Here is a 115,343-nt window from a genome sequence, read left to right on the forward strand (position 1 = left end):
GGCTTTGTTTTTCCAGCGGACCGCGCCAGTTTCGAATCATCGCATTCCGGCGTGATTGCTGAACCAGATACTCATCCGGTAGGCCGTCGATGATCTCTTGCAGCTCAGGCCGAGCGCCGTCTCGACTGACAAACATCTGAAGCGCTTCGCAGCTAAACAAGTCGGCTTGTTCGGCGATCGACAGCAGCGTGGTTAAGTCGGCTTGTCCAACAACGGCGCGCTCACGGATCAGTTTCGACCACTTCGACAAGACACGGATACAGTCCAGTTGGAGTTCGTAGTTCGCTGAATCGGGGGCTTCAAGCCAGGTGATTGCAAGCGTGTCCTGCCGTAATCCATAAAAGATGGCTTCATTGGTAAAGCATGACGCGATTTCATTGAATGTGACATGCTCGCCGATGGACGATTTGGCTGCCAGTTCTGCTGAAATCTTCTGAGATGCTTCTTCTCGCGAATCGAAATAGTCATTGCTCGGCGTCAATGTTGAGTTATAGAGAAGGTTCGGATTGATCCAAATGCTTTCCAGACTGCTTCGGCTTGGCAGCTGGACCGTTTCCATTTCATGTCTCCAACTCGAATCACGTGGCGGCAACGTCGCCCAGCGAACGACAAAGACAATCAAAAACGGCGCAAAGAGTGCTGCCGCGATGTACTTTGATTGACGCAAAATGTAGCGGCGGTTGCGTGTCTGCTGCTGCATCCACAAGTCGGTTAAACGATACGACCCGTAAAGCAGAATGATTGCCGAAATGATCAGCAGTCCCATCGCTTCAGCGAAATACTCGAACAGACACAATCCCAACAGGATGGCTGAAAAGTAAACCGCCACGGGGCCCGCGAAGAAGTTCAGCAGCGGTCGCGATGTCGATTGCGAAAACATCACGGCCATCGCATACGCAGAAAGTCCGATCCCGTACGTCGCTGCCCATTTCCATGGCAGTAACAGGGACTGATCTAAGAACATCAGAACCATCATGGCGGCAAACAGCAGATGCACAATCACGAATGATGGCAGCACACGTGTGACCCAAACCAGCTTTGGTGAGATGCCACGGTCAAAGAAGAACGCATTTCGGCCGCGAAGCGAATCACTGTAAAACGTCAGGCCGGCCACAAAGAACAACACCGTGCTGGCGATCAGGAACGTGGCAGGATGAATCGAAAGGTTTCTTGAGTTGGAAACATAAAAGAACCCTTGCGCTGCCACCCACGAAATTGCGGCGATCGCTAGCAAGAAGTACCAGCGAGTTGGGCGAAGACTTTGCCACAACAGTGCACCGAAGCGAGTTGGCGGAACTTTCGGAATGACAGCTTGTGCCAATCGCGATGGTTCATGGGGAGGCCGGTATGCGTTTGCGACCGACGAGAATTCTGATCGCTTGGAAGATCGCTTCAGCGACCATTTGCGTTGTGCCCAAGTCAAACGTCGCCAAGCCAGGAAATACATCAACGTGAACACGATCATTGCTAACCCGACCGAATCGACGATCAACAAAGGCAAGTGTTCTGTTGTGAGCGGGGTTGAATGTTGGGGGCCGGTTTGAAAGTCAAACCAATTGACGAGGCCCCAAAGGCAGCCAAAGATCGTCGGTAAAAACGCAATCAGACCGGCGATTGGTGAGCGAAAGAAATAGGCGGTGACAAAGCTGCAGATCAACATCAGTAGGCTGGTCGCAATAAACGCGATCGCCGCAGACATGTCACCGTCAATCAAATTTGCTCGTGTCGAGATGCGAAAATCCAGTTGAATCGAATGCAATTGGTACGAGATCATTAGCAAGGTCGTCGCGATCGCCCAAGAAGCCAACAGACAGGCTAGGCCGACAACAAACTTACTCGTCGTCACCATCTTCCAATTGGCCGGCAACGTCCCGAGCCATTTCAGGGAGCCGCTTTCTTCTTCCATCCCGACCAACATTGCGGGAGCACCGAAGGCGACCAGAAATGGAACAAACACCCAAATCGCTCTCGCCAGGTTGGCAACTTCCTGGTCATGCAAGTTGTTCATAGCGGCCGAGAGTTCCAACAACACCATCATCCCGACTGACGCACAGCATGCGGCCACGCCGAGCATTCGAACGATGCGGTAGTCCTTCCAAAGAAGCCGCGAAAAGATTCGTCCATTCATTGCATCACTCTTAACGTTGAAGCACCGTACCAAACACTCTCACTGAAACGCTGCTACGCCACCGATTCTGTCGCAGGTTTGCGTTCGTTGACGTTACTTTGCTGCGGTGGGCGACTGGCCCGAGCGTCGCAGACCGCGACGAAGATTTCTTCCAGCGTGGGAGTCGTTTGTTCGATGCGAACAATTCCGGAGTCCTCACGAAAATCGTCACGCCAGTTTTCTGGCAAATTGCTGACAATCCAGCGAATTTGGCGTGCGTTCTTGGTTTCTGTCAGCACCTCGCCGCGAGGCAGCGCCACCGTTGCGTCGCTATGCTCCAACGTCGCAGTAATGATCTGCGTCGATTCACGAAGGTCCTGAAGTGGCTTGACCAACTTGAGTTTGCCTTCGTGCAAAATACCGATCCAGTCCGCGACCCGTTCGACCTCGCTGATCTGATGGCTGGACAGAAAAACGGTGTGCCCGAGTGCTGCCCGGTCGACCATCGATTCTAAAAATTGACGACGGACCATCGGATCAAGTCCGCTGGTCGGCTCATCCAGAATCAAAAGCTCCGGATCGTGCGAGGTTGCCAACGCCAACGCGACTTTTGCACGTTGGCCTTTGCTCATGTTCTTGATTTTGACGCCCGCCGGAACGTCGAAATTCTGCAGCGCTTCGGCATACCGAAATGGGAACGCTTCATCATAAAAGGCGGACGTAAACCAACCGATTTCTTGAGACGTCATCCAGTCATACAGGGCCGGCGCGTCCGACACATAACCGGATCGTTGGCGGATCGTTTCGCCATCACGATGACAAGACAATCCCAGTACCGTCGCGGTGCCGGCATCGGGCTTGATCGCCCCGGTCAAGATCCGAATCATCGTGGTTTTGCCAGCGCCATTTTCACCTAGCAAGGCAAACACGATCCCGGGCGGGATATCCAAGCTGACCTCATCGAGTGCTTGTTTATCCCCAAACGACTTGCTAACGCTCTTTAATGAAATGATCGAATTCATTGTGCGATTCCCCAAGAGAAGTGACCGGTGAAAGAGGAGAAGAAATCAATGGCTGCCGTTGCCGCTGGCTCGCGCGGTTTGTTCGATCTCCTTGAGTTGGCGTGTGAGTTCGCTTTCGAAGAGTTCGCGTAATTCGTCGGCGGTCATTCCGCCTGCCAAGGCATCGGCAAGGGCACGGCGAAAGCTGTCCGTGACAAGAGAGTTGCGCGCTTTGGTACAACGCTTGATCGCGTCCCGACGGACGATCATACCGCGACCGCGCAACGGTTCGATCACCTGATCGCTTTGCAATTCCTGATACGCTCGCGCGATCGTGTTCGAATTGATCGCCAAATCATTGGCCAATTGACGAACACTCGGCAGCATCTGTCCACCGACCAGGATGCCGTCCGCCACCGCAAGTTTGACTTGGCGGACGATCTGTTCGTAGATCGGGACATCCCCGTCTGGATCGACTGAAAAAAACATCGGCAGGCACTCTCGGTTAGAGTGAACTCGATTCGGTGTACCGCTGTCATGGTACACCGAGTCTCCTGGTTGTGTCAATAAAATTTGACACGCCGACCGTTTTCTTTTTGGGAGCTCTTCTTAGCAGGCAACGGTCACTGCTCGTCAAGGAAACGAATCGATTCGCCCTCGGTCCGTCGCTGTGCGACGACCAGCAAGAGTGCCGCGATCGGGGCGGTTATGATCAATCCGATCCCCATCAGCCCCAGACCGATACCGAGCAGGAACGTGATCGCGACAGAGATCAGAAACGAATTGAACAAGCTATGTGCGGCGATTCGAAACGTTCGCCGCAGTCGTACCAGGAGCGGCATCGGGCGGTCACAAAGCGGCAGCATCGGCCACAACATCATCGCAATGAGGACGGGTGCGATGATGGAAACCGCAAACGCAAACGCGAACAACAGCAGCATCAACTGAATCGTCGCCGCGGCCATCTGGTTGAACATCAAACCGGTCGCCACGACCAGAACCGATGCAATGAACGTCGCCAATAAGACGAACGTCGCGACTTGTCGAAACAGAGGCCATCCGGGTTTGAAAGACGATTTCAATACGGTTCCGTTGCTTGCCGGTTCTTCACTCGACGAAGCGTTGACCGTCCGGTTTGCGATGTAAATCAAAATGGCAATCACATAGGTGTTGACGCCGCAAAAGAATGGCGTCGCTATGCCAAGCCAAATCAATGCCGAACGCAAGTTGGTTTGTGCGTAGACGTTTAATCCGCTAAGTGGAATCACTACCAATAGGAAGTAACCCAAACACAGCACGAAAGCGGGCAGATAAAGGTCGCGGCGACGGAGCGATACGATCGCCATCGTGTCCGCAAACAGAGTTTCGATAGAAACCCGTTCGAGAGGGCGCTCGAGAGCAATTGACCGGTCGTCTTGGTGTGGAACGGAGGACACTCCGACTCGTTCGGCAACAAACTCGCGCTCACACCCCGGGCACAGGGATCGTTTTCCCGATGCCTCGATTGGAAGTTCCAGCGTCGCTTGGCAGTGTGGACAGGTTTGACGAAATAATTGCATGATCCAGTTATCCCGATAGACGGACCGAAAGGGCGACTGCCAGCAACACGATTGCGGTGCCGTCAGAAACTGTCAAGCGATGGCCGGTGGCCCGTCGGCGAAGGTATTCGATTAGCCGTCCTGTTGGACATCCATAACGACAATAGCCCATCGGAATCCAAGCCGAAGCCACCAAGGTCGCTACCGCGAAAGCAATCGATACGGTTGGCGCCAGACGAAACAAGTACGCATGAAACGGTTCCCAATTGGCCAGTTCAACCGTGGGGTAAAACAGCAGCGTCAGATAAGCAATCGTCAGGCTGCATCCCGGAATCATCGTCATCATCCAAGCTAACTTGCGATTCAACTTGATCCGACGCGACGAATGTTGCGAGGGCCGAATCAGTTGTTGCAAGGCACCATGAGGACAGACATGATTGCAGTACGGGTTCGATTTTCCAGCGGCTGGCCCGACCAATGCGATCAGCGCGATCAAAGCCAAGCCCGGTGCCAGTCGCCACGCGATGCCTTCGCCTGCCCACCCCGCAATCAGCGACATCGACAGCATATTGCCGGACCAAAACCCGACCACAACAACGACGGTAACTAACCAAACGCGTCGAAACCACCGTTTGCGAAACCAACCCAATCGCTTCACCGTTCCCAACCCGATCATCAGCAAGATGCAAGCGAAGCCCGCGTTGCTAAGCCGAACGTCGTTACCCCATTTACCAATCCGGCTATGTGTCATTCGTCCCCACAACGTCGTCCGATCACGTTGGCGTTCGGTTTCCAATCGTTGTTGTTCATTCCAACACTCGCAAGTTTGATAAACTGTTTCTGCGATTGCCAGACTGGTCATCGTCGCACCGGAAACACCTTCGACACCAGATTGCTCCAACGTCATTCCGGCCAGATGCCGACGCGTTTGTCCGGTAAACTTTTTCCAGAAGCTCCGCTCCATCCGGCAATAACGCACATAGGGTTCGTTATCAAACGACGAACGAATCTTGATTGCTTCGATGATCACGTCCTTCGCGTTTGAACGGTTGTCATCACGAATCCGGAAGAGTAATTCGGTTGGTCCCTGGTAACCGGCAATACTATCGGTAAACGCGCCCGATCGAAGGACTTGCCCGATCCTTTGATTTTCGGCGTCATAGACGGCGGCGGAGTAGTTGCTGTTGGTGATGTAGTCCGCTTTTGGAAACCAATCAGAGATCTCGTCGACTTCGATCGGTTCAGGGAACACAAGCGACTGACGTGAACCACCGATCCTAGCCATGACTCCTTTTGCCAACGCAAGTGATGTCAACGTCGCGCCCGAGACCGCATCGATTTCGGGTTTGCTTGGAGATTCCTGCGACCCCGAGTCGTCGAATCTCCACTCGCGAAATTGGTCAAAGAAATCAGTCGCGAGGCGCACCGCGTTGACATGTTCTTTGGTGTCGGCGCTGTTGATCAAGCGAACGCCCAGAAGATTGAACTCAGCATCAATCACCACCAACGCTTCCGTCGGACCGCGATAACCGATCACGTCGTTTGCTGCTGGCAGGGTTCGGCCCACACGGGCGATGGCTTGTCGGTTTGAATCGAATGCTTGCCAGAATCCCTCGGCATCGGCGGTCGGTTCGATCGAGAAAACTTCGGGAAGGATCGATTGCACGATCGCTAGATCGGGTGCTGCGATTGAACCGTCGTGTGTTGGCGAGGGTGGCCGAGCAGATGGGATCAAAAGACAAAGCGCGAATACCACCCCGACACGCAAGCTATGGATGATCGGAGCGGTTCGGGCTGGCAACGGTCGCATGAAACAGCGTCTTCAGTACAGCGTCTAATGTAACGGCAGTCTGCCGTGATGTTCGCGAACCCGGTTGACCCAAGTCAGCGCGGGCGGGAACGACCGCAGCAGCATGACGATCTTGCTGGTCGACGATGACCAAAGCGGCGCGACCAAACTGGGTTGGCCACCACTGGCCCAGAGGTCATTCAAGATCAACGCCAACACGGCTGGCTTGTCGTCGTTTTCTTCGTTCAGCTTCAATGGGTGCCGACGATACCGCTTGCGAAAGTCGGCTTCGAGCTCGTTGGGCGGTGACGCCGCGTCGAGCGGGCTTGGGGTGCGGGTGGAGATCGCGAGTAGGTAGCGCAGCCGCCGCAGTGCGACGTCGCGGTTTTGTGCTTGGCTTCGTCGTTCGGTCGCTTCGCCGATGGTTCCCGTGGGCCGATGCTCGAGAAACACACCGCTGCTGGTTTTGTTGCGATGTTGACCGCCAGGCCCACTGCGACGCTGGGTCCGCAGGTCACATTGCTGCGAAATCGTGTCCACATCCAGGCAAGCGTCATGGGGTGCCGGTTTCATCTGGCATTCCATGCGCGAGCTCGGATCGGGAAGGGTGGCGTCGGTGTTCTGTTTCATGGCGTTCGTCGCGTGCGGCCTTGTATCCTATCGGATTTCGTCTTTCCGGAAAGCAACGCAGACGATGAAAGCGATCGCTAGGCGGTTGGGTAGGGACCGTCGGCGAACGATTCTTCGTGATAGCCTTTTTTGCCGATCGTGGTTGCAAGATCCGACAACAGCGGCTGGCCGTGATCAAGGCGACGCATCACTGTGGTCACATCGTATTGAGGTTGCCAAAGTAACTCACGACGAGCTTTCGCGTTGTCATAGACTCGATCGATCGTCGGAAACATGGACCATCCGCGTTGTTCATACGTGGCGACCAGTTCCGGCAACCGCCGGCGAAATACAGCTTGGGCGTCGCGGCGTAACTCGGGCAGATCATCAGGTGTGAACGGAGTCGTCGCGCTGATGATGTAACGTCCGAAACCGAGCGATGCGGCTTGACGGAGTGCACAGCAGTGCGCCGCGACAGCGTCTTCGATGTCGACTCTTCGGCTGACGAACTCGTTGGCTTTGATATTGTCGTCGGCAAAGGATTCACGTACGGACCGGTTGTCGTCTTCTTCGGCGAAAAAGCGTGACGTCCGCAGTATCAACGTTGGGATACGGTGGTCGCGATGGAACAACTGGCAAAGGTCTTCGGCGGCGACCTTGGTCGTCCCATAGATGTTTTTGGGTACGGGCCGTACTTCCTCGGTGATCCATGCCGCGGCTCGCCGGGCGGTGGCACCAAGGCATCGCCAAACGCGCTGGTGGTACTGGTGAAGATGAACGCGTCGACGTGATTTGCGACGGCTGATTCCAGCAGGTTCAAAGTGCCGGTGACGTTCACATCGACGAAGTCCTGGCGGCGGTGAGTCGCGACGTGCGGTTTGTGCAGCGTCGCGGCGTGAATCACCGTTCGGGCATCCGCCAGACACCGATCGACGAGCTTGCGATCCGAAACACTGCCGACCACATCGGTGAATTCTGAATCCATTCGATCGAGTCCGATCGCGGGTTGGCCTGTGGTGCGAAAGGTCCGCATCAAAGCCTCGCCAAGGTGGCCGGCACTGCCAGTAACGAGAACGGTCATCACGACGTCCGATGTTGAGGGAAATTGGTGTGCATTTGCGGGTCGGACACGGCAAACGGCGTCAACGTTCGCGTCGGCGTTCGACCTTCCATGCGACCGGGTGACGAGCTATCCTTCGGCGGATGAAATCGCCACAACAAATCTTCCTGACGTTTTGCAAAATCGCGATCCCGCTTGGGATTATCGTGCTTTTGGTTTCACGCATTGAACCTGAACAGTGGGAATCGCTTTCGCAACACCCCAAGAACTATCCGCTGTTGGTCACGGCGTTGTTTGTTGCGGTCGGCGCGATCAGTTTGTCGTTTATCCGCTGGTGCATGTTGGTACGGTGCCAGGGAATCGAATTGACGATGTTGGAAGCGCACCGGTTGGGGGCGATCTGTTTTCTATTGAACTTTGTGTCGGCCGGCAGTGTCGGTGGCGACTTGTTCAAAGCGATCTTTTTGGCCAAGCGACGTCCCGGACGCCGCGTTCAAGCGGTCGCATCGGTCATGGTCGATCGCGGTGTCGGCTTGTACGGGTTGTTGTTGCTCGCTTCGGCAGCTTTCATTATCCAAGGGCAAAGCTTGGCATCCGGCGTCGATTCGGAAGACATGCAAAAGCTGCGTTGGGGCTGTGGTGTGTTGGCCGGGATCGGGACGGCGGTGCTGGGTGTGCTTGTCTTTGGCGGTGCCTTTGTCGATCGACTCGTCCGGATGGGTGAAAAACAGCCTGTTGTTGGCGGCGCGATTCACCGTATCGGTCCGCCGCTCCGGATGTTTCACCACCACCCGATCGCCTTTGGCTTGTCGATCCTGATGAGCCTGGGGGTGCATTTTCTGCTAACGGTTAGCGTCTACCTGATCGCATGTAGCTTGTATGCGTCGGTTCCGACCATTGCCGAACACATTATCATCGTCCCGATTGGAATGTTGGCATCAGCCCTACCAATCACGCCTGCCGGGATCGGCGTGTTCGAAGCGGCGATCGAATGGCTGTATCATCTGATCCCGGCCGAACCGACGTTGGCGTCGGGAACACTCGTCGCACTCACCTTTGAAATCGTCAAAGTGATCATCGCGATCATCGGGACGGTGTTTTACTGGACCGCTGGCGAAGAGGTTCGGGAAAGTCTCGAAGAAGCAGAGCACGAAACGGAAACCGAGACTTGATGGTTACCGATCGGATTTCGTTCTCCTCAAAAGCGTCAGTGTCAAAACTGACGTTTCGAGTGTCGCCTTTCGCTCCGCGAAAGTAGCGTTCTCTACCGCTGCTTTTGCGAAGCAGAAGGCTACAACGGGACAGTACAAACCTGAAAATCAACAGGTCGCTAGGCAGCGATTCGAGCCCTTGCCTGATGCAAGGCTTCGATGCGATCGTAAAGGGCTTCACGTTCGGCTGCCGATTCAGCTTGATGACGGGCCAGTTCGCGACTGAGTCGTTTTGCTTCGGCGACGGGTTTCTCAAAGCCGTCGAACGTTTTAAGACGAAACTGCAACTGCTGGCGTTCGATGTCAGCTTCTCGCAGACGGATCGTCAACGAACTGTTGTCAGCGATGTAGCGCTGCAATTGTTCTTCCAGTGATTCACGGCGGCGTTGTTCGATCAGATTTGCATGATGGTAACGTTCGCGCGTCGCGATCAGATCTTGTTCCAAACGTGACGTTTCGCTGCGGACGCGTTCTGCGATTTGTCGCTCATCAATCACAACGGAATCCGCAACGGCAGTGACGACCGTATCCTTGTCATGCGCCGCCGCACGGCTTTCACACTCGTATTTTTCGATCAGACTTTCCAGACGATCAATTTCCATCGCATATTCGCGAGCGGTTTCGTGTTGCTGAAGCGTCGCGTTGGCTTCGGCGGCACGCGTTGCGGTTTGCAGCTGGCGGAACTGTTGGTCACGCTGGTCGGCCAATTCGACCGCTTGGTCAAGCTGCTCGTTCGCGTCATCCAACCTTTGTTTCAACTCTGCGAGTTCTTTGTCCTGTTCGCGGACTTGGCTGCGTAATTGATCGTTTTGGCCGACCGAGACCGCATGTTCGCGGCGGAGTTGATCAAGTTGTCGTCGGGCGTCGTCGGCCGCACGCTTGCTGGCACTGATTTCTTGTTCTTTGGCAAACAGCGATGCGTCGAATTGGTCTTCGATGTCGCGACGTTGTTCGATCGCTTCGAGCAACGCTTGCTTCTCACGCGACAGCGATTCGAGTTTCAGGTTTGTGCGGGCCAACTGATCGCTGACTGATTGCGTCGCTTGGACGAGCTGCTGTTGTTCGCGTTTAGCGCCCACTTGGACGTTGTCGAACTCTTTGGTCAGTTCGTCAAGTTCGCACTGAAGCCGATCATTGAGATGGTCTAGGTCAGCGTTGGCTAGTTCGACGGCTTCGTGATCCGTTTGTAGAACCGATACCGTATCGCTGAGCTTTCTCAGTCGGTTGTCGCGTTGCTGCAGCAATCGCATCGCTTCGTCATGCAATTGGTCATACGCGTTCTCAGAGGACGACAAATCACGCGAGAGCTTTTGGCATTGTTGCACCAACCAGTCGGCGAGGTCGACGGAGCTTTCGTGAGCAGACTCCCACGCGGCGCGACGCTGATCGGCAGACTCAAGCTGTTGGCGAAAGGCGACCGCACGCGATTCGACATCCTTGACCAAACGTTCTTGGTGATGGATTTGCTGATCGCGTTCTGCCAACAACGCTTGATGACGCTGGCTTTGTAGCGCGTGATGGTCGCGAAGCGTTTGCTGTTCGGCGAGCGCGGCGGAGGCCATGTTGGCCAGTTCTTTTTTTAGCGAGTCGACTTCGCCAGCCAGGTCATTCTCTCGCGAAATCCGGTGATCGCGTTCGGCTTGGTGCGATTGTTGAAGCTCGCGATTCTTTGATTGCAATTCGTTTAGCTTGGCAATCAAGTCGGCTTTTTCTGCGTTTGAACGCGATAGCACTTGGTGCTGCAGGTGGGCGAAGCGTCGATCGGCGTCGGATTGGGTGGAGGCGACGATGCCACGCAATCGGGCAATTTCGGCGTTTGCTTGTGCCAGTTGGTGATAGATCGCGGCCGCGTTGGGGTCACGAGCAGGGCGCGGTGGCTCGCCGTACGGGGCGTGCTGTTGCCACGGAACCGCGTCGTGTTGCGTGCGCCAGCGATCGTCCATCGAATTTCTCCCTTCCATGGGAAAGTGTTCTACCAACGGGTTACGTTTCCTTACGGTTTTTCACGCGTGAAACATAGGCGAAATCGTCCCGCCAGCAAAAGACCAGTTTCACGGCAAAGACCTTTGACTCGGATTTGACAATGTTCTGACGATTGCCAAACGGTCTCAAGCAATACTGCGTCGGTTGTCTTTGATCGTCCGCCGCCGCACACCAAGGCTGAGCAATGCTGGTGTTTTCGTCGTTGCGTTTCCGAGCCCTGTGGAGCCTCGTCTTTGTACTGGGGTCGGTTGCGATTGCAGTCAGTCTGTTGGCGTATTTTCGTGATGACCGAACGCCGACGTTCCTGATCGAAAAAGGCGACCTGCGTCACCAACCGCTGTGGCGAACGGCATTTTATCTACACATCACCTCGGCGACGGTGTGTCTGTTGACCGGCCCAATGCTGATGGTGCGGAGGCTGATTCGGTTTCGAAAGCTGCATCGATGGCTGGGTTACGCGCACCTGAATTCGATTCTATGGGTCGCGGCGCCCACCGGATTAATCCTCAGCCCGGTTTCCAAAGGCGGACCGTACGCGGCGGTCGGGTTTGCGATCACCGGCGTCCTGTGGTGGATCACCACGTGGCTTGGCTATCGCGCGACCGTTAACCGCGACCTCGCCGACCATGCTCGCTGGATGATCCGTTCGTATTCGCTATCGCTCGGGGCGGTGTGGTTTCGCTTGATTCAGTTGGCGATCGCTTATGGCATCCCCGCCGTCACGGCGCGTGAGAACTACATCGCGTCGGTTTGGCTGAGCCTGCTGGCCAGCGTTTGGGTTGCCGAATCCGGCTTGCGTGTTGCCTTTCCAGTTCGTCCTGTTCCTTCAAGTTCTCAATTAGAGGTCCTTACATGAACCGCTTTTTAGTCATTCCGTTGGTCGTCTCGGTCCTGTTGTTTATCGCGGTGCTGAACCAGCAATCGATCTTGGCAACATCCGAACCACACCTCGCATCGGCGGAGTACCGATTGGCCCGATCCGATCACAAGTCATCGCGTCCGTTGATGCCGTTGGAAGAAGCCCGACGACAAATTCTGGAAGCGTGGCCGCAGGAATCGCCGGAAGAACTTTTCACTCGGCGCACCACGTTCCTGTCCTTCTCGGCGTTCTTGGATCAGCCAAGCGAATTGACACAGTCGCATTCAGAATCGAATTTTCTGTTCTCACTCGCCATCTTGGCTCACGGGCACGACCAGGACGCCCAAGAGATTCTGAAAAGCCGGTTTGCGAAGCCGCTGGCGATTCACGTCGACCGCGAATCGGGGCAGACCTTTATTTTCGAGCAAGGCCAATGGCACGACTACAAGACTTGGGCGGAAGAAGCTTTGCCGACGATCCGAAAGCTGACGAATTTCGACGTCTGATCAGTCTGCGCAAAGTCGGTCATGTAGTTGCTCGAGCGTTGTCGCGCCGGCGACTCGCTCGATCCAGTCCAATTGTCGTTGGTTGATCGGGACCGGCGTGCCCGGTCCGGTCATCGTCGCGGTCAGACGTTTCAGAATCCCGGTGACGAGTTCGTTGACGCCCTGGTTGTCGGTCGCGATTGTGCGGATGGCCCCGACACTTTGGTCGAAGCGGGTGTCACCGTTCGCGTCGGTTGCCAAATCAGCTTTGTTGAGCACTTTGATCAGCGGCGGGGCCGTTTCGATCTCGGCCAGGACCTGCTGAAAAAACGGATCCAGCGGCGGCGAATTGGGCTGATGCACCAGCACCAACAGGTCAGCGTGCTTGACCGCATCGAGCGCGCGTTCGATGCCTTGACGTTCGATTTCGTTGCCCGCTTGGTGCAATCCGGCGGTGTCTCGCAACCGGACTGGCCATCCGTCGAACACCGTTTCGGCATCTAGCACGTCGCGCGTCGTGCCTGCGACATCCATCGTGATGCTGCGGTCGTACCCCACCATCGCGTTGATCAAACTGCTTTTACCGACGTTCGGTGGCCCGCACAGAACGACGTCGAAGGCACGGGCGAGTCGGGTGCCGATCTTGCCGGCGGCAGCGATTTGTGCTGCTTCTCGCGTGATCGATCGACACAGCGTTTCGTCAGCAGATCCACCCTTCGATTCGGCGACGGCCCGACGTTTCTGGTCACGCCATCCGACCAACGCGCCGCGGATTTGGTCCAGCACAATCGCTGCGGTTTTTGCCGTCACACAAGCGGCGAGGGCTTGAGTGGCTTCGGCGACCCATCGATCTTCGGTCGGAATCGATTCGAACAATCGGATTTGATGGGGCGAGGTCTCGACGGCTCCCAAATCCCGTAAATCCTGGATGATCCGCTTGGCCGCGGCACTGCCACCGTGGCTGTGAATTTCAAAACGATCGGCATCCAGGGGGATCACAACGACCGACTCGCCGGCGTTTTCATCCGATCGCGACCAAGTCCCGTAACGCACGTCACCATGCAGCAATGGCCGCGGATGATTGGTTCGAAAACACTCGCTCAGGTATTGTTCCGCCGAAGGGCCGGCGAGTGCGACGACGGCGATCGCCGATCGGCCTGTGCCAGTCAGTTTGCCGCAGACGGTCTGCGATCGAACATCGATAGAGGTTGTCTCGTTCACGCGAGTTTGTTTTGATGCCGGGAGATTGTTAGACTCGCCAACGGAGTATGGTGACCTATCGTTGAGTCAGTGGGTTCAACGACTGTCGCAGTAAGTTGTGGAGAGATATGGGTGGGAGTGTGCCGGATCTAGCTTCGATGACCGACGAAGAATTGTTGGACATGCGAATCTGTGATCTGAAACTATCGATCCGAGACACAATCTTGGAAGCCCGCATCGATCAGTTGAATCGAGAGCTGGCTGATCGAGGATTGAAGTTTCGACCGCATTTCTGGCTGAGCGAAGACTGGTTCTCGCCTGATGGTATACCGGGGATCGCGATTCCGTTCTATCTGGCCCACCCGCGATTGTGCCGATTGGAGCGAAAACAGTTACTGGAAGTCGAAGGCGGCACCAAGCAGTGGTGCATGAAAATTCTTCGTCACGAAGCCGGCCACGCGATCGACACCGCATTTCAAATCCGCCGCAAAGCGCGTTATCGCGAGCTGTTCGGAAAGTCCTCCGAACCCTATCGCGAGTTCTACAAGCCGAATCCACAAACACGCGACTACGTCCTGCATCTGGAAATGTGGTACGCCCAGGCGCATCCGCTGGAGGACTTTGCCGAGACGTTCGCGGTTTGGTTGCCAAAGAAAAGCCGCTGGAAAACGCGCTACCGAAATTGGCCGGCTCTTAAAAAACTGGAATACGTTGACGAGTTCATGAGCAGCGTCGCCGGCAAGACGCCCACGGTTCAGTCCAAACAGACGCTCGACCCGGTCAGCCAAATTCGCCGGACCCTGCGAACGCATTACCGTAGGAAACGTGAGCATTATGGGATGGATTATCCGAATGTTTACGACAAAGATCTTCGCAAACTTTTTTCCTGCGACCGCTCCCACCGTCGTAATCCGACCGCCGCGGCGTTACTGTCACGATGGCGTGGGGAGATCCGACGGGTCGTCGCGAATTGGACCGGTGCAAACTCGTATATGATCGATCAAGTGCTGCAGGAAATGATCGAGCGCTGCCGAGAATTAAATCTGAGGTTGGGGACCAGCGCTGAGGTTTGTAAGCGAGACGCGATGATTTTGGTGGCCCTGCGAACGAGCAATTATCTCAATTCGGGCCATAGACGGGTGATGATGTGAACAAACTGCGTGTGTTGGTGCTGGTCCGCGCCGGTCATGTTCCTCCAATGACGCTCGACGGCGTCACCGACAAAGAGCTTGACGCCTGGAAAGCTGAGTTCGATGTCTGCGACACGCTACGACATCTCGGCCACGACGTGTTGCCCGTTGGCGTGTACGACGATTTGGCGCCAATCCGTGACGCATTAACCGAATTCCAACCGCATCTCACGTTCATGCTGTTGGAAGAATTCCACGGCGTCGTGACCTATGACTTTGCGATCATCAGTTATCTGGAACTGATGCAGCAGCCTTACACCGGTTGCAACCCGCGCGGGCTGCTGCTGAGCAAAGACAAGGCGCTCAGCAAAAAAATCCTGACGTATCATCGCATCCCGACCCCACGCTTCGCCGTGTTCCCGGTCGGACGTACGGTACATCGGCCCAAGAAGCTTGAGTTCCCGCTGTTCGTCAAATCGGTCACCGAAGACGCTTCGTTCGGGATCAGCCAAGCGTCCATCGTTCGCAACGACGAGCAACTGGTCGAACGTGTCAGCTTCGTCCACGAACACGCCGGTGACGATGCCATGGTCGAACAGTACATCGAAGGCCGCGAAATCTATGTCGGCGTGATCGGCAACCAACGGCTGCAAACGTTTCCTGCCTGGGAAATGGACTTCGGCAAAATGCCCGACGACACCGCGCGGATCGCGACCAGCCAAGTCAAATGGAATCGCAAGTACCAGGAGAAACACGGCATCACGACGCACGAAGCCGAAGACCTGCGCGGTGACGCCGGCGAAAAGCTCGCCAAGATCTGCAAACGTGTCTACCGCGCGTTGAACCTGAGCGGTTACGCGCGAATGGACTTACGGCTGACCGACTCGGGCGAAGTCTATGTCTTGGAAGCCAACGCGAATCCAAACATCGAATACGGCGAAGACTTCGCCGAGTCCGCCGAGCGTGGCGGAATCACATACGACGCGCTACTACAACGCATCTTGAATCTAGGCCTGCGTTACAAAGCAGCCTGGATGACGAATCTGTAGACCAACAGATTCTCGTCGTAGAAGCAGAGTCGCCCTCAACGCATTCGCGATCGAGTCGCATCAACCCCCTCGACGCCCTTGGCGAGTTTAGCAAGACGCACGTGACATCACTCGAAGTGTTGGACACACGATTCGCGTCCCGCCACCAACGAGCACTCCTGAATTCCAATCCGCCGAATGGAAAGAACTGCAGCTGCCCGCTCTGATTAGTGTTCTATTAGTACAGATCAGTGTTCCAAATTCCCAACCACTAATCTTCACTAATCGAACACTAATAGTAGATGTTGCCACTCATCAAACGCTTGAATCGGGCCGCTCGTTTGGTCGATTGACCACCTTTGCAGGAGATCGTGTTCAGCGATGTGAAGAACTCGGTTCAGGTGATGTTTGTGTAGTCCATGTACAGCAGTGGTGTGTTCGTCGCGTTTGGCTCGCCGGTGAGGGTCCTGTTTCCGGGAAGGACTACTCCTTTGGCAAAGAGTGGATTTGACCTCTGAGAGTGATAACCCGACAAGCTTTCCGATAACGCCGAAGTTGATCCCGAAGGCGTCCGCAGCAATGACCAGCGGGCTTGATTTCGAGATGAGGAATTTGCACCGCCGGCCCCTCCGGGGCGAGTCTGTTGTTCGCGTCGCAATCTCGGGGCTGCCACCCCGAGCTACCGACGCGGATTCCTCCGGAGTCAAACCTGCCGCCGCTGAATGAACCTGCTTCAGGCAACGTGGAAATGATTGGGTGACGTTGTAGCTTGATGCGCCTTCGGTTCGGAGAACCGAGCGACATTGTCGCTCAGCTCTTCGAGCTGATTGCGCTCCACACAGCTAATTCAGTTTCAGGTAATGTGGAAACAACTGGACGACGTTGTAGCTTGATGCGCTTTCGGTTCGGAGAACCGAGCGACAATGTCGCTCAGCTCTCCGAGCTGATTGCGCTTCCTGGAGTGTAGAATTTAGTTCCACTTTCCGATATTCGTTGTGCCCAAGACATAGTTGTCATTATGGACGGACTCGTTGGTGAGCTGTTTGATCCGAAAGGCGATTTCGACACCTGGAATCGCACTCGCCCCCATTGGCATCAACCCGCTGCGATCTGTTTCCTGACCATGCGATTGAACGATTCGATCCCCGCTTCAGTGATCCAGCGTTGGTTTCGAGAACGACTCGACTTTCTACGTCGACAGGGTGTCGATGTGGATCGAGATTGGAAAGCTGGCTATCAGAAACTGTCACTCGAAGATCAGCAGAGATTCGACAAGCACTTCTCTCGTCAACGTGAAACGACACTCGACAACTGCCTGGGAGAGTGCACGCTCGCGAATCCCATTGCGGCGAGTGAAGTGGCCAAGTCGCTGGCCAAATTTCACGGTGATCGCTATTGGCTTGGCGATTTTGTGATCATGCCGAACCACGTCCATTGCCTGATCTCTTTTCAGACAAGCGAACTTGCAAAAACACAACCCGGCGGTTGGATGCGTTACTCGGCGAGGCAGATTAATCGATCAACAGACAGGACTGGCGTTTTATGGTTCCCTGAGCCGTTTGATCATCTCGTCAGAAACGCGGAGCAACTGGACTATTTGCGAAACTACATCCGAGACAATCCGAAGAAAGCCGGAATCTCGGCTGGCAAGTTTTTGTACCGAGCCTCCGATGGGCCGTTCTAGTGTCGTTCGACGTTCCGAGCGGAAAACAAGAGTTTAGCTGGACTTGCGTTTTCGGCTCGGAGAGCCGAACGACATTTGGTTTTGCCATTCCTTTTGACTTTGTTTACAGCACCGGTTTGCGCGGGCAATTTTTATCCGGCGAGCAGCGTCTCGATTCGCTTCACGGTCTGGTTCAAGTCGTGGTGTGTTTGAATCATCTGCCACGCCGCTTTGCTGTGTTGCTGTGCGAGGTCAGGGCGACGGGCGAATTCCAAGATCGCGTCTGCTAACGATGCTGGTGAAGCGACGTCGGCCCAAAATGCCGTCGGTTGGTCGTGTTGCAATTCGATCGTCCCTCCGGCTTTGGTCGCAATCACCGGCGTTCCCAAGGCCATCGATTCCAACACCACGTTGGGCATCCCTTCGAATCGCGACGGCAAGATCAACGCGTCGGCACCACTGATCGCGTCGGTCGCGTCATCGACCGCACCAATAAACTTGCAAACGGATTGCAGGTGCAAGCGTTGTGATTGATGTTCCAGCTCGCCGCGAAGCACACCGTCACCGACCAGGTGAAGCTCTGGAGGCGGTTGGTCGGCCGGCCAGTTCGCGACCACGCTGGCCATCGCGTCGATCAAATCAGCATGACCTTTTTCGCTGGTCATTCTTCCCACGCACACCAAACGTGTCCTGCCCGAACTGCGAGCATCCGACAGATCGCGTGCGGGTGCGGAAAACCGCACTGGGTTTGGTATTACCTGGACGCTCCTCGGTTTCAGTCGATAGTATCGCTCGGCGGACAAAGCGGCTTGACGGCTGACCGCGACGACAGCATCAGAGCGCCGGTACGATCGTGCCAGACGTTGACGCTTGAGCCAAACGAAACGACTTTCCACCGACGGCAGCGCCAAATGCGGCGGGCTGACAATCGTTGAAACGCGGCGAATGCCTTTGGCAGCGCCTCCCGCTAACAAAGACATGTGGAACGTACGATCGTAGACCACGTCGATCTGATTTTCATCGATGACTTGGCGAACGAATCGCGTCTGATCACGCAGGGCTCGTCCGGGAAAATACAGCTTTTGTGTGTGGGATGGTTTGCTCGCGACCGCAGCGTCGTACGCGTGGATCGTGACGTCGCTGGGCACCTGACTTAGAAATGGCCCGGCGGCTTCGGACAGATACAGATGCGGTTCGAAATGCTCGCGTGAGAGATGCTGTGCGAGCAGCAGGACTTGACGTTCGCTGCCGCCACCACGCATCGAGCTGATCATCAGCAAGACACGTTGGCGTTTGCGTGGGCTTTGCAAGACAGGCTGCTTTCGAACGGACAGGGCATCGGTCAAGGCAGCTTGACCTCGATCCAAACCATCCGGTGATCGCTTGCTTCGGCCCACTTCGCGGTTTCGTCGTTGCGGTTCGGCCAGAACACACCGCTGGTTTCGACATTCAAATCGCTGCTTGGCAAGACAAAGTCAACGCGCATGTACCCGTTGCGGCCCCAATCGGCAGTCTTGCTGGCCAAGTCGCCTTTGCCCTTGTAGCGTTCCTTTCGTTCGGCGATTGCTTCGTCAGACGATTTGGGCTGAACGTCATGCACGCGCGGGTGGCTGATCAAACGTTGGATCGCTTCGCGTCGGCCGCTGCCGTCGACCGGATCTGCGTTCAAGTCACCCATCACGACAAAGCTTTCGCCCGATGCCAATCCGCCGGCGTTGCCTTGATCATCTTGCAACCAAGTCGCGTTGGGATCCGCGTCCAAGTAGTGAACCCAAAACTGGACTTCGTCATGATTGCGTGCCCCGTTGCGGTCTTCGCGTCCGTCGAACACCGGCGGCGTCGGATGGCTGGCCAGGACATGAATGGTTTCCTCGCCAACTTGAATGGGAACGTCGATGTGGTTTTTGCTGCTGAGCCGTAGTTGTTCCCAAGTCGCGTCGTCGTAATAGAAATCGCCGCTATCCGGATCGGCTGGGCGAATCGCGTCTGGCATTTGGCTCCAGCGGAACAATTGGAACGTTCGCAGTTGATCGGTTTGGATTGGGTATCGGCTATAAACCGTCATGGAGTATTGGCCGGGATAAATGCCATACCCGAAGGCATCGTTGGCGGTGTGCAGCTTGTCGTCATGGTTCAGGTCCATGTCGGAGTCGATACCGGTATTACTCGCTGCGCTGTAGAGATACGGGTACTCGATGCCTTGCAGGGTTTCACCGTCGACTCCTGGTTGTCCGACGGCGAAGTAGTTCTTCGCCAGCAGCTTTGCCACGGCGAAGTCTTTGTCGTAGTCCAGTTCGTTGATCAGCAGGATATCGGGCCGCACGGTTTGCACGATGCGAGCGATGTTTTGCGACTGGGCATCGTCTTTCCCCGAGAGTCGCTCGTGGATTTCGCTGGCGGTCTTGCCGTACAGGGCGACGTTGAAGGTCGCGATACGCAGGTGGGTTTCTGCCATCACGGACGATAGTCCGGTCAGCGAGACGCTGAGCAGGATGGCGAGTGTGAAGAGACGGTGAAGCATGGCTAGCGGTCGAGACGATCGAAAATGTTATTGAAGGACGTGTTTGCCCATAGGGTACTCAAGCTTCGCCTTTTAGCCTCCGGCGGACCCACTCTTTTCTCTTTTGAAGGTCGCGTTCGAACCCTCGTTCGACGGGTTCATAGTACGTCCGGCTGGATCCCAAGTAATCTTGTGCGGCGATCCCATCCGGGCAATCGTGGCTGTAGATGTAGCCTTCCCCCCGGCCCTGTGTCGCGGCGGAGGTCGAATGCCCATCCATCAGGTGTTGTGGGACGGCTAGCAATTTTTTCTCGCGGACGTCCCGCCGGGCCTGGCTGATCGCGACGGTTGACGCGTTGCTTTTGGGTGCGAGTGCTAAGTACGACGCCGTTTGCGAAAGCAGCAGTTGGCTTTCGGGAAGTCCGACAAACTCGCAGCCTTGCATGCAGGCGACCGCCAGGGGGAGGGCGTGGGGGTCCGCGTTGCCGATGTCTTCGCTGGCCAGGATGACCAACCGCCGGCAAAGGAACCGGATGTCTTCGCCGCCTTCGAGCATTCGTGCCAACCAGTACAGCGCCGCATCAGGATCACTGCCGCGGATGCTTTTGATCATCGCGCTGATCAAGTCGTAGTGATCGTCGCCGGTGCCGTCGTAACCGGCGACGCGTTTGCCGATCGATTCGGCGGCCGTTTCCGTAGTCACCGATGGCGGCTTGGTATCGCTGCTCGCCACAGCGATCTCCAGTGACGTGAGTGCCCGACGCGCGTCGCCTTCGCAGACGCTGGCCAACAACGCGATCGCCTCGTCGTCGATCTTCACACCCAGCTTTCCCAAGCCGCGTGTGGCGTCGTTTAAAGCTCGCCGGATCAAGGTGGCGATTTCATCGGCGGACAGCATTTGTAATTGGAACACATGGCTGCGACTGATCAACGCGCCGTTGACGGCAAAGTACGGATTGCTGGTCGTGGCCCCGATTAAGGACACGATGCCTTCTTCCACGTCAGGCAACAACGCGTCTTGCTGGCTTTTGCTGAAGCGATGGATTTCGTCGATGAACAGCACCGGTGCCGGTTCGCCGGTCGCGACCAAGTCCTTCGCCCACGCCATGGCTTCGCGAACGTCTTTCACGCCACCGGTGACGGCGCTCAATGTGCGGAATCGGCTGCCCGTTTCGCTGGCTAGCAAGTTTGCCAACGTGGTTTTTCCGGTGCCGGGAGGCCCGGACAGGATGATCGATCCCAGTTTGCCCGCGTCCACCATTCGCCGCAGCAGTTTTCCTGGGCCTAAGATGTGATGTTGGCCGACATACTCAGCAAGCGTCGTCGGTCGCATGCGGGCGGCCAGCGGTTTGGCTGCGTCAAAATGATTCGACTCTTCGGCGTCAAACAAGGATGGGGTGTTGGACATGCGATCGCGTCAAGACAGCTCGATAACGAACAACGGAAAATGAAAATGATCGGATGGACCGCATTGGCGATCACGATCGTCATTCTGGCGGCGATCGCTTGGCGTGTCGATGATTGGGGCCGCGACTGGACCGAAAACACCGCCCAATTATCCGCAGACGCCCAGAACCCTTGGTTACGACCACAAACGCTCGATGGCGATGTTCAGGAGGTTGAAGGCAAACTTCGGTCCTGGGTCGATTCGAAATCCGATTGGCAAATCGAAGGCGACGAGACCGTGCCCGCTGCAGACGGCGGGGGGAGCCGGCGACTGCATTTGACGCGTCGCACAAAACTGTTTCGCTTCGTCGATGATATCCACGTGACGATTGTGCCGGATGTCGGGGCGACGTCTGGCGACGGCGCTCCGGCAAACCGCTGCATCGTCGAAGCTCATAGCCAATCACGCCTTGGCAAAGGCGACTTGGGCCAAAATCCACGCAACTTGATCGAACTTGCCAAAGGGCTGGCGACGGCGGATCAATCGGCCAAGTGAACTGAATAGTTCTCGCTTGTTCGGCGACGGGTGCTTGCGGATCAGCTAAAATTAACCGTGTGCCACCCGCTTCCCATTTCGACCATCACTCCTGAACATGGCTCAGCGATCTCGCTCCTTCATCGTTGCCTGCGGACTGGCGTTCACAGCTCTGAACCTGAACGCGTGCGCCGAGGCGGCGGAGCGTGCTGAAAACCGGTCCGCTGAAAACAATGCGGCGACCGAGCCGCTGGATTACTCCCGCGACGTTCGCCCGATCTTGTCCGATCATTGCTTCGCTTGCCACGGACCCGATGCGCAGGAACGAAAGGCAGACTTGAGACTCGACCAATCCGACGGCGTCCACTCGGTGATCACATCTGGTGATCCTGACGACAGCGAACTGGTCGTGCGGATTCATGCCGAAGACGATTCGCTGATGCCGCCGGCCGAATTTGGCAAGCCTTTGTCGGCCGAGCAACTCTCGATTTTGGAACGCTGGATTGCCGAAGGTGGCGAGGTCCAAGATCACTGGGCGTTTACCAAGCCACAGAAGCAAGCTCTACCTAGCGACGCGGGCAATCCGATCGATCATTTTATCAATGCCAAGATCAAGGCGGCCGGTTTGGTTCCCAATCCGCAAGCCGCCCCACGGGCATTGCTGCGCCGCGCTAGCCTAGCGATAACCGGGCTGCCACCGTCCCGCGAACAAATCGAGCGTGTCGCGACAAGTGATCCGAATTCGAGTGATGCCGTTTATGAACAACTCGTCGATCAATGGTTGGCTTCACCGGCGTTCGGACAACAATTCGGCCGCTACTGGTTGGACTTGGTGCGTTTCGCCGATACACACGGCTTGCACCTGGATAACTATCGCGAGATGTGGCCTTATCGCGATTGGGTGATCGACGCGATCAATTCCGACATGCCGTTTGATCAGTTCGTCACCGAGCAATTGGCAGGTGACTTGCTTCCCAACGCGACGTTGGGACAGCAGATTGCCAGCGGTTTCAACCGGCTGAACGTCACGACCAGCGAAGGCGGTTCGATTTATGAGGAAGTCTTCGCCCGCAATGTGATCGACCGAACCGATTCGTTCGGGACGATCTTCTTGGGGCTGACCACGCAGTGCGCAGTGTGCCACGACCACAAGTTTGACCCGATCACCCAAAAAGATTACTACTCGCTGAGCGCGTTCTTCAACAGTTTGGATGGCCAGGCGCTCGACGGAAACAACAAAGATCATCCGCCCGTCGTCCAAGTTCCCAGTGATCAAGATCGCCAGCAATTGGCCGAGTACGATCAACAGATTCAGGAACTGCGGGAAGAGCTCGCCGGCGACATCGACGAAGTAGATACGGCGCAGCGACAATGGGAACTCTCCCTGATCGAATCAGCGACCGTCGCGGATCACATCGGCCATCAAGCAAAGTTGCTGCCGAGATCGGCTAGGGAAACCACAAACGAAATCGGCGAGTCTGCTGACAAAGGCAACGCGGTTGTTGTCGACTCGTCAGGCGTGGTGTATTCGAACTTGCCTGCCAAACCGCGTGCGACACTGACGATCGAGATTCCCTACGATCGATCGTTCAGAGCCCATCGTTGGCAAACCATCATCTTGGACGTCTTGCCAGACCCGAAAACCGATCGAGTCGGGATCTCCAGCAACGGCAATGCGGTGCTGACTGAATTCACGGTGGAGGCGTTGGTTGCAGGGAACTGGCATTTGATTTCGGTCACTGATGCATTGGCGGATATCGAACAATCCGGCGATGATTTCAAAGTCAAACACGCGATTGACGGACAGCGTGACGGCAAGGGTTGGGCGGTCGCAGGTCACCAAACCACCGGCCCACGCAGTGTTCAGTTCGCTTTGCCAAACCTTGCAAGGACATTGGCAATGCGACCGCGAAAGCTCCGATTGACGCTGGACTTTCGCTCGGTGTACGCGGCACATCAGTTCTTTGCGATGAAGTTTCGGCTGTCGGATGTCGAACCACAGGTCAGTCGTGATGAACAGATCACCTTAGGACCGATTCACTCGGTCGGGCCATTTCCGGTCGAAAGCGACGCACCGGGATATTCGCGCGTCTTCGTTTCCGAACAACGACAGTTCGACCCGACCGAGACGTTTGATTACCAAGGTAAAAATTTCCATTGGATCGAACGCCCCGAGTTTTCGCCTATCGCCGTTCATACGTTGCCCAGCGAAAGCGATGCGGTGGAAGTCCACTTGTTGCATCAACGATTGGATTCGCCCAAAGCACAGACGATCGACTTGTTGCTGGGGACCAGCGACGGTCATGTTGTTTATTTGAACAACAAGCGTTTGCAAATCACCAAAGCGATCGGGCCAATCGATCCGCTCTCCAACACGTATCGGTTGGAGTTGAAAGAAGGACAAAACGATCTGTATCTGAAGGCGGTGACGCAGTCTCGCCCCGCACAACTGACGTATGCCTATCGTTCGGCCGCGGTCCCGGCACCGCCTCAGATCGCCGCTGTCGTTTCGCATCCGCCCGATCAACGGACTGACGAAGAAACACAATCCATTCGTGCTTACTATCGCAAAGTCGTTTGCGAACATCCCGCATGGACCGCGTTGCAAGACATGGTCCGCGGAATGGAAAAGGCCAAAGAGGACTACAAGAAACAAATTCCTGTCACACTGGTTTGGAAAGAACTCGCAACGCCCCGGCAAGCTCACCTGTTGATCCGTGGACAATATGACCAACCGGGTGAACCAGTTCCGCGAGCAGTCCCAGAGTTCCTGCCGCCGATGCCAGAGGGCATTCCGGCTGACCGTTTGGGATTGGCGAAGTGGTTGACCTCGCCAGAGCAACCGTTGGCTTCGCGAGTCATCGTGAACCGTGTTTGGCAATGGCTGTTCGGCATCGGGATCGTCAAGTCCAGCGAAGACTTTGGCAGTCAAGGCGAACCGCCAAGCCATCAAGCGTTGCTCGATTGGCTGGCCGTCGATTTCCAAGACAACGGTTGGGATCTGAAGCGACTGGTCAAGCAAATCGTGATGAGTGACGCGTTCCGGCGTGACGCCAAGGTTTCGCCAGCACAGTTGTCGGTCGATCCTAAGAACCGATTCTTGGCACGCGGACCGCGTTTCCGATTGGATGCCGAAGTGCTGCGCGACCAAGCGTTATCTGTCGCTGGTTTATTGAACGAACAGCTTTCCGGACCGAGTGTAAAACCGCCACAGCCTGATGGGTTGTGGTATGCGGTTGCCTACACCCGCAGCAACACCGCGAATTTTAAAGCGGACAAAGATCCCGAAAAGCGACTTCGCCGCAGCGTCTACATCTTTTGGAAACGCACCAGTCCGCCGCCACAGATGTCGACCTTCGATGCGCCCAGTCGCGAATCGTGCACCGCGCGTCGAGAACGCACCAATACGCCGTTGCAAGCGTTGGTGCTGATGAATGAACATCAATATTTATTGGCCGCGAAATACATCGCGATTCGTACGATCCGACAGTGCGAAGCGACCGATGATCGAAGCCGATTGGCTTGGATGTTTGAAACGGTCACGTCGCGGCCGGCGAGTGATACCGAATTGGACGAACTGTCTCGCTTATTGGATGAATTGAGGGCGACCTACGAAGACGACACGGACGCAGCAAAAGCGTTTTTGAGCGTTGATGAGGAAAGGTTTGAAACGCTTGAAATACCGGAGCATGCGGCCTGGATGATGATCGCTAGCGTGCTGTTGAACCTGGACGAAGTGGTCAACAACTGAGATCGAATGATGAATTGGGACCAACAACAGCGACTGGAACTGACACGGCGATCGCTCTTTTCGCGATCCGCAGCGGGACTCGGCGTTGCCGCGTTGTCCTCACTCGATGCCTCCACCGGTATCGCAGCCTCGGCAACCGCAGCGAAATCGGCCGGCGGACTTAACGCTTTGCCGCATCACGAACCGAAAGCGAAACGGGCGATCTATCTGTTTATGTCCGGTGCTCCCAGTCAGATCGACTTATGGGATCACAAACCCGCGATGGCGGATTGGTTTGACAAAGACCTTCCCGAATCGGTTCGCAAAGGGCAACGTCTGACGACGATGACTAGCGGTCAGTCGCGGTTCCCAATAGCGCCCAGCATTTATAAATTTTCGCCGTATGGTGAAACGGGGACGTTGGTCAGCGAGCTCCTGCCCCACACGGCAAAGCATGTCGACGACATTGCGATCGTCCGGTCCATGCACACCGAAGCGATCAATCATGATCCCGCAATCACGTACATCTGCACTGGCGACCAGCTTCCGGGAAAAGCGAGCTTAGGGTCGTGGCTTAGCTATGGCTTGGGCACCGAAAACGAAAACTTGCCCGCGTTCTTGGTCATGACGGCGTCGTGGACTGGTCGCAAAGAAGCTCAGGCGCTTTACAACCGACTTTGGGGAAGCGGATTTTTACCGAGCAAGTACCAAGGCGTTTCGCTGCGAAGCAGCGGCGATCCGGTGCTGTATTTGTCTAACCCCAAAGGCGTCAGTTCGAGTGTCCGCCGCAAGATGCTCGACTCGCTGTCGCGTCTGAACCAGATGACCGCCGATGCGGTCGGTGACCCGGAAACACGAGCCCGAATTGCCCAGTACGAAATGGCATTTCGGATGCAAACCAGTGTTCCCGATCTGGCCGACATCAGTGACGAACCGCAGTACATCTTGGACCTTTATGGTCCCGAAGTGACGACGCCGGGAACGTTTGCTAATTGTTGCTTGATGGCGCGGCGGATGGCCGAACGCGGTGTTCGCTTCACGCAAATCTTTCATCGCGGTTGGGACCAGCACAACAATTTACCCAAAGACCTTCCGCATCAATGCCATGATGTCGATCAGCCCAGCTCGGCGCTGTTAACCGATTTACGTCAGCGTGGCATGATGGATGACACCTTGGTCGTCTGGGGCGGCGAGTTTGGGCGGACCATTTATTGTCAAGGAAAGCTGACCGCCGATACCTATGGTCGCGATCACCATCCGAAATGTTTCTCGGTTTGGCTCGCCGGTGGTGGCGTCCAAGGCGGCGTCGTTCATGGGGCGACCGATGAATTCAGTTACAACATCACCCAAGACCCTGTTCATATCCGCGATTTGAACGCGACCATCTTGCACCTGATGGGAATTGATTCGGATCGATTCACTTATGCGTTCAAGGGACTCGATCAGCGTTTAACAGGTGTCGAAGGCGGGCGAGTGGTTAGCGAGATTTTAGTGTGACGGAATCAATATCGGGGACGCCCAAATCAAGTGACCCAAATTCGAGTGACACAGCGACCAGCGATGACAACGCGGCCCATAAACATCGTTTAGGGGCTTTTTCGGCGGGCGCAATCGTAGCCGCCAGCATGATTGGAAGCGGGGTTTATACGACCAGCGGTTTCTCGCTCGCGGCACTCGGTTCGCCGATTCAAGTTGTCTTGGCTTGGCTGGTTGGCGGTATCATCGCGATCTGCGGTGCGGTCTGTTATGGCGGTTTGGTGCGGCGATACACCGAATCGGGCGGCGAGTATCTGTTTTTGGCTCGCGCGATTCATCCTTCGATCGGGATGATGGCTGGTTGGGTTTCGATGATTGCAGGGTTTGCAGGGGCGCTTGCGTTCGCCGCGACGGCGTTCGAAGAGTACCTGCGGGAAGCCGACTGGAAAATCTTTGAAGTTTTTCCGAGCCGTACGATCGCAATTTTATTAGTCCTAATCGCGGCCGCGGTTCACAGCGTCGGACTTCATTCGGGAACCAAAATTCAAAACGCGGTCGTTGTTTTTAAGTTCGTTTTGATCGGCATCTTTTCGGTGATCGCCTTTGTCGACTTTTCCGATTGGCAAGGCGGCGTAAGCCACGTCAGTCTGGACGCCCGACCGTCAGAGTCTTGGTCGATTTCGCAGGTGTTCGTTTTTGCCAACGCGCTGACTTGGATTTCGCTTAGCTATAGCGGCTTCAATGCGGCGGTTTATATGGCAGGCGAAATAAAAAATCCGCGGAGGGATGTCCCTCGGGCGATGCTGCTGGCGACCGTGTTTGTGACCTTGATTTACCTGGTGTTGAACACCGTGTTTGTGTTCGCACCTCGATACGATCAGGTCGCCGGAGAAGCCAAGGTTGCGACGATCGCCGCGAACGCGATTGGAGAACACTTGGTGAACAAGGGCTTTCAGATTGGCCTTTATGTTGGACCGTTGGTGTGGATCGCGATCCTTGTTGGCTTGGTGACTTCGGTGATGGCGCTGACGCAAACCGGACCTCGAGTCTATCAGAAGATGGCATCCGATGGACTACTCCCACGGTTCTTGGCGGGGCAGGAAAACGCGCAAGGTGACGGGGTGGGGGCGAGCCTCCGCCCGGCTATTTTCACCCAGGCGGTGCTGGGATGCCTCGTCATCGGCATTGCATCACTAAGCGAGCAACTAGACTACCTCGGATTCACGCTATCGGTGTGTGCCGCCCTCTGTGGTGCGGTAGTGTTTGTGATTCATCGGCGCGATGCACCTGTAATGCCGCGTTGGGCTTTTCCGGTGGTTCCGATCATTTACGTGTTCGGCACCCTGATGATTGCTACACTGACAGCCAAACGGGTTCCCGTGCAGGCCGCTGTAGGACTAGGCACACTCTCACTTGGCGTGATTGCATACTGGTTGACTCGCTTGTTGTGGGGTAGTCGGACGTCGGGGGATCGACGAAACTGACAGAGCTGTGCGTAGATCGAGGCGGACCACGCGCGGCAAGCTATTCACGAGAGCCTTTTTCGAAACAGATTTGAAAATGAGATACGCATTTCGGCTAGCTGAGCTGCTGGGCCATACACCTGACCGTCGCAAACGTCCCGGAACGATCAAATCGATCGTCGAGCATACGGGATTGGACCGCCATCAGGTGGCGTCGCTGTTGAAGAACGAAGCAAAGTACATCCCGCTGGATGCCCTGTCGCGATTGTGCGACTACTTGATCGATCAAGGCCACGCGACCGCCGAGCAATTGCCCGGCGCATTGTTTGCTGTAAACCCGGAAAACTTCTGGGAACTGATCGCTCGCCGAAACGAGATCGAAATCATCGTCGGCGTACGTGCGACAGATTCTAACGCGACACCCGAAGGCGCTTCGGTGGTTGCCAGTGACTCTGTCCTCGTCGGTGAAGTTCTCAGCGGGGTATCGACCTTGGGTGGCGTTGCCAAGCACAAGGAAACCGAACCAGGCGAAGAGAAACGCGAAGTCCCAATGCCGGACCGCTTTCAACAGACGCTTGTTTGGAGCCCCGGTCAGGTCGAGCCACAAGACGTCCGCCGCCGTGCGGAAGAAGTCTTCGACGGATTTGTTGATGCCACCGGTGACCGTGGTTTGATCTGCGTCGGCAGTATCAAAAGTAACCCGGTCGTCGAACTGTTGTTTTCGGACGTATTCGGGTTCAGCCCGTTTGTCACCGAAGACGACGTCGACGATGTACAAGCCCGATCCTGCCCGTTCTTCCTTCGCTACCGCGACACCGACCCCAAGCCAGACAGCGCTTCGGCCGGTACCCGTTTGAGCAAAAACGAAGACGCCCCCGAGCCCGGCTTCTACTACGAGAAAGACGACGGAACTTGGGAATTCGCAGGCGGTAAGAACAAAGACACCGCAATGGTGTTCTACATCTACCGCGAAGCACTCGGTCGATTGGACATGGTCCTCAGCGGATTCTCCGGTCGTGCGACACGCTTGCTCGCCAAGACCTTGGCGATCCGAGGTGAAGAGTTCTGGCCACCCGTTTACGAAAAAGGTGGCGACATCATCGGCGCTTACTTGGTCACGTACGAGCAGCCTGAAGACCTGCAAACCCGTGACGACGCGTTGTTCAACCCCAGTGGCCCTGCGGAAATCATGCCGCTGCCAACCGAAGCGATCGCACGCCGCATGGCACGTCGCTAATTCGTTCGCTGTCACTGCTGAATCTCCAAAGCCGGTTCGATTTCGGACCGGCTTTGTTCTATTCTGCAACAACGCTTTCGGCGGTTTCGATTAAGCTTCTCCCGATACGACGTTTCCTCGCATTGCATCTTCTGTGGTGACCGACAGCCGTGGCAAAACGAAAGAGCCAACCGACGCAAAAACTGACCGCTGCCGAACAGGCGGACAAGTTCGACTTGTACCAAAAGTCAGTTCAAACGCCTGACCACGAAGTCGAGTTCTTCGAGCAAGCCTATCGCGAGGCGTACAACCGTAAACCGCTCACGTTGCGCGAAGACTTTTGTGGGACGTTTGCCGTTTGTTGCGAGTGGGCAAAATCCAGCAAGCGCCGCACCGCTGTCGGCGTCGACTTGTGCAGCGAAACGCTTCAGTGGGGGCGTGACCATAACTTGGCGCTGCTAAAACCCGAACAGCAACAACGCGTTCGGTTGCTCGAACAGGACGTCCGTGACGGCAATACCGATCCAGTCGACGTGCTCGCCGCACAGAATTTTTCGTTCTGGATCTTTAAGACTCGCGCCGAAGTGATCGAGTACTTCAAAGTTGCCCTCTCTCACCTCGCCGAACGCGGCATCATGGTGATGGACATGATGGGCGGTGGCGAATGCTATGCCGAGCGGCATACCGACAAACGGACGATCAAAAGAGGCAAAAAGGGTTTCGCGTATCACTGGACGCAAGAATCATTTAACCCGATCACCGCAGACGCATCGTTTTCGATCTCGTTCAAGTTCCCCGATGGCAGCAAGCTGAAACGGGCGTTCGAGTACCACTGGCGATTCTGGACGATCCCAGAAGTCCGCGAGATGCTCAAAGAAGCCGGCTTCCGTGAAAGCCAGGTGTATTGGGAACGCGAAAACGAAGAGGATCCCGAACTTGACGGTGGCTGGTACCGCTGTGGTGCCGCCGATAGCGATCCCAGCTGGATCTGCTACATCGTCGGGATCAAATAAAAACGGCTCGCAGGAGTATTGAACTCCCACGAGCCGACAGTGCGATTTCGCTTGACGAGGTTGCCGAATTATTCGGCAGCAGCGGGTTCCAGGTTGAAGTCGCCCGACAGGTCACGCCACACACAGTGAATGTGGTTGGCAGGGTTGCCGGCGGCGTCGGGTTGCGTGTTGACGAACTCGATCAAGAAACGTTTGCCGCGAATTCGGTAGTAGTGTCCGATTCCCGGTTCAGTCGCACCGGCCCATGCGAAGTGGACATCGTCCCAACCGTCTTCGTCGATCGCTGCCTTTCGTTCGTTGGCAACCGGATCGGCAACGGTATTGGCGTAGACCATTACCAGCTTTTCCAGCAGTGTTTTGGCATCGTCGTCAAGCGACTTGAATGCGATGCCTTCGGGTTCGCCAACTTTGGCTTGTGCTTCACCGGCGAAGCGAATCTCTTCAAGAGCTTCGTCGCTGATGATCGCCGCGTCTTTCGTTTCGCCTTCCAGTGAGTTGATCAATTCGAACGCGAGTTGTTCTTCGTCTTTCAAAATACGAGTGCCTTTGCCCGGCAACAGTTTGCCTGACAGGTTGGGCACCTCGTTCATGACCGTTGCCGGGTTGGCCGCAAAGAACTGTGGTGAGCTATCGACCATCGCGCCATTTTCGAAGCTGAAGTTCATCGACAGGTGGTGGCCTTCAAAGCTCAAGCCCCATTTGCCTTCTTCGCCAGGTGTGCCGAAGATCGTGACGAAGTACTTTTGTGGGTCACGTTCCCAGGTACGATCAGCACCTTCGAGTTCGCGTAGCAGGCCTTCCATCAACATGATTCGGCTCGCTTTGGTGTAACCCGCTTCGCTAAGTGCCGCGCGGAGCATTCGCAACGCATCGACGCGTTGTGCTTCGTTCATTTCACGAAGCGGCAAACCTTTGCGAGTTGCTTTGGGAATGAAGTGCCATTCGACGCGTTTCTCGCTGTCGTAGTCCATCACGGCTTTGCCCTTTTGCCCCTCGTCCAGTTGGCTGAGGAGTTGGTTGGCATAGGTCGCGACCTGGGTGCCGGTTTGGTCGGCGGTTTTTAAACCTGCCGAAACTAGGCCGACGACGGCGATTAAGGCTGCGCTCAAGACTGCTGACAGACGCATCGGTGGAGGCTCGTTTGGTGGGAAAGAGAACAAAGGTGGGTCCAGACGGACCGACGATTCTACACGTTGAGCCCGTTTCCGTCCTAGGAATCATCGCTACCCAGACGCGAAATATTTCGCATTTGCCGTCTCAATTGAAAGCCCTGGAGATTCGCGCCAAACTGAATGTCAGTCGCCGATCGAATGCGGTTTTTTTCACACCGTGATCGGCTGAGCAACCATAATGCTAGATCTAACGCTGCGTCTTCCTGCGTTGCAGTGTGAAACGCTATCTTCTGGCCATGATTACGAATTCAACTCCATCGGTGCATCCGCTCCAGGCGGCCTTCTTTGAGCAAATGGGAGGCCCACAGCAATTCCAAGATCTGTTCGCGTACCTACCGGATGTTTACTTTTTCTTCAAAGACACCAATAGCCGCATGATGGGCGCCAGCTCGGCGATTCTGAAACGGTTGGGTGTGAACTCGGAATACGAAGTCATTGGAACGTCCGATTTCGACCATTTTCCGTCTCAACTCGCACATGAATTTGTCCGTGACGACCAAGCGGTGATGCGGACCGGGCGACCGCTAATCAATCGAGTCGAGATCTGGTACACCGAACAGCGATTGCTGGACTGGTTTGTGACAACGAAGTTGCCGATCCGCGGACGCGACGGTTCGGTGATCGGACTGATGGGAACCGTGCGTGATTACAGCGGTGCCAAAGAAGAAATCCAGGCCTATTCGGAAGTCGACGATATCCTGAATTTCATTCACGAAAACTTGGACCGAAAAATTGGCGTCACGGAACTGGCCAACATCGCGGGTATCTCGTCACGTCAGTTGCACCGCCGCTTCGTGCAGCTGTTTGGTTTGAACGTGCAAGAGTTTTTGGCCAAGACTCGGATCAAAGCTGCCAGTGACGCGTTGATCCATACCGACGACAGTGTCGGCGAAATCGCGGCCCGCTTTGGCTTCTGTGATCAAAGTGCGTTTACGCAGCAATTCAAAAAGCACATTGGCGAAACACCGCTTCGTTATCGCAAGCGGCACCATTGCCTTCCACGCATCTAACCAGACCGTAGAAACAATGTCGAACAATCACCGCCACGGAATCTTTTTCGCCCTCGTTGTCCTGATATCCGCCTTCGCAAACGCCCAGTCCGATCGCCCAAATATTTTGATCGCGGTGTCGGATGACCAGTCTTTTCCACACGCAAGCGCGTACGGCGATCAGGCGATTCAGACGCCAGCCTTTGACCGTGTTGCCAAAGCCGGGGTGCTGTTTCGAAACGCCTTCACGCCAGCACCTGGCTGCAGCCCAATGCGAGCGGCGTTCTTGACCGGGCGAGAGATCTGGCAAATTCGGGAAGCGGGCACTCACGCCAGTTTTTTCCCCACCGACTTGCCCGTTTACACCAATCAACTTCAGCAGGCCGGATACCACGTCGGCATGACTGGCAAAGGTTGGGGCCCCGGCAAAGCGATCGGTTGGCCACACAATCCGGCAGGCAAGTCGTATGGCAAACACAAAATGTCGCCCAAGTCGCCGCCGGGTATCTCATCGAATGATTACGCTGCGAACTTCGATGACTTTTTAGACCAACGCGCCGGCGAACAACCGTTCTGTTTCTGGTTTGGTGCGACGGAGCCACACCGTGTTTTTGGTAAAGGCTTGGGGGCGAGCAACGGCATCGACTTGGACAAGATCCGCGTGCCCGAGTTCCTCCCAGACGTCCCTGAAGTCCGCTCGGATATCGCGGATTACATGTACGAAATCCAATGGTTCGACGCGCACTTGGGACGAATGCTGGATCGGCTTGAGCGAGAAGGGCTACTCGAAAACACATTGGTCGTCGTGACCAGCGACAACGGCATGTCGTTCCCAAGAGCGAAAGCTAACTTGTACGAATACGGCATTCACATGCCATTGGCAATTTCATGGCCCAAGGCGATCTCTGGCGATCGCGTCAATGACGACTTGGTCAGCTTGATCGATGTCACCAAAAGCGTGTTGAGTGCGAGCGGCGTTACTCCAAAGCAAGCCGACCAGATGCCGGGGATCGATCTGATGCCGATGCTTCGCGGATCCACCGATGATTCCTCGAGCAATCATCCTTTGCGTCAGTTCGTCTACAGCGGCCGAGAACGTCATTCGTCATCACGGTTCAATACGCTTGGCTATCCCTGCCGGTGCGTGCGAACCAAGACGCACCTTTACATTCGCAACTTTAAACCGGAACGCTATCCGGCGGGTGCACCTCAGAAGTTCGACGCGGTCGACTATGACGATGATGGCAACCTCGTCAGCCAAAAGCTCGGCCCCGTCGACGGCGGCTACCATGATATTGATGCCTGTCCGACGCTGGATTGGATGATCGCCAACCAAACTCGCCAAGGCGTTCGTCAACTACTCGATTTGTCGGTCCAGTTGCGCCCGGCCGAGGAGCTCTACGACATTGTCAAGGATCCGGGTTGCTTGAACAACCTGATCGCGGATTCGACGCAACAATCCATCCGTGAGAAACTGAGCGATCAGTTGACGGAGTATTTGCGGCTGACGGGTGACCTGCGCGTCACGGATCCGGACGCGGCTGATGTTTGGGAAACGTATCCCCGAGTCAGTGCGCTGCGTTGGTTTCCAAAGCCAGCTTGGGCCGATCAGCACCCGGAAAGCGTTCCTGAGCAGGCTTGGCTGGAAACCAAACGTCCTTGACGCGATCGGCGGATTACGAGTTCGCTTTGACGGCACCGAACGCCGCAAAGCAAGATCGCTTATGCAGCAATTCGACTTGCTCGAAGCCGACTTGACGGAGCAAGTCCAGCTGATACGTAACCGGCCGTGGAGTGTCTTCTTTGTCAATGTAGGCGAACACTTTGTCACGATACGCTTCACCGCCCAATTCAATCAGATAGTCTCCGTAGCGATCCCACATCATCTGATCAACGGCAGACGTTTCATGAATGACCAAGTCGGTGATCCAAAAACTTCCACCGGGCTTGAGCAAGCGGAACAGTTTGCTGAAGACATGGTGCCAGTCGCTGTCGTCGCGAAGATGGTGAAGGACGGCGGCAGCCAGAATCACGTCAAACGCATTCTCCGGCAAGTCGGCTTCACGAATGTCAGTGTGCCAAAGCTGGATTTCACCAACACCGGTATCGCGCAATCGCTGCTCGGCCCGATCTAGCATTGGGCGGCTCAAATCCAGCAAATCGCAATCGAAAGGTTGGCCGTAGAGCGCACGCAGCTTCAGTGTGTTGTTGCCTGCGCCACAACCGACATCGAGTACACGTTCGATCTTTGGGGTCGAAGCCACCGCAGCTTCGGTGATCAGTTCCATTGCCAGCGGCGAGTCGATCGCGGCAGCTTGTCCTGTCTCGAGATTCGAGAATCGTTCGACGTCCTGATCGAACCGCTCACGGATCTCATCGGTTGACGATTTATCCGCAAAGTCAGTCGTTCCTCGGTGGCTCATGGTTTTTCCTAAAACGTGTGATGCGATCGTTTGACCAAACGCGGCGACTCAATTCGCCACGTCAGCAGGCTTTTGATGTTCGAGTGTCGCCTTTCGCTCGCTGAAAGGAGCGTTCTCTAACGCTGAGTTTGCAAATCAGAAGGCGACATTGGGGGAGAATAAATTGATTAATCAAAAGGCCGCTAGCTGTCATCGGAGATGACAGTGAGTCGGCGTTTTTGGTTCGCGGACAAGTTGGCTTCATCTCACCGCAGTGATGTCCCCCACCCCTCGCCGCATCCGGGGTTCTCGGACGGTTGCTTTTCGGCTCGAGCGTTTCGTCAAATCACTGTTTGCTTCGTAAAACCAACGTGAAAGTACGTCGTGCGACGGATAACCTCCGTTGGCAGCTTCTCAAGAAGGTGTTCACCGTGATGGCTGAAGTTATCAAAAGAAGTTCGTGAAAAACGGTTTGGATTCGAACGAAACGGAGATATGGATTCGTTGGAGGTACTTGCCAAAAATGGTCCGCGGGTCATTGAGCAAGGTTCGCGAAGATTAGTTGGTAGCGGATACCGTGAACAATTACCGGAGAACAAGAGTGCTGAATCAAGAGGTTGGAAACGTCGTCCCCAATGAAGGTGAGGCCAATGTGTCGGCAGATTCTGAAACGGCAAACAGGGAAGCGTCAAACGAAAGTGAGACGCGTGCCAGGATCGCAGAGCTTGTAGAGCAGCTTAAGCATCGAAACTCGAATGACGATTGCGGCGCGATCGAAACGTTGGTGTCGATCGGTGGAATCGATGTGATTGAAGCGGCAACGGCACTATTGGCCGCAGAGAACGTGCTCACGCGAACGGCAGCTTGCGAGATTTTGTGTCGAATCGGAAGCGACTCCGTGGTGCCTCTCGAACGACTTTTGGAAGATCAAAATAAGGACGTCAGAAAGTTCGCGGTCGACACACTGGCGTTGATCGGAAATCAGTCGTCCGAGAACGCGCTCATGGAAGCGTTGGCAGACCATGACATCAATGTCGCGTCTGCCGCTGCCGAAGCGCTCGGCGACATCAAGAGTGACCATTGTGTCGACAAGTTGATCGGCGCGATGAACCTGAATGTGCTAATGCAATGTTCTGTGGCGAAGAGTCTTGGTCAGATTGGTGGCGAAGCGGCGGTAGAAGCTTTGATTCGGTTAACCAAGGAACGCAATCCGATGGTTGTGTTTTCTGCCGTGAATTCATTGTCAAAGCTTCAGTGCGACGCCTCAAGTGCGGTGTTAGAGGAATTGACGCAACACGATAATGATGTGGTCGCTCAATACGCATCAGACGCTCTGCGGAAGGCGGATGCTTCCGTCTAATCGACGCTTTTGTGATTTCATCGCCTGGCGATTTCACCCGTCAGGCGATGCGGCATAGCTAAGCTTGCGACTGATACGTCGCGGAGAGCTGCGACATTTCAACCGTCACCTGCGACAACTTGTATGAAATGTTGGACATCAGATCGGACTGGTTGTCGACAGCAGCCTCGATCGTGTTTTGGGTGTTTCTGATCTGGCCAATGATGTCGCAAATTGCCCGGCTCGCATCCATCGCTTCGATGGTATCCGCTTGGATCCCGTCAATGCGTTTCGCGATCGCATCCGTCGACGCACTTGCTTTTTGTGCAAGCTCTTTCACTTCGTTCGCGACAACTGCGAAACCTTGCCCGGCTTCACCCGCTCTGGCTGCCTCGATCGCGGCATTCAACGCCAATAGATTGGTTTGCTCAGCGATCGCATTGATTTCGGCAACCACTTTTCCGATCTCACTGCTCCGCTCGCCGAGGCGAGTAATCGTCGAATTGGTCCGTGTCGTCGAGTCTACGGCCTGATTGGCAATGGTGGCAACATCGGACGTGTTGTGAGCGATTTCACGAATGCTTGCCTCGAATCGTTCGATATCCGATGCCAGTTCATTCATATGGAAACTGACATTCTGAGTCGCTTCACGTGCCGTATCAAAATTGACTGACGAGTCGAGATGCGATGCGAACTCGTCGTCGCTGAATGCGGAAGCTTCGTCGATGTCAGATTCGTCATCGGAATCGGTCGCATCTGCGGTTCCTTCTGGACGATTGGCGGCAAACACGAGCGGTGCGATGCATCCCAGCAGCACAATAGCGCTGCAAAGTCGAATCGCTAAATTCATTGTTCGGCGACTTGAGTTCGCTAACGTTTCGAGTTGCTCGGCAATGATCGCAGCCTGCTGCCGAGCCTCTGATTGCAACGAAAGGACTTCTTGAGAAGCTTCCCCGGATGCGGTTGGCAACAGATCAATGGTTGCGATGTCTGCGAGTGCCGATTGTTGTTTTTCGATCGCAGCTAAGACGACAGAATCTGACTGCGCTGCCCATTGCATCAACGGGCTTTGGCCAGTTTCCAAGTCGGTCGATCGGTGACTCGAAGAATCAGGAGTGTGCACCAAATCGTGAAGATGCCGTTCCACCATCAGCTGGTTTTCCTTGGCAAGGCCCCAGCCCTCGGTCAGATTTGCATTTCTCGATGACGCTTGAAAGACAAGCACCAAGCAGACGACCGTTCCAATGATCGCGAGGACCAAGACAACAGGACTTGTGGTCTTTCCACGTCGATTGCGGTTCGAAGCAAAACCCATATGATTCACCACTCAGCTTGAAGGTTCCATCCGAAGCTGTTCACTCCGGTCGTAGAAATGACATTTTGCCAGCAGTAGGATGACCGCTAAAAACGAGACTTGGCAAACTATAGAACCGCACAATGTCGTTAACGGTCGGTTGGCTGAAACCTTCCCCAATTGCAGGAAACCCCTCGGCTATCGCCTGAACGAATGCACTGCGGTACGGGTGTTGTTGCAGGCTTACGGTCGCCAGAATTCATGTTCAACATCGATCGCACTCAATGCCGTTCACATTGAACCTAGCGAATCGATTCACTGTCACGAATGACATCTACTGAATCAACGCGTGCAACAGGAGACGTTTGTGGTGTTCGATCAACCGATTCGATTATGGCAAGTCGATGCCTTTACCGATCAGCCGTTCGCCGGTAACCCGGCAGCCGTATGTGTGCTGGATCAGTTTCCAACCGATGAATGGATGCAGAACGTCGCGGCAGAAATGAATCTGTCCGAAACCGCGTTTGTCGTTGCGACCGAAACGCCAAATCGATTTCAATTGCGTTGGTTCACGCCGGCAACCGAAGTCGACTTGTGCGGTCACGCGACATTGGCAACCACGCACGCACTGGTCGAACAACAGATCGCCAAAACGGATTCGCCAATCCGGTTCGAAACTCGCAGCGGCGAACTCACTTGCACCGTGTCGGCAAACACGATCCAGATGGACTTCCCGGCCGAACCCGTCGACGGAACCATTGCGACGGAGTTGTGCAACGCATTGGGTATCGACTCAGTCCCCGTGTATCGCAATCGCTTTGACTTGATTGTCGTTGTCGACGATGCATCGCAAGTCGAATCCGTGTGTCCCGACTTCAGCCGACTGCAAACTATCGAAACACGCGGCGTGATCCTGACCAGTCGAGGTGACGCTCAAGCGATTGACTTTGTCTCGCGTTTCTTCGCACCGCGTTGCGGCATCAATGAAGACCCGGTCACCGGGTCGGCACATTGCTGCTTGGCACCGTATTGGTCGAGCGTGATCGGTAAAGACAAGCTTGCCGGATATCAAGCTTCGAGACGTGGCGGAACGGTGCACTGCGAAGTCAACGGCGACCGCGTGCTGCTGAGCGGAAATGCGGTCACGGTGATGCGAGCCGAACTCGCCGTCACTTGCCAATACAAAAGCGACTGAAGACCCGGTCTAAGATATCGTCGGTGTAAACCGCGCCGGTCACTTCGCCCAAATTTGAGGCGGCTAATCGCAATTCGCTGGACACGTATTCGTGACCGTCGCCTCCGCGAACAAATTGCAGCGCCGACTCGATTGCCTGTTCAGCCGCAAGCAAACTACCACGGCATCGAGCCGCGGTCCCGATCACCGATGTCGAGTCACCGGAACTTTGTTGCTCGATCGAATCCACGATTTGACGCTTCAAGACATCCAAGCCGCGTCCGGTTTGCGAACTGGTTGCCAACCAAGGTTCCGGTGCGACGATCGCAGGGTCATCACACTTTGTCGCGATCCATAGGTCGATCGATGAGCGGCGTTTCTCGGCTGCCATCGATCGCATCTGCTCGGCATGACTGGCAAACGCTTGATCGTTGATGTCAACGCACCACAAACGGATATCGGCATCATGTCCGGCGCGACCGGCATGTGATTGTGCTTGTCGCATGATTTGGTCGTCTGCCGTTTCGCCTTCGACGAGTTCGAACCCGGCGGTGTCGGCAATGGTCAACGGATAACCGTCGAGCTCTAGCCCCACCGAAACCACGTCACGCGTCGTTCCCGCGATCTCGGTCACGATTGCCGCTTCACGTCCGGCCAACGCATTGATCAAACTGCTTTTTCCGGCATTCGGTAATCCACGCAGTGCCAAGCTCCAGTCGGACTTGTCTTCGCGACGTTGCTCAAGCTGTGACCTCGCCGCGGCAATGGCATTGGCGATGAATTCCAACCGAGACGTCAATTGATCGTCTTCGATGAACTGGATGTCTTCGTCAACGAAGTCCAGCCCCGCTTCGACGTCGGCTAATAAGTCCAGCAGCTCACCGCGTAGCTTTTCGATCGGCTTGGAAAGGTTTCCAGCCAACTGACGCAGTGCATGGTCAAGCGCACCGCGGGTTTCGGCATCGATGACGCCAAGCACCGCTTCGGCTTGCGCCAAGTCCAATCGCCCTGCCAAAAATGCCCGCATTGTGAATTCACCCGGGCGTGCGGCTCGGGCACCCACGGACGTTGCGGCATCAACGATCGCCTGCAAGATCGGCAGCGAACCGAACGTGTGCAGTTCGACCGACGGTTGCCCGGTATAACTTCGCCGCGTCGGCCAAAGCAACGCCCGCACCGGGATCTTGCCCAGCGGTGCGGCCAAGTCGATTTCACAATCGACTCGATGGGCTTTCGACTCGGAGGCTGGCACAATGCCAATCCGCCGCGCGACGTCAATTGCGTCAGGTCCTGACAGACGGATCGCACCGCGCACCGCTTGTGTTGGCGGCGTCGCGATGGCAATGATCGTCTCGCAGACTTCGACACCACCTAATGTCATTTCTGTACCAACTCAATCAGTGGTTGGCGGCAGTGCCGACAGGTGTGATCGCAGCTGACGTGACGTAGCTTGTCGATCGATCGGTATTCGCCGAATCTTGCTTGGCGATGTTGGCGGCCTTGTTCGTTCCGCCCACACTCGGACCAGCCGATTCGAGCGCACTCAGCACCATGCCTTGAGTGACAAGGTCACGCAAGATGATAGGCTTTTCAGGAGACTTACCGGGATAAATCGCGAGCATCGGAATCGACTTGCTGCCCAGTTCTGTTTCCAACTTTCGCACCAAGTCTTCGGGTTGGTCGGTCAAGTCTGCCAGCATCGCGACGCCGTCCAATTCGTCCAGCATCTTGCGAGTCTGCTCGGTGTCTAGGGCGACTTCTTTGTTGACGATGCAGTTCACACACCAAGCGGCGGTGAAATCCAACATCACCGTCTTGCCCATCGCGTGCAATTCTTTCAAACGCTGCTCGTCGTATTTTTCCCAGCGTAGGTGATCGTCGACGATGTATTCGACACCGCTGCCTTGGGCGCGGATGACTGGCTTGGCGGTCAGGTACGTAAACGCAAAGAAGCCGATTGCGACCGCGCTGACGACACCAATCGACCAGCCACGGATCTGCTTTCGCATCGACTCCCATGGCGGGACTTTACCCACGACCCAGCATCCGAACCAAACTCCGATCAACGTCACGAAGACAGGTAGTTTTTGTGCGTCACTGAACTGGTTGAAAAAGAACGCGACGGTGCCGAGGAACAAAAACGCCAAGAACTCCTTGAGTGTCACCATCCAGTTGCCAGGCTTGGGCAAGAAGCTCACCAAGCTTGGGAAGATCCCCAGCACGATGTAAGGCATCGACATTCCAAGTCCGACCGTCATCAACACCGCTGCCTTTTCAGGTCCAGGCAACGAGATCGTGTAAGCGAGTGCCGCGCCCAACAACGGGCCGCTGCACGGGGTCGCCATCAACGTGGCGAAGACACCGGTAAAGAACGCGCCGACTGGGCCTTCGCGTTGTTGCAAGTCTTGTGATTTGTTGCCCGTCGCGATGCCTGGCGTTGGCAGTTCCCAAACACCCAAGTACGACAACGCAAGGGCGAACACCAATACCGTCAGTCCCAATCGTACCGGGAAGTAAGCGAGTTGTTGTCCCCATCCAAACGACGCGAACACGGCCAACCCGGCGAGTAGTGCGAAGACACACAAGATGCCCGCGACGTAAGCAAAGTTCAGCAACATCACGCGTTTACGATCTTCGCCCGCTTGCTGGACAAAGCTCATCACTTTCAGACCGACGACTGGCAACACACATGGCATCAGGTTCAGGATGATGCCGCCGCCAAACGCCAGCAACAAAATGACTGGCAAGCCAGCCTGGCGACCTGACTCGTCAGTGATCGCAACAACGGCGGTATCGTCTTGTTCGTTGCCCGCGTCATTGTTGGCAACGCTGTCCGCAGGAGTGTCGCCGCCAGCGTCGGAAAGCGTTTCACCGCCGGACAGCGGATCGACCGGATCAACCCAGTCGACTTCGGCAGCCGCGTCGAGTGCGTGAATGTATTTGACAGTGGTGATTTTAATCGGCTGAAGTGCGAGATCCGTTTTGTCGGCGACATGAACCGTGGCGGTGAACTCGAATGCCATCGGCTGCAAGCAACTGGTGTCGTTGCATGCTTGGTAGGCGATGTAACCTTTGATGTCGTACGCTTTGGCCGAGGTGTCTTCGGGTACTGAAATTGGCAGCGACCAAGTTGCTTCACCGTCGTGATAACGGACCGACGGGATGACCTTGGATTTGATCAGCGGCTGTTCGGTATGCGGCTTGCCGACTTTGAGACCATGCTTTTCGGTGATGATGAAGTTCGTCGCGTTTCGACTGTCGTCGGTCTTTGCGCTGTAGACGTGATACGAACCTGATGGCTTTGCACGAAACAGAAGTTCGCCACGCTGACCGGCGGCGATACTAGCCGAGACACCGGCGAGCCAAGACACCTCGTAATCTTCGTCTTGGAATTTGGTCGCCTTCGAAGAATCGGCTGCGAAAGGGTCGGCCGTTTCTGCGTCGACAGTGCTTGCGACCGACAGCTGTTCCACAAAGGGACCAGCACGGGTCGCGATCAATGTCTCGTTGGCGGGCATGCACGAGCCGCCGGTTTTGCAAACCAAGGACTTAATATCGACTTCGATGTCGCCTTCGAACCCGGCGGGCAGTTCGATCGGAGCCGACCAGACGACCGTGCCTTCGTGTTCCTCGATGGTTACGCCTGGATAAATGTCCGAGACGCTTTTGGTCGGAGCTTCATCTGGTTCGACGGGCCCGACGATCGTGACCGTCGCTGGCGATTTGATCTTCAGCTTGGTCGGCAGCGGTCCGCCCGATGGCTGCGTGGTGGAATAGATATGCCACGACTTTCCGATCACCGCTTCGACTTCAACGCGACCTTTACCTTCCGACGAAAAGTACTTGGCCGAAAACTGATACGGTTCGCCTGTGTCGGTCGAGATCCCACCAAAGTTGATGCTGTCGAAAACATCGGTGCCTTCGCCAAAAGCGTCACTCTGCCCGAAGCCTTCGGGGGAGAACGTCGAGCTATCGAATTGCGCCGAAACCGGCGTGACAACGGTTGCCAGCAAAACGGCCATCACCAAGGCAAGGGCTCGTGGCAGGGTGGCTAGCAACGCACGGTTGTTCGTGCGGTAGCGTTGACAATTCATTTCTAGTCGCCGCATCTTTCGCATGGGTGTGACAGTTCGATTCATGATCGCTTGGACTTTGATTTTGATTGAACCCCGAAGTTTACTTGTCAGGGCCAAAAAACGTCAATGTTCAGCATCGCGTGAGGCGTAATCGGTCAATCGACCAACTCGCTCGGCGACCCGGCTCAAATCAGGAAATTGTCTTGACTCGTCTACCAGCCAAACCACCCAATTACCCAGGCTGAGCCAGAGTGAGGCGCGGGCGATCGCCATTAATAGTTTAATAGACTTGCCCTCTTCAATCGCTCGGAAAGTCGAGGGTGGTCGGACAGTTGCGGGAGGTGAATCCAGTCCCCATGAGCTGTCTCGCGGGGCGGTTGGTCTCCCGGTGCCCGGTTCACTTGACGGCGGCTCGGTGAATTGGGGGGGATCACCGATGGCGGGGCTAGCTGTTAATGGCGAGTCTGGTTCGACTTCCGCCAGGATTTGCGTTGCGGTTTCGAACGGCGATTCCCAAAAGCAATCAAAACTGCCAAGCCAGCGGGCAAAGTCGACGATCGGGGAATCGATTCGCATCGCGTCAAAGTCGATGAGTCCTGAAACCTGGCGGTCGACAAACAAAAGGTGCTCGCGGTGGACATCTCGCAGAATCCAGTGCTGGGGAACAGGGTCAAACTGTAGAGTTGCGAGTTCCGCCTGAATCCGCCGCGAGCGGTCTGGCCAATTTCGCCGCAGCAGCTCCCGAGCCCGATCGATTGCCTGCAAAACCAGGGCGGGGTCTGTCCCCGTCAACTGCCTGACGGGGACAGACCCCGCAAGGTTGCTTTGAAAGCATCTTTGGAGCGGCTGGGTGATCGTTTGCAACCGCTTCAGGCGTTCCTGGACGGCGACACACGGTTCGAAAACGGGTGGCTGAAAATGACGATCCTGCCCCAATTCGATCGTGCACAGATGGCGATGGGCCGCCAGGAGTGCTCTGGCCCCGCAGGTAACTTGCGCAATGTCAGCATTGGCAGGCAACGGCTGGCCAGGCATCCAACTCGACAGCTCCCACCAGCAACCACGCAAATCCACCACCGCGGTTTTGCCATCAACTGACCGGCGGTAGCTCGGTACCAAGTCCAACTTGCTAGCAAGACTGGAGACGCGTTGGTGGATCGCCTCCACTCGGTGCCCCGGCGTTTGCTCCGGCCAACATTTCAGTGCCAGTTCCTCTGACTGCGACGACGAATCGACGAGCTGTCCGGCGTGACTCGCGGTACGACATCGAAACACACTCGCGCCACTCATCCCACTTGGCATCGCGATTGTCTTTTGTACCCCGTTGGGCATCAGCAACCGCTGAACGATTTCGTCTGGGATTTGTGTCATCACGTGCTGCCGGGTGTACGATGGTCGCTTCGACTGGCTTATCGAATTCGAAGGTGGAAGCTTCTCATGTTGATCGTCCGTTTCCTTATCGGCAGTGTCATTGCGATCGCTTGTGTCGGCAACATTATCGCGGCATCACCCCAGGCGACTCAACCGATCAAGCGACCGAACCTCGTTCTCTGCATGGCAGACGACCTGGGCTGGGGCGACACCGGATACAACGGCCATGCGCGGATCAAAACGCCGCACTTGGACGAGATGGCAAAAGCGGGTGCGCGATTGAATCGGTTCTATGTCGGCTCGCCACTTTGCATTCCATCACGCGCCGGATTGTTGACCGGTCGTGTTGCCGTCCGCTGTGGGATGGGAAACGATCCGGGTGCCACAACGCATTTGCGCGACGAAGAAACCACGATCGCCGAATTGGTGAAAACGAAAGGCTACGCGACAGGTCATTTCGGTAAATGGCACCTCGGGATGCTCACACCAGACTATCGAGGCGAAAAGAAAGTCTTGATGACACCTGGCATGGCCGGATTTGACGAATGGTTTTCGACGCCTTCATCGGTCGCGACGTTTGATCCCTACATCGATCCGGGCGCTATCGGGCGAGCCTAGGTGGACCGTACAGGCCCGCGCCGATCGATCAACGTGCCGGGTTCATTCACAACGGCAAACCGCTGGCGGAACCGGTCGAAGGCTGCGCCGCAGAAATCGTCATGGACCGCGCGCTCGATTTCATCCGTGCCAAAGCCGAAAACGACCGACCTTTCCTTGCAGTCATCTGGTTCAACCCACCGCATTCACCCGTCGTCGGCAACCCACGTTACATGGCGCAGCATTACGCCGACCTGCCCGAAAACCAGCAGCACTACTACAGCCTCGCAACGGCAGTCGATGCGCAGATGGGACGGCTGCGCAACACGCTTCGCGAGTTGGGCATCGCTGATCAAACGTTGTTGGTCTTTACAAGTGACAACGGCCCGGGTCCGCCAGTCGGGCGCACCTTCAAACCAGACGCTCGGCTGCAAGGATCTGCCGGCCCATTCCGCGAACGCAAAGCGTCACTCTATGAAGGCGGCATACGAGTCCCCGGCTTGATCGAATGGCCGACACAAATTCGATCCGGAACGGTGATCGACGCACCTTGCACGACCCTGGACTATTTGCCAACGATTGCCACACTGCTTGACATCGAACTGCCCAGACGTCCTTTCGATGGAATCGACCTGATGCCGCTGTTAACCGGTGCGCAACAAGAACGTGGACGCCCGATCGGGTTTTACTTTCGAGATGCCATCGCACTTTCGGATGATCGTTTCAAACTGATTGACGCAAAGCAATCGCGTGGCCGTGGCGGTAACGACCGCGCGTTCGATGATCGCAAGTTTGAACTGTTTGACTTGATCGCCGATCCGGGGGAAACGACCGATGTGAGCGATCGCCATCCAGACATCGTCATCGCGATGAAATCGGAATTGAAAACGTGGGTGGCTTCGGTGGAGAACAGCCATGATGGCAATGACTACCAGGCTGGCAAAACGCGTTTGTTTTTACTGTCCGGGCAATCGAACATGAAAAACCTGGATCCGGAAACCACGTTCCTACCCACACTTCGCAAATCGTTTCCGAACGACACGTTGATCCTGGTCAAAGTTGCATATGGTGGGCGATCGATTTCGCGTTGGGTTCCGCGTGGCAAAATCTACGCCGAGTTGCTCGGCAAAGCGAAGGAAGCGATTGAAAAGAACGGTACAGCGACGAATGACCTCGATTCGATCAGTTTCGTGTGGATGCAAGGCGAACGTGATCATCAGCAAGACGCGACAACACAAGCCTATGCCGACAACCTGCGGCAGCTGCGTCGCCAACTGATTGACGATTTTGGCCGCGAAGACATCAGCTGGGTGATTGGGCGGCTCAGCGACGCCCGAGTTAGCACGGCGAACTGGGACACCATTCGTCAAATCCAAGTCGATTTCGCCAACGGCAATTCGTTCGCCAAATGGGTCGACACCGATGATTTGAATGGCGTCAACAACGGAGTCCACTGTCCGCCCGAAGGCTACGACGAGATGGGCAAGCGGTTCGCAACCGCCGCGATTGAGTTGATCCAAAAGGAAGAAACCAATTAACCGCAGACGATCGCAAGGCGACCGATAGACGCAACACGCCCTGCAACGTTTCCTATCGCTTTTGAAACGCTTCGAATGCTTCGCGGAGTGATGCGGGGACACGGCGTCGGTTGCCGCTGTCATTGATACTTCGCAATCCATCGCTTTTGCGAGCTGCGGTGCCGTTGGTTGATTGGCTGGGCCGCAGCCCCAAACTTTTTAACGCGTCTTTGAGCTGTTCGGATTGGTTGGGATCCGTTGCCGGTTGATCGATGTCGCGGACGTTCTCCCAACGCTTACGAAACCGCTCTAAGTCCTCGGCCGACCAGTTCAGTTCTTCCAGTAGATCGTTGTCGATCTGGTCGCGGTTCTCGTCCAAATAATCGAGCACCATATCGGTGGCTTTCTTGGCATAATCCAGATCAGGTGGAGGCGGCGGGTCGGCCACCCCGGTGTCATCGAGCGGCGAGTCTCCTGTCCCATCACCGTTGGTCATTTGACCGTTTGGTGAAGACGATGGTGAGTTCGAATTGGACGTGTTGTTCGGTGATGAATTGGGATTGGAAGAATTGGGTTTCGACGGATCGCCAGGGCGGTTCTGATTTGTTGGTGATTGGTCAGAGTTGTTGGGCTGTCCTTCCGGACCAATCTCACTGTCCTGCGGTTGGCCACTGTGCTGTTTGGTTGGAGAGTCATCGCCCTCGCCGTCTGCTGCGCCGGTGTCTGAATCGCCTGACGCGTCATCTGCGGATTCACTCGAGTTGGTGCCTTCTGTTCCGGTCTTGCTATCCGACTGACCGCCGGCGTCGCTCCCCGTTTCACTGCCTGATTCACTTCCGGATTCTTCACCGCCAGTTTCTTGACCAGCGTCGCTACCCGATTCGCTACCAGCGTCACTCCCCGACTCACTGCCGTTTTCGCTGCCAGATTCACCGCCTTGGGAGTTTTCACCCGATGTGGATTGATCGCCCGCGCTGCTCTCGCTGCCCGTTGATTCTTGTTTCCCTTGCTGGCTACTTGGCTGGTCACCTTGCTCGCCTGGTTGCTTGCCTGCATCGCTCTCTTGACCAGACGCCGAATCGGATTGAGGCGACGAAGGCTGTTTGCCATCGCTTTGCGGCTTATTCTTTTGGCGTTCGAGATAGTCTTTGATCCGCTCGAATGCTTCTCCATCGTGCTCCGGTGCCGACTTGCCTGACGAATCCGATTCGCCTGACGAGCCATCTTGCTGTGATCCGTCAGGTTGTTGTGATCCCTCGGGCGATTGCAAACCATCCGCTGAATTTGATTCACTGCCAGTCTCAGTATCGCTGCCAGACATCTTAGTGCCGCCATCGGAAGACGACTGCGAGTTATCACTTTGACCTGGCGGAGTTGCCTCGTTTGCTGACGACTGCCCCTGCCCCTGCGGATCGCTCTCGCCATTGGGGCTTGGCTGTCCGTTCGGGTCAGCCTCGCCTTCGCCGGTTTGATCCGAACTGGATTGATCGGAATTGGTCTCGCGATTTGGCTGCTGGGCGCTCGACGGGTCTTGTGGGTTCGACGAGGCCTCGCCCTTGCCTTCGGATCCGCTTGGGTTGCCCGTCGGTTCGTTGCCAGATCCCGATTCGCCCGAGGACTGTTTTTCGTCGCCGTCAGATTCATTGCCGTCAGACGGGTTCTGATCCGGCTGGCCGTTTGATTCGGGGTTCTCGTTGTTGGGTTGGTTCTCCGCTGACGATTCGCCGGAGGACTCACCGCCAGAACTGCCGGAGTTACCCGACTGTTCGCCGCCTGATTCACCACCTTCGCCGCCGGAACCGGAAGAAGACTGGCCTTCGCCCGCTTCACTTTGATTTACATCGCTGGCGGGTTGCTTGTCCGGAGTGGACAAACCGTCGTTGTCGGTCGGGTCTTGTGGCAAGTTCGGGTCGTCTTCGACGATACGCAATTCGACCGGGTCGGTGGTGACCGTGTTGGGGCGGATCCGTGGGTCGCCTGGGATGTTGCGATTGTCGATCGCCGTCGCGGTTACGCGTACGACGTCTCCGGGACGCAAGCGATAGAGAAATGGCCGGAACCGGAACACGGCAACTTGATTGCCTTTCCCGTTCGATTCACGTTTCCAAATCACGGGTTCGGCGAGGGTGTCCAAACCACGGACAAGCTTTAACTGCACCCGTTCCAATTCGAAGTCGGCGTCCATCGCGTGGACTTCGATCGTTTGTTGTGAGTTATCGGGAACCTCTTTCGGTGACTTGCGTGGCACCACGATGGTGACATCGGGCGGCAAATCGGGGATGACCTTGATCGGATAGACGATCGGGTCTGGATTCGTTTGTTCCGATTGATCCCAAACCTGAATGCGATAGTTCACCGGCTCGACCGCATTGGGGCGTCCGACGGCACTGCGAAGAATTAACCCCGCGGTCAAGGTCACGCCGTCTTCGGCGATCTGCATTTTGGTGATCCCGCCAGTCGCGCGCAGCGAGTCGCCGATGGTCTTGCAATTCAATTGCATCTCTGCGCGTGCGACCGGACGATTGACTCTCGCGTGAATCGTCACCGTGGTGGCATCGAGAGCTTGGATCGCGGGACTGGACGTTGTGCGTGGTTGCGTGTCGGTGTAGGCAGGCGGTTGATAGCGGACGCGTTCGATCGCGACGACCGGCACATTTTCGATTGCGATTTGAAATGGCCCCGCGACCGCGTCGCAGGCTTCGATCCAGTATTGCTGTTGCCCGACCGCGGTGTGCTCAATCGCCAGGCTTGTTTTAAAGCGATCAGTTGCTTCATCGAACTCCATTGCCAGCGTGGTTTCTTTGGCGGCATCAAGCACACGACACGTGACCGCTTCGCCAGTAAACAGCCCTTTGACTTCGGCAGAGATCGCAACGCTGCGTCCGGCCAAGGTTTGCGTATTTCCAGGAGTCACGTTGCTGATGGCAACACGTTTCGCGGGTGCGATCGAAGCGAACGGTGCGACAAGTCGCTGCGTCGATGCGACGGAGCTTTTGGGTGAAGCGACGATGTAGGCAGCCAGCAGCGCAAACAAGCTTGCCGCGGCGATCCACCATTTGAACGTCCCCGTCGCTTCACCAGGCAACACGTCATGCGTTTTCAGCAGCGTTGCTGCCCGAGTCCCAATCGCTTGCACGACACGGGCACGCACGCCGCGTGGTGATTCGGGTTTCAGCGTGACGTAGCTGGTCAGCTGCTGGCGGTAATCGGGATGGTCGTTTTCGAGTGCCCAGGCGGCGTATTCGCTGGTGACCTGCTGGGTCATCAGGGGCCATGTGTGCCGGACGAAGTACCAGATGACCACGCCAAGGAAAGCGGCAAACGCGAGTACGCGAATCGACATGCCTGGCGAGTAGATCCAGTGGTCCAGGACCAACCAAGCCAGCAGGGCTGCCATACTGCCGATCGCGATCTTCAACACCGCGCGTGTGATCTCGCTCCACCACAACGCCCGCCGAGCCTCTTCGATCCGTTCGTCGATGATCTGTTCGGCGGCGGATCGGTTGACAGCCGTCGTATTGCCCGCGTCGCCGCGATGCTGGCCGGGCTGTTTTTTCGTTGACGAAGTGGCGGTGGACATAAACCGTCGGCAAATAGAAAAGTGATCGGTCGTCCTATCACTATACCTCGCCTGCAAGAATTTGGTTCAACGCCGCAACCAAATCCTGGGGCTGGTCGTGACGATAATTCACGTCCTGCGTCTGTTTGGTGGCCAAAGTTTTGACTTGGATCCGTTGTTCGTCCCATTCGTTGCCCCCGGCGACCAAGGCAACTTGGAATCCGTGTCCGTCAGCGTATTTCAGCTGAGCACCAAGCTTTTTGGGATCGGGATAGATCTCATTAGCAATGCCGTGGGCCCGCAAGGTTGCCGAAAGCTTGAGGTAGTCATCACGGCGATCGGCGTCAAAGTATGCAATGAACACTCCCGCGGGGGTCTTCGCGTCGCCCAACAGTTCCAGCGTTTCCATCGCGGCGAGCAATCGGTCCAGTCCCAACGACGCGCCGATTCCGGGCAGGTGCTGCTTGGTGTAAAGCCCTGCCAAGTTGTCGTAGCGACCACCACTGCAAACGCTACCGATCCCGGGCAGATCGTCGAGTGTCGTTTCGAAAATGACACCGGTGTAGTAATCCAGGCCGCGGGCGATCGACACATCGATTTTGATTCGCTCGCTCGGCACGCCAGCCGCCAAGGCACCTTGGTGAACATCTTGCAAACGCTGGATCGCCTCCAGCCCTGCTTCGCTACCACCGATCAAGTTTGGCAAACGTTCGAAGATCGATTCGGCGTCGCCATCCAACTCGGCCAGTGCGAGGACCTTGTCCGCTTGATCAGGTGTCACGCCGGCGGCTTCACACATTTCCTCGGCGACGCGTTCGCGGCCGATCTTGGCAAGCTTGTCCAAACAACGAAGCAGCTCGACCGCTTTGTCTTCTAAATCCAGGTGACGCAGCAGCTCGGTCAGGACACCACGATTGTTCACGCTGATGGTGAATTTCTCGAAGCCGATTTCACAAAGCAAACGGTTGATCACGGCGACGGCTTCGATATCGGCCATCACACCGGTGGTTCCGATCGTGTCAAAGTCACATTGCATGAACTCGCGATAGCGTCCGGCTTGTGGACGTTCGCCTCGCCAAACGGACGCGATGTGATAGCGTTTGAACGGGGTGCCGAGTTCGTTGATGTGCTGTGCGGCGAAGCGTGCCAACGGAACGGTCAAGTCGAATCGCATGCCGACCGCACGACCGCCATTGTCTTCGAAGCGATAGATCTGGCGGTCGGTTTCGTCGCTGCCTTTGCCCGTCAGGATTTCCAGGTATTCCAACGTCGGCGTATCGATCGGCGCGAAGCCGAACGATCGGAACACTCTTCGCGCGGTTTCCATCAGCCGTTCGCGCGGGATCATCACCGCAGGTAGGTAATCGCGAAATCCGTTCAGGGTTCGAGGTTTGATCAAAGACATAACAGTGCGAGGGTGGATATCAAAAGGTATAGAAGGGAGCGCCGCTGATGGGAGAAGCGGCAGGCTAGCCGACGACGGGCAAACCGCTGGGACGCGGCCGGCGTAGCGAATGGCGTTCGGGCCGATCAGGATCGGGGAATTGGGGACCGTACAATCCGTCGGCGTATTCGTCGATCTGTTCGGCGGTTTCGAAGTATTGGTCGTAACACCAGTCGTCATCAAACTCGCACTCGTCGGTCGTGTATTCACGACAGATCTGAGGCCGGGTTTCGTAGATTCCGCAGCGGTGGTCGTCGCGAAGGTGTTTGCAGGTCGTGTGGACGAGCAGGTACCAGCTGGAGTCTTCGACGAAGACCGTGGCGCGATCGTGCAGCAGGTACCAGCGGATGTAGTCGAAGTCCTTGCGGGTGGTCGGCGCATCGATCGGCAGTGCGAAATAGTGGCAACACTTGGCGGTGCAGTGATCGCACAAGACCTCGCCGGGCGGCACTTTATCGCGTTTCAGGCGAATCGATGGCGTTGGCGCATTCACGGGACGGTATCGCGTTTTTGGGCGTTTTGGTGTAAACGGTGCATCTGTCGACGCACGAGACTGGATAGCAGCTGGAGCATTTTAATGGAAGTCGTCATCACCGCACTGGGGCCTGACAACGTCGGATTGGCCGACCCGATCATCCACTACGTCACCGGTCAGGGGGCCAACATCGCCGAAATCCAGATGTATGACCACGACGACCAGCAATTGTTCGCCATGCTGTGCCGGATTTCGATCGAAGATTCACAATTCGAAATGCTGCAATCGGCGATGCGGCAAATCGGCGATCACACGGGCTTGGCGATTCGTGTTTGGAGCCCCGATTGGCACCCCGTGCCGCGGCTGGCGATCTGCTGCACGTTCGTCGAGCACACGCCGCGAGCCGTTTTGCAGGCGATCAAAGACGGCAAAATCAACGCGATCCCCGCCGTGCTGATCTCCAATCGTAAACGCCTTGCGTCGTTGGCCGAGGAATTCGACGTGCCGTTTCAACGCATCGGCGACGACAGCGGTGCGGCCGATGACGGCGCGATGGTCGAGCTGCTGGACCACTACGACGTCGACTATGTCGTTCTCGCCCGCTACATGCGTGTGCTACCGCCAAGCACTTGCTGGCAGTTCGCCGGCGGGCGAATCATCAACCTGCACCACGGGCTGCTACCAGGCTTCCCCGGCTTCCGACCTTACCATGACGCGCATGCCGCACGGATGCTCAGTTACGGCGCGACCTGCCACTTCATCATCCCCGAACTGGATGCCGGAAATCAGACGATCAACCAGCGAACATTCAGCGTCGATCCGGGCACACCGCTCGACGCGATCATCGCGGAAGGCGAAAGCCAAAACGAACCGGCATGTTTGGTCGAAGGCGTTCGCCGCGTCGTGGACCAAGAAGTTCGCTTGCACTTCCACCGCGTCATCGCCACCAAGAAATCATCTTAACAACCACCGAAAACCTGTTTCTTCGAATCACTTGGAACGAAATGCTGGCTGGGGCGAGTAGTGTCGTAGTGCCGGTTGGGGCGTGAACCCACGAAGGGCTGGCTGGGGCGAGAAATACCGCAATGCTGGTTGAGGCGAATAGTAGCGGAGCGCCGGTTGTGGTGAGTAGTAACGCAGCGCTGGCTGTGGTGCATATCCACGCAGGGCCGGCTGCGGCGCGTATCCACGCAGCGCTGGTTGCGGAGTGTATCCACGCAGGACCGGCTGTGGTGCGACTCCAGAAAGTGCAGGGCGAGGAAACTGGCTCGCACCATTGAACGGTTGTTGTGGCAATGCCGATTGCTGCTGCGACAGATTGGTCGTCGGCCCGGCAATGATTGAGCGCCGATAGACCGACCTAGCTTTTAATGCGGCCTCGCGGCGAGCTTGCATTCTCGCTTGATACTCGGCGAACTTCTGTGGATCGCCCGCATTCGCGACCACTGGTAACAGCGTCGCGGTCAATAACAGCAGTAGTAGTAGACGCATCGTGATCACCCGCCAATGGTCGAAAGGATTGCGAGAAAGGCTATTTCAGGTGCCGCGTTGCAAAGCGAATGTACTGCTGCCAGTCAAAGTCCGTCACATCGTGCTTGCCTTCGCGAATGTGATAGCCAATGGTGCCTTGCTGACTTTCGCCGACCGGCGGCATCTCGGTCGTCGGCAACCCTTCTGTACCCAGCAACTTGTAGACCGGATCGGCTTCAACGCAGGATAAAAATTCGCCTTTGGGGTCTGCCCAGCGGTCTTCGACAGCACTGGCAACATACAGCGGACGCGGTGCAATCAAGGACAACAGCACATGGCTGTCAAAAGGCAGCTTGCTTTCTTGCTCGTTGTATTTTTTAAAGTTTCCACAAAACCAATGAGGAAACGAGGTATTGATCCGCCAGACCGTTTCACCAATTTGACGACGGGACAACGCGGCGCCACCACAACCGGAATCGTTGGAGATCACCAGTGCAAATCGTTGATCCGACGCACCGGCCCACAAACTGGTTTTGCCCAGTCGTGAATGTCCGAACACCGCGACTCGTTTGGCATCGACCACGTCAACTTGTTCAAGCACGTCGAGAACGCGGCTGAGTCCCCAGGCCCAAGTGGCGATCGATGCGGCTTCGTCATCGGCCGGCTTCCCCAAGACTTTGTGCACGCCGTTTTCGAACCCGTCATCAAAGTCAGGATCGATGTCGCCATAGTAAATCGTGACCAGTCCAAAGCCGGCTCGGATCATCGCTTCGATCGCCCATCGCGACGATGACTTGCCGCGATCAGCATCACGTGCGCGGTGGTCATCAATGTTTCGCATCCAGCTGGTCGGCAATTCGATCGCCGGGTGATCAAACACGGTGTGATTGCCGGCGAAGTTGTATCCCAGGAACACAGGCACCGGCTGCTGCTTGGCCGATTCGGGCAAGAACATTGCAACACGAACGGTTTCACCAGCGATTTGGACGTGCAGCTGGCGTAGGAAGCCTGCTCCGTCCAAGATCGCCACATCATCCAATTGCGATCGCACGGACACATCGCCACCCGCATCGCTGGCCGGACCTTTGCCGAACATTTCTGCCGCGATGAGGTCGCGCCATTCGGCACGTTTCGCCGGCCAGTCATCGGCGCTTTTGACATCACCCAATACATCGGGCAACGCATAGGGCGGGATTTTGGCTTCGTCATAGTTGGCGACGAAGGGACGGTTCTGTGCGTTTGCGTTTTGCGAAACTGCGGTCGCAGACAACACGACCGCAAACAGGCAGCATGCGATTCCGGTGGGATTCATCAGGGTGTTCCGGGCAATTTGGGTGGGAGGCGGGTGCGGGGAAAGACGCGATTTGACGCGTCTAAAGAAGGTTGGCGTGATCTCAGAACGGCGGGTTGGGATACTATCTTCGGATACCACAATAGCGGAGGCAAGCTTGGCAGTCCGCAGATCACGTCCGATTAATTTGCCTGGTTTAACCTGTTTGTTGTTACGCCAGCCGAATTCGGCGATTCACGGCTTTGTTGGCTAGACTGAATCGAGGGCTATAATAAAGCTTTGACGCGGTTTCAATCTTTTCTCGACGCCAGAACAATCTGATGGGAATTCGGTTTGCATGCCACTCGTGTGGCAAACCACTCAATATCAAGAACGAACTGGCGGGACGTCGGGGCGTTTGTCCGGCCTGCAAGGTGCGATTTCGCATTCCGCCCGGTGATGCGGCTTGTTCGATACCACTTGAGGAATCCGCCGAACCCGGACAGTCCGACTTGGAGCATGTTGAACATGACTCGAAAGCCGACGTGTCCAGAACGACCAAAATCGCCGCCTCTGGTTCTTCACGCGATATCACCGACGACTCGGCAGCCGTCGCAACGATGACGGCGCAGGCCCCAGTACCCACAAATAGGTCAGCACCCACTACGTCGGTGTCGACAACGCCGGAGCCAATCGCGGCCGATGCAAACGCTGGCGGCGCGGAGATTTTGAGCGGTGACGAGCCGGCGACATGGTACGTGCGTCCGCCCAGCGGTGGGCAATATGGTCCGGCGGAAACGAAAGTCTTGCGGGATTGGATCGATCAAGGTCGTGTGGCAAAGACGGCATTGCTTTGGCGTGACGGTTGGCCGCAATGGCGTGAAGCGTCCGAGGTGCTCGCTGAAATCGTCGATCAATTGCCAGGGGCGATGCGTTCGGCGAACGCGGGGCCGACAAATTCGGGGCCTACAAATTCGCTGTCCAATGAGAAAACCAAGTCGATCGCGGCGGAAGAGACCAGTCCACTGGATTCGTCGTTGATGGGATCGGCACTGATCGGTGCCACCCGGCGAAAACGCACGAACCGCCGTCTGACTTTGGTCGCGGTCCTCGGCGCCCTTGTCGTTGGGCTCGTCGTCACACTCTTTTTAGTCGCCTCCGCTGGCGCCTGACCTAGGCTTGTCTTTTCCGCCGGTTGAAAGGTCCCGGCGGTACTTTGGGGCACCCAATTCGTCTTCGTTGCCCAATCAGCTACAGTAAGATCGAATCCAACGCTGGAAATCCGATCATTTCACACCTCCGTGGAGCTTTCGATATGTTTCGTTCGCCGAGTTTTGTCGCCTGTTTGGTCACCGTTTCGATCGCGATGGCGTCCTTCGGGGCGACACAAAGCCACGCCGAAGACGCCAAGGAAATTGACGTCTTGGGCAAAGCGAAAATGGAAGTTCCTGCGGAGTTCAAAGAGGGTGAAAAGAAATCGCGCATCATCGAACATGAATTTCAAGTCGGCGAAGGCGACGATGCGGCTCGTTTGACCATGATGCGAGCCGGCGGTGGTGTGCAGCCCAATATCAAACGCTGGAAAGGCCAATTTTCGGGCGGCAAAGACGAAGACCAAAAGGTCGAAACGATGACCGTGGGCCCCTTCGAAGTCCACCTTGTCGACGTTTCGGGCACCTTTGCCGAATCGATGGGCGGTGGCCCGTTCTTCGGCGGCAAAACCGTTCAACGTGAAGACTATGCAATGGTTGGCGCAGTCTTTGCTTTCGAAGGCCGCTTGTACTTTGCCAAATTGGTCGGCCCCGCGAAAACGGTGAAGGCCAATCGCGAGAAGTTCGTCGCGATGGTCAAATCGGCCGGCAAATAAGGCCCCTCAAGAGCAGCAACCGCAGGAAGCCCCTGAGATGAATATCCAGAGTCTGTTAGAGCACCACGGGATCGTCCGGAACCCCTTTGCCGAAGAAGACGCTCAGACCGACCAGGTCTTCAAAGAGCACTGCATCGCCAATGCCTATCACCCCGTTTGGGACAAGGTTTATGGCGATCCCAAAGAACCTTCGACGGCGATGGTGTTTGGGCCCAAAGGGTCCGGGAAAACCGCGATGCGGCTGCAGATCCTGCGGCACCTGAAAAAGTTCAACCAGGACAATCCGGGGCAACGTGTCTTCACGATTCCCTATGACGATTTCAATCCGTTCCTGGACCACTTCAGCGAACGGCTCAGTCGACGCACCGCGCGTAAACCCGAGCGTGTGCTCAAGGAATGGAAGCTCTGGGATCACATGGATTCGATCCTGTGCCTGGGCGTGACCAAACTGGTCGACCAAATTTTGAAGCACGAATTGGTCGAAGACGGCATCGACGGACAAGCCCTCGCACAGCTTGATCACAACGACCGGCGCGATCTGCTGTTGCTAGCCGCCTGCTATGACCAAAGCAGCGACGGTGCATTTGTCGAGCGTTGGAACAGCTTTCGCCGCCGCCTGGGATACAACAACCTCAGCACCCACGTGAGCTGCTGGTTTGCCTGTGTCTGGTGCGTGATCGTTGCCGCAGCGTTCCTCTATTTGATCTTCACCAGCACCGGTGGAACGGACGACGCGGGTAACGCCGTACGCACCGTTTGGGATTACCTGTGGTTGATGCCAGTGCTGATGCTCATCGGGTCAGGACCGTACCTGATTCGTTTGGTCAAAACATGGTGGGCGGCATTCCAAATCAAACGCCACATGCGTGTCGGACGTCGCGAACTGGGCACCGTCCGCAAAGTCCTACATTCGATCCCGGCAAAGGAACTGGCCAGCCAACCGCTGCCGCGCTACGACCGCACCGACGATCGCTACGAACTGCTAAACAAGTTCCAATCGGTACTCGCCCGCTTGGGTTACGCCGGAACAATCGTGCTACTTGACCGTGTGGACGAACCCCACATGACCGGCGGCAAACTGGAACTGATGCGTCTGTTCGTCTGGCCGCTGTTGGACAACAAACTGCTCAAACATCCAGGCATCGGTTTCAAGTTGATGTTGCCCCAGGACTTGCACCGTGACATGGAACGCGAATCACGCGATTTTCACGAGCGGGCGCGTCTGGACAAGCAAAACGTGATCCCCTCGTTCCAGTGGACCGGCGAGTCGCTTTACGACTTGGCCCGCGCCCGGATGATGGCCTGCGCAAAGCCTGGCGAATCGCCTGAGCCAAAGGACCTGTTCGCGGATTTGGATTACAACCGCATGATCAGCGCGTTTCACTCGCTGCGTGTTCCCCGGCACCTGTTCCGGTTTCTGTATCGCGTGCTTGTTGACCACTGCAACCGTTACACCGATGCCAATCCCGAATACAAGATCAAAGCCGAGACCTTTGAAACGGTGTTGGCGGTGTATAGCCGCGAAGTCGATTCGTCCAGCCTGTAACCGATCGCTACCAGCAGCCCGAGCTTTCCAGGATGCCATCGAGGGTGAACGAAAACGCCAAGCCACGTGACGTGATTGAATCAGATCCGTGGCTGTCAAAGGCGGCGATGATCATCCCGCTGATGCTGTTTTTTATCCTTGGGATGCTGGTCGATACCGAACCTTTGGTCGATGGCCAAACGGTAAACGGCACCACGTATCTGGGCCTCGTGTCGGCACGCGTAGCGCTGATGGCGGCTGCATTTGCGTGGTTTGCCCGCGAGATCGTCCGCCAATTTCCACTGCGGATCGACCACTGGGGCTGGTCCGTTGGTGTGATTGGCGCGGCGTTATGGATTGGGATCTGCGAAGCCGGTTTGGAACGGAAGCTGTTGCGAACGCTTTCGATTTCCACCGATTGGCTGCCCGCTCGCGAAGGCGTCGATCCGTTTCTCACCTATGCCGCGGGTGCACCGTTGATCGGGTTCCTGATCGCTCGGTTTCTGCTCTTGGCAGTCTGTGTTCCGATCGCCGAAGAGTTGTTTCTTCGTGGATTCGTGATGCGTTCGGTGGAAACGGAGGACTGGACCGCGCTACCGTTGCTAAAAATTGGCCGTCGGGGCGTGGTTGCCGCAACGGTTTATGCCGTCGCCACTCATCCGGGTGAGTTCATTGCCGCGATCGTCTGGTTTTCACTGGTCACTTGGATGATGTACCGCACCGGCAAGTTCTGGAATTGCGTGGTCGCACACGCGGTCACCAACCTGATCCTGGGGCTTTATGTGTGCTGGGCTGGTGCCTGGTACCTCTGGTAACGATGTCTCTCTGGTCGTTCGGTGCCTGGCGTCAGCTTGCGATTGGCTTGTCGCTTTTGCTTTCAGTCACTGCGGTGGGATTGCCGAAGAACGAATGCGTTGCGAAATCGGTAACGAAGCGATCGCTTTTGGGCGACCTGAACGCTTCGCGAACCTTTTCGACTTGTCCCGCTGACGTAATCTGCTAACCTCTGGGGCCCGACCGAGGACCCGGTGTAGATAAAGTCCGGGTTTGACAAACATTTATAGCTGAGATCACCGCCAACTGCGGGATCGCCGAATTGGAGATTTGACTGGGTGGGTACTAAGAAAACTGGAAAAGGGCGGCGTAAGGTAGGTCGTAAGAAACGACGGATGCGTAGCAAGATCCGTCACCGCAAGAAATAGTTTCGGTGACCGGCTGATGTAATGCCGGTATTCCAAGCGAACCAATGCCGCCGATGCCTGATTTTGGGCATCGGCTTGTTTGCTGGAGCTTGCGCGAGTGTCTTGTGAATCGCTCACGCAAATGCCGCTTTGGAGTCACGAAAACAAGACCACCAATGAAGTTCGGCAATTCGATCGGAGTTGCCGAGCATTTTTGTATGCGCGAAACGCCCGGACAGCAAAATGCCAGCCGAGCGTTTCGTTGATTTCTTTCTCGCGTGGATTCACTCGACACGGCCAGCCGTAACCGGCCGTGATCTGATTTCGAGTGAGGTTGCCTAAACGTTCTTAGTGAACGTGATCGTGATCATCATGATCGTGGTGATGATGTTCAGTCTGTTTTGGCAGTGGCAACCCGAGCTCGTCGTGGTTGTGGTCGAAACCGCTTCCGTCAAGGTCGACGAAGACTGGGTTGCTGACCGCGATTGGTGCACGGTCTCCGTTTCCGGGGCCCATCACTTTTTGCATCGTCATCCCTTCGCCGATCGTTGCGACGATCAGGTGTGCGTCTGACTCCAGTTCGACATCGAACTTGGTGTCAAACTTGACGACCGAATCGGCATCACCGAACTGATCAGGATTCGACTTGCGAGTCCAGTTGTGCTCTTCAGAAGCACGGCCGTTGATGAACAACTGAACGCGATTGACGTCCAACCAGTTTGGGCATTGAACCGTGACGTGCATTTTGACCTTGCCGTCTTTCGCGACCAAGTCGTCGCCAGGAATCGCGACACGATCAAACGATGGGCTGGTTGCAGTGACAGTCATGTACGGCCCGGTCGACATGATCACGTGGCCGGCTTCCGACTGGCGAACCATTTCGTCGGTCGAAATCTTTGCCGGGTCATCCGTGCTGGATGCGAACCAGTTACGACGCCAGCCACTGCCGTGATGGTTGTAGTGTGCGTCAGTGTTGATCACGCCGGGAATGCGATAGCCCTGGTTGAGCAATTGCATCCACTGGAACAAAGGAATTCGCATTTCGCGAACGTTTGGCGGTGTCGACGCGACATCATCGAAGATCGTTTGCAGCGGGTGCACTTCGATCACATCGGTGAACTGCAGCATCTTTCGGAAGCCTTCGTCAGGCTGACCGTCGACGTCCAAGTCACCATAGATCTGGTGCAGGTTGGGGTGGTTCATTTGGACGATCTTGTCGGAACCGTTGTCCCACATCGCGATGCGTTCGATTTGAACGACAGGGTTCACGTCCGAACGAGGCCCGCCACCGTTTTGCGTGTGCGGGAATCGTTGCAGCGGGAACGAGTTTTGGTGGTTGACCGGCAAGGGGCGTCCGGTGACTTCCATTCCGCTGCAGGTCGCCATGGCGTCGACCAGTCCCATCGCTTCCAGGTGTGGAACGTAGGTGCTGATCCGAGCGTGCTCGGTGCAGGGCGCGAATTCGAGGTGCTCGCAAAGCAGGTTTTCGACGCGTCCGAATTGATCCGACGTGTTATCACCTGAGGGGCTGCTGTGGCTGTGAAGCTCAGCACTGACCCAGCCAGTGGTATCGACAACGTGAGGCAGCTGAACTTGCAAATCGACCGTTTTCCCGGCTGCGACTTCGAATTGGCGAGACTCGCTATTGAATTCCGGCCCGTGGCTGAAGTGGACTTCGTACTTGCCGGGGTTCAGCGGAACCATCATGCCACCGTGAACGGCGTACACGCAGTTTTTAATAAACGTCCGCGTGCTGTCTGGCCCGAAGTCCGGATCGTTGCCGTCAACCGAATAAACGGTTGCCTTCGCGGGAATCTGGCGGCCTTCGCCATCGGTAACGAGTGCCGAAAATCCGCTAAAACCTTGCAAGGCAAGCGTGCTGGTCGAGGCTTCGGCAGCCAAGGTCAGCGTTTGGCTGAGCGGTTGATAGCCAGCCGCGTTGACTTGAACTTGGTAGTCGCCGGCGGGCAAACGAAGTTTCGCAATTCCTTGATCATCGGCCTGAATCGCCTCTGCTTTTGCGATGTCTTGGCCTTCTGCAGCGATCCGGATCGTGGCACGACGCACGAACGCTTGTCCTTCTTGTGCCGGCGCATCGGTCATGACTTCGAACGTTCGCATGGCGGACGCCGAACCGTTGTCTTTGGCAACCGATTGCAGATCGGTGACCGAGGACGCGGGGTAGATCCGCACGGACCAGCGAATCCCGTTTTCAACAGCTTCAACTTGCTCGCTCGCGAAATGAAGTTCCTTGGTGCGTTTCTTCTTTTCTTTCCAAGCCAGCGGTTTGTCCGACGATGCCGATTGGAAGCCGATCACGGCGCGGAAAAACGCGTCTTGGCTGACCGCGAACTGGTCGACATCGATCAAGTCGAAGGTCTTGTCAGCGCGGATTTGGTCAAACGCCTTGATGTCCTTTGCTTTCTCGCCGGTGATCGTGACGGTCGCAACAACGTACGGCTGTCCTTCGGTCAGTTCATAGCGGACGTTCGCTTGAGTGCCATCGTCGGCAACGGTATTCGATGACTCGCAAGTCCAGTACACCGTGTCGCCTTCGCGTCCCACGTCGACTTTACTGGGGTCAAAGAATTGGTAGCGCAATGCACCCGGGATGTAGGCGCTTAATTGATCGTTGGATGCGTCGTTGACCGACAGATCGAGGATCGAGGCGCCGATTTCACGGACGGTCAAGTTCGCGTCACGTGTGGCGATAGGCGCCGCAATGGTCAACGAAATTTGATCGTTGCTCATCAAGTAGTCGCCGTAGATCCAGTCGACTTCTTTGCCTTCGATGGTTGGCTCGAATTCGGGATAGATAACCCGAACATCGACGGCTGAAACCGACGTGGACATCAGCAATAGCGATGCCAAACCGGACAGTTTCGACCGCCACGAATGTGGCCGCGTGGAGGTGTGCATGGTCAGTGCGTACCTAGTAAAGAGGGGTGATGCGTATCCGTCATGATAACCCCTTCGGCCTTGCGTCAGTGAATCGCAACGGAGAGGGGGCTTGGTTTGCGATACAATTGAAATGGGGCGGTACGATACACGAATCGAACCAAATGGAACCGGATCGAATCGGCGTGACCTCAGCGATTCTTCGTTTGTTAAAACAATCTTCAAATTGGCGGATACCATGAAGGCCTATCACATCACCGGACCGGGTGGATTGTCGTCGCTCAAGCAGGTCGACGTCCCCGAACCCAAACTCGGCCCGCTCGATGTGCTGGTGGAGATGAAAGCTTGGTCGCTGAATTACCGTGACCTTGCGATGCCGTTCGGCGGTTACATCCGCAACGACAAAGTCAAACGCAATCCGCCGCTAGTGCCGTTGTCCGATGGCGCCGGCGAAGTCGTCGCGGTCGGCGAACTGGTCGACCGTTTCAAAGTCGGCGATCACGTCGCCAGCGTGTTCTTTCAAACTTGGCTTGACGGCGACCTGACCGACGCACAAATCGGATCGGCCCTCGGCGGCGCGATCGATGGCGTCTTGGCCGAAACCGTGGCGTTTCACCAAGACGGCTTGGTGCTGATCCCCAACGGCTACCTTTTCGAAGAAGCCGCGACCTTGCCATGCGCCGCAGTGACCGCATGGCAGGCGTTAACGTTGGCGAACCCACAACCGGGGCAAACAGTGTTGATGCTGGGAACGGGAGGCGTTTCGATCTTTGCGTTGCAATTCGCGAAGGCATTGGGCATGCGAACGTTTATCACGTCCAGCAGTGACCAAAAGCTGAACCACGCCAAGGAATTGGGCGCGGACGTCGCGATCAACTATCGAGCCAACGAGGACTGGGAACAGGTCGTGATTCAGCAAACCGGTGGCGTCGGTGTCGACAACGTCATCGAAGTCGGCGGCGCTGGGACACTCGAAAAATCGCTCGCCGCGGCAAAGACCAGCGGTCGTGTCAGCCTGATCGGCGTCTTGACTGGCCAACCCGATCAAAACCCGTCGCCGATGATGGCGCTGTTCAAACGCCTGACGATCCAGGGGATCTATGTCGGCAGCCGACGCATGTTCGAAGCGATGAACCAAGCTCTCGAAACGAACATGATCCGTCCGGTGATCGACAAACGCTTCGCATTCGACGAGGTCCCGGCCGCATACGAGTACATGCAATCGGCACAGCACTTCGGCAAGATCGTCATCACGCGATGCAATAAAGGGCAACGCGAGTCGAGGGAAGATTAGCCGCCGCGTGGGCTGTTTCAGGCACGCCGCTCGAGATCGCGTTATGATGGAACCCCACCCCCGATCTCCCTCCTAATCAAAACGCACGCAGCAGCAACGCTAGTCGTGTGTCACCACGCTATGAATCAAAGCCTACTTTGGTGTTTTGTCTCGCTCGCGTTGGTCCTCGGAAATGCATTTCCCACGCTTGCCGTCGACTTCGAAAACGACGTCGCACCGATCCTTGCCGAGCACTGCTTGCGCTGCCATCGCCCTGGCAACGCGAAAGGCGACCTGTCGCTCGAAACCGACCAGCAACTGCGTGATTCTGAATTCGTGATTGGCGGCGATGCCGACTCCAGTCACCTGGTTTCACTGATCACGGCCGCCGAAGGCGAGACGCCGGAGATGCCGGCCGAAGGCAAACCGCTTTCGTCACAACAGGTGAAATTGATCCGTGATTGGGTCAACGAAGGTGCCTCGTGGCCCGATGGATTTCGTTTGCAACAACGAACCAAGGCGGATGCCGACTGGTGGGCGTTCCAGCCGCTGCGGGTTGATCCGGATACCAGCCTGGATGAGCTGATCGATCGACGACTGGGCGAAACTGACTTGTCACGCAACCCCACCGCCGATCGACACCAGTTAATTCGACGGGTGACGTTTGACTTGATCGGCCTGCCGCCCACTCCCGAAGAGATCGACGCGTTTGTTAACGATCCCGCTCCGGATGCTTACGAACACCTGATCGATCGGCTGTTGGCATCGCCCCATTACGGCGAACGGTGGGGACGGCACTGGTTGGATGTCATACGGTTTGGCGAAAGCAACGGGTTCGAACGCAACGTTTTGATCAACAACCTGTGGCCCTTCCGTGACTACGTCATCCGCAGCCTGAATGAAGACAAGCCATTCAACCAATTAATTCGCGAGCACCTTGCCGGTGACGTTCTCGAACCCAACGAACCTGATGTGGTCATCGGCAGCGCGTTTTTGGTCGCGGGGCCGTACGATGATGTCGGCAACCAAGACGCCGTCCAAGCCGCACAGATCCGCGCCAACACGATCGACGAAATGATTCGGTCTAGCAGCGAAGCGTTTCTAGGCCTGACGATCGGTTGCGCTAGATGTCACGACCACAAGTTTGACCCGATCAAACAAGACGATTACTACTCGCTTTACAGCACCTTTGCCGGAACCGTGCACGGCGACGAGGTTTGGGCCACGCCTTCCGAACGCCAAGCCCATCACGACAAGTCACAGCCTCTGCATCAGCAAGTCGCTTCGCTGGAAAAACAGCTTCGCGATCTCGACGATGCGATCAAGCAGCGCGAAAGCGAATCGGCAAACCCAATCACTGACCAGGAAAGCAAACAGCGCGACGAGTGGAAAAAGCAACTCGATCAAGTCCGCCAGCAGCTCTCACAAATCCCGGCACTTCCGAGAGCCTGGCTGGGTCGACACGACGCCAATCGAGCCAAAGGGCCGTTCCATGTTTTCCTGGGCGGCAGTCCACAAAAGCCGGGCGAAATCGTCACGACACAAAGCTTGGTCGCGATGTCGACGTCCGATGACCAGCATGAACCAAGCTGCGCCTCGATCGCTTATTCACTCTCCGGTGATGCCTCCGAATCGGAACGCCGGTTGGCCTTCGCTAATTGGGTCACCGATTCACAAAACCCACTGACCTTGCGTGTGTTGGCGAATCGCTTGTGGCATTACCACTTCGGGACCGGCATCGTCGCGACGCCCAGTGATTTTGGATACATGGGCGAGCGTCCCAGCCACCCCGAGCTGCTGGATTTTCTTGCCACACAACTGCGTGATCACGGTTGGCGAATCAAGCCGATGCACAAACTGATCATGATGAGTCAAACGTATCGCCAATCAGCAAGTTTTAATGCCGACGCGGCCGCAATGGACGCGGACGACCGATTGCTTTGGCGATTCCCACCGCAGCGTTTGTCGGCTGAAGCGATCCGCGACTCGATGCTGCAACTTAGCGGCGTGTGGCGACGCGAATCAATCTTGCCGCGTGACGACACCAGCGTCTCGTTGCAGACTGAATCCGCTGTCCCATCAGGCGGCCCAGGGTTTCGGTTGTATCAATTCATGCAAGACAACGTCTGCACCTATGTGCCGCTGGATCAGCACGGCCCGGAAACCTATCGTCGGGCCGTTTATCACCAAAACGCCCGAGCATCAGTGGTCGACTTAATGACCGATTTTGATCAGCCGGACTGTGCGTTCGGGACACCGCGTCGATCGGAGACGACCACCCCGCTGCAAGCCCTGACAATGCTCAACCACAGCTTCACCTTGGACATGAGCCAAGCGATGGCAACACGGCTTGCCAAAGCGAGCGACCAAGTTTCTGACCAAGTCGACTTGGCGTATCGCGGTGCCTTTTCACGCAAGCCAGACGATGAGGAGCGAGCGGACTGTGTTTCGTTCATCGAGCAACACGGACTCGCCGCGTTCTGCCGTGCGCTGCTGAACGCCAGCGAATTGATTTACGTGCAATGAGGTGAGGTCGACCGAATCAATCATGAATCTGCAATCACATGCCCGCCGACAGTTTCTCGGCAACGTTGTCAGTGGCCTCGCCGGAATCGGACTCTTGGACCTACTGGGAAGTCCTGCCGCGAACCGGGGATTCGCCGCGGACCTGGGTAACGAATCGGCCGGCGGCCAAGTCTTGCCCCACCATGCGGCCAAAGCCAAGCGAGTGCTGCAAATCTTTTGTCCTGGCGCGGCATCCCACATGGACTTGTGGGAGCACAAGCCGATGCTGGAGAAAATGAATGGCCAACCGATGCCAGGCGAAGAAAACTTGGTGTCGTTTCAAGGCAAGAACGGCAACTTGATGCAAAGCCCTTGGCCTTTCAAACCCAGCGGCCAATCGGGAAAAGCGATCAGCACCATGTTGCCGCACATGGCAACCCATGTGGACGACATCGCGTTCATCCATTCAATGCACAGCAAGACGAACACGCACGGCCCCGGATGCATTTTTATGAACACCGGGCACGACAGTGAAGGCTTCCCCGGTGCCGGTTCGTGGGTCAGCTATGCCCTTGGCAGTGAGAACGAAAACTTACCCGCCTACGTCGCGATCCCAGACATCCGGGGTGAACCGCCGAACGGCAAAGCGAACTGGTCCAATGGTTTTCTGCCGGCGAAGTACCAAGCGATCACGCTAAGCGACCAATTGCCGATTCGAAACCTGGCACGTCCAGAATCGATTGACGCGGCAACCGATCAAGACACCAGGCAATTTTTGCAGCGGATGAACCGGCGTTTTGCCGCTTCCAATCCGGCGGAAAGCGAATTGCAAGCCCGCGTCGATGCGTATTCACTTGCGGCCCGAATGCAGCTTTCAGCGCCCGAGGTGTCGGGACTGGAAAGTGAGTCTGGCGAAACGCATCGGCTGTATGGAACCGGTGATTCCAATGAGCTGAAGGCGGCGTATGCACGCAACTGTTTGCTGGCCCGGCGATTGCTCGAACGCGGTGTTCGGTACGTGAATTTGTACTGTGCGTCGCGTGCCAGCGGCGTCGATGGGCTGCTCAACTGGGATGCCCACAAGACTCTGAAAGCAGATTACGAACGGCATTGCCCGGTCTTTGACCAGCCCACCGCAGCGTTGTTGACGGACTTGAAACGCACGGGGCTGTTGGATGACACGTTGGTTTTGTGGACGACGGAGTTTGGTCGGATGCCAACGCATCAAGAAGGCACCGTCGGCCGCGACCACAATCCCGATGGCTTCACCTGCTGGATGATGGGTGCGGGAGTCAAAGGAGGCGTCAGCTATGGGGCGACAGACGAATTCGGTCGCCGAGCGGAACAGAACCCGACAACGGTTTGGGATTTCTACGCAACGGTGCTGCATCTGCTCGGCTACGACCACGAAAAGCTGACGTGGTATCACAACGGCCTCGATCGACGACTCACCGACGTGCACGGCAACCTGATCAAAGCCATCGTCGCGTAGTGGGCGTGGTTCAGGAGCAAGGCTCGAATCAATTAACCGCTCGCTATCGCGAATGCGGCTGATGAGTGAGCGCGCCCTGCGAATTGAGGAGCCATACAAATTCTGATTAAATTTCATTGACCCAACTACCGAACCACTGTACTATCTAGATATCACACTGGCTCACTGATCTCGATACTCAGGTCCGGTTATGTTTTTTTCGATCGATGTCCAAAGCGACGTCGCGATTTACTTGCAGCTTGTGCGGCAGGTGAAGTTTGCGATCGCCGCCGGCACGCTGCGTCCGGGGCAACTCTTGCCCAGTGTTCGCGTGCTCAGTAATCAAGTTGCACTCAACCCCAACACGGTGGCACGTGCGTTCAATCAGCTGCAATCCGACGGGGTGATCGAATCGCTTCGCGGGCGTGGCATGATCGTTCGCGATGATGCGGTCGATGTTTGTCGTCAGGAGCGAGAATCCGTCCTCGACGAACGGATCGGTGCGGTTCTGTCGGAAGCCTGGAACGCCGGCTTAACCAAAAAGCAAATCAAAACGTTTGTCGACGCGCACCTGCGCGACCTTTGCGAAACGGAGCCGGCCGTTTTGGCGGCGGCTTCTGATCCGGGTGACAATGGTCACTCCGAAGACGCTTGATGGAGCACATTGTGATGAACTCTTCTTCTGAAAACGGCGGACTCATGCAACCTGTAATCTCGACCAAAGCGTTGACCATGCACTTCCGGCGTTGCGAGGCGCTGACCGAAGTGGACTTGGATATCCGGCCAGGCACGGTGTTCGCTTTGCTTGGCGAAAACGGTGCCGGAAAGACAACGATGATCCGCATTCTGACCGGATTCCAGCGGCCAACAAAAGGCACTTGCACGGTGTGTGGGATCGATCCGCAAAGCGATCCCCAGGCGGTTCGTAAACAGATCGGCTATGTCTCGGACGCGCCAGCACTTTATGACTGGATGAGCGTTGCTCAGATCGGCGGGTTCACCGCGTCGTTTTATGACCAGCACTTCTTGCCGGCTTATCAATCGATGATTCGGCGTTATGAGATTCAGCCCGAACAAAAGATTCGCCATCTCTCCAAAGGCCAACGCGCGAAAGTCGCCTTGTCACTTTCACTCGCCCACGACCCTTCGCTGTTGATCATGGACGAACCGACCAGTGGCTTGGACCCCAAGGTTCGTCGCAGCTTTTTAGAATCGATGATCGACCGGGCGGCGACAGGACGAACCGTGTTCCTGTCCAGCCATCAGATCAGCGAGGTTGAACGGGTGGCAGACACGATCGCAATTTTGCATCACGGACGCATCCGGTTGATCGGCGACCTGAACGAAATCCGTGAGTCGATTCATCAAGTCATCATCGACACGGACGATCCGCTGCGTGCGATTTCCAAACTCAACGAACCCGCCGAGATCTTGATGGAAGAAACGCAAGGGCGATCGCGGCAACTGTTCGTGCGGAACCTCGACAACGAAATGATCGACACGCTGCGAATGACTCCCGGCGTAACGGACGTACGCTGCCGGCTGGCAACACTCGAAGAAATCTTCGTCGCCTGCACCTCGCCAACACCCACACTCGAACCAGCAGCCGCAGGGCACTAGCTCGCGGTTATGCCCGAACAATCAACCCCGTCTCGTGACAAGGCTCCCGCCTTGCCACGCAATGTTTAGCAGGCTCCGCCTGCCCAGTTCTACTTAGGTTTTTCAATACTCAATATCCGGCAGAAACCGGAGAGACAGTGTGTCACAAGGCCGGCACCTAACCGCCAACCCTAGGAACCGGTTGATTTTCGAAATTGGCTGCTCCGCAAAAGCACCGGAAACAAACGCTACGTTCGCGGAGCGAAAGGCGACATAGGAAAATCAACCGAGCCCTAACACGCGGTCTCCACGATCGCGTACGACGTTGTTTAACTCATCAACAAACCGATTGAGAATCGATATGGCTACTCAAGTGACGACCGCCGAGGCGACGATTCGTACCAATCACGAACCCTCTTCAACGGCTTGGTTTTGGTGGAAGGAATCACGTCAACTCGCGCCACTATTGGTCATGCTGGTTGCCGTCGCATTCCTGGCGTTGTTTTTTGATTTGATCGGCAGTTCGCTTTGGAACTTTCAAGTTCCCCACGAAGCGTTGCTGCTTGCGATTCCGGGATTGTTCGCCACAGGTGCTGGACCGCTGCTGGTCGGTCAAGAAAGATCAACGCGAACGATCGAATGGTTAACGCTGCTACCCGTTTCTCCGTCGCGTCTGGCAATCACAAAGCTTCTCGTATCGCTGGTGGGCTTGGTGGTGATCTGGATGTTTTCGCTGTTGTTGCTCGCTGTGACGGGTGATGGATCGAGTAAATGGAGCACATTAAACCCCAACGATTTGCTCTACGATCAACAGTCCATCTTGGTCTGGTTGATTCACTCGCTGTTCGTGCTTCTGGTCGGCTTTTATGTTTCCTGGCGAATCGAGAACCAGTTCTATGCGTTGCTATTGCTGATCGGGATTGCGTTCAGTCCCTTCATTGCGGTTTCGGTGACCAGTGGGTTGCTAAGCCGTGCGTTGCTGGCGAAAGAATCAGGCATATTGTCCTTGATCTTCACCGCGATCGGCGTCGCGGTGATGTTTCCGCTGTCCCTTCGAGCGGCCGCGCGAACGTTGGGTGCGAAGCCAGCACCAAGTTTAAACGGGTTTGAAGTCAGCCGATCCTCGGTCGCCGCGGCAACCGTCCCCGAATTCAATACTCAAACGGCGCCGGTGATTTGGCAGAGCTTCCATTCGGCGAAAGGCACCTGGATGGTAATCAGCGTGATGTTGTTGGTCGGCTGTCTCGGGACAATGTCAACACCGGAGTTCGGAGTTGACATCCTTTCGAACAATTGGCTGCCGCTATTCGTCTTACTGTTCGCGGTAGCGACATCCTGGATTGGCGTGTGCGTGTTCAAGCACGACGGGGCGGCGGAGCGACTTCGCTTCTTGGCCGATCGAGGCGTTTCCTGGAAGCGAACCTATCTGGCCCTACACGGGTTCCCCATCGCAATGGTGTCGACGCTGTTACTGCTGTTCGCCTTGTTCAATTTGAAAATCGACCACTTCAATTACGACGCGGCGTCCGGAATGCCATCCTTGCTCACGATGATGTTCTTCGTCGTGACGGCGTATTCGGTTTCACAGTGGGCAAGCCAAATCTTCCGCACGCTGATCCTGTCAGTGATCATCGCACCAATCCTCGCCTGGACGACCGTTGGCTGGCTGAGTTCGGCGATTGCGATGTGTGGAGTTCCGGTTTGGTGCGTGGTGGTCTGTGCCCTCACGCCGATGTTGGCAAGCTTTGTGATGATGAAACACTACATGGATGGACGCGATCGCCCCTGGACCTTCGCTGTCGGTGCGGCTGCCGTCGCGATCATCATCGGACTGCCAATTTTCACGATGTACCGCCGAATCCAGGCGATCCCAGGGATGACGCCATCACAGCGGACCGCGCTACTGAATGAAGCTCGCAAAGCTCGGTCCCAAAATCTCCGCTCTGTCTTTGTCGCACTCAGTTACTCCGGTCGCTATTCCGATCAAACAATGCTGCTGAATGCGGAACAACTGATCGACAGCGCAAAATCATACCGCTATGAACCCCAGGTGATCGTCGCTCCGCTGACAACGCAGTCAGGTGAACCAGTTCGCCCAGCCTATTGTGATTCCGCATTTCAATTCTGGTACGAAAATTTCTCGCTCAGTCAATTGACCTGGGAATCGAATCCAGAGACGTGGCCCGATTACGCCGTCTTTTTAGATTCGTCGGTGACACTACTTCGCTCGTTGCGTGCTGATCATCATTATTGGTCTCAAGAGTATGCAGATCGCTTGGAAATCATGCTGCTCGACGCATTGTCCCAAGAAGCGATTCGCGCCAAGCGAGACAGCGAGACTGTCCAAAAAGTTGTCCGGTCAATTGGGACGCCACAAAGCCGTGCGAAAGCGCGACGTGAAGCCGTGCTTGCACAATGGGCGGAGGCAGTCATGGATCCGGACGACCCCTCCGCGTTCAACTTCTATGGGTACTTTCCCGAGAACGCGTCGGGCTTGGCCGCCTGGGCAGAGCCACGAGTTGATGAAGCAATCGTGCTCGCATTGTTAGATGGGATTGAAGCGGCAAAAACGCATTCGGCCAGCACCGGTTGGCTTCACGACCTTCATGAACTGATTACCCCAACAATACCGTTTGAGGAATCTCAATACGGACCAGCCTGGCGCAAACAACCCGTGTTACAAATCCTAACGTACCAATCTCGATTTGCGCCAGGAATGTTCATGGGACGAGACTGGGAATACGTCGACCCCAATGCATTGCTGGTAAACGAATCAACGGTTTCACCAAACGCTGACGAGCAGGAGTAGGCAGATCATGAACACGATGCTTTTCACAAATGATCGAGACCGCGTTTGGCTGGCAGTCGTCCTTGCCCCAGTCATGTTGCTGGTCGGTTTCATCGCGCTCGCCGAATTTCAGTGGTCTCGAAAAGACGCCGAAATCGATCGAAAGCTCCAGGGAATTTTCCCTGCCGCTTTCCTGGATGCCCCCTACAGCGATGCGGCTGGCGAAGCATTGAAAACAATGTTCGATCTCAAACCCAACAATACTCAGGAAACTCTTTCAGAAACGAATCTGGCAAAAATCAATCGTATCGAGTTTGCACTCGCTTCCTTTCGAAACGAAGTAGATCACCTCAATTCACTCGAAAATGATGCCGTGAGCCTGAGTGTCGAATTTGATCCGACACCGTTTTACGATGACATTTACCGCCGCGCCAAAACGCTGCTAGAGAACGTTTCAGCAGCAGATGCAATTTACATTGCTGCCGCCCCAAGCTTCTTTGAACACTGGTTTGAACATGAAGTACGACAGGGAAGGTTTGCAGACGCGATTGACGTCATCTCCTACCTGCAAGGACCAAGCACCCCAGTGGTGAGCGTTGCCAAAGCGATGTCGATTCCTGGCTGGACGCTCGAACAAATCGAGACCATCGAAAGGCTTGTGAATCACCCCGCCGCAACGCAAAACGAATCCATTCCCCCAGAACTCCGCCGCATCGAAACGGTGGCTCGGTTGCTGCCATGGTTTCAAGGAAAAACAACGCTGCTCTATCGGAACCGGTACTACCAGTCATCGCCTTTCCCGATCGCCCCCTCGGTCCGATTGGCAGTCTTGAACCGCGAGTTAGCGGCAGCCGAGATCAACAACGTTGGGAGCGTCAATTCGATCAAAAAGATTCGCAAGCTTGACCTCGCCTGTCGGGAAGCGATCGATTCAGGAATTGATACCGCGTTGCAGATTCCACTTTACAAATCTGTGAATCTCTATGAATCCGCATTCACCGGGGAAGATGACTTTGTTCTGCAAGCACGGCAGTTAAGCGACGAGCGTTTGGCACAAACGGCAATTGCGATCCGGAAGTTCGAATTGATGAAGGGCGAGTTCCCGGCACGGCTGGAAGAACTGTCGACCATCGGATTCAATTTTTATCGAGACCAAGAACTGGCATCTTACAATCTTTTTTACCAAAAGTTTCCTAGTGATCAGCGACGGGAATGGATTGGGGACGACAGCGTTGGATTCGATACCGAGCTTTCTCCTGAACTTGCCAACCGGAAAGGCTGGTGGGGAATGCTGGGTGGCGGCCACGACACGACAGTCTATTTCTGCCCGAGCGGGGCTGCCGAAGAGCCTCCATCGGATCAGGCAACGGAGGAGTAGGCCTGCCTGTGGCGGCAAGCCGTTCGCTTCAAAAACAGGGCATTCGCCAAGTCAGCAGTGCCTAACCGATCGCCACCCGCCTGTTGTCGATCTGACTTCTGGCGGGGGCGGAAGTGTCTTTTCGCGGGGAAAAAACGGACAATCGCAAAAGGTTGTCCCCTCTTCTTTCGGGTTCATCGTCTCTTTAGAACCAATCTCGACCGGTCGATTGGCAATCCGGTAGGATTTGGCATTCCGGTAGGATACCGGGGGAAGACGCGCGCACTGGCGGTACCCGCTGGGCGGCTTCCTGAGATTGACCCCAGACTCCGCAATTTAGTTGACTCGAATGGGCCTGTACGACCGCGACTATGGTCGCGACGACGAAATGTCACCCTGGGAGCGTCACCAACGATCCCAACAACCGAAAAGCATGGCCGTCATTGTGCTGGCGGTGACCTGTGGCGTTTGGGTGCTGGACATTTTGACGACCAAGAACGTCGGCGGCATCCGCGTCAGTGTGCTGGCCGAATGGCTGGCTTGCTACGGCACCACGTTGATCCAGCCGTGGACTTGGTACCAGTTCCTCAGCTACGGGTTCATCCACGACATCGAAAGCCCGTTCCACCTGCTGTTCAACATGTTCAACCTGTTCTTCTTCGGAAGGGCGGCGGAGATGCGGCTTGGGCGATGGGAGTTCCTGCGTTTTTACCTCGTCTCGATCGTCTTCGCCGGTGTCTTGGGGGCGCTGACGTACTGGATCATGGGCACGCCTGATGGACGCTTCATCGGTGCCAGTGGCGCGGTGTCGGCACTGCTGATTCTGTTCGTCTGTTTTGATCCCCACGCCGATTTGGATTTGTTTGGCGTTGTCCGAGTCAAAGCCAGCTGGATCGTGATCGTCTTCCTGATCTACAACGTCTGGGGATCGATGCAAATGCTGAGCGCCCAAAATCAAATGGGCGGCGGAACAGCTTTCACGGTTCACTTGGCCGGCGCCGCGTTTGCCTATCTGTATCACTCGCAACGTTGGAATTTTGGTTGGATCGATCCCAGCGGTTTTCGCCGATCGGTCAAGACGTCGATGCGGCGAACGAAACTCAAGATTCACGATCCCGACGCAAAGCTGCGAAAAGAGGAACAGGACGTCGACGAGATTCTGGCTAAAATTCATGCGTCGGGCGAAGAGAGTTTGACTCGCGCGGAGCGGCGAACACTGGAACGCCACAGCCGTCGCCAACGCGAGATGCGTGACCGAAAGTAAGCCCTTCACGTTTTGCAACTGTCACTCGCACGTTCGCCAGTCACTCGATCGTCAATGAAACACCCATCCGCCCCGCTGCTGCATCGCCGAAGCTGGCTTTCACTTGCCACCGCCGCCGGATTTGCCAGTTGGCTTTCCGCCCCGATCAAAGCGTTGGCTGAACAAGCCACAACGCAAGATGCGCACAACGATGCCCACCCGCTGCCCTATCTGGATCGGCTTGGGCTTCAGCTTTACACGGTGCGGAATCAAATGGCTGACGATCCGCGGGCGACTCTCAAGGCAATCGCCGCCGCCGGATACAAACAAGTCGAACTGATGGCGATCGATAACGGCGCACTCGAGTTGGCGGCGATCGCGCGAGACGAAGGACTTCGTGTGCATAGCGGGTTCCTGGATTGGCGCTGTGTCGTTGCACCAGAAACCAACCCAGACTGGACGATCGAACAAACGATCGAGATGGCCGAACGGATCGGTTTGCGTCACGTCGTGTTTGGCTACATCGACAAGCCATCACGGGACACGTCCGACAAGTGCAAGGCGATTGCTGATCGAGCGAACTCGGCCGCCGCGAAGACGCGTGACGCCGGCATGCGGATGGCTTATCACAACCATTCTTTCGAATTCGCGAAATTGGATGGCGGGGCAACCACCGCCTACGACATTTTCATCGAGCGGTTTGACCCGCAACTGATGGACTTCGAACTCGACGTCTTCTGGGCCAAAATCGGTGGCCATGACCCGTTCGCCATGATGAAAAAGCTGGCCGGGCGGATCACGATGGTGCACCTCAAAGATCTCAAGAAAGACACGCCCACCAATCACGATGAAGCCACCGTTCCCGCAGACGCGTTTCAGGAATGTGGTGACGGTGTCTTGGACATCCCCGCGATCATGCGGCTGGCCAAAGAGATCGGTGTGCTGGAATGCCATGTCGAGCAGGACCAATCGCCAGCACCGCTGGACAGCATTGCCCAGAGCTTTCGCTTTTTGGCCGAAGCGTCAAAGGCATAGCTGCGGATCGAGTTCGTTGTCGCTGACGCAAGCGTTTATGCTGCGTTGATCGATTTCCCCGTTTGCCCTTTTGACTGATTGGTATCCGTGATGACGACAATGAACCGATTCTTTTGTGGTGTTGCCACGTTTGCGATGTTGATTTCTGCGAGCAACTTGTCGGCGAAAGAGCCGCTCGCGGTCGGCGACAAGGCACCGGATTTCGAGCTTCCCGTTCAAGGCCAAGACGACTTTGCAACACTCTCCGAATTGATCAAAGACGGCCCCGTCGTGGTCGTCGTCTTGCGTGGCTACCCGGGATACCAATGCCCGCTTTGCACCCGCCAAGTCAGCAGTTTGGTCAACCGTGCCAAGGCGATTGGTGCGGCAACGGGCGACCAACCGCAACGTGTCGTTTTGGTTTACCCCGGTCCAGAAAACGGTCTGGAACGAAACGCCAAACAATTTCTGGGTGCCAAACGTTTGCCGGAAAACTTTGTCATGGTCCGCGACCCGGACATGAAAATGGTCGACGAATGGGGACTGCGTTGGAACGCCCCACGCGAGACGGCCTATCCGTCGACGTACGTGATCGGCCCCGGACGACGCGTCAAATGGTGCAAAGTCAGCGAATCGCACGCCGGCCGATCGACCGTCGAAGAGATTCTCAAAGGCTTGCGGGAATAAATCGACCGCCTCCCTGTGTCGCGATCGTTCGCCTTCGTATAACTAGGTGCTGTCGAGAAACAAGATCATCGGTTTTCAGGAGAACATTGCGTGACCGCTCGGATTCATATTGTCGGTATTGGCGACGACGGATTGGATGGCCTGACCGGGCATGCGAAGTCCTTGCTGACCTCCGCGGAAATGGTGATCGGCACGTCAGCATTGCTTAATCGCCTGAACGATTCGGTGCCCGCCGTTCGTGTCGAATGCAACGGTGGCCTGGACGAGCTGAAATCGGCCATCGCCGAACTGCCTGACAAACAAACCGTGTTGCTGGCCAGTGGCGACCCGCTGTTTTATGGCATTGCGAACTACCTGACCGAAACGGTTGGCAAAGACCGCTTCGAAATCGTCCCCCATGTCAGTTCGATGCAGCTGGCCTTTGCCCGCGTCAAAGAAAGCTGGGACGATGCCTATCTGTCCAATCTCGCCGTCCAGCCACTCGATCGCGTCGTCGACATGATCCGTTCGGCCGAACGCGTCGGCCTGTTCACGACCGACTCGATCACCCCGTCGGTGGTCGCCGAAGCGTTGCTCGATCGTCGCATCGACTACTTCAACGCCTACGTTTGCGAAAACCTTGGCACCCCGCGCGAAACCGTCACCCGTGGCGACTTGCAATCGATCCGTGGGCAGTCATTCTCGCCACTGAACGTGATGGTCTTGGTCCGTCGCACCGGTGCGGCCGACCTTCCCAGTACCGGCAAACGCACGCGGCTGTTCGGCAACCCCGATGACGTCTTTTTGCAATCACGCCCCAAACGCGGTTTGTTGACTCCGATGGAAGTCCGCTGTATCGCGCTGGCGGAATTGGAACTGCAACGTGACTCGATCGTTTGGGATGTCGGTGCCGGCAGCGGCGCGCTGGCCATCGAAGCCGCATCGATCGCGACCGCCGGCAAAGTCTTTGCGATCGAAATGGACGCCGAAGACTACAACCTGATGCTGCAGAACGCCGAGCGTTTTGACGTCCCGTCACTCGTCCCGATCCACGGCCAAGCCCCGGCGGCTTGGGCCAGCTTGCCAGACCCTAGCGCGGTCTTTGTCGGTGGCAGCGGACGCATCGTTCCGGAACTGGTCCGTGAAGCGGCCAGCCGAATGCCGAAAGGCCGCATCGTGGTCAGTGTCTCTAGCCCCGATAACTTGCTCGCCGTTCAAAAGGTCTTGGAAGATTCCGGCTACCGCGCCGAAGTCCGCATGATCAACATCGCTCGCGGACAACACCAACTGGACCGTGTCCGCTTCGAATCGCTGAACCCGATGTTCTTGATCGTCGGCGGAAAGTAATCAAACGTCAGCGAAAGTCTTCACGAAACACGCTTGGCGGAATGCCCGTCAAGCGTTTGAAGACGACGGTCATGTACTCGGTGTGATCAAACCCAGTCAGCTTCGCAATCTCGGCCAACGATAGGTTGGTGTCACGAAGCAATTCTTTGATCCGGCGCAGCTGCGTGGCGCGGATCTCTTGCTGGGGACTGTGCCCCAAGCTTTGCCGAAACCGGCGCTCGATCGAGCTTCTGGAGACACCAAGCTTGCCGACCAAGTCTTGTGCGGTCATGCCAAAGCAAGCGGATTCGCGAATCATCGCGATCGCCTCGACAACCAAGTCGTCATCGATCCCCAGCGCATCGGTCGACTGACGAACGATCACACCCATTGGATCGACCAATCGGGCGGCCGAATCTGCTTTCTGACCGGACATCAGTTCGTCCAGCAACTCGGCCGCTTCGAAACCGATCCGCTGTGGGTTGGGCTGAATGCTCGATAGTGGCGGGTCACAAAAGTTGCAAAGCAATTCGTCGTTGTCGACGCCGATCACTGCCACTTGCTCTGGCACAAAGATCTCGGAGCTTTGGCAGGCATTGAGCACCTGCTGCGCGCGGATGTCATTGCAAGCCATCAGCCCGACGGGCTTGGGAAGCTGTTGCAACCACTGTGCAATACGCTCCTGATCCAAGTCCCATTTGGCGGCCGCCTTCCCGCGCCAAACGGAATGATAGGTGGCGGTTTCGAAACCGAGGCTGCGAAGATGTTCGCTGAAACCGACGAATCGCTGTTCGGACCAAGTTTCCTTTTCAAAGCCGCAGAACGCAAAGTTGCGAAAGCCGCGTTCATAAAGATGACTCGCGCCAAGCCTTCCGATCGCGTGCATGTCGGATTGGATTCGCGGCAGCTTTAAATCGGCGTACAAGTCATTCAGGTCAACGGTCGGGATACCTTTGCGACGAATCTTTGCGGCCAGCTCTGGCGTCGTGTTGCGACAGATGATGCCATCCCACGGACGCTGCAGCAGCCACTCCGGCGGCGAGGCCCCCAGTTCACGCTCGTCCATAAACGCCGACCAGCGTGCACGTGTCCGCTGGTATTTCGCGATCCCCTCCAGAATGCTTCGCCCATACGTCGTCGCCGTTTCGACAAGCAACGCGACACGACGTTTCTTTTGGACCATGGGTTTCGGATTTCTGAAGACACGGATGCGTCAATCGACGGAAAATCGACGCGATAAAAAACTCCTGCACGCGAGGGCTCGACCTGTGGCAAGGATCGGCCTGGCGAACGCAGTTTCTTTATCATAGACGCAAAAACGCTCGCATTCCGCGACAAACTGGCCAACAAAACCCCTTCGCATTCATGACAACAGAACTCATTCGGTGCCAACATTTCTCATGGCAATCTTGATCGGTCGCAGTCACACTTCCACACCGAACAACCTGTCGGTTTTACGTTCTCCTAGTGTCGCCTTTCGCTCCGCGAAAGTAGCGTTCCTTCCGCCTTTCTCGGTTCCGGGAATCCATCGAAATGCCACTTTCACGTCACGGCATGATGTCAACGATCGCTGCCGCAGCGGTCGTGCTGTTTGCCCAAGGCCAAGTCGCCAACGGCCAACCGGTCGCCAGCCCCACCCTCACAATCAACGTCGACGCCGCGCAACGTCTGCATCGCGTGTCGCCTTACCTGACCGGTGCTTGCATCGAAGACGTCAACCACGAAATCTACGGCGGCATCTATAGCCAAATGATCTTTGGCGAAAGCTTTCAAGAGCCAAGTCGTCAAAGCCCAGTCAAAGGCTTCGAAGCCGCTGGCGGCAAGTGGTCGGTTGCAGACGGCGTGTTGTCCGGCAGCGCCGGCGAAGGCCCGAAACTCGTCCGCGAAGGCTTGGTCATTCATCAAGGTAGCGTTGGCGTCGATGTTAAATTGATTAGCGAAGTGGCCGGTAACGCGGGGCTGATCATCGCGACCAACCAGGCCAAAGTCGGCGCGGACAATTTTTCGGGTTACGAGATCGCTCTTGATAGCCAAGCGGACCGCCTAGTCATCGGACGGCATGACCATAACTTTAACCTGATCGGTTACGAAGCAATTGATGTTCGCACCGACGAATGGATCCGGCTGCGTGTCAAAATCGAACCAGAATCGTTTACCGTTTTCGTCAACGACAAAGAAATCACCACGGTTCGCGACCAACATCCGCTCCGCGCCGGAACGATCGGCTTTCGCCAATGGCAACGCAACGCCCAGTACCGCAACCTGGAATTAAACGTCGACGGGAATGCAATTGACGCTTCGCTTGTCGGGACTGCTCGTGCGAACGAAATCAGTGGCATGTGGGACGCGGTGGGCGATGTAGCAAACGCATCGTTTCAGCTGATCAAAGACAACCCATTTGTCGGCCAACAGAGCCAACGGATCAGCGCCGAAACGAACGGCGGATCAGCGGGTCTTGCCAACCGTGGACTGAACCGCTGGGGCATGACGTTTCGAAACGGCAAACCCTACGAAGGCCAGTTGTGGCTGCGAAGCGACAAAGCGATCGCCGTTTCCGTTACGTTGGAAGGCACTCGCCTTGAGGACACTGCGATTGAAAACAACAACGAGGTTCATGAACTCGCCAGCAAAATCGTGAACGTTTCGGGCGATGGCAAGTGGAACCGGTATGACTTTGAATTGACACCGACCGGTGAAACCGAAAACGGTCGCTTTGCGATTCGCCTGCAAGATGCCGGACAGCTGGATATTGGCTATGCATTTCTGCAACCCGGTTCGTGGGGACGCTACAAAGACCTGCCGCTGCGTCGCGATGTTGTCGAAGGCTTGATCGACCAAGGAATCACCGTGCTTCGATACGGCGGCTCGATGGTCGATAACCCGCCGAACTATCGCTGGAAAAACATGATCGGGCCACGCGACCAACGTCAACCTTACGATGGTCACTGGTACGACTATTCGACCAATGGCTGGGGAATCATTGATTTTCTGAACCTTTGCGAAGCCACCGGCATCTTCGGGATCCCCTGCTTTAGCATCGACGAATCGCCACAGGATATGGTTGATTTCTTGGAATACGCCAACGGTGATGCCAACTCAACTTGGGGACAAAAACGCGTTGCCGACGGCCATCCGAAACCCTACGGACTGCAATTCATCCAGCTCGGCAACGAAGAATCTGTGAACGAAGCGTACTGGGATCGCTACGAGCCGATCGCACGTGCGATGTGGAAACAGGATCCGAGCTTGACCTTGATCGTCGGTGACTTCCAATTCGAAAGCCCGATCGTCGATCCGTTTCACTTCACCGGTTCGCCAGCCGGAATCACCAGTCTGGCTGCCCACCAAAAGATCCTCGCCCTCGCCAAAGAACTGGACACCGAAGTTTGGTTCGACACGCACATGTGGACCGGTGGACCCGAGCCGACCTCGTCGATGAACGCGTTCTTCACCTATGTCGACGCACTTGAAAAACTCGCCGAAGGTGCCAAGCACAAGGTCGTTGTCTTTGAATTCAACGCCAACAACCACCGCCAACGCCGGGCGCTGTCCAATGCGGAAATGATCGGACGGATCATGCGTGACGGTCGCATCCCGATCACCCTGTCAGCAAACTGCTTGCAGCCCGATGGCCAAAACGACAACGGTTGGGATCAAGGATTGCTGTTTTTGAACTCCTCCGACGTTTGGTTACAGCCCCCTGGTTTCGTGACCCAAATGGTCTCACAAGCCTACCAACCTTGGGTAGTTCAGTCGTCCGTCGCATCGAACGACAAACAAGCCGTCCCCGAGTCAATCGATGTGGTCGCTACCGCTTCGGAAGACAAGCAAACGGTCATCGTGCGAGTCGCCAATCGCGACGCACATCCTGTGCATGTGCAACTACTGTGCGATGGAATTCAGGTGCAGTCTTCCGATGCCCAGGTCACAACTTTGGCAGCACCGCTGAACGCGCACAACACGGCCGACAACCCGAATCAAATCCATCCGACAACGCAAACGATCTCAATCGGGACCACCGATCAATCGGCAACGATTGAGGTGCCGGCGTACTCGTTTTCGACCATTCGGATCGGATCCTAAATCGGTGGAACAATCGAAATGGATTTAAAACTTAGCCAACACACGGCATTGATCACCGGTGGCGCAAGTGGCATCGGACTGGCAAGTGCCAAGCAGTTCGCCCAAGAGGGATGCAACTTACTGCTTTGGGACAGGTCGCCCGACATCGAGCAGGTCGCAAGTAATTTGCGACAAACAGGCGTCACGGTTGAAACCAGCGTGGTGGACATCGTTGATTTCGAATCGCTGAAAAACGCGATCGACGAATTCACAACGCGTGGCGGCACCGTTCAACACGTCGTGCATTGTGCGGCGATGGGATCTGGCAAATTCGGGTTTCCGTTTACCGAGCTCGAACCTGCGGATTGGCGGAAGACACTCGAGGTCAACATCATGGGCATGGTCAACGTGGCCCACGCGTTGACGCCGTACTTGACCAAACAACAGTACGGAACGTTCGTGTTTTTGGCGTCCATCGCTGGCCAGATTGGCTCGCAAACCGATCCGCCCTACAGCGCCAGTAAGGCTGCGAATATCAATTTCGCGCAGTGCATGGCGAAAGACTTGGCGTCGCATCAGGTCCGGGTGAACACCGTTTGCCCTGGGATGGTGAAAACGCCGCTGAACCGATCCGTCTGGCAAGCTTGGCATGACCGAACGCCTGTCGAACAACGTCAAAGTTACGAAGACTGGGCGGAGCATAAGATCAAAAGCCTCGTGCCGCTTGGAAAATGGCAATCGTGCGAGGACATCGCAGACATGATCGTGTTCCTCTCCTCCGACCGAAGTCAGCAAGTCACCGGCCAGACGATCAACGTCGATGGCGGTTTCGTCATGCACTGGTAATGTGCCGCATTGCCAGCCCTCTCCCGCCAACCAACCGATTTCTGATTCGTTCCATGAACCCTGTCCGTTCTATCACGCTCGCGATCCTGGTGTCGCTTCCGCTATTTGGTAGCGCACAAGACGCCACGACCTTGCATCCCGTTCCGCTGGAACAGGTTTCGATCAATGACGCCTTCTGGTCGCCAAAACGCACCATTTGGCAAAACGTCACGATCAACGATTGTTTCGACAAATTCGAACGCGACGGTGCGTTTGAAAACTTTGACCGCTTGATTGCGGGGCAAACAGGTGGCCATCGTGGTGCACCTTGGTTCGACGGTTTGGTGCTGGAGATGATTCGCGGTGCGAATGACTTTTTACGCAGCAATCCCGACGCAGCACTGCAAGCTCGAATCGATGGCTATGTCACACAGATCTGCAAAGCGGCGAAGCAGGACCCGAACTGTTTCTTAAGCAGCTACACCCAACTGGAAGTCCCCGACCAACGCTGGGGACGCAACGGCGGCAAACTGCGTTTCCAACATGATGTCTACAACGCCGGATGCCTGTTCGAAGCCGCCGCGCATTATTACTGGGCGACCGGAAACACCAACCTTCTGGAAGTCGCATTGCGTCTGGCCAATCACATGGCAGAGACGTTTGGCTTGCCACCAAAGGTCAACGTGATCCCGGCTCACGCTTTGCCAGAAGAAGCACTCGTCAAACTGTCTCAAGTCTTGACGCAGCACCCGGAGCTTAGCAAAACGCTTTCGATTGACGTTGACGCGAACAAGATCCTTGACCTCGCGAAACTCTTCGTCGAATTGCGTGGCAAGCACGATGGACGTGAATCTTTCGGACAATACGCCCAAGACGACGTCCCGATTCGTGATCAGAAGACGATCGAAGGCCACGCCGTTCGTGCCACATTGCTGTACGGCGGGCTGGCTGCGATCGCCAAGGAAGATCCACAAAGCGGCTACTTTGCGGTTGCCGATCGAATGTGGCGCAACATGACCGGTCAGCGAATGTATGTGACCGGTGGCGTCGGTGCGATCGCAGACGACGAAAAGTTCGGCGCCGATTATGAGCTTCCCAACGATGGCTATTTAGAAACGTGCGGCGCCGTAGGTGCCGGTTTCTATCACTTGAACCTGCATCAGGTTTCTCCCGATGCAAAGTACATCGACCAATTCGAACGGGTGCTCTACAACGCGGTGCTGTCTGGCGTTTCACAAAGCGGCGATCGGTACCTTTACGAAAGCCCATTGACCGCACCGGCATCAAAACAGCGTTGGGACTGGCATGCCTGCCCATGTTGCCCGCCGATGTTTTTGAAACTGACCGGCGCTTTGCCAGGCTACGTCTACTGCCAGTCTGACGATGCGGCCTACGTCAATCTTTTCATTGGCAGTGAAGCGACGGTTCGTGTGGGTGAGCATCAACTGCAACTTCGCCAGCAAACCACCTATCCGTTTGGCGGCCAAGTTCGATTGCAAGTTTCGCCGGTTGGTGAAGTCAGCGATCCGCTGAAGTTGAATGTACGAATTCCCGAGTGGTGCCAGGGCTTCAAGATTGCCATCAACGGAAATGCCATCGACCAACCGACGTTGGAACGAGGCTACGCGTCGCTGCTGCGAACCTGGAAACCTGGCGATGAAGTGACGCTCGACTTCGAGATGCCGGTCCAAACGGTGTCGGCGAATCCACAGGTCAAAGCTGACTTGGGACGCGTCAGCTTTCAAAAAGGGCCACTGGTTTACTGCTTCGAAGAGATCGATAACACAGACAGACTACGGTTCAGCTATCTAAGTGAAACGGCGACCGCTGTGCCGAGTGAGCCACCGAGCGGAATCGTTGGAATCGAATCAATCCGCGTCAAGGCAAAGCAACGCCTTCCCGTCAAAGATGACGAGTCGCTGTATGGTCAGGATGTGATTGGTGATATAACAGAAGACATCGAGCTAGTTGGCATTCCCTTCTTTGCCCACTCGAACCGTGGACCGACGGGACGTCAAACTTGGATGCCAACAACGATCTTGTTGACCGAAGAAGCCAAGGCGGAGACGATCGCCAGCCAGGGCACCTGGACGGCCTCACATTGCTGGACCGGCGACACGATTGCGGCCGTCAACGACCAAGTCATGGCCGAAGCGTCGGATGACGATTCGATTCCCCGGTTCACGTGGTGGGATCATCGCGGGACCAGCGAATGGCTGCAGGTGGAACTTGCCAAGCCCAGCGAATTACGCTCGGTCGAGGTGTATTGGTGGGACGAACGACGCGTCAACCGTCACTGCCGTGTCCCGGCGACGTGGCGCGTCCTTCATCAAGTCGATGGAACCTGGAAACCGATCGCGGGCCAAAGCGAAGGCCCGGTCGAGCTCGACCAGTTCAACAAAATCAGCTTCCCACCGACCACCGTCCAAAAGCTTCGCCTCGAAGTCCAACTCCAACCCAACTGGTCCGCGGGAATCCTCGAAATCCAGCTTCACTAGCGTTCTGAGGGGGGATCCCCCTTTTCAGGCCAAGTATCCAGGACAAAGACATTTTATGCGACCGCTTCCGCTGTCTATACTAGCATTCATGACGGGAACAGGAGACCGAAATGACGGCAACCGAAGTTGAGCTTGAATATGAACGCCGCTGGAGAGCAATGTCGCCAGCCGAGAAACTTTCTCGAAGCGCTGCGATGCTGACTTGGACGCGGCAACAAATTGCGAGACGCCTTCGCAGTAGTGAACCGAGTCTGTCAGACGAAGTAGTCAGGTGGCGCGTTGCTTTAAAGCTGTATGAGCGAGAGCCGGAAGTGGTCAAGCTGATCTTGGAGAAACTAGCTAGTGTTTCCCGTTGAATCGTTCGAACGTACGATTAAAAAGTTTGTTCAAATTGCGAACACGATCGACCTCCCTTTTCATCTCACAGGAGGTTCGATTAGCTCTGTGTATGGCGAGCCACGTTTGACCCAGGACATCGACATCGTTGTCTCGCCACAAGTCGCGAACCAAAGAGTCGATGACCTGGTCTGCCAGCTGGCATCTTCCGATTTTCTATTTACCGAAAGTGTCGTCCGGAAAGCAGTCGTTGAAGGTTCTCTTTTTCAACTTCTTGACAAGACTGAAACGCTGAAGCTCGACATCTATCCAAGAGAACTCATTCGCGGAGAGCTGCAACGCTCTCAAACACTTGAGCTATTTGAGGGAGTCTTCTTGCCTGTCGTTTCTCGCGTCGACGCGGCAATCTCGAAACTCATTTGGATCCATAAAGGAAGCCACCGTAGTCGCCGTGATTTTCGAAGTGTTTTTTCTGGTTGCAATGAACTACAGCAATCCGTAATCCGGCAACAAGCTTGCAAATTGCAACTGGAGGAATTGCTGAACGAGGTGTTGATCGAACCCGATGAAATCCGCTGATCCGCTCCCTCATACCATTGCGTCTGAGAATCGGTGAAAATGGTGAAAGGTGCTTTGGTTTCGCGGGTAGTCACCTGCGAAACGAATTGACTTTCACTCAAATTTCGAAGGATTCCTCGGATGACATTTCTCGTCAAAGATTCGATCGCTCTCGTCACTGGTGCTAATCGAGGAATCGGGAAAGCGATTCTCGAAGGGCTGCTACAACACGGCGCAAAAAAGGTCTATGCGGCTGTCCGTGATCCTCAGTCCGTCCAGCCGCTGATCGAAACGTACGGTGATCAAGTCGTCGCCATTGAGCTCGATCTGGGCAAACCAGAAACGATTGCCGCCGCCGCAAAAACGGCAAGTGACGTGACCCTCGTCGTCAACAACGCGGGCGTCTTGCGAACGGCGCCCGCGATGGACTCCAGTGCCGTCGAAGCGTTGCAGTTTGAGATGGACATCAACGTGTACGGCCTGATCCGCATCGCCCAAGCGTTCGCCCCGGTTTTGAAAAGCAACGGCAAAGGCGCGTTGGTGCAGCTTAATTCGGTCGCTTCGCTGAAGAACTTTGCCGAATTCGCAACCTATTCGGCATCCAAAGCAGCGTCCTACTCGATCACCCAAGGTTTGCGGGCTCAGCTAGAACCTCAAGACATCCAAGTTGTCAGCGTGCACCCTGGCCCGATCGCGACCGACATGGCATCCGCCGCGGGCCTGAGCGAAATCGCCGAGCCGCCAAGCCTGGTCGCAACCGCGATCATCGAAGCACTCGAAAGCGGCGACTTCCATGCCTTCCCCGACTCGATGGCCAAGGACTTTGGCGAAGCGTACGCGTCGTTCGCGGAAAACGTCATCGATTCGAACGAGATGGCAGAGTAGTCACCTGTGGTATGATTCGAGGAATCTTCCCGTTCCTCGAATCGCTGCCGGAGTTTGTGACACGATGCGTCTGATTTGCCTTGCCTTGTTGTGGGTTGCCTGTTGTCAGGTCTCCCGTGCTCAGGTTTCCGTCAGCGTCACGCCCGAACAATGCAGGTCGTTGCTTGAAACCAGCTTGGTCGATTTTTACCTGCCAGGAAGCCTCGACAAAGAATTTGGTGGCTACTTCGAAGAGCTCGGCCGTGATGGTGATTTTGTTCCGACCGACAAGTTCTTGACGATGCAAGCGCGGCAGGTATGGTTTTTCAGCACCCTTGCCGTGAATGACATTCGCCGTGAAGCATCGCTGCAAGCGGCCGAATCAGGTTATCGGTTTCTGTGCGAGCACTTCTACGACTCGCAACACGGTGGCTACATCACCAAGACGCGGCGAAACGGCGAGCCCTCGGATACTCGCAAGCACGTGTATCCGAACGCGTTCGTGATCTACGCGTTTGTCGAATACTACCGTGCTTCAAAAGATGACGATGCGCTGCGACGAGCCACCCAATTGTTCGAGACTCTCGAATCGCATTGCCATGACAAACAATACGGCGGTTACCAAGAGTTTTTCTATAACGATTGGAAGCTTGTCACCGATCCCAAGGAATCCGGCTATGTCGGTGCGATCAATACCAAAACGTATAACTCGCACCTGCACCTGCTCGAAGCGTTCACGGAGCTCTACAAAGAAACGGACAATGCCTTGGTCGGCCGCCGACTGGCAGAGCTGATCACGATCAACATATCGACCGTCAAGCATCCGCAATATGCCTGCAACATTGATGGCTGGACGCGTCAGTGGGAGATGATTGAATCGCCATCCAATCTGCGTGCCAGCTATGGGCATGACGTCGAGTGTGCGTGGCTGGTCCTCGAAGCCGCCAAAGCACTTGGACAGAGCACCACGACACTGGAGAATTGGGCCGTTACGACGTGCGACTATTCGATTCGCTATGGATACGATCACCAATACGGCGGCTTTCATTACACCGGCCCGCTCGGCGAACCGAGTGACGAACGCAAGAAGGTTTGGTGGACGCAAACCGAAGCCTTGGTCGCGATGCTGACCCTGCACCAATTGACCGGTGACGAGAAGTATCTGCCGTTATTCGAAGGGACCTACAAGTTTTGCGAGCAGTCGTTGGTCGCAAAGGAAGGCGGCTGGTGGAACACACTGACCGTCGACGGAAAGCCAGACCGCTACCCCAGTCGCACCAGCATGTGGCAAGGTGCCTATCACAACGGACGAGCACTGATTCGTTGCGAAGCGTTGCTGAAAGAGTTCAGCCAGTAACCGACGCGAGTAAGTTTCGGCGAATCCAGGCATCTCCATCAGCCGCTGGCGCTAGCCACGGTTCCGCACCAGTCTGAATCCCGCTGCATATTGGTGGGAACCGGGAACCGACGCTAGCGCGTATCGGCTAATTTAGGCATGATCCCATCGGCCGGTTAGCGCTCGCCACGGTTCTACTTCGCTCGGCAGCAAGCGGCTCTTAAACGGCCAAAGCCTGACCTCCAGCTCATTAATTAATGCGCCTCGCTGGGGGCCGATTCGATGGTGATGGCGAACACCAATGGGATCGAAAAGTCGTCGCCTTTGACCAGCTCGATACTCTCCAGCTCGCGACTGCTGTCCGTTTCCAACTTCACGTAGCGAACTTGCTTGCCATTCGCTTCGATCGCTTTCGTTGATCCCGGGACATCATTGTCCGCTTCGTAGCCGACGATTTGTTTGCCGTTGATCAAATCGGTATCGATCGACTTGCCGTCGGCATAGTGACAACGCACTGTCATGCTGACGGTCGGGTTCTTGGATCGCGGGTACGCTCCCCACGCGACGCCGCCGAGCAAGTGAATCGCCGACACCTTGCCCGAACACGGGATCTGGACCGATTGCGGCAGGCTCGTTTGTCCTTGGCGGAATGGCCGCTGCAGCCCGATGATGTTGGCAACACGCCCTTGTTGTGGGTCGATCAATTCGAATGGAACACCTTCGGCCTCGATTTGCCCGTACTGGTTCAGTTCGAACTTGTCGCCCGGACGGCCACGGAACCCCGGCAATCCGGTGTTGCCGTTGACGCTTGCCGCCGTCGCAATCGTCAGCGGCGTGTATCGCCCACGCTTGGCAAGAAACGACAGCAGGTCCGCCATCTCTTGCTTCGTCAACAAACTTTCGAAACCTTCCGGCATCAACGATTTCGGCGAAGACGTCATGCGCTCGATGTCTTCCCGAAGCACTTGCTGCTCCTTGCCTTGCGAATCGATCAACCGCAGCGAGTTGGCGGATTCGCCCGCCAGCATGCCGGCGACCACATCTCCGTCGACGGTCAGGATCTGATAAGTCCGAAAGTTATTCTCGACGCTGCGCGACGGGTCCAACACGTTCATCAAGATTTCGGCTTTGGGATGCACGGCCATTCCAGTCAAGTTCGGACCGACCGCTTTACCGAGTTCGCCGTGGAGATGGCAGGCCGAGCAATGCTTTTTGAACATCGCCACCCCATTGACCACGTCGCCGGGCATTTCAGTCACCGGCATCCATTGGTCGACCAAGGCTTGACGATTGGACGACACCATCGTTCCCGTCGACTTCATTAACTCGGCAGCACGTGAGGCGATGTCGCGACTCGGATGATTCAAAATCGCTTGCCGCTGATCGAGCTGCAAGTCGGTGAAGCGAACCTGTCCTTCCGAGATCGCATCAAGCAAGTCTGCGGTGCTGCCGTTGCGCGACAACATAAACGTCAAAATTTGGCTGCTGAGCTGTGGTCCGACGGAACCTCGCAGATCCAGCAACTGCTGCGAAAGCCCGTCGACGCGAGCCGCTTGGAGTGACTTTAGTGCGGCGATACCGGCGGCAGGAGTTAGCTGTGGAGTGAGCAGTTGCTCGGTCGCTTCCAAAATCTTGGGGCTGGCCGGTGCCAAACGAATCGCTTGGTCCCATGCGGTCAACCGCGTTTCCGTCTCGGCGTTCTGATCGAGTGCGCTGGTCAGCAATTCGTCTTGGATTTCGCTGACGATGCTGTCCAAATTGTCGACTGACCATTTGTCAGCGACCGCCAGGATTGCGGCCTTGTTTTCGACGGAAACGTCTTTCGCCAGGAATCGATCGCGAACCGCTGCCTGAGCATCCGCGGGCAGCTTGACCACCAAGTCACGCGGCCACCCTTTCGCCAATCCGCTCCACACGGTCACAGCCAAGGCGGAGTTCGGATCGATGGAAAGCAGCTGTGTTACCTGATCGGCCGTCGGCCGGTTACGCGCCAAATGCTCCGACAAAACCGAGATGCGTTCGTCGAGCTCGCGCTGGGAGACCTGCTTGAGGTCGGTCTGGCTGAGTGCGACAATGGTCGCGACCGGATCGGTTGCCGAGGCGGCGGTCCAAGCGTCCAAGAGAACGTTATCGCCAGTGATTCCGGTCAATAAAGCTGCTAGTGTCTCGCCCTTCAAGACGCTATCGGATCGGCCGTCTGCGACACGAAGCAGCGTTGCCAGCTGGACTTTCGGATCGACGTCTTGAGCCAAGCCGGCTTTGATCGCATCGGCGATTTGGCCGTCGGCACAGAAGGCGACCGCGGCGCCTCGCACTGGGCTGGAAACATGATTGAATCCAGCCGAGCAAGCTTCAGCCAGTTTTTCTGCGACGGCACCATTCTCCGCTTCGGCCAACCCGGCGAGCGTCCAGATGGCGTGCATCGACGCGGGGGCCAAGCCGATTGCGTCGACGTCTTGTTGTTTCGCAAGTTGGACGAGTGCATCGAGAGTTGCCGCGTCGTCGGCATTGCGTTCGATCAACAGACGCTGCGCCGTACGCCGCCAGAAAAAGTTGTCATCGGCAAGCGTCGCGACCAATTCGGCATCAGAGGCGTCCGCGAGCTGTTGAGTCGTTGATGAAAGTTTCGTTGCTGATGGATCGCTGGGGAGCAAGCGATAAACGCGTGCGAAACGCTTGTCACGAAGGTCGCTTTCATACGCGGCACCTTTCCCTGTCTTGAAGCCGTTTGGCGTGGGGTTGTGCTGGACAATGTAGTTGTACCAATCGAGTATCCAGACGTTTCCATCGGGGCCGACTTCCGACATGATCGGTGCGGTCCAGTCATCGATGCTGGCGGCGGTGTTGAACGCGTTGTGGCTGGTGTAGTTGGCGCCGTCTTTCTTCAGGACAAAGGAACCGACCAGGTGGCCGGTCGGACCGCAAACCATTTGGATTCGGTTCCACCAATTCTGTGGATAGTTGCGTGCGGTGTAGATGGCCGAACCACAGCCGGCGGTAAAGCTGCCGTGCCAATCGACTTGTCGAATGTGGTCGTCGACCGGATGGAAACGTGTCGAGTCGGAGATCTTCTCAAGCGTTTTGGGGGACCAACCTGCGACGCCATCGAAGTATCGGTTGGGAATCGGCATGTGCACGCTCGGGCAACCGTTTGCCGTCGATCCAAACACATAGCCCTCTTCGCTGAACCCCAAGCCCCAGGTGTTGTTGTTGGTCGCGCGGATGAATTCGAGAGCTTGCACGCGGATCGTGTGATCGTTGAATTGATCCGTGCTGTCGCTGGCGACTTCGCCGGTGGTCTGTTCAATCGCATGTGCGGGAGCGGTCGAGTCGGCAGCACCCGCGTCGACTTTGAAACGCCAGAAGCCCTGGCGGAATCGCATTTGAGCTTCGCCGTTGATGACTGGCTGCGAGTTGTTGTAACCCTGCATGCCCCAAATCCAATTGTCGGGGGCGTACTGAAAATTACTGACGCCGCCGTGCGTGTCGCCCATCGCCCAACCGGTGATCAGGGTTTGACGAAAATCGGCTTTGTCATCGCCATCGATGTCTTTGAGATAGATCGTCGTTTGCCCATCTTGGACGATCACGCCACCGCGATAACAGACAAGTGTTGACGGGATGCTGAGATGCTCGGCGAAGACCGTGAAGCGATCAGCCAGACCGTCGCCATCGGTATCTTCGCAAATCTTGATGCGGTCGCGACCGACGGCATCTTCACGCTGCAGTTCGTTGGGATAGTCAACGGTTTCGCAAATCCAAAGCCGTCCGTTTTCGTCCCAGTTCATCGCGATCGGTTTGCCTTTCAGCCCGGCGGCTGGCGTTTCGGTTTGCGAACCGGATGGCCAGTTGTCGTTGCTTTCCTTGGCCCACAGAACAGGCCGGATTTCTTGAGGCGTCGTGTAGGCCTTGATCGATTGCTCAGCTGGCAACGGGTCTTGCATCAGCGTCAGCGGCGCCCCTTGTGTTCCCCAGCTTTCACCTGGCGTGTAGTTCGGAATTTTTGCTCCGACATCGGTTGCCGCGAAGCCTTCGTCATCGATTGACGGAGGCGTCATCCTCGGAGCTTCGAAGGGACGATTGGCGGCCGTGACCGCAGCGTTGTTTCCCTGGTTGTCAGCGGCAACAAGCAGGCTGGGCGAGACCAACAGTAGCTGCACAAGAGACGCGACTGACGCACCAGTGAATGTCAGTGGTCGAAATCGGGCAATCATCATTTCATCCAGTGCAGAAGGGAAGTCGGATCGGACGAGAGCTGTGAAAAGCCGGAGCTGACGTCAGTGTAATGCTCGGGCGATTCCGACGCTCATGAGGAATTGCGCAAACGAGCAGAGAAATTTAACGTTGCTCGCACACATCAGTTCTGTCGGGCATTCGATACCTTGTAACCAACACGATTCCAGACAGGCGGTTCCGATGTTTCTTTCGCGAATGCCGGTCCGGCCAGAGCGGTTGTGACAAAAGAGAATGAGTCGGCTTGGAATGGTAGCTGCGCCCCCGTTGTTGCCTGATAGCTCAATGTTGGATCGCATTGAGTGCCTGCACGTTCGTTCCCCGTCGCGAAATGTTGAAGATCGGACAGGAAATGGTTGTGAGACTCGCGGGGCGGAAGAATTGCCTCAGTAGGGACTTCGAGACTTCGCTTTGAGCGAGTACACTTTTTCATGGCAGAGTAATTTTACGTGTCCCGGGAGTTGAGGAGGCGTAGTCGCTATGCTGCCATCGCAAAGTCTTTTCGCTAATCACACACGCACCGCTTTTGCGACAGAACCGAGTTCCTATGGATATCGAGAAAGAGCTACCGATGGCACTGCGTGCGGCGTACCTATCGCTACACCGCAACAGCGACGCGTGCTTTACCGAGTTCGACGTCACGGCCGACCAATTTGTCTTGATGTGCGCCCTTCAAGATGAGAAAGCGCTAACGCAGCGTGAGCTCGCCGTCCGCATCACTTCGGATCCAAGTACCGTCCGAGCGATGTTAGTGCTATTGGAAGATCGGGGGCTGGTTCGGCGTCAGCCTCACCCGACGGATTCACGAGCGAAGACGGTCGCGTTGACTGCGACGGGAAAGCGTCGCTTAAAAAAGCTTATCAAAGTCGGTCAGCCGATTCGTGACTGTATGTTCGGGGTGCTTTCACAAGCGGAATCAAAAAAGCTGGTCTCGCTGCTTGGCAAGGTCGCCGATTCACTAAAGGACTATCCGTCTCCGACGGCCAGCTGAAAGCTGCTACTTATTGAACACTGCGATGCCGAATCCGAGCATCCAGTCATCTGCGTCGCGGCCTTCGGTGGCGATCATGTAACGTCCATAACTTGTCAGGCGAATCCGCGGCGTCCACCAAAAGTGTGTCCCAAATTCAGGATAAATCGCCGCGAATGCTCCTGAGAATCGCTTGTCCTTTTCGCGGTTTTCATCAATGAATCCGTCGTCATCGTTGTCGATACCGTCATCGGAGGCATCAATGGTTTCACGTGCGGCCCCGGCGAAGACACCCGCCCCGACGAACGGAGCCAAACGGCTGGGCGTTTGTAAACGCAGTCCGGCGTCCGCCCCGGTGAACCAGTCCTCGTCGTTGCCCATCCCCATGAACGAAACCCGCCCGGTCAAATAACTGGTCAGGTAAGACTCCACACCAACATCGATCGACGCCAAGCTGTTTTCTGACTCGGGTCGGTAGGTGTATCCTCCAGACGCGAACATTCCGTTGGAGCCCTTGATGAAGCGGGCATCCATCGCTTGCTTGGCTTTTCCGGCGAGATCTGATTTGGGAGCACCATCGGAATACTTCGTCGCGTAGTCCGGATCTTCCATCGCCCAACGTGAATTCAAAATGCCTGTCGGCAGTGTGCAGCCGGTGAACAGTCCAGCGACCGCAACCCAACTGGCAATCACAAGACGGCGTGCTGAACCATTGGAAACTGGATCGCTCGAGCAAGAATCGATCGATATGGGGTCGATCGATACGGGGCGATTTAAACTGGCGGACATCAGAAGGCTATCTCTCGCGTCATTACATGGCAGCACGTTCCATCGTGTGACCTAGCAAGATTGACAGGAGAAATGCAAGTCGGGTTTCACGCAGGTTGGCGAGATGTACGTTCACCCGACAGAGCGGCTGCCCCAGGGGGCGACTAGCTCAGCAGCGATGCGGCGTCCAGCGCATCGCCAACGATTCCCGGAGCATCGACGTCGCTGGCCAGTTTCAGTCCGCGTCCGGCTGCGACGACTTCGGAGACCATCGTGTTGGCTGGAAACGTTTTATGAGGGATCCGTGCATGGATCGCACCGATGCGAAAAATCAGCGCCCAGGTGTCTTTTCGAAAGAAGCTGACCACGCGGGCGATCGCACCGCCGTTGGGGACAAATCCTTTGAAAAACTCTTCCAAGTAAATCTTCGCCGCGTTGGTGGTGTTCAGCTTTCCGACAGTGACGTGAAAGGTGTCGAAGTGTTCGTCTGTTTTCACTTTCAAGTTGCCGTGCTTTGCCAGCCAAGCCTTGATTTCCTTTTGTGAGCCCTGGATGATGAATTTTCCGTTGGAAGGGGTTAGCCCGATTGCACGCAGGAAAGGGACCGACTGAATTTCATAGCCACCGCCAATGCCGGTGCCTTTATCTTTCATGTATCCCGCAATCAATGACATCGAATGATCCCCTCTAAGTAACAGGTGTTCCCGCCGCCTGGAAAAACCGTCTGGAAAAAACTGGAGCGTGCTTGTGCAACCTAGGTCACAAAACGGCAGGGTGGTTTCTGGTACCACGCTTTGTTCGTTATCGGCACAGTTGTCAATTATCTTGGCCGCCGCGATCGGCGTCGGTGGATTGAATGACTGCCTTGGACAATCACCAGCGACCATGCACAGCAATCATCTCATTAATGAGACAAGCCCGTATCTATTGCAGCACGCCCATAATCCAGTCAATTGGTATCCCTGGGGTGATGAGGCATTCGCAAAGGCGAAGGCCGAGGACAAACCGATCTTTTTGTCGATCGGATACTCGACCTGCTATTGGTGCCATGTCATGGAGGTCGAATCGTTCGAAGATCCAGAGGTTGCCAAGGTGATCAACGAACACTTCGTCGCCATCAAGGTCGATCGCGAAGAACGCCCCGACATCGATGATCAGTACATGCTGGTTACGCAGCTGCTGACCAATCGTGGTGGCTGGCCCAATTCGGTTTGGCTGACCCCCGACGGAAAGCCTTGGATGGCTGGCACGTACTTTCCCAAGCAGCGATTCGTGTTGGTGCTCGAACAACTGCACCAGTTTTGGGTCAATCGCCGCGATGACGTGAATCGCCAAGCCGAATCGATTGTCAGCGCAACCCGTCGTGCCGGCAATCCTGAGATCAAACAGGTCGTCGACCTGACACCTCAGTTGATCGACCAGGCAACCGAAACGTTCCTCAAACAATTCGATCCGCAGCATGGCGGTTTCGGCGGTGCCCCAAAATTCCCGCCACACGGGACACTCGCATTCCTGATGCATCGGCATCGCCAATCCAAGGACGAGCGATTGCTTGAACCGATCACCAAGACGCTCGACGCGATGTGGCTGGGCGGATTCCATGATCATCTTGGCGGCGGATTCCATCGCTATTCGACCGATGCCGAGTGGTTGTTGCCGCACTTCGAAAAGATGCTGTACGACAACGCACAATTGATGGGTCTTTACGCCGAAGCCTTTGACATCACCAAGGAAGCCCGATATCGCGAAGCCGTCGCGGATATCTATCAATGGCTCAGTCGTGAAATGACGTCGAAGGAATTCGGGTTTTACTCGGCTTTGGATTCGGGGGAAGTCGGCAAAGAAGGCGAGGCTTATGTTTGGTCGACCGACCAGTTGCAGAAAACATTGACCGCACCTGACGCTTCGCTATTCGCAGGCGTTTATCAATTCACTGAAGCAGGCAATTTCCGGGATGAAGCAAGCGGGGAACGAGTCGGGAAGAACATCCCGCATCTATTGGAACCGATCACCGTCGATTCGAAGCGGCTTGCGAACATTCGGCAACAACTGCTGGACGAACGTTTGACTTGGCCGCAGCCACACCGGGACGACAAAGTGTTGACCAGCTGGAACGGCTTGATGATCGAATCACTTGCCAAGTCAGCTCGGTTGTTGGATGAACCGAAGTACCTCGATTTGGCACGATCGGCTGCCGAGTTTCTGTTGCGGACGATGGAAAACGGCGACGGACTGTACCGCTCGTACCGCGATGGCACGGCGAAGCAACCAGCGTACTTCGATGATTATGTCTACCTGGCCAACGGCTTGTACGAAGTCTATTTGGCGAGTGGCGAGCAGCGTTATTTAAACGAATCGCTGCGTTTGGTCGGGCAAATGCAAGAACGTTTCGAAGACAAAGAGCACGGTGGCTTCTTCCAAACGGGGCCCGAGCATGAGGCGTTGTTGGTTCGTTCGAAGTTCTTAGGAGCTGGTGGCAATTTGCCAAGCACCAACGGAGTTGCCGCGTGCTTGCTGTTGAATCTGGCGAAGGAGACCGGACGAGACGAATTACGTGACTCCGCGATCGCAACTCTGGAAGCATTTGCCGTCGCGATGGATCGGGAAGCACACACCAACGAGCACTTGCTGATCGCGACAGACCGATGGCTGCAAACACAAGACAAGTCTGCCGCGGATCAATCGGATGGCGTGGTGACCGTTCGTGAGAAACCCGTGACGGCAACGGCCAGCATTTCCAAAGCAAGCGTGCTTGCAGGTGATGAATGCGAGTTGAGGATCGAGCTTACGATCGATCAAGGGTTTCATTTGTATGCGAAGGATCAAGAGTCACAAACTGAAGATGTCGAGTTTGTCAAAGCCGTCGCGTTTCAAGTGCAGTCCGACAAGAGCGTGAGCGTTGGGACCTGGGCGATGCCCGAGCCAACACGAATCACCGACGCGGTTCTTGGAAAAGAGTTAGCGATCTATAAGGATCGAGTTCGATTGAGTGTGCCTCTTTCGATTGCAACGCAGGCAATCGCCGCAACGGTCATGTTGCAGGTCACGATCGAGTTCCAAGCGTGCGACGACAAAGCCTGTCTCCAGCCGCAACAGATAAAGCTTTCGGTCCCGTTGGAAATCAAATCACCGTAGCGTGGAACGTCGTCGCCCCAAGGCCGCGTTCGAACGGCATGATGTCGTCGTAACCAACGACCGTCATGGATCAGCATAATGTCTTCGCCCCCAACGGCCGCATTGGATCGGCATGATGTGTTCGCCCCGGAGGGGCCGTCTTGGGTAGCTTGGGGCGTGAGCCCCAAGATCCGTGGAGCCCATCCACACGCACGCCCCGGAGGGGCCGACGGAATCGAACACACAACCCACGCCGGCCCCTCCGGGGCGAATGATGGATTGGAATGTTCTCGGGGCTTCCGCCCCGAGCTACCAACGCGGACTCCTCCGGAGTCGAAAACCGGTGCGACCATGATTTGTCTGCGGACGTATTCATCTCGCGCAAACCGATGGATCTCATCACCATCCTACGTCCGCGTTCGATCGGCATGATGCCTCCGCCGAAAACTCATTGATTGATGCGATTTAAAAAGGCTTGCACCTTGAGCTGCGTCATCGTGGGTGCTGACACGATTAACCAATCATTCTGATCGGTAGAAATCCGCCGCATCATCGCTTGACCACCCAGTATTTCCCAACGATCGGGATCGAACGTTTGCGTGATCGTGTCGACCAAGGAATCCAGGCCTTTGAGCGGCGAGATCTCATACATCCGCACGATGTTCAGCTCCTCGGCAGCTTCGATTGTCGTGATCACAACACGTGAATGATACAAAACGATTTCCAAGTCACTGCCGTCAAGTCGCTGTACCAGATCACCTAGCAAACTCAGGCCATGATCATTCGACGTGGGTTCCGATGCTGCGGCCCACCACTGGTTCGAAGCTGGCTGATCGACAGATTGCTCATTCGACACAGGCTCCTTGGAAGTGTTGTCGAGCAACAGGTTCTTCGACAAATCCATGTCAATTCTCATCCCGTACTCGTCAAGACTGCGACGATCAATCACCACAGGGCAATGCTCACTCAACGCCTGTGCAAGTGAATTCAACGTCGTGATCGCGTTTGCCTTCAGCGGCGATGGCTTGCTTAGAGTCTCCAATAGCTGCCGCTCTTGTTCAACGCTCATCAGCGGATCACAGGGAAACGACAGAATCGGCTTGCCACGCTCGGATTGCTTGGAATGATCCACCGCTTGGAAGGAACCAGATTTCAAAAGCTGACTGATCGATCTGTCTTGTGAATTTACTGTTGCCGTGAAACTCAACGAAACCAACGCGGCCAAAACACTTGCCACGATTGACCGAGACCAGAACGTCATGTGCATGGTGTAGTTCCTGTGATCGGATCATGCAGAAAACTCATCTATACAATCCACTGTTCAATACATGCATCTCCAACGATGCAATTGGCATGCCGACTGCATTCTTAAGGTGCTACACACCGGACTTGGCCTTTTCGATCACTAAGTGCAGCAAAACGCGTCATCACCTCTGTTGTGTTTTGCTACATCACATCAAACAAAACGAGAAACGTTCGATGCGAAACAAAATTCGTTGGACTCGATGCGTCTATTGGCTTTGCATGATGGTGTGCTGGATGGAGCCCAAGGCGACCGAAGGAGCGAACGACTTTGTTGACGTGCAAAGTCGAGTTGCCTCGGTCGCCGTTTTCCAGCGTGAAGCAAATGTGGTCCGAGAAGCCGACCTACGTGCATCGGAAAAGCACCAACGAATCCGGCTAACTGGACTTCCGGAAACGCTGCGTGACCAATCCGTTCGTTGCGAATCGGATCCTAATTTGATCGTGCGATCGTTGTCTTTGATTCCACATCAAGACACAGAAGTGAAGGGCGTGTTCCAGGAGCAAGCAGAAGTCCTACGAAGTCTTCAAGAAGCGGTTGCGTCGGCGAAACAAGACGTCCTTGTTATCGAACAAGATTTGAAAACGATCGAGACACTGGTTCAGTTTTCGGCCGCAAAAACCAATGCGGATCTGAATTCGGCGAAGCTGGACACAAAAGGCGTGACGGAGATTGCTGACTTCGTCATGCAACGTCGACGTGCGTTGGCCAAGGAGCTGCACGAAGCCACGGCCAGAGCTACCACGCAACAGGAAAAGCTTGAAACCAAGATCGCCGAATTCGCTGAACTGGCTGGTCCGCAGTCTCGCAATACCTATGACGTCATTTTGGATGTGCTTGCACCACAAGGCGGAAAACTGCGTCTGAATTACTGGGTCGATGAGGTCAGCTGGCAGCCGAACTACACGATTCATGCCACATCCAATCCGCAAGGCGAGGACCAGTTCTTGATCGAAATGGAAGGCAAGGTGCTGCAAAACAGCGGCGAGGACTGGACTGGGGTGGAGTTGGTTCTTTGCACGGGTACGCCAAACCTGAATGCCGACGGTCCGGTACTGGCACCACTGCGTGTTTCGGCGAGTGGCAGTAGTGACCAGAACAACGATCCATTCGGCAGGCCTGCCGTCACACAGCCGCTTTCGGCTTGGGACAACTTCGATGATTGGAACGATGACTTGCAGATCAACAGCGAAGCGGCACGCAAACAGCTTGCCGAATTCAATCAGCCTCAAACGAAGCAGCGCGAGCTAGCCGGTGACGCCATGCAAACGATCTCGGACGAAACGTACGAAATCGGTGGTTCGATCGACATTGCGAGCCAGGCCGGAATGCAGTCCATCACGATTCTGCGGTCCACCGTTCAAAGCAAGATGTATCGCGTCGTAATCCCGCTGTTGAGCACGTTCGCCTATCGTGAAGCCGAACTTGAAAATCAAACGGGACGCAACCTAGTGGGTGGCGCAGCGTCCGTGTTCTTGGACGGGCAGTTTGTTGGTCGGACTGATTTGCTGTCGACCGCGGCCGGTGGCGAGATACTGATTGGTTTGGGAGCCGATCGGCAGGTGCGGACTCGGCGCGAGCTGCTCGATCGCAACGTCTCCATCAAAGGTGGCAATCGTTTGGCGGCGCTGAACTATCGATTGGTCGTGTCCAACTTTCATGATCAACCGATCGCGATTCGGTTGATGGATCGTTTGCCGATCAGCAACAGTGCCGGCGTGATCAATGTGAACGTCGATCCGGACACGCTCGGCAAACTGTCGACGGACGGCAAGTACTTGCGTTTGATGCGGCCGACCGGAATCTTGCGTTGGGACCTCGAGATTCCGCCGCGACGTTTCGGCAGCGATGCGTACGACCATGACTATCAATACAGCATCGAGATGGACCGGACACGGACCATCGTCAGCACCAACCTGCAACAGGAGCTGAAACAAGACCTAGACTTTCAGCGAGCCAGTGGTGGTGGAATGGGCGGCGGCATGGGGGGAATGGGCGGTTCATTCAGTCCTGGAAAGTGATTTCAGCGAGCTGAACCGACGCATTGTCTCGTTCCGCAGCAGGGGCCCATGTGGAGAGCTTTGGGGTGATTCGGGAAAGCGGACGAGTTTTTTCCCGTCGCCGCTAATGTGGCTTACGATCGCCTTAAGTTCATCCAGGGCGTCGTTGTGGACTTAGAAGGTGGTTCAAAACCACTTTCCTACGCCGTGTTTACCAACCCCCTATTGTCGCACGAAATCCGCCTGTTTCGTTGCGGTTGACCAGTTCTGGTGGGCTACTAGGATTCGCGACTAAATCCTCTTCCAATCACCAGTAATCCCGCCCCACCGATGCTGAACTTCTTCCGCCGTCATTCTGCCAATACCAAAGACGACCTGCTCTCGGGACTGACGGTTGCACTGGCATTGGTCCCCGAAGCCGTCGCTTTCGCGTTTGTTGCTGGCGTTTCGCCGCTGATCGGGCTGTATAGCGCGGTGTTCCTTGGGCTGATCACCGCAATCTTGGGCGGTCGTCCGGGCATGATTTCCGGTGCGACGGGTGCGATGGCAGTTGTCGTCGTCGGCTTGGTCACGATGCACGGAATCGAATACATGTTCCCGGCCGTGATCCTATGCGGGATCATCCAAATCGTCATCGGGTTCGCACGACTTGGCAAACTCATTCGTATGGTGCCGCACTCGGTGATGCTGGGCTTTGTGAACGGTTTGGCGATCGTGATTGGTATGGCACAACTCGGCAGTTTTAAAGTGTTCGATCTCGACACTGCCGAAATGGTTTACCTGAGCGGTGTGCGTCTGTGGCTGATGCTTGGCTTGGTCGGTTTAACGATGTTGATCATTGTCGGGTTGCCGAAGTTCACCAAGGCGATCCCGGCTTCTCTGGCTGCGATCCTGGTCGTGACATTGATCTCGGTCGGAATCAATCGCAGTGGACAAATCGCTGGGGATGGGATTTCATCGAACGCAATCGCAACGGTGGGCGACATGTTGGCAACACATGCGACAGCAGCCACCGCAGAGGAACAGCTCGCCAGCGGCCAAGAAATCGTTCCTGTCGAAGCATCGATTGGCGGCGGATTACCGATGCCGTTTTTCATGGAATACATGGTTCCCGAGTTCAGCTTGGAAACTCTCAAAATCATCTTTCCATTTGCGTTAACACTAGCGGGCGTCGGCCTGATCGAATCGTTGATGACGTTGACGTTGATCGACGAAATCACCGAGACCCGTGGGCGTGGAAACCGTGAGTGCGTCGGGCAAGGCGTCGCGAACTTACTCTGTGGTTTCTTTGGCGGCATGGGCGGTTGTGCGATGATCGGACAATCGTTGATCAACGTGAACAGTGGCGGGCGAGGCCGATTGAGCGGGATTACTGCGGCCTGCTGTTTGATGTTGTTCATCCTGTTCGTCGCGCCTTGGATCGAAATGATTCCAATGGCCGCACTGGTCGGGGTCATGTTCATGGTCGTGATCGGAACCTTCGAATGGGCCTCGCTGAAAATGATTAACCGCATCCCACCATCCGATTACTTTGTGATGGTGCTGGTTGCCGGCTACACCGTCGTGATGCATGACTTGGCAACGGCCGTGATCCTGGGCGTGGTCGTGTCGGCCTGTGTGTTCGCTTGGCAGCACGCGACTCACTTGGGTGCTGACACTCGCGTCGATGAAGAAGGCACCAAGGTTTACCAACTGCACGGCCCGTTGTACTTCGCATCGGCATCATCGTTCAAAGAACTGTTCGACGTGCAGAACGATCCAGAAGACGTCGTCATCGATTTTTACTACACCCGCGTTTACGACCAGTCGGGTATGGAAGCGATCAAGACACTGACCGAAAAATACGAAGCCGCCAACAAGAAGCTGCACCTGACACACCTCAGCCAAGAGTGCCGGACGCTGCTTGATCGTGCGGGTGAATTTGTCGAAGTCAACCTTTCGGAAGATCCGCAGTATCACGTCGCGACCGATCGGCTGGGTTAAACAGCGACACCGTTTAGAACAGCGAAGCCAAATAAAAAGAGGCAACGAATCCCGCGACAGGATTCGTTGCCTCTTTCGCATTTGAACGAACGTTTTGGCGATGAACTAGACGCCAACCACTTCGCGCCAGGTCTTTGCCATTAGCTGGTGGCCTTCCTGCGTTGGGTGAACACCATCACCGGCGAGTGCTTTCGGTTCCGTTCCCTTCGCGACGGCTTCGTCGAACATCGTTTGGAAAGGAACCCAGATCGCGCCCGCTTCATCGGCAACCTGCTTGGCATACTCGCGACGAGTGGTGAATTCTGGGAACCACTTCGCTTCGTTCTCTTTGACCGTTCCGGCCATCAGGACGAAGGGCTCACAGATCACGAAAGTTGTTTCGGGCAATGCTTCGCGGGTGCGTTTCAGCAGTGCCGCGAAACCGTCCTTGTAGACTTCGGCGGTCCCGTCATAGTGACCGTTCAGCTTGTGCCAGATGTCGTTGACGCCGATCAGGATGCTCAGGATCTGTGGCTTCAGGTCCAAGCAATCCTGTTGCCAGCGACGATCCAGGTCTGGAACTTTGTTACCGGAGATCCCACGGTTATGGATTTGCAAATCCAACTCGGGGTAATCGTGATGCAACGACTCCGAAATGAACTTGGGGTAGCCATGTCCGAGGCCTTCGTTGGCAACTGGTTCGTTCTTGTTGCGTCCGGCGTCAGTGATCGAATCCCCTTGGAACAGGATCACTTCGCCTTTGGAAAGCTTCATTTTTTCGGCAGCAGAAACGGATCGCTGTGACAGGCAGGAGGCAGCGCCAACGGCTGCGGTGGTGGCAAGGAATGTTCGGCGTTTCATATCGTTTCGTGGATGAGGATAGAGGTGAGTGGGGTCGATCAGGATAATCCGGCGACTTCGAATCCGTCGCGATAGTTCCGTCGCAACAGTTGATTCGCCGCTTCATTGTTGGTGATTTTTAGCCCCTTGGCATCCCACTGTAGCGGTTGGCCGGGGAATCGGTTCGCAACCACTCCCAACAGCAAGGCTTCGGTCAACGGCCCGCCGAAGGAGAACGGCGCACTGGCTTCGCCGTTGCCCATGCACGCGTTGACCCACTGGTGGTAGTGATCTTCGCCGGCGACATCGGGACGCTTGTAATCTTTGAACTTGGCGATTGGGAACAGCGTCGCCTCGCTGATGTGTGGCAGCAACAGGTGACCTTCTTCACCGACGAACAGCGATCCTTGGCCAGGCAACTTCGTGCCTTCGGGCAAGCCAACTGCGGCGGCCTCGGGCGGTGCAAACGATCCGTCGTACCACTTCCACTTCATCGTCTTGGTGGTGTACTTCGTTTGCGGGAACTCGTACTCGACCAAGTTGCGTTCAGGGTGTCCGACGCCGGTGGGCTGACGACATTCTGTCTTGGCCCAATTCGGTGCGGTCAGCTCAAGAGCTCCGTATGGCGTATCAAAAATGTGCACGCCCATGTCGCCGAGGGTGCCGGTTCCAAAGTCCAACAGCTTTCGCCAGTTCGCCGGATGATAGACACCGGGAACGAAGTCACGCTTGGCGGCGGTGCCCAGCCAGAGGTTGAAATCCAAATCTTTCGGGACCGGTCCGGCCGCGGGCAGCGTCGGCTGGTCATAGCCCCAGTTTTTATTCGACCAAGCATGGACCTCTTTGACTTTGCCGATCACGCCTTCTTGGATCATCGCGACCGCTTGCCGATAGGCATAGTGCGAGTGAATCTGGATGCCCATTTGGGTGACCAGGTTTTTCTGTTCGGCCACTTCACGCATGCGACGTGCTTCGAACACTTCGTGGGTCAACGGCTTCTGGCAATAGACAGGCTTGCCAGCGTTCATTGCCGTCATCGCGGCGGGGGCGTGGGTGTGGTCGGGGGTGGAAACCACGACGCCATCGATCGCATCACCAAGCGAGTCGATCATTTCGCGAAAATCAGAAAACGTCTTCGCACCGGGGTGTTTGGCGGATGCCTCTGCCAACCGGGTGGAATCGACGTCACAAAGGGCGGCGACTTCGACCGACGGATGCGAGGAGATCGAACCCAAGTCCGCAGCGCCCATTCCGCCGACACCAATGTGTGCGGTACGGAACTTACCCACCGGTGTTGCGGCAAAAACGTTTGCCTTGGTTAGACACGCGAGGCCGAGAGCAGCTGAACCCGACTTTAAAACCTGACGACGACGAAGCAATTGGCTCATGATTCGATCCTATGAAAGGTGATGGCGATCACCAGAAAGCATAGTCGAATTGCACGGGAGATTGTTCGGCACCGTGACGATGGACCGATTTGAGCCCCAAAGACGTCGCGAGGCGACTAGACCTGCAGCATCGCTTGGTATGCGTCGCGGAGATAATCCAGCGGATACAAACAGAACGAATGCTCGCGGCTGCAATACAGAGCCGCATCTTTGGCCCGCTGTTGAAGACGGCTGCGGTCAGAAATCAGACGTTCGCGAACGCTACCGAGTGACTTCGCCATCGCATCGTTGACCGAAGTGATTTCGTCATGCCAACGTTTGCGTTGGCCATGAGGTGGAATACTGGCAAGCAGTTGCCGCTTGGTTTCCAGCAGCCTTTGCAACTCGTCGTCTGACAATGTGGTTTCGTCACGGAAACGTTCGCCGTGGAATTCGACATCGCGAAGCGATCGATCCAAGTCGATACGTTGGCGATCAATTTGAGCCGTGGAAAAGTCGTCGTGTCCCGGCAATAAAACCGTTGCCGACATGACCATCATCTGCGGCGTGGGCGTGTTCCAAAATCGCTGGCTGATCAAATCGCCAAGCTGGTCATACTTTCCGCCACCAATGCCATGCAGAAACAAGTCGCTCAGAATCAATCTTGCGTACATCGTTGTGACCAACGCACGGCTACGCACTTTAAATTCAGGACTATTGAGTGCATGCAACGCTTCGTAAGCACCGTCGCCCTGCGCGTTTTCGATACGCCGCAAACGGCTTTGCCGGTCGCTGATTTCCAGCACATTGCCCCCATCGGTCGCTCGAACCCAGACGGCATGACGCTTCGGGGATTGGTTGCCATAAACCCAAAACGGGGCTTCGTACCAATCATCCTCACGGGCGAGATTAGGGACCGGGTGGGCGTTACTGCGGATGCCATGCGCGTCGCGATAGAAATCGGCGGCACCGTTGTAACACTCGTGAAACCTTGGCAAGTCACGCAACAAGTGCATTGCGAATTGGGAAAACGCTTCGCTGCGGCACACGACGCTTTGCGGAATCTCTAGGGTGTTTAGCCCAAGGTCCGCTTCAAGGTGGTGGCGTGCTTGGGCGAGTGCACATCCGGCGAACCCACAGCGGTTGATCGCTTCGCGTGCATGGTTCCAAAGTTGCGTTACCAATGGATTACCGACAATCGATCGGACTTCACGAGCAACATTGGAATCGAAGTGATCGAACAGCTCTCGGTCGGTGATCTGTGATTGTTCGTACGGTACGCCGCCGCCACTGTCGTCGTACGCAACGCTGGTCGCGACGACTTGTTGGTTTTGGCTGTCGAACTGTGGAACCCGGATCGCACTCGATTGGGCGACGTCACTGTCGACGACCAAGTTCACGGCGGTTGTACCGGATTGCTTGGCGACCGAATCGAGTGCAAAGTTTTTGAACCAAACACCGGGGTGGAACAACGTCGGCTGGTGACCTGCCATCACGATCGAATCGCCGCTCGCCTGAGGCGCATCCACATCGCGATAGGCACTGGTGTAGCGTCGTGCGTCACGAAGCAAGCTTTCTCGCGCCGGCGTGCGCAGCTCTGCGAGCGGTGACGGTACCGCGTTGCCCGTTACCCGATTCTGGTCGAGCAATTCGGTTGCCTGCGACAACGCGGGCGAGATCAAGAACTCGCCATGCTGTCGCGGTGCGCGGTACTGCGTGAAAGCATGCTGGCCACTCCCATCGGATTGTTGGGAATGCGTTCCGGCTTGAGGTCCAACCATCAACGCTTATCTCGTTTGGTGGGAACAGACCGGATCGCCGCTGACGGCGTGCGTGACATGACGCCCTTCGGCACACAGACGATTGATCTCGTCTTCGATGACACGGTTGTAATGATTCAGTCGCGTCTCGGCATGATCCAGTGCTCCGCCAAACGACCGTGCCAAGTCCAGATAAATCAGCGGCACCGCCATTTCGACAACGCGAAGCCCAGCAGCGGCGGCTTGCACCCACAATTGTAGTGGCATCGCGTAGCCGGTGTCCGTGATCTCGAACGCTCGCAACGCTTCGGCACGATACGCTTTAAAACCACAGAACGAATCGGTCAGCTGCAGCCCCAAACGCCGGTTCAGATCAGCGGTGATCCGTCGGTTGATAAACATTCGCTCTTCGGGCGGTGCGTCATCGCCATCGAAGTGATGCAGGTAACGACTGCCGGAAACGATATCGGCCGAACGAGCCATATCAATGAACGCGGGGATCCGTTTCGGTTGGTGCTGCCCGTCGCAATCGAGCGTCACGACACCATCAAAGTGATTTGCCAGCGTGTACTCGAAGGCGGTTTTTAAGGCCGCGCCATAGCCCTGATTGACTTCGTGGCGGATCACGGTGACGTCGCTGCGATTGGCAAGCTTTTCGGCCGTTCCGTCGGTCGAACCGTCGTCAACAACCAAGACATGCGAAGCGAATTGAACGACCCGGTCCAGGATGTCGTCCACGTATTCAACTTCGTTGTAGACCGGCAGGGCGGCGAGCCAAGTCTCGTTGTTGTCTGATCGATTCATTTGGTTTCTTATCTTGCAGTTGCTTCGAATCGTGATCGTCCGCCGACAGTTCGGCGTCGTTTTGGACTGCGTTGTTAAATGCAGCAGGCGGGACGTAGGCGGCGATGGACGGGACTACTTGTCGAAGTCACGTGACCTTACACCACCAGGCAGGAAAAACTGGCCGGTCCGCCTAGCGAGGTGAGTTGCCGGCGGCCGCGTATTTTCGCACCAAACGCTTCGCCGCAAACCCCGTGCCGAGTCTTTTCGATGCCGAAAAGGCAGACTATTTGCCTTTCAACACTCTACCGGCCGATCAAGACAGGGCTTGCACTCAAGATTGCTTGCATGTCAGTGCTCCAGCTCGAACTCCGCGGCGCCGGCTTGGGCTGCCGCACAGTTTATCGCAGCTCGGTGGAGCCTGGGGAACGGATCAGCGATGGGATGTCGGGCAACCCGACCGGGCGTCTCAACCGCCGCATCACCTCCGGATGGCCTGATTGAGATCCCTCGTCATTCAGTTTAGGTCGCCGAAAATCACCCCACCGATATTTCGCAAGCAGGTATCATGGCGATGCCCCGCCTGCTCCTCAGCCGGCTCAGCTCCTCCCCAGCCAGCCCCGCCACCATGATTCATTCACTGCGTTTTCTCGGCGCGGTCTTCGTATCGGCTTGTTTTGCGTTTTCCTTGACGCAGTTGTCCGCGAATGCGAAAGACGTCTCCCGGCCCAACATCATCGTCATCATGGTCGACGACATGGGCTTCGCGGATATCGGCCCTTATGGCAGTGAAATCCCGACACCGAATCTGGATCAGCTCGCAGAAGACGGATTGCGGTTCAGCCAGTTTTACAACACCGGCCGATGCTGCCCCACGCGAGCATCATTGCTGACCGGTTTGTACTCGCACCAAGCGGGCATCGGTTGGATGACGACCGATCAAGGCGAACCGGGCTACCAAGGTCGCTTGAACGATTCCTGCGTGACACTCGCCGAAGTCTTGTCCGACGCAGGCTACTTCACCGCGATGACTGGCAAATGGCACGTCGGATTTAACCATGGCGTCACACCTTGGGACCGCGGCTTCGATCGCAGCTTGAACTTACCCGCCGGTGGAGTCCACTTTTCCAACCAAACCGGTTCGAAAGGTCAATCCAAGCTGTACCTCAATGGCGAAGAGGTCAGCAAAGACGATCCACAATTCAATCCGCCTTGGTATGGAAGCGATCTGTGGACCGAACAGGGAATCAAATTTGTCGACGAGGCGATCGCCGCCGGCAAGCCATTCTTTTGGTACCTCGCCCACGCCGCACCACACTTTCCCTGCATGGCCCCCGAAGCAACGATTGCCAAGTATCGCGGCAAGTACATGGACGGGTGGGACAAGCTTCGCGAAGCACGCTACCAACGCCAAGTCGACTCAGGGCTGATCGACGCCGATTGGAAACTCGAGCCGCGTCCCGAAGCCATCCCCGCTTGGGATTCGTTGTCCGACGATGAGAAGCGTCGTTACGATGACATCATGGCAATCTACGCCGCCATGATCGAGGAGATCGACAAGAACGTCGGCAAAATCGTCGCCTCGCTCAAGCAACGTGGCCAGCTCGACAACACGCTGATCCTGTTTCTGTCGGACAACGGTGGCAATGCCGAATCAGGGATCCAAGGAAAATACGAAGGCGACTCGCCTGGTGACCCGCACTCCAACGTTTTCATCGGCCGGTGCTGGGCTCACCTCAACAACACGCCGTTTCGAAAGTACAAGCACTACAACCACGAAGGCGGGATCGCGACGCCTTTGATCGCGCACTGGCCCAACGGCATCGCTGCCGACAAAACGGGATCCGGTTGGGAAACAACGCCGACGCACTTGATCGACATCATGGCAACGTGTGTGGACCTGGGCAAAGCGAGTTATCCCACGTCGCGTGGCGGTCACGCAATTTTGCCCATGGAAGGCCAAAGCTTGCGTCCACTGTTGACCGGCGAAGGCGACTTCAAACCGCGAACGTTGTACTGGGAACACGAGGGCAATGCCGCCATTCGTGTTGGCGACCAAAAGCTGGTCCGGACCGGAATGCGTGGCCCGTGGGAGTTGTACGACTTGACGCAAGACCGAACCGAACAAAGCGATCTTGCCGCGTCACAATCCGACACCGTTCGTGACATGACCAACCAGTGGCGGGACTGGGCCAAGCGCGTTGGCGCGATTCCCAAACCGAATGCGTCCAAGGCCACCCCCAAAGCGAAAAAGAAAAAGCCTAAGAAACAAGCGTCACGTTAACCCATGACGTCTGTCTTTCACGACACTACTTGAACCTAGGACTATGCGAAAGATTCTGTTACTCGCCCTCGGGCTACTCTGCTGCGTACCTGTTCAGGCTGCCGATTGGTCGCCCGTTGCCGATTCGATGCTGACCCGCTGGGGAAAGCAAGTTCGCCCCGACAACGTTTGGGCACAGTACCCACGTCCGCAAATGAAGCGTGACCAGTGGAAAAACCTAAACGGCATGTGGGACTATGCCGTCACCGCGAGTGGCTCCGCCAAGCCCGACACGTTTGATGGCGAAATCCTGGTGCCGTTTGCGATCGAAGCACCCTTGTCCGGAGTCGGCAAACGTTTGGCCGAAGACGAGGCACTCTGGTACCACACGTCCTTTGACCTCAGCGATCTGAAACGCGACAGCGACTCGCCGATTCGATTGCACTTCGAAGCCGTCGACTACGCCTGTGATGTTTGGGTCAATGGCGAAAAGCTGGGCAGCCATATCGGTGGCAACCTGCCGTTTTCGTTCTTGGTTCAAAACTCAAAGGCAAGCGGCAACGAACTGGTCGTCAAAGTCATCGACGCGACCGACGCAGTGGGCAAGTACCAACTGCGTGGAAAACAAAAGGTGCAAAACAGAGGCATCTTCTATACGCCGGTTTCTGGCATTTGGCAAACCGTTTGGATCGAACCGGTCGCCGCAAACCACATCGAATCGTTGAAAGTCAGCGGCAGCGATCAAGGCTTGGTAACAGTCGTCGCCAATGTGGTCGGCGAATATCAACAGCTTCGAATCTCTGCAAAGGAAGGTTCAAAAACGGACACCACGATTGGCACGGCCAAGGGCGTTGAGCTAACGATCGACGATCCCAAGTTGTGGTCACCCGATTCACCAACGCTGTATGACTTGAAAGTCGAGTTGCTCGATCAGGACGGCAAGGTCCTCGATTCCGTTGACTCCTACGTCGGGCTTCGTACCGTCGGCAAACGCCGCGACGCAGATGGCAACTTGCGTTTGACACTCAACGGCAAAGACATCTTCCACTGGGGACCGCTGGACCAAGGCTGGTGGCCAGGCGGGTTGCTGACGCCGCCTTCCGAAGAAGCGATCACATTTGAAATCGACTTCCTGCGTGATGCCGGTTTCAACATGATCCGCAAACACATCAAGGTCGAACCGCGACGGTATTACTATTACTGCGACCAAGTCGGCATGTTGGTTTGGCAAGACCAGATCGAAGGCGGTGCCGGATTCCAATCCGAAGAATGGCCCAAGTGGCAACGTCTCGGCAAAGATCACCCCGCAGGCAACAAACCACAATCCTGGAAAGAAGGGGATTCACTGGACGCCGACTGGCCCGATGCCGCGCACGAACAATACATGGTCGAACTCAAAGGCATGGTCGACCACCTCTACAACCATCCTTCAATTGTTACTTGGGTTCCGTTCAACGAACGTTGGGGCCAACACCGATCGATGGAAGTCGGCGAATGGATCAAAGCCTACGATCCGTCACGCCATATCAATATCGCGAGTGGCGGGAACTTCTTCCCCGTTGGCGACATGGCTGACGAACACGTTTACCCGCACCCAGATTTCCCGGTCGATGACCCACGTTACGACGACTACGTCAAAATCGTTGGCGAGTTCGGCGGACACGGCTGGCCTGTCGCGGATCACCTTTGGGGCAGCAAACGGAACTGGGGTTACGGCGGTTTGCCCAAAACCAAGCAAGAGTACATCGAACGCTACAAAGAATCGATCGATCGCTTGGCAACGCTTAAATCCCAAGGCGTCGCCGGTGCGGTTTACACCCAGACGACCGACGTCGAAGGCGAAATCAACGGTCTGATGACCTACGATCGTGACGTGAACAAAATCGCTTCCGCGCATCTCCGTCAGATCGCCGAAGACAACGAGATCGTTGATGCGAAAGGCGATTTAACCGCCTCGCGTCCAAACATCATCGTCGTACTGGTCGACGACATGGGCTACTCGGACCTCGGTTGCTACGGCAGCGAGATCGACACCCCAAACATTGACGCATTGGCTGCCGGCGGATTGCAGTTCACGCAGTTCTATAACCAAGGCCGTTGCTGCCCGACACGAGCAAGCCTGATGACTGGTTTGCAACCACACCAAGCCGGCATCGGTCACATGACGTCGCCTCCCGGGCAGGCACTGGGAATCGAAGGTCCCTACCAAGGTTATCTCAATGACCAATGCACGACATTGGCATCGGTCCTACAAGACGCCGGCTACGCAACCATGATGACCGGCAAATGGCACTTGGGTGTGGACCGCAAAGAGTGCTGGCCGTTACAGCGTGGTTTTCAAAAGTACTACGGATGCCTCAGCGGTGCGATCAACTATTTCAAACCCGGCGGTGACCGTGGGCTGACCGAGGGCAACGAATTCATCAAAACGCCCGAAGGCTTCTATGCCACCGACACGTTCACAGACAAAGCAATCGAGTACTTGCAGGCCGCCAAAGAAGCTGACGACGACCAACCGACGTTCTTGTACCTGGCTTATAACGCGCCGCACTGGCCGCTGAATGCAAAGTGGGAAGACTTTCAAAAGTACCGTGGCAAGTACAAGCAGGGCTGGGACGCGATGATCAAGGCTCGCAACGAGCGTCAACGCGAACTCGGGCTTCTTGATCCCAACACCGAACCGGCGCCACACCCGGGACCGACTTGGGACAGTTTGAATGACAAGCAACACAACCGTTTGGATGCGATCATGGCGGCCTATGCGGGGTGCTTGGATTCGGTTGACCAGAACATCGGAAAGCTGATCACGCACTTGAAAGCCACTGGCGAATACGACAACACCGTGATCTTCTTCCTGTCGGACAACGGTGCCTGCCAAGAAGGCGGCGCCTTCGGAAATGGAACCGAAGCGATGGTCAAGAACCCACCGCTTGAAACCACAAACGGTGTTCGAATCGGTTTGCACTGGGCCGGTGCCTGCAACACGCCTTATCGCAAGTACAAGCACTTCGTTCACGAAGGTGGCGCTTGCACGCCGATGATTGCCCACTGGCCCAAAGGCATTCCGTCGGACACAAGCGGCAAGCTGGTCCACCAAAGGGCTTACTTGCAGGACTTCATGCCGACCGTCATCGAGCTTGCCGGTGGTGCTTATCCGAACGACGTCACCGCGTGCGATGGCCGATCGATGGTGCCGTTACTGGCGGGTGATCGCACAGGGATTCACTTCGACCCGATGTTCTGGGAGCACGAAGGCAACGCTTCGGTGCGAATGGGGCAGTGGAAATTGGTCCGGGAGTATGAGCACCCATGGGAGCTTTATGATCTATCGAACGATCGCACCGAGATCAACGACTTGGCCGAGCAGAAACCGAAGCTGCGAGATGACATGATTACGATGTGGGAAGACTGGGCGACCAAAACGGGCGTCATGTTCCCAAAGCGTTTCAACATGTACGAGTTTTTGCAAAAGAAGAAGCAAGCTGAGAAGAACTGATTTTGTCTGTGGTGTTGGTACCTATCGGGGCAACATCACACCTTCTTCAGTTGCGAAGGGATGCCATCACACGGGCCCGAAGACGGGTCCGTGATCTTGGCGTACAATTGGCAGCGTCCCACCACCAGAACTTGATGGAGCTGCCCTATCGATGGCCGAGAAAGAAGCTTGGTATAAGAAGTCTCACTGGCAAATTCTGATCGGCATGTTTCTGGGGCTGCTCTACGGCTTGATCGCCGCGGCAGCCGGATGGACGAAGTTCACCAATGACTGGATCGCGCCATTCGGCGTCATCTTTATCAACTCGCTGCAGTTGATCGCGGTCCCTCTCGTCGTTGCCTCGTTGGTGCTTGGTGTCGCGTCTCTAAGCGATCTCAAGAAGCTGTCTCGGATCGGTGGCAAAACACTCGCGATCTACATCACCACGACCGCGATCGCCGTCGTCTTCGGCTTGGTGATCGTTAACGTGCTGCAGCCCGGCTTGAAAGTGCCCGAAGCGGCCCGGATGCAACTGCAAGAACAGTTCGCCGGTGACGTTTCGGCAAAGGAGGCGGTCGCCGCCGACGTGCAAAACCGCGGGCCGCTGCAAATCTTGATCGACATCGTCCCGTCGAACTTTTTCGAATCCGCATCCAGCAACCGCAACATGTTGCAGATCGTGTTCGTGTCGTTGATGGTCGGAATCGGATTGATCCAGTTGGAAAAGTCCCAAGCCAAGCCGATGATCGATGTCTTGGAAAGCTTGAACCACGTGGTCATCCGACTGGTGGATCTGATTATGTTGTTTGCACCATTGGGTGTGTTCTCGTTGATCGCCAGGACGATCACGGACTTGGCCGGCGACGATTTTTCCCAAATTTTGCAGCTCCTTGCCGCACTCGGTTTTTACTGTATCGCCGTGGTGCTTGGTTTGGTGCTGCATGTCTGTGTGACGTATTTCGGTCTGCTAAAGCTGACGACCAAGATGCCGATCAAGACGTTCCTAAAAGGCATCGCCCCGGTGCAGTTGGTCGCGTTCTCGACCAGCTCCAGCGGCGCGACTTTGCCGTTAACGATGGAACGCTGCGAAGAAAAGCTGGGCGTGTCCGAAGAGGTTTCGTCGTTCGTCGTGCCACTTGGGGCGACGATCAACATGGATGGTACGGCGCTTTATCAGGCCGTCGCTGCCGTCTTCATTGCCCAGTCGATGGGAATGGATGTGGGGCTGTCTGGCCAGATTACGATCGTCTTGACCGCCGTGCTGGCGTCGATCGGTACCGCCGCCGTTCCAGGGGCCGGGATCATCATGCTGGTCATCATTCTGCAATCGATCGGCGTGCCAAGTTCCGGGATCGCGCTGATCCTTGGCGTCGACCGAATCTTGGACATGCTTCGCACTGTGACCAACGTCACCGGTGACGCATCTGTTGCCGTCGCAATCGCATCACTCGAAGGCCAACTCGGCGAACCGAGTGTCGATGAACCTGACTCGCACGTTCGCTTACACGGCGACGATCCGGCGCAACATGACGAGCCGGTATCGCAAGACTGATGGACGCTACGCTGCCTTGGTGACCGGTGCGAGGTAGGGATAGAGATGGATGCGTTTTGGCGACTGGGTTTCGAGCCGCCCACAAAACGCGTGAGGGCTGAGATGGTCTTCGTAGTAATCGATGACCGCCTGACGCATCGTTGCGATCTTTGATTCGGACATCGCGTTGATCCGCCGAACCGCGTCTCGCAAGCCCGTACGACCTCGATAGGCAACGCAATTGACGCCGTCGATCAAGTGTGGCGTGAACAGTGAATCGTATTCCAGCAACGGAATGGTCCCGATGGCAATCGATTCGATCGCGTTGTGCGAAAACGGATAATCACACCCAGGTGCTGCCACAAAGAAGCTGGCGTTCGACAGCAGACGCAACCACTGCGAAGCGTCAGTTCGATAGCGATCGTTGTCGATCATCACAAAGCCGTCATGTCGGTGTGACATCATCGTGTCGAGCTGCTGGTCCGATTCGATCTGAATCGTGTCACCCGAATAGCTGGCCAGCAAGTCATTGATAACGGTGTGTCGATCGACGGGCTGCAGCCGATGGTAAAAGCGGATTGTGTGATAAGCCTTTTGTGAACAGTGGCCTCCGAAAAATAGTCGCCATTGCCGCGTCTGATTCCTGTACGC

At 56.0% G+C, this 115,343-nt stretch carries 82 protein-coding genes (2 of these 82 running past the window's edge); 47 read left to right on the forward strand and 35 right to left on the reverse strand.

Annotated elements, in window-relative coordinates; all coding sequences use genetic code 11:
- The 8 genes from CGZ80_RS13165 to CGZ80_RS28280 form a co-directional block, all read right to left on the reverse strand.
- A protein-coding gene (locus CGZ80_RS13165; RefSeq protein ID WP_094415071.1) for an ABC-2 transporter permease crosses the window boundary here: on the reverse strand, positions 1-2,128 show its 5' portion. Its footprint begins 314 nt before the window's first position; the window shows 2,128 of its 2,442 coding nt (coding positions 1-2,128); its start codon is at positions 2,126-2,128; its stop codon lies off the left edge, out of view.
- A gap of 53 nt (positions 2,129-2,181) precedes the next feature.
- Positions 2,182-3,129, reverse strand: coding sequence for an ABC transporter ATP-binding protein (locus CGZ80_RS13170; protein WP_094415073.1), 948 nt, complete (start codon positions 3,127-3,129; stop codon positions 2,182-2,184).
- Between the two features lie 45 nt (positions 3,130-3,174).
- Positions 3,175-3,597, reverse strand: a complete 423-nt coding sequence (locus tag CGZ80_RS13175) for a GntR family transcriptional regulator (protein WP_094415075.1) — start codon at positions 3,595-3,597, stop codon at positions 3,175-3,177.
- Between the two features lie 134 nt (positions 3,598-3,731).
- Positions 3,732-4,667: a hypothetical protein gene (locus CGZ80_RS13180; RefSeq protein WP_094415077.1), complete on the reverse strand. Its 936-nt coding sequence runs from the start codon at positions 4,665-4,667 to the stop codon at positions 3,732-3,734.
- 7 nt (positions 4,668-4,674) lie between these two features.
- Positions 4,675-6,312 carry an FMN-binding protein gene (locus tag CGZ80_RS13185; RefSeq protein WP_158249705.1) on the reverse strand — a complete coding sequence of 546 codons (1,638 nt, stop codon included), beginning with the start codon at positions 6,310-6,312 and terminating at the stop codon, positions 4,675-4,677.
- A gap of 168 nt (positions 6,313-6,480) precedes the next feature.
- Complete coding sequence (locus tag CGZ80_RS13190) at positions 6,481-7,065, reverse strand: peptide chain release factor family protein (RefSeq protein ID WP_233148401.1); 585 nt, start codon at positions 7,063-7,065, stop codon at positions 6,481-6,483.
- A gap of 77 nt (positions 7,066-7,142) precedes the next feature.
- Positions 7,143-7,676: a hypothetical protein gene (locus CGZ80_RS28275; RefSeq protein WP_409994546.1), complete on the reverse strand. Its 534-nt coding sequence runs from the start codon at positions 7,674-7,676 to the stop codon at positions 7,143-7,145.
- Positions 7,643-8,125, reverse strand: a complete 483-nt coding sequence (locus tag CGZ80_RS28280; protein WP_198953688.1) for an NAD-dependent epimerase/dehydratase family protein — start codon at positions 8,123-8,125, stop codon at positions 7,643-7,645. The genes CGZ80_RS28275 and CGZ80_RS28280 overlap by 34 nt, the downstream gene beginning before the upstream one ends.
- A gap of 122 nt (positions 8,126-8,247) precedes the next feature.
- On the opposite strand from CGZ80_RS28280, the gene CGZ80_RS13200 reads away from it, so the two are divergent.
- On the forward strand, positions 8,248-9,276 hold the full coding sequence (locus tag CGZ80_RS13200) for a YbhN family protein (protein WP_094415081.1): 1,029 nt from the start codon (positions 8,248-8,250) through the stop codon (positions 9,274-9,276).
- A 158-nt stretch (positions 9,277-9,434) separates the two neighbouring features.
- On the opposite strand, the gene CGZ80_RS13205 is transcribed toward CGZ80_RS13200, so the two are convergent.
- On the reverse strand, positions 9,435-11,258 hold the full coding sequence (locus tag CGZ80_RS13205) for a hypothetical protein (RefSeq protein WP_094415083.1): 1,824 nt from the start codon (positions 11,256-11,258) through the stop codon (positions 9,435-9,437).
- A 224-nt stretch (positions 11,259-11,482) separates the two neighbouring features.
- Here CGZ80_RS13205 and CGZ80_RS13210 point away from each other — a divergent pair, with 224 nt between their 5' ends.
- Together CGZ80_RS13210 and CGZ80_RS13215 are read left to right on the forward strand one after the other, a co-directional pair.
- Positions 11,483-12,154, forward strand: a complete 672-nt coding sequence (locus CGZ80_RS13210; protein ID WP_094415085.1) for a DUF2306 domain-containing protein — start codon at positions 11,483-11,485, stop codon at positions 12,152-12,154.
- Entirely contained in the window at positions 12,151-12,663 is a 513-nt protein-coding gene (locus CGZ80_RS13215; protein ID WP_094415087.1) for a hypothetical protein, read from the forward strand. Before CGZ80_RS13210 ends, CGZ80_RS13215 begins: the two co-directional genes overlap by 4 nt.
- On the opposite strand, the gene CGZ80_RS13220 is transcribed toward CGZ80_RS13215, so the two are convergent.
- Positions 12,664-13,863, reverse strand: coding sequence for a GTPase (locus CGZ80_RS13220; protein ID WP_094415089.1), 1,200 nt, complete (start codon positions 13,861-13,863; stop codon positions 12,664-12,666).
- 137 nt (positions 13,864-14,000) lie between these two features.
- Here CGZ80_RS13220 and CGZ80_RS13225 point away from each other — a divergent pair, with 137 nt between their 5' ends.
- From CGZ80_RS13225 to CGZ80_RS13240, 3 genes are all read left to right on the forward strand, one after another.
- Complete coding sequence (locus tag CGZ80_RS13225) at positions 14,001-14,993, forward strand: putative zinc-binding metallopeptidase (RefSeq protein WP_233148402.1); 993 nt, start codon at positions 14,001-14,003, stop codon at positions 14,991-14,993.
- Positions 14,990-16,021 carry an ATP-grasp domain-containing protein gene (locus CGZ80_RS13230; RefSeq protein ID WP_094415093.1) on the forward strand — a complete coding sequence of 344 codons (1,032 nt, stop codon included), beginning with the start codon at positions 14,990-14,992 and terminating at the stop codon, positions 16,019-16,021. The genes CGZ80_RS13225 and CGZ80_RS13230 overlap by 4 nt, the downstream gene beginning before the upstream one ends.
- 997 nt (positions 16,022-17,018) lie before the next feature.
- Positions 17,019-17,684 carry a transposase gene (locus tag CGZ80_RS13240; RefSeq protein WP_094415097.1) on the forward strand — a complete coding sequence of 222 codons (666 nt, stop codon included), beginning with the start codon at positions 17,019-17,021 and terminating at the stop codon, positions 17,682-17,684.
- Between the two features lie 131 nt (positions 17,685-17,815).
- On the opposite strand, the gene CGZ80_RS13245 is transcribed toward CGZ80_RS13240, so the two are convergent.
- Genes CGZ80_RS13245 through CGZ80_RS13255 form a run of 3 tightly spaced genes read right to left on the reverse strand, consistent with a single transcriptional unit; the run spans position 17,816 to position 21,571 of the window.
- Complete coding sequence (locus CGZ80_RS13245; RefSeq protein ID WP_233148403.1) at positions 17,816-19,009, reverse strand: glycosyltransferase; 1,194 nt, start codon at positions 19,007-19,009, stop codon at positions 17,816-17,818.
- Positions 19,006-20,184: an endonuclease/exonuclease/phosphatase family protein gene (locus CGZ80_RS13250; protein WP_233148404.1), complete on the reverse strand. Its 1,179-nt coding sequence runs from the start codon at positions 20,182-20,184 to the stop codon at positions 19,006-19,008. The genes CGZ80_RS13245 and CGZ80_RS13250 overlap by 4 nt, the downstream gene beginning before the upstream one ends.
- Before the next feature lie 58 nt (positions 20,185-20,242).
- Positions 20,243-21,571, reverse strand: a complete 1,329-nt coding sequence (locus tag CGZ80_RS13255) for a replication-associated recombination protein A (protein ID WP_094415099.1) — start codon at positions 21,569-21,571, stop codon at positions 20,243-20,245.
- A 39-nt stretch (positions 21,572-21,610) separates the two neighbouring features.
- Between CGZ80_RS13255 and CGZ80_RS13260 the strand changes: the two genes are divergently transcribed.
- The 6 genes from CGZ80_RS13260 to CGZ80_RS13285 all read left to right on the forward strand — a co-directional run bounded on the left by CGZ80_RS13260 (position 21,611) and on the right by CGZ80_RS13285 (position 30,982).
- Entirely contained in the window at positions 21,611-22,105 is a 495-nt protein-coding gene (locus CGZ80_RS13260; protein WP_233148405.1) for a DUF1499 domain-containing protein, read from the forward strand.
- 97 nt (positions 22,106-22,202) lie between these two features.
- Positions 22,203-25,835, forward strand: a complete 3,633-nt coding sequence (locus CGZ80_RS13265; RefSeq protein ID WP_094415100.1) for a PSD1 and planctomycete cytochrome C domain-containing protein — start codon at positions 22,203-22,205, stop codon at positions 25,833-25,835.
- Positions 25,836-25,844: 9 nt separating this feature from the next.
- A complete protein-coding gene (locus CGZ80_RS13270) occupies positions 25,845-27,311 on the forward strand; it encodes a DUF1501 domain-containing protein (RefSeq protein ID WP_409994547.1) in 1,467 nt (488 codons plus the stop codon).
- Positions 27,308-28,774 (forward strand): APC family permease, encoded by a 1,467-nt coding sequence (locus tag CGZ80_RS13275; protein ID WP_094415104.1) that lies wholly within the window; start codon positions 27,308-27,310, stop codon positions 28,772-28,774. Before CGZ80_RS13270 ends, CGZ80_RS13275 begins: the two co-directional genes overlap by 4 nt.
- 76 nt (positions 28,775-28,850) lie before the next feature.
- Complete coding sequence (locus tag CGZ80_RS13280) at positions 28,851-29,990, forward strand: helix-turn-helix domain-containing protein (RefSeq protein ID WP_094415105.1); 1,140 nt, start codon at positions 28,851-28,853, stop codon at positions 29,988-29,990.
- A gap of 149 nt (positions 29,991-30,139) precedes the next feature.
- Complete coding sequence (locus CGZ80_RS13285; RefSeq protein ID WP_094415107.1) at positions 30,140-30,982, forward strand: hypothetical protein; 843 nt, start codon at positions 30,140-30,142, stop codon at positions 30,980-30,982.
- 68 nt (positions 30,983-31,050) lie between these two features.
- Here CGZ80_RS13285 and CGZ80_RS13290 read toward each other — a convergent pair whose 3' ends face one another.
- Complete coding sequence (locus tag CGZ80_RS13290; RefSeq protein ID WP_094415109.1) at positions 31,051-32,109, reverse strand: DUF3500 domain-containing protein; 1,059 nt, start codon at positions 32,107-32,109, stop codon at positions 31,051-31,053.
- Positions 32,110-32,390: 281 nt separating this feature from the next.
- Between CGZ80_RS13290 and CGZ80_RS13295 the strand changes: the two genes are divergently transcribed.
- The gene (locus CGZ80_RS13295) at positions 32,391-33,164 is read left to right on the forward strand and encodes an AraC family transcriptional regulator (RefSeq protein WP_233148406.1); all 774 of its coding nucleotides are present in this window, start codon (positions 32,391-32,393) and stop codon (positions 33,162-33,164) included.
- 16 nt (positions 33,165-33,180) lie between these two features.
- Complete coding sequence (locus tag CGZ80_RS13300) at positions 33,181-34,806, forward strand: sulfatase (RefSeq protein ID WP_094415111.1); 1,626 nt, start codon at positions 33,181-33,183, stop codon at positions 34,804-34,806.
- Between the two features lie 13 nt (positions 34,807-34,819).
- Here the strand turns inward: CGZ80_RS13300 and CGZ80_RS13305 are convergent, their stop codons facing one another.
- On the reverse strand, positions 34,820-35,566 hold the full coding sequence (locus CGZ80_RS13305) for a class I SAM-dependent methyltransferase (protein ID WP_094415113.1): 747 nt from the start codon (positions 35,564-35,566) through the stop codon (positions 34,820-34,822).
- 580 nt (positions 35,567-36,146) lie between these two features.
- Here CGZ80_RS13305 and CGZ80_RS13310 point away from each other — a divergent pair.
- The gene (locus CGZ80_RS13310; protein WP_158222684.1) at positions 36,147-36,905 is read left to right on the forward strand and encodes a HEAT repeat domain-containing protein; all 759 of its coding nucleotides are present in this window, start codon (positions 36,147-36,149) and stop codon (positions 36,903-36,905) included.
- Between the two features lie 58 nt (positions 36,906-36,963).
- Here the strand turns inward: CGZ80_RS13310 and CGZ80_RS29115 are convergent, their stop codons facing one another.
- Complete coding sequence (locus CGZ80_RS29115) at positions 36,964-38,199, reverse strand: methyl-accepting chemotaxis protein (RefSeq protein WP_094415117.1); 1,236 nt, start codon at positions 38,197-38,199, stop codon at positions 36,964-36,966.
- A gap of 328 nt (positions 38,200-38,527) precedes the next feature.
- On the opposite strand from CGZ80_RS29115, the gene CGZ80_RS13320 reads away from it, so the two are divergent.
- Positions 38,528-39,373 carry a PhzF family phenazine biosynthesis protein gene (locus tag CGZ80_RS13320; RefSeq protein ID WP_233148407.1) on the forward strand — a complete coding sequence of 282 codons (846 nt, stop codon included), beginning with the start codon at positions 38,528-38,530 and terminating at the stop codon, positions 39,371-39,373.
- Here the strand turns inward: CGZ80_RS13320 and CGZ80_RS13325 are convergent.
- The 3 genes from CGZ80_RS13325 to CGZ80_RS13335 are packed head-to-tail and all read right to left on the reverse strand — an operon-like array spanning position 39,348 to position 44,799.
- Positions 39,348-40,733 carry a tRNA modification GTPase gene (locus tag CGZ80_RS13325; RefSeq protein WP_094415119.1) on the reverse strand — a complete coding sequence of 462 codons (1,386 nt, stop codon included), beginning with the start codon at positions 40,731-40,733 and terminating at the stop codon, positions 39,348-39,350. The genes CGZ80_RS13320 and CGZ80_RS13325 overlap by 26 nt on opposite strands.
- Positions 40,734-40,749: 16 nt before the next feature.
- The gene (locus CGZ80_RS13330; RefSeq protein ID WP_143543908.1) at positions 40,750-43,491 is read right to left on the reverse strand and encodes a protein-disulfide reductase DsbD family protein; all 2,742 of its coding nucleotides are present in this window, start codon (positions 43,489-43,491) and stop codon (positions 40,750-40,752) included.
- Positions 43,492-43,551: 60 nt separating this feature from the next.
- On the reverse strand, positions 43,552-44,799 hold the full coding sequence (locus tag CGZ80_RS13335) for a phosphotransferase (protein WP_143543909.1): 1,248 nt from the start codon (positions 44,797-44,799) through the stop codon (positions 43,552-43,554).
- A 66-nt stretch (positions 44,800-44,865) separates the two neighbouring features.
- Between CGZ80_RS13335 and CGZ80_RS29000 the strand changes: the two genes are divergently transcribed.
- Positions 44,866-45,417, forward strand: coding sequence for a sulfatase-like hydrolase/transferase (locus CGZ80_RS29000; RefSeq protein ID WP_094415123.1), 552 nt, complete (start codon positions 44,866-44,868; stop codon positions 45,415-45,417).
- 62 nt (positions 45,418-45,479) lie between these two features.
- Positions 45,480-46,934, forward strand: coding sequence for a sialate O-acetylesterase (locus CGZ80_RS29120; RefSeq protein WP_315851418.1), 1,455 nt, complete (start codon positions 45,480-45,482; stop codon positions 46,932-46,934).
- Between the two features lie 52 nt (positions 46,935-46,986).
- Here the strand turns inward: CGZ80_RS29120 and CGZ80_RS13350 are convergent, their stop codons facing one another.
- From CGZ80_RS13350 to CGZ80_RS13360, 3 genes are all read right to left on the reverse strand, one after another.
- A complete protein-coding gene (locus CGZ80_RS13350; RefSeq protein WP_094415127.1) occupies positions 46,987-50,493 on the reverse strand; it encodes a hypothetical protein in 3,507 nt (1,168 codons plus the stop codon).
- Between the two features lie 40 nt (positions 50,494-50,533).
- On the reverse strand, positions 50,534-51,871 hold the full coding sequence (gene hisS, locus CGZ80_RS13355; protein ID WP_094415294.1) for a histidine--tRNA ligase: 1,338 nt from the start codon (positions 51,869-51,871) through the stop codon (positions 50,534-50,536).
- 70 nt (positions 51,872-51,941) lie between these two features.
- A complete protein-coding gene (locus CGZ80_RS13360; protein WP_094415129.1) occupies positions 51,942-52,409 on the reverse strand; it encodes a YkgJ family cysteine cluster protein in 468 nt (155 codons plus the stop codon).
- An 84-nt stretch (positions 52,410-52,493) separates the two neighbouring features.
- On the opposite strand from CGZ80_RS13360, the gene CGZ80_RS13365 reads away from it, so the two are divergent.
- Positions 52,494-53,354, forward strand: a complete 861-nt coding sequence (locus CGZ80_RS13365) for a formyltransferase family protein (protein ID WP_094415131.1) — start codon at positions 52,494-52,496, stop codon at positions 53,352-53,354.
- Positions 53,355-53,381: 27 nt separating this feature from the next.
- Here CGZ80_RS13365 and CGZ80_RS13370 read toward each other — a convergent pair whose 3' ends face one another.
- Positions 53,382-53,882 (reverse strand): hypothetical protein, encoded by a 501-nt coding sequence (locus tag CGZ80_RS13370; protein WP_143543910.1) that lies wholly within the window; start codon positions 53,880-53,882, stop codon positions 53,382-53,384.
- Between the two features lie 40 nt (positions 53,883-53,922).
- Positions 53,923-55,173 (reverse strand): acetylxylan esterase, encoded by a 1,251-nt coding sequence (locus CGZ80_RS13375; protein ID WP_094415135.1) that lies wholly within the window; start codon positions 55,171-55,173, stop codon positions 53,923-53,925.
- 299 nt (positions 55,174-55,472) lie between these two features.
- On the opposite strand from CGZ80_RS13375, the gene CGZ80_RS13380 reads away from it, so the two are divergent.
- The 4 genes from CGZ80_RS13380 (at position 55,473) to CGZ80_RS13395 (ending at position 59,338) form a co-directional block, all read left to right on the forward strand.
- Positions 55,473-56,303, forward strand: a complete 831-nt coding sequence (locus CGZ80_RS13380; protein WP_094415137.1) for a DUF4339 domain-containing protein — start codon at positions 55,473-55,475, stop codon at positions 56,301-56,303.
- A gap of 143 nt (positions 56,304-56,446) precedes the next feature.
- Positions 56,447-56,998 (forward strand): hypothetical protein, encoded by a 552-nt coding sequence (locus CGZ80_RS13385; protein WP_143543911.1) that lies wholly within the window; start codon positions 56,447-56,449, stop codon positions 56,996-56,998.
- A 37-nt stretch (positions 56,999-57,035) separates the two neighbouring features.
- Positions 57,036-58,544 carry a hypothetical protein gene (locus tag CGZ80_RS13390; RefSeq protein WP_094415141.1) on the forward strand — a complete coding sequence of 503 codons (1,509 nt, stop codon included), beginning with the start codon at positions 57,036-57,038 and terminating at the stop codon, positions 58,542-58,544.
- 44 nt (positions 58,545-58,588) lie between these two features.
- Positions 58,589-59,338 (forward strand): type II CAAX prenyl endopeptidase Rce1 family protein, encoded by a 750-nt coding sequence (locus CGZ80_RS13395; RefSeq protein WP_158222685.1) that lies wholly within the window; start codon positions 58,589-58,591, stop codon positions 59,336-59,338.
- 714 nt (positions 59,339-60,052) lie between these two features.
- Here CGZ80_RS13395 and CGZ80_RS13410 read toward each other — a convergent pair.
- Entirely contained in the window at positions 60,053-62,557 is a 2,505-nt protein-coding gene (locus tag CGZ80_RS13410; protein ID WP_146042931.1) for a CehA/McbA family metallohydrolase, read from the reverse strand.
- A gap of 178 nt (positions 62,558-62,735) precedes the next feature.
- Here CGZ80_RS13410 and CGZ80_RS13415 point away from each other — a divergent pair, with 178 nt between their 5' ends.
- From CGZ80_RS13415 to cbiE, 11 genes are all read left to right on the forward strand, one after another.
- On the forward strand, positions 62,736-63,896 hold the full coding sequence (locus CGZ80_RS13415; protein ID WP_233148408.1) for a zinc-dependent alcohol dehydrogenase family protein: 1,161 nt from the start codon (positions 62,736-62,738) through the stop codon (positions 63,894-63,896).
- 120 nt (positions 63,897-64,016) lie between these two features.
- Complete coding sequence (locus tag CGZ80_RS13420; protein WP_094415152.1) at positions 64,017-66,401, forward strand: DUF1553 domain-containing protein; 2,385 nt, start codon at positions 64,017-64,019, stop codon at positions 66,399-66,401.
- A 22-nt stretch (positions 66,402-66,423) separates the two neighbouring features.
- Entirely contained in the window at positions 66,424-67,872 is a 1,449-nt protein-coding gene (locus CGZ80_RS13425) for a DUF1501 domain-containing protein (protein ID WP_094415154.1), read from the forward strand.
- 190 nt (positions 67,873-68,062) lie between these two features.
- On the forward strand, positions 68,063-68,506 hold the full coding sequence (locus tag CGZ80_RS13430; protein WP_094415156.1) for a GntR family transcriptional regulator: 444 nt from the start codon (positions 68,063-68,065) through the stop codon (positions 68,504-68,506).
- A 14-nt stretch (positions 68,507-68,520) separates the two neighbouring features.
- Positions 68,521-69,471 carry an ABC transporter ATP-binding protein gene (locus tag CGZ80_RS13435; RefSeq protein ID WP_409994548.1) on the forward strand — a complete coding sequence of 317 codons (951 nt, stop codon included), beginning with the start codon at positions 68,521-68,523 and terminating at the stop codon, positions 69,469-69,471.
- Positions 69,472-69,811: 340 nt separating this feature from the next.
- Entirely contained in the window at positions 69,812-72,259 is a 2,448-nt protein-coding gene (locus CGZ80_RS13440; protein WP_094415158.1) for a hypothetical protein, read from the forward strand.
- 7 nt (positions 72,260-72,266) lie between these two features.
- Positions 72,267-73,616: a hypothetical protein gene (locus CGZ80_RS13445; RefSeq protein WP_094415160.1), complete on the forward strand. Its 1,350-nt coding sequence runs from the start codon at positions 72,267-72,269 to the stop codon at positions 73,614-73,616.
- Positions 73,617-73,944: 328 nt separating this feature from the next.
- Positions 73,945-74,859: a rhomboid family intramembrane serine protease gene (locus CGZ80_RS13450; protein WP_094415161.1), complete on the forward strand. Its 915-nt coding sequence runs from the start codon at positions 73,945-73,947 to the stop codon at positions 74,857-74,859.
- 54 nt (positions 74,860-74,913) lie between these two features.
- Positions 74,914-75,873 (forward strand): sugar phosphate isomerase/epimerase family protein, encoded by a 960-nt coding sequence (locus CGZ80_RS13455; protein ID WP_094415163.1) that lies wholly within the window; start codon positions 74,914-74,916, stop codon positions 75,871-75,873.
- 99 nt (positions 75,874-75,972) lie between these two features.
- The gene (locus CGZ80_RS13460; RefSeq protein WP_198953689.1) at positions 75,973-76,539 is read left to right on the forward strand and encodes a redoxin domain-containing protein; all 567 of its coding nucleotides are present in this window, start codon (positions 75,973-75,975) and stop codon (positions 76,537-76,539) included.
- A gap of 90 nt (positions 76,540-76,629) precedes the next feature.
- Positions 76,630-77,865 carry a precorrin-6y C5,15-methyltransferase (decarboxylating) subunit CbiE gene (gene cbiE / locus CGZ80_RS13465; protein ID WP_094415168.1) on the forward strand — a complete coding sequence of 412 codons (1,236 nt, stop codon included), beginning with the start codon at positions 76,630-76,632 and terminating at the stop codon, positions 77,863-77,865.
- 7 nt (positions 77,866-77,872) lie between these two features.
- On the opposite strand, the gene CGZ80_RS13470 is transcribed toward cbiE, so the two are convergent.
- Positions 77,873-79,027, reverse strand: a complete 1,155-nt coding sequence (locus CGZ80_RS13470) for a XylR family transcriptional regulator (RefSeq protein ID WP_094415170.1) — start codon at positions 79,025-79,027, stop codon at positions 77,873-77,875.
- A 350-nt stretch (positions 79,028-79,377) separates the two neighbouring features.
- Here CGZ80_RS13470 and CGZ80_RS13475 point away from each other — a divergent pair, with 350 nt between their 5' ends.
- The 6 genes from CGZ80_RS13475 to CGZ80_RS13505 all read left to right on the forward strand — a co-directional run bounded on the left by CGZ80_RS13475 (position 79,378) and on the right by CGZ80_RS13505 (position 88,344).
- Positions 79,378-81,927 carry a family 16 glycoside hydrolase gene (locus CGZ80_RS13475; protein ID WP_094415172.1) on the forward strand — a complete coding sequence of 850 codons (2,550 nt, stop codon included), beginning with the start codon at positions 79,378-79,380 and terminating at the stop codon, positions 81,925-81,927.
- 18 nt (positions 81,928-81,945) lie between these two features.
- Entirely contained in the window at positions 81,946-82,752 is an 807-nt protein-coding gene (locus tag CGZ80_RS13480; protein ID WP_094415301.1) for an SDR family NAD(P)-dependent oxidoreductase, read from the forward strand.
- A gap of 53 nt (positions 82,753-82,805) precedes the next feature.
- Complete coding sequence (locus tag CGZ80_RS13485; RefSeq protein ID WP_158222686.1) at positions 82,806-85,229, forward strand: glycoside hydrolase family 127 protein; 2,424 nt, start codon at positions 82,806-82,808, stop codon at positions 85,227-85,229.
- 342 nt (positions 85,230-85,571) lie between these two features.
- Positions 85,572-86,144, forward strand: coding sequence for a nucleotidyl transferase AbiEii/AbiGii toxin family protein (locus tag CGZ80_RS13495; protein WP_094415178.1), 573 nt, complete (start codon positions 85,572-85,574; stop codon positions 86,142-86,144).
- A gap of 120 nt (positions 86,145-86,264) precedes the next feature.
- A complete protein-coding gene (locus CGZ80_RS13500; protein WP_094415180.1) occupies positions 86,265-87,008 on the forward strand; it encodes an SDR family oxidoreductase in 744 nt (247 codons plus the stop codon).
- Positions 87,009-87,072: 64 nt separating this feature from the next.
- The gene (locus CGZ80_RS13505; RefSeq protein WP_158222687.1) at positions 87,073-88,344 is read left to right on the forward strand and encodes an AGE family epimerase/isomerase; all 1,272 of its coding nucleotides are present in this window, start codon (positions 87,073-87,075) and stop codon (positions 88,342-88,344) included.
- Positions 88,345-88,577: 233 nt separating this feature from the next.
- Here the strand turns inward: CGZ80_RS13505 and CGZ80_RS13510 are convergent, their stop codons facing one another.
- Positions 88,578-92,540 (reverse strand): PVC-type heme-binding CxxCH protein, encoded by a 3,963-nt coding sequence (locus CGZ80_RS13510; RefSeq protein ID WP_233148409.1) that lies wholly within the window; start codon positions 92,538-92,540, stop codon positions 88,578-88,580.
- A gap of 563 nt (positions 92,541-93,103) precedes the next feature.
- Here CGZ80_RS13510 and CGZ80_RS13515 point away from each other — a divergent pair.
- The gene (locus CGZ80_RS13515) at positions 93,104-93,547 is read left to right on the forward strand and encodes a MarR family winged helix-turn-helix transcriptional regulator (RefSeq protein ID WP_094415184.1); all 444 of its coding nucleotides are present in this window, start codon (positions 93,104-93,106) and stop codon (positions 93,545-93,547) included.
- A 6-nt stretch (positions 93,548-93,553) separates the two neighbouring features.
- Here CGZ80_RS13515 and CGZ80_RS13520 read toward each other — a convergent pair whose 3' ends face one another.
- Positions 93,554-94,315 carry a hypothetical protein gene (locus CGZ80_RS13520; protein WP_233148410.1) on the reverse strand — a complete coding sequence of 254 codons (762 nt, stop codon included), beginning with the start codon at positions 94,313-94,315 and terminating at the stop codon, positions 93,554-93,556.
- A 143-nt stretch (positions 94,316-94,458) separates the two neighbouring features.
- On the reverse strand, positions 94,459-94,968 hold the full coding sequence (locus CGZ80_RS13525) for a hypothetical protein (RefSeq protein ID WP_094415186.1): 510 nt from the start codon (positions 94,966-94,968) through the stop codon (positions 94,459-94,461).
- 100 nt (positions 94,969-95,068) lie between these two features.
- Here CGZ80_RS13525 and CGZ80_RS13530 point away from each other — a divergent pair, with 100 nt between their 5' ends.
- Entirely contained in the window at positions 95,069-97,429 is a 2,361-nt protein-coding gene (locus CGZ80_RS13530; RefSeq protein ID WP_143543913.1) for a DUF255 domain-containing protein, read from the forward strand.
- Positions 97,430-97,856: 427 nt separating this feature from the next.
- Here CGZ80_RS13530 and CGZ80_RS13535 read toward each other — a convergent pair whose 3' ends face one another.
- Positions 97,857-98,540, reverse strand: a complete 684-nt coding sequence (locus tag CGZ80_RS13535; RefSeq protein ID WP_143543914.1) for a hypothetical protein — start codon at positions 98,538-98,540, stop codon at positions 97,857-97,859.
- 347 nt (positions 98,541-98,887) lie between these two features.
- On the opposite strand from CGZ80_RS13535, the gene CGZ80_RS13540 reads away from it, so the two are divergent.
- Positions 98,888-100,732 (forward strand): mucoidy inhibitor MuiA family protein, encoded by a 1,845-nt coding sequence (locus CGZ80_RS13540; RefSeq protein WP_158222688.1) that lies wholly within the window; start codon positions 98,888-98,890, stop codon positions 100,730-100,732.
- Positions 100,733-101,041: 309 nt separating this feature from the next.
- Complete coding sequence (locus CGZ80_RS13545) at positions 101,042-102,694, forward strand: SulP family inorganic anion transporter (RefSeq protein WP_094415193.1); 1,653 nt, start codon at positions 101,042-101,044, stop codon at positions 102,692-102,694.
- 105 nt (positions 102,695-102,799) lie between these two features.
- Here CGZ80_RS13545 and CGZ80_RS13550 read toward each other — a convergent pair whose 3' ends face one another.
- The 4 genes from CGZ80_RS13550 to CGZ80_RS13565 form a co-directional block, all read right to left on the reverse strand.
- Complete coding sequence (locus CGZ80_RS13550; RefSeq protein ID WP_094415195.1) at positions 102,800-103,534, reverse strand: SGNH/GDSL hydrolase family protein; 735 nt, start codon at positions 103,532-103,534, stop codon at positions 102,800-102,802.
- Positions 103,535-103,572: 38 nt separating this feature from the next.
- Positions 103,573-104,901, reverse strand: coding sequence for a Gfo/Idh/MocA family protein (locus tag CGZ80_RS13555; RefSeq protein WP_094415197.1), 1,329 nt, complete (start codon positions 104,899-104,901; stop codon positions 103,573-103,575).
- A 116-nt stretch (positions 104,902-105,017) separates the two neighbouring features.
- Entirely contained in the window at positions 105,018-106,661 is a 1,644-nt protein-coding gene (locus tag CGZ80_RS13560) for a hypothetical protein (protein ID WP_094415199.1), read from the reverse strand.
- A 6-nt stretch (positions 106,662-106,667) separates the two neighbouring features.
- Complete coding sequence (locus tag CGZ80_RS13565; RefSeq protein ID WP_094415201.1) at positions 106,668-107,444, reverse strand: glycosyltransferase family 2 protein; 777 nt, start codon at positions 107,442-107,444, stop codon at positions 106,668-106,670.
- 553 nt (positions 107,445-107,997) lie between these two features.
- Between CGZ80_RS13565 and CGZ80_RS13570 the strand changes: the two genes are divergently transcribed.
- The 3 genes from CGZ80_RS13570 (at position 107,998) to CGZ80_RS13580 (ending at position 114,713) form a co-directional block, all read left to right on the forward strand.
- Positions 107,998-109,707: an arylsulfatase gene (locus CGZ80_RS13570; RefSeq protein WP_233148411.1), complete on the forward strand. Its 1,710-nt coding sequence runs from the start codon at positions 107,998-108,000 to the stop codon at positions 109,705-109,707.
- A gap of 43 nt (positions 109,708-109,750) precedes the next feature.
- Complete coding sequence (locus CGZ80_RS13575) at positions 109,751-113,182, forward strand: sulfatase-like hydrolase/transferase (RefSeq protein WP_094415205.1); 3,432 nt, start codon at positions 109,751-109,753, stop codon at positions 113,180-113,182.
- Between the two features lie 151 nt (positions 113,183-113,333).
- Positions 113,334-114,713 (forward strand): dicarboxylate/amino acid:cation symporter, encoded by a 1,380-nt coding sequence (locus CGZ80_RS13580; protein WP_094415207.1) that lies wholly within the window; start codon positions 113,334-113,336, stop codon positions 114,711-114,713.
- 6 nt (positions 114,714-114,719) lie between these two features.
- Here the strand turns inward: CGZ80_RS13580 and CGZ80_RS13585 are convergent, their stop codons facing one another.
- Positions 114,720-115,343: the 3' portion of a hypothetical protein gene (locus CGZ80_RS13585; protein WP_094415209.1), read on the reverse strand. Its footprint extends 519 nt past the window's final position; only the last 624 of its 1,143 coding nucleotides appear in the window; the start codon falls outside the window, past its right edge; its stop codon occupies positions 114,720-114,722.

The sequence above is a fragment of the Rhodopirellula sp. MGV genome, assembly GCF_002251265.1.
Classification (GTDB): Bacteria; Planctomycetota; Planctomycetia; order Pirellulales; family Pirellulaceae; genus Stieleria; species Stieleria baltica_A.

Coding starts and splice junctions, on each gene's coding strand:
- CGZ80_RS13380 (WP_094415137.1), top strand. CDS start 55,473: ATGGGAATTCGGTTTGCATGCCACTCGTGTGGCAAACCACTCAATATC.
- CGZ80_RS13205 (WP_094415083.1), bottom strand. CDS start 11,258: ATGGACGATCGCTGGCGCACGCAACACGACGCGGTTCCGTGGCAACAG.
- CGZ80_RS13350 (WP_094415127.1), bottom strand. CDS start 50,493: ATGTCCACCGCCACTTCGTCAACGAAAAAACAGCCCGGCCAGCATCGC.
- CGZ80_RS13170 (WP_094415073.1), bottom strand. CDS start 3,129: ATGAATTCGATCATTTCATTAAAGAGCGTTAGCAAGTCGTTTGGGGAT.
- CGZ80_RS29000 (WP_094415123.1), top strand. CDS start 44,866: ATGTTGATCGTCCGTTTCCTTATCGGCAGTGTCATTGCGATCGCTTGT.
- CGZ80_RS13430 (WP_094415156.1), top strand. CDS start 68,063: ATGTTTTTTTCGATCGATGTCCAAAGCGACGTCGCGATTTACTTGCAG.
- CGZ80_RS13445 (WP_094415160.1), top strand. CDS start 72,267: ATGAACACGATGCTTTTCACAAATGATCGAGACCGCGTTTGGCTGGCA.
- CGZ80_RS13330 (WP_143543908.1), bottom strand. CDS start 43,491: ATGAATCGAACTGTCACACCCATGCGAAAGATGCGGCGACTAGAAATG.
- CGZ80_RS13555 (WP_094415197.1), bottom strand. CDS start 104,901: ATGAGCCAATTGCTTCGTCGTCGTCAGGTTTTAAAGTCGGGTTCAGCT.
- CGZ80_RS13460 (WP_198953689.1), top strand. CDS start 75,973: ATGAACCGATTCTTTTGTGGTGTTGCCACGTTTGCGATGTTGATTTCT.
- CGZ80_RS13210 (WP_094415085.1), top strand. CDS start 11,483: ATGCTGGTGTTTTCGTCGTTGCGTTTCCGAGCCCTGTGGAGCCTCGTC.
- CGZ80_RS13305 (WP_094415113.1), bottom strand. CDS start 35,566: ATGAGCCACCGAGGAACGACTGACTTTGCGGATAAATCGTCAACCGAT.
- CGZ80_RS13440 (WP_094415158.1), top strand. CDS start 69,812: ATGGCTACTCAAGTGACGACCGCCGAGGCGACGATTCGTACCAATCAC.
- CGZ80_RS13575 (WP_094415205.1), top strand. CDS start 109,751: ATGCGAAAGATTCTGTTACTCGCCCTCGGGCTACTCTGCTGCGTACCT.
- CGZ80_RS13455 (WP_094415163.1), top strand. CDS start 74,914: ATGAAACACCCATCCGCCCCGCTGCTGCATCGCCGAAGCTGGCTTTCA.
- CGZ80_RS13325 (WP_094415119.1), bottom strand. CDS start 40,733: ATGACATTAGGTGGTGTCGAAGTCTGCGAGACGATCATTGCCATCGCG.
- CGZ80_RS29115 (WP_094415117.1), bottom strand. CDS start 38,199: ATGGGTTTTGCTTCGAACCGCAATCGACGTGGAAAGACCACAAGTCCT.
- CGZ80_RS13545 (WP_094415193.1), top strand. CDS start 101,042: ATGCTGAACTTCTTCCGCCGTCATTCTGCCAATACCAAAGACGACCTG.
- CGZ80_RS13415 (WP_233148408.1), top strand. CDS start 62,736: ATGGGGCGGTACGATACACGAATCGAACCAAATGGAACCGGATCGAAT.
- CGZ80_RS13450 (WP_094415161.1), top strand. CDS start 73,945: ATGGGCCTGTACGACCGCGACTATGGTCGCGACGACGAAATGTCACCC.
- CGZ80_RS28280 (WP_198953688.1), bottom strand. CDS start 8,125: ATGACCGTTCTCGTTACTGGCAGTGCCGGCCACCTTGGCGAGGCTTTG.
- CGZ80_RS13215 (WP_094415087.1), top strand. CDS start 12,151: ATGAACCGCTTTTTAGTCATTCCGTTGGTCGTCTCGGTCCTGTTGTTT.
- CGZ80_RS13425 (WP_094415154.1), top strand. CDS start 66,424: ATGAATCTGCAATCACATGCCCGCCGACAGTTTCTCGGCAACGTTGTC.
- CGZ80_RS13480 (WP_094415301.1), top strand. CDS start 81,946: ATGGATTTAAAACTTAGCCAACACACGGCATTGATCACCGGTGGCGCA.
- CGZ80_RS13515 (WP_094415184.1), top strand. CDS start 93,104: ATGGATATCGAGAAAGAGCTACCGATGGCACTGCGTGCGGCGTACCTA.
- CGZ80_RS13570 (WP_233148411.1), top strand. CDS start 107,998: ATGCCCCGCCTGCTCCTCAGCCGGCTCAGCTCCTCCCCAGCCAGCCCC.
- CGZ80_RS13335 (WP_143543909.1), bottom strand. CDS start 44,799: ATGACACAAATCCCAGACGAAATCGTTCAGCGGTTGCTGATGCCCAAC.
- CGZ80_RS13295 (WP_233148406.1), top strand. CDS start 32,391: ATGATTACGAATTCAACTCCATCGGTGCATCCGCTCCAGGCGGCCTTC.
- CGZ80_RS13485 (WP_158222686.1), top strand. CDS start 82,806: ATGAACCCTGTCCGTTCTATCACGCTCGCGATCCTGGTGTCGCTTCCG.
- CGZ80_RS13250 (WP_233148404.1), bottom strand. CDS start 20,184: ATGCTTCACCGTCTCTTCACACTCGCCATCCTGCTCAGCGTCTCGCTG.
- CGZ80_RS13475 (WP_094415172.1), top strand. CDS start 79,378: ATGCCACTTTCACGTCACGGCATGATGTCAACGATCGCTGCCGCAGCG.
- CGZ80_RS13500 (WP_094415180.1), top strand. CDS start 86,265: ATGACATTTCTCGTCAAAGATTCGATCGCTCTCGTCACTGGTGCTAAT.
- CGZ80_RS13180 (WP_094415077.1), bottom strand. CDS start 4,667: ATGCAATTATTTCGTCAAACCTGTCCACACTGCCAAGCGACGCTGGAA.
- CGZ80_RS13375 (WP_094415135.1), bottom strand. CDS start 55,173: ATGAATCCCACCGGAATCGCATGCTGCCTGTTTGCGGTCGTGTTGTCT.
- CGZ80_RS13560 (WP_094415199.1), bottom strand. CDS start 106,661: ATGGTTGGACCTCAAGCCGGAACGCATTCCCAACAATCCGATGGGAGT.
- CGZ80_RS13265 (WP_094415100.1), top strand. CDS start 22,203: ATGGCTCAGCGATCTCGCTCCTTCATCGTTGCCTGCGGACTGGCGTTC.
- CGZ80_RS13420 (WP_094415152.1), top strand. CDS start 64,017: ATGAATCAAAGCCTACTTTGGTGTTTTGTCTCGCTCGCGTTGGTCCTC.
- CGZ80_RS13300 (WP_094415111.1), top strand. CDS start 33,181: ATGTCGAACAATCACCGCCACGGAATCTTTTTCGCCCTCGTTGTCCTG.
- CGZ80_RS13270 (WP_409994547.1), top strand. CDS start 25,845: ATGAATTGGGACCAACAACAGCGACTGGAACTGACACGGCGATCGCTC.
- CGZ80_RS13240 (WP_094415097.1), top strand. CDS start 17,019: ATGGACGGACTCGTTGGTGAGCTGTTTGATCCGAAAGGCGATTTCGAC.
- CGZ80_RS13525 (WP_094415186.1), bottom strand. CDS start 94,968: ATGTCATTGATTGCGGGATACATGAAAGATAAAGGCACCGGCATTGGC.
- CGZ80_RS13550 (WP_094415195.1), bottom strand. CDS start 103,534: ATGAAACGCCGAACATTCCTTGCCACCACCGCAGCCGTTGGCGCTGCC.
- CGZ80_RS13385 (WP_143543911.1), top strand. CDS start 56,447: ATGTTTCGTTCGCCGAGTTTTGTCGCCTGTTTGGTCACCGTTTCGATC.
- CGZ80_RS13540 (WP_158222688.1), top strand. CDS start 98,888: ATGCGAAACAAAATTCGTTGGACTCGATGCGTCTATTGGCTTTGCATG.
- CGZ80_RS13190 (WP_233148401.1), bottom strand. CDS start 7,065: ATGAAACAGAACACCGACGCCACCCTTCCCGATCCGAGCTCGCGCATG.
- CGZ80_RS13410 (WP_146042931.1), bottom strand. CDS start 62,557: ATGTCCACGTCGGTTTCAGCCGTCGATGTTCGGGTTATCTATCCCGAA.
- CGZ80_RS13565 (WP_094415201.1), bottom strand. CDS start 107,444: ATGAATCGATCAGACAACAACGAGACTTGGCTCGCCGCCCTGCCGGTC.
- CGZ80_RS13365 (WP_094415131.1), top strand. CDS start 52,494: ATGGAAGTCGTCATCACCGCACTGGGGCCTGACAACGTCGGATTGGCC.
- CGZ80_RS13290 (WP_094415109.1), bottom strand. CDS start 32,109: ATGCGTCTGTCAGCAGTCTTGAGCGCAGCCTTAATCGCCGTCGTCGGC.
- CGZ80_RS13390 (WP_094415141.1), top strand. CDS start 57,036: ATGAATATCCAGAGTCTGTTAGAGCACCACGGGATCGTCCGGAACCCC.
- CGZ80_RS13580 (WP_094415207.1), top strand. CDS start 113,334: ATGGCCGAGAAAGAAGCTTGGTATAAGAAGTCTCACTGGCAAATTCTG.
- CGZ80_RS13255 (WP_094415099.1), bottom strand. CDS start 21,571: ATGTCCAACACCCCATCCTTGTTTGACGCCGAAGAGTCGAATCATTTT.
- CGZ80_RS13520 (WP_233148410.1), bottom strand. CDS start 94,315: ATGTCCGCCAGTTTAAATCGCCCCGTATCGATCGACCCCATATCGATC.
- CGZ80_RS13370 (WP_143543910.1), bottom strand. CDS start 53,882: ATGCGTCTACTACTACTGCTGTTATTGACCGCGACGCTGTTACCAGTG.
- CGZ80_RS13260 (WP_233148405.1), top strand. CDS start 21,611: ATGAAAATGATCGGATGGACCGCATTGGCGATCACGATCGTCATTCTG.
- CGZ80_RS13435 (WP_409994548.1), top strand. CDS start 68,521: ATGAACTCTTCTTCTGAAAACGGCGGACTCATGCAACCTGTAATCTCG.
- CGZ80_RS13200 (WP_094415081.1), top strand. CDS start 8,248: ATGAAATCGCCACAACAAATCTTCCTGACGTTTTGCAAAATCGCGATC.
- CGZ80_RS13280 (WP_094415105.1), top strand. CDS start 28,851: ATGAGATACGCATTTCGGCTAGCTGAGCTGCTGGGCCATACACCTGAC.
- CGZ80_RS13470 (WP_094415170.1), bottom strand. CDS start 79,027: ATGGTCCAAAAGAAACGTCGTGTCGCGTTGCTTGTCGAAACGGCGACG.
- CGZ80_RS13505 (WP_158222687.1), top strand. CDS start 87,073: ATGCGTCTGATTTGCCTTGCCTTGTTGTGGGTTGCCTGTTGTCAGGTC.
- CGZ80_RS13225 (WP_233148402.1), top strand. CDS start 14,001: ATGACCGACGAAGAATTGTTGGACATGCGAATCTGTGATCTGAAACTA.
- CGZ80_RS13510 (WP_233148409.1), bottom strand. CDS start 92,540: ATGATGATTGCCCGATTTCGACCACTGACATTCACTGGTGCGTCAGTC.
- CGZ80_RS13175 (WP_094415075.1), bottom strand. CDS start 3,597: ATGTTTTTTTCAGTCGATCCAGACGGGGATGTCCCGATCTACGAACAG.